The sequence below is a fragment of the Spirochaetota bacterium genome, from assembly GCA_017999915.1.
GTDB lineage: Bacteria > Spirochaetota > UBA4802 > UBA4802 > UBA5550 > RBG-16-49-21.
Genome location: JAGNKX010000011.1, coordinates 1 through 102,789, shown reverse-complemented (window position 1 = coordinate 102,789; position 102,789 = coordinate 1). Strand labels below are relative to the sequence as shown.

Annotated in this window: 106 protein-coding genes and 2 pseudogenes; 61 read left to right on the top strand and 47 right to left on the bottom strand. The window is 55.9% G+C overall.

Annotated elements, in window-relative coordinates:
* Positions 1–492: 492 nt before the first annotated feature.
* The 8 genes and pseudogenes from rpsF to KA369_16220 all read left to right on the top strand — a co-directional run bounded on the left by rpsF (position 493) and on the right by KA369_16220 (position 5,968).
* Positions 493–780: pseudogene (rpsF, locus tag KA369_16255) on the top strand (30S ribosomal protein S6).
* Between the two features lie 15 nt (positions 781–795).
* Entirely contained in the window at positions 796–1,233 is a 438-nt protein-coding gene (locus KA369_16250; protein ID MBP7737534.1) for a single-stranded DNA-binding protein, read from the top strand.
* 46 nt (positions 1,234–1,279) lie between these two features.
* Positions 1,280–1,750, top strand: coding sequence for a 30S ribosomal protein S18 (locus tag KA369_16245; protein MBP7737533.1), 471 nt, complete (start codon positions 1,280–1,282; stop codon positions 1,748–1,750).
* Between the two features lie 5 nt (positions 1,751–1,755).
* Positions 1,756–2,640 carry a DUF2232 domain-containing protein gene (locus tag KA369_16240; protein MBP7737532.1) on the top strand — a complete coding sequence of 295 codons (885 nt, stop codon included), beginning with the start codon at positions 1,756–1,758 and terminating at the stop codon, positions 2,638–2,640.
* Positions 2,641–2,667: 27 nt separating this feature from the next.
* A complete protein-coding gene (gene rplI, locus KA369_16235) occupies positions 2,668–3,111 on the top strand; it encodes a 50S ribosomal protein L9 (protein ID MBP7737531.1) in 444 nt (147 codons plus the stop codon).
* A 3-nt stretch (positions 3,112–3,114) separates the two neighbouring features.
* A complete protein-coding gene (dnaB, locus tag KA369_16230; protein MBP7737530.1) occupies positions 3,115–4,482 on the top strand; it encodes a replicative DNA helicase in 1,368 nt (455 codons plus the stop codon).
* Positions 4,469–5,248 carry an ABC transporter permease gene (locus KA369_16225; GenBank protein MBP7737529.1) on the top strand — a complete coding sequence of 260 codons (780 nt, stop codon included), beginning with the start codon at positions 4,469–4,471 and terminating at the stop codon, positions 5,246–5,248. Before dnaB ends, KA369_16225 begins: the two co-directional genes overlap by 14 nt.
* A gap of 15 nt (positions 5,249–5,263) precedes the next feature.
* Positions 5,264–5,968, top strand: coding sequence for a methyltransferase domain-containing protein (locus KA369_16220; protein ID MBP7737528.1), 705 nt, complete (start codon positions 5,264–5,266; stop codon positions 5,966–5,968).
* Positions 5,969–5,977: 9 nt separating this feature from the next.
* Here KA369_16220 and KA369_16215 read toward each other — a convergent pair whose 3' ends face one another.
* The 6 genes from KA369_16215 to KA369_16190 form a co-directional block, all read right to left on the bottom strand.
* Complete coding sequence (locus KA369_16215) at positions 5,978–7,051, bottom strand: hypothetical protein (GenBank protein ID MBP7737527.1); 1,074 nt, start codon at positions 7,049–7,051, stop codon at positions 5,978–5,980.
* A 162-nt stretch (positions 7,052–7,213) separates the two neighbouring features.
* Complete coding sequence (locus tag KA369_16210; GenBank protein MBP7737526.1) at positions 7,214–7,930, bottom strand: SGNH/GDSL hydrolase family protein; 717 nt, start codon at positions 7,928–7,930, stop codon at positions 7,214–7,216.
* A 292-nt stretch (positions 7,931–8,222) separates the two neighbouring features.
* Positions 8,223–9,632 carry a helix-turn-helix transcriptional regulator gene (locus KA369_16205; GenBank protein ID MBP7737525.1) on the bottom strand — a complete coding sequence of 470 codons (1,410 nt, stop codon included), beginning with the start codon at positions 9,630–9,632 and terminating at the stop codon, positions 8,223–8,225.
* A gap of 74 nt (positions 9,633–9,706) precedes the next feature.
* On the bottom strand, positions 9,707–12,466 hold the full coding sequence (locus KA369_16200) for a response regulator (protein MBP7737524.1): 2,760 nt from the start codon (positions 12,464–12,466) through the stop codon (positions 9,707–9,709).
* A gap of 581 nt (positions 12,467–13,047) precedes the next feature.
* Complete coding sequence (locus KA369_16195) at positions 13,048–13,272, bottom strand: hypothetical protein (protein ID MBP7737523.1); 225 nt, start codon at positions 13,270–13,272, stop codon at positions 13,048–13,050.
* Positions 13,273–13,495: 223 nt separating this feature from the next.
* Positions 13,496–15,136, bottom strand: a complete 1,641-nt coding sequence (locus KA369_16190; protein MBP7737522.1) for a hypothetical protein — start codon at positions 15,134–15,136, stop codon at positions 13,496–13,498.
* A gap of 394 nt (positions 15,137–15,530) precedes the next feature.
* Here KA369_16190 and KA369_16185 point away from each other — a divergent pair, with 394 nt between their 5' ends.
* From KA369_16185 to KA369_16175, 3 genes and pseudogenes are all read left to right on the top strand, one after another.
* On the top strand, positions 15,531–15,755 hold the full coding sequence (locus KA369_16185) for a type II toxin-antitoxin system Phd/YefM family antitoxin (GenBank protein ID MBP7737521.1): 225 nt from the start codon (positions 15,531–15,533) through the stop codon (positions 15,753–15,755).
* A 582-nt stretch (positions 15,756–16,337) separates the two neighbouring features.
* Positions 16,338–16,547, top strand: coding sequence for a hypothetical protein (locus KA369_16180; protein MBP7737520.1), 210 nt, complete (start codon positions 16,338–16,340; stop codon positions 16,545–16,547).
* A pseudogene (locus KA369_16175) lies at positions 16,544–16,954 on the top strand (putative toxin-antitoxin system toxin component, PIN family). Before KA369_16180 ends, KA369_16175 begins: the two are co-directional and overlap by 4 nt.
* A 282-nt stretch (positions 16,955–17,236) precedes the next feature.
* On the opposite strand, the gene KA369_16170 reads toward KA369_16175, so the two are convergent.
* The 7 genes from KA369_16170 to KA369_16140 form a co-directional block, all read right to left on the bottom strand.
* Positions 17,237–17,461, bottom strand: coding sequence for a type II toxin-antitoxin system MqsA family antitoxin (locus tag KA369_16170; protein ID MBP7737519.1), 225 nt, complete (start codon positions 17,459–17,461; stop codon positions 17,237–17,239).
* Positions 17,461–17,745, bottom strand: a complete 285-nt coding sequence (locus tag KA369_16165; GenBank protein ID MBP7737518.1) for a DUF4258 domain-containing protein — start codon at positions 17,743–17,745, stop codon at positions 17,461–17,463. Before KA369_16165 ends, KA369_16170 begins: the two co-directional genes overlap by 1 nt.
* Before the next feature lie 69 nt (positions 17,746–17,814).
* Complete coding sequence (locus KA369_16160) at positions 17,815–18,126, bottom strand: nucleotidyltransferase family protein (GenBank protein MBP7737517.1); 312 nt, start codon at positions 18,124–18,126, stop codon at positions 17,815–17,817.
* 92 nt (positions 18,127–18,218) lie between these two features.
* Positions 18,219–19,490, bottom strand: coding sequence for a fused response regulator/phosphatase (locus KA369_16155; GenBank protein ID MBP7737516.1), 1,272 nt, complete (start codon positions 19,488–19,490; stop codon positions 18,219–18,221).
* Between the two features lie 15 nt (positions 19,491–19,505).
* A complete protein-coding gene (locus KA369_16150; GenBank protein ID MBP7737515.1) occupies positions 19,506–20,933 on the bottom strand; it encodes a sensor histidine kinase in 1,428 nt (475 codons plus the stop codon).
* A gap of 616 nt (positions 20,934–21,549) precedes the next feature.
* Entirely contained in the window at positions 21,550–21,762 is a 213-nt protein-coding gene (locus tag KA369_16145) for a hypothetical protein (GenBank protein MBP7737514.1), read from the bottom strand.
* Positions 21,763–21,820: 58 nt separating this feature from the next.
* The gene (locus tag KA369_16140; protein MBP7737513.1) at positions 21,821–23,395 is read right to left on the bottom strand and encodes a hypothetical protein; all 1,575 of its coding nucleotides are present in this window, start codon (positions 23,393–23,395) and stop codon (positions 21,821–21,823) included.
* Between the two features lie 345 nt (positions 23,396–23,740).
* On the opposite strand from KA369_16140, the gene KA369_16135 reads away from it, so the two are divergent.
* The 14 genes from KA369_16135 (at position 23,741) to KA369_16070 (ending at position 31,420) form a co-directional block, all read left to right on the top strand.
* A complete protein-coding gene (locus tag KA369_16135; GenBank protein ID MBP7737512.1) occupies positions 23,741–24,568 on the top strand; it encodes a class 1 isoprenoid biosynthesis enzyme in 828 nt (275 codons plus the stop codon).
* A 335-nt stretch (positions 24,569–24,903) separates the two neighbouring features.
* Complete coding sequence (locus KA369_16130; protein MBP7737511.1) at positions 24,904–25,185, top strand: type II toxin-antitoxin system RelE/ParE family toxin; 282 nt, start codon at positions 24,904–24,906, stop codon at positions 25,183–25,185.
* Between the two features lie 16 nt (positions 25,186–25,201).
* Positions 25,202–25,504 carry a HigA family addiction module antidote protein gene (locus KA369_16125; protein ID MBP7737510.1) on the top strand — a complete coding sequence of 101 codons (303 nt, stop codon included), beginning with the start codon at positions 25,202–25,204 and terminating at the stop codon, positions 25,502–25,504.
* Positions 25,505–25,750: 246 nt separating this feature from the next.
* On the top strand, positions 25,751–26,773 hold the full coding sequence (locus tag KA369_16120; protein MBP7737509.1) for a class 1 isoprenoid biosynthesis enzyme: 1,023 nt from the start codon (positions 25,751–25,753) through the stop codon (positions 26,771–26,773).
* Between the two features lie 172 nt (positions 26,774–26,945).
* Positions 26,946–27,185, top strand: a complete 240-nt coding sequence (locus KA369_16115) for a type II toxin-antitoxin system Phd/YefM family antitoxin (GenBank protein MBP7737508.1) — start codon at positions 26,946–26,948, stop codon at positions 27,183–27,185.
* A complete protein-coding gene (locus KA369_16110) occupies positions 27,182–27,580 on the top strand; it encodes a type II toxin-antitoxin system VapC family toxin (GenBank protein ID MBP7737507.1) in 399 nt (132 codons plus the stop codon). The genes KA369_16115 and KA369_16110 overlap by 4 nt, the downstream gene beginning before the upstream one ends.
* A 231-nt stretch (positions 27,581–27,811) precedes the next feature.
* Complete coding sequence (locus tag KA369_16105) at positions 27,812–28,012, top strand: type II toxin-antitoxin system VapB family antitoxin (GenBank protein MBP7737506.1); 201 nt, start codon at positions 27,812–27,814, stop codon at positions 28,010–28,012.
* Positions 28,009–28,419: a PIN domain-containing protein gene (locus tag KA369_16100; GenBank protein ID MBP7737505.1), complete on the top strand. Its 411-nt coding sequence runs from the start codon at positions 28,009–28,011 to the stop codon at positions 28,417–28,419. Before KA369_16105 ends, KA369_16100 begins: the two co-directional genes overlap by 4 nt.
* Positions 28,420–28,602: 183 nt before the next feature.
* The gene (locus tag KA369_16095; GenBank protein MBP7737504.1) at positions 28,603–29,667 is read left to right on the top strand and encodes a radical SAM protein; all 1,065 of its coding nucleotides are present in this window, start codon (positions 28,603–28,605) and stop codon (positions 29,665–29,667) included.
* Between the two features lie 22 nt (positions 29,668–29,689).
* Positions 29,690–29,950: a DUF2442 domain-containing protein gene (locus KA369_16090; GenBank protein ID MBP7737503.1), complete on the top strand. Its 261-nt coding sequence runs from the start codon at positions 29,690–29,692 to the stop codon at positions 29,948–29,950.
* Positions 29,951–30,076: 126 nt separating this feature from the next.
* Entirely contained in the window at positions 30,077–30,307 is a 231-nt protein-coding gene (locus KA369_16085) for a ribbon-helix-helix protein, CopG family (protein ID MBP7737502.1), read from the top strand.
* A complete protein-coding gene (locus KA369_16080) occupies positions 30,304–30,630 on the top strand; it encodes a type II toxin-antitoxin system PemK/MazF family toxin (protein ID MBP7737501.1) in 327 nt (108 codons plus the stop codon). The genes KA369_16085 and KA369_16080 overlap by 4 nt, the downstream gene beginning before the upstream one ends.
* 183 nt (positions 30,631–30,813) lie before the next feature.
* A complete protein-coding gene (locus KA369_16075; protein ID MBP7737500.1) occupies positions 30,814–31,053 on the top strand; it encodes a type II toxin-antitoxin system Phd/YefM family antitoxin in 240 nt (79 codons plus the stop codon).
* Positions 31,043–31,420, top strand: coding sequence for a type II toxin-antitoxin system VapC family toxin (locus KA369_16070; GenBank protein ID MBP7737499.1), 378 nt, complete (start codon positions 31,043–31,045; stop codon positions 31,418–31,420). The genes KA369_16075 and KA369_16070 overlap by 11 nt, the downstream gene beginning before the upstream one ends.
* A 37-nt stretch (positions 31,421–31,457) precedes the next feature.
* Here KA369_16070 and KA369_16065 read toward each other — a convergent pair whose 3' ends face one another.
* The 3 genes from KA369_16065 to KA369_16055 all read right to left on the bottom strand — a co-directional run bounded on the left by KA369_16065 (position 31,458) and on the right by KA369_16055 (position 33,954).
* The gene (locus KA369_16065; GenBank protein MBP7737498.1) at positions 31,458–32,453 is read right to left on the bottom strand and encodes a sugar kinase; all 996 of its coding nucleotides are present in this window, start codon (positions 32,451–32,453) and stop codon (positions 31,458–31,460) included.
* A 2-nt stretch (positions 32,454–32,455) separates the two neighbouring features.
* Entirely contained in the window at positions 32,456–33,346 is an 891-nt protein-coding gene (locus KA369_16060) for an SPFH domain-containing protein (protein ID MBP7737497.1), read from the bottom strand.
* A gap of 140 nt (positions 33,347–33,486) precedes the next feature.
* Positions 33,487–33,954 carry a redoxin domain-containing protein gene (locus tag KA369_16055; GenBank protein MBP7737496.1) on the bottom strand — a complete coding sequence of 156 codons (468 nt, stop codon included), beginning with the start codon at positions 33,952–33,954 and terminating at the stop codon, positions 33,487–33,489.
* Between the two features lie 246 nt (positions 33,955–34,200).
* Here KA369_16055 and KA369_16050 point away from each other — a divergent pair, with 246 nt between their 5' ends.
* From KA369_16050 to KA369_16020, 7 genes are all read left to right on the top strand, one after another.
* Positions 34,201–35,787 (top strand): FGGY-family carbohydrate kinase, encoded by a 1,587-nt coding sequence (locus tag KA369_16050; GenBank protein ID MBP7737495.1) that lies wholly within the window; start codon positions 34,201–34,203, stop codon positions 35,785–35,787.
* 175 nt (positions 35,788–35,962) lie between these two features.
* Complete coding sequence (locus KA369_16045; protein MBP7737494.1) at positions 35,963–37,456, top strand: aminotransferase class V-fold PLP-dependent enzyme; 1,494 nt, start codon at positions 35,963–35,965, stop codon at positions 37,454–37,456.
* Positions 37,457–37,947: 491 nt separating this feature from the next.
* On the top strand, positions 37,948–38,583 hold the full coding sequence (locus KA369_16040) for a TetR/AcrR family transcriptional regulator (GenBank protein MBP7737493.1): 636 nt from the start codon (positions 37,948–37,950) through the stop codon (positions 38,581–38,583).
* A gap of 196 nt (positions 38,584–38,779) precedes the next feature.
* Complete coding sequence (locus KA369_16035; GenBank protein ID MBP7737492.1) at positions 38,780–40,399, top strand: FGGY-family carbohydrate kinase; 1,620 nt, start codon at positions 38,780–38,782, stop codon at positions 40,397–40,399.
* Positions 40,400–40,420: 21 nt separating this feature from the next.
* Complete coding sequence (locus KA369_16030) at positions 40,421–41,824, top strand: aminotransferase class III-fold pyridoxal phosphate-dependent enzyme (GenBank protein ID MBP7737491.1); 1,404 nt, start codon at positions 40,421–40,423, stop codon at positions 41,822–41,824.
* Between the two features lie 33 nt (positions 41,825–41,857).
* Positions 41,858–43,195, top strand: coding sequence for a ribulose 1,5-bisphosphate carboxylase (locus KA369_16025; GenBank protein MBP7737490.1), 1,338 nt, complete (start codon positions 41,858–41,860; stop codon positions 43,193–43,195).
* 119 nt (positions 43,196–43,314) lie between these two features.
* Entirely contained in the window at positions 43,315–44,370 is a 1,056-nt protein-coding gene (locus KA369_16020) for a hypothetical protein (protein ID MBP7737489.1), read from the top strand.
* A 3-nt stretch (positions 44,371–44,373) separates the two neighbouring features.
* Here KA369_16020 and KA369_16015 read toward each other — a convergent pair whose 3' ends face one another.
* Positions 44,374–45,048, bottom strand: a complete 675-nt coding sequence (locus tag KA369_16015) for a FecR domain-containing protein (GenBank protein ID MBP7737488.1) — start codon at positions 45,046–45,048, stop codon at positions 44,374–44,376.
* A gap of 219 nt (positions 45,049–45,267) precedes the next feature.
* On the opposite strand from KA369_16015, the gene KA369_16010 reads away from it, so the two are divergent.
* Both KA369_16010 and KA369_16005 read left to right on the top strand, forming a co-directional pair.
* Positions 45,268–46,341, top strand: coding sequence for a YchF family ATPase (locus tag KA369_16010; GenBank protein ID MBP7737487.1), 1,074 nt, complete (start codon positions 45,268–45,270; stop codon positions 46,339–46,341).
* Positions 46,342–46,454: 113 nt separating this feature from the next.
* Entirely contained in the window at positions 46,455–47,330 is an 876-nt protein-coding gene (locus KA369_16005; GenBank protein MBP7737486.1) for a fibronectin type III domain-containing protein, read from the top strand.
* Positions 47,331–47,343: 13 nt separating this feature from the next.
* On the opposite strand, the gene KA369_16000 is transcribed toward KA369_16005, so the two are convergent.
* The 3 genes from KA369_16000 to KA369_15990 are packed head-to-tail and all read right to left on the bottom strand — an operon-like array spanning position 47,344 to position 49,129.
* Positions 47,344–47,694 (bottom strand): hypothetical protein, encoded by a 351-nt coding sequence (locus KA369_16000; protein ID MBP7737485.1) that lies wholly within the window; start codon positions 47,692–47,694, stop codon positions 47,344–47,346.
* Positions 47,691–48,413 (bottom strand): class I SAM-dependent methyltransferase, encoded by a 723-nt coding sequence (locus tag KA369_15995; protein ID MBP7737484.1) that lies wholly within the window; start codon positions 48,411–48,413, stop codon positions 47,691–47,693. Before KA369_15995 ends, KA369_16000 begins: the two co-directional genes overlap by 4 nt.
* A 59-nt stretch (positions 48,414–48,472) precedes the next feature.
* On the bottom strand, positions 48,473–49,129 hold the full coding sequence (locus tag KA369_15990) for a class I SAM-dependent methyltransferase (GenBank protein ID MBP7737483.1): 657 nt from the start codon (positions 49,127–49,129) through the stop codon (positions 48,473–48,475).
* A 309-nt stretch (positions 49,130–49,438) separates the two neighbouring features.
* On the opposite strand from KA369_15990, the gene KA369_15985 reads away from it, so the two are divergent.
* The 4 genes from KA369_15985 to KA369_15970 all read left to right on the top strand — a co-directional run bounded on the left by KA369_15985 (position 49,439) and on the right by KA369_15970 (position 52,366).
* Positions 49,439–49,996 (top strand): LemA family protein, encoded by a 558-nt coding sequence (locus KA369_15985; protein ID MBP7737482.1) that lies wholly within the window; start codon positions 49,439–49,441, stop codon positions 49,994–49,996.
* A 13-nt stretch (positions 49,997–50,009) separates the two neighbouring features.
* Complete coding sequence (locus tag KA369_15980; GenBank protein MBP7737481.1) at positions 50,010–50,855, top strand: TPM domain-containing protein; 846 nt, start codon at positions 50,010–50,012, stop codon at positions 50,853–50,855.
* 10 nt (positions 50,856–50,865) lie between these two features.
* Positions 50,866–51,651 carry a TPM domain-containing protein gene (locus tag KA369_15975; GenBank protein MBP7737480.1) on the top strand — a complete coding sequence of 262 codons (786 nt, stop codon included), beginning with the start codon at positions 50,866–50,868 and terminating at the stop codon, positions 51,649–51,651.
* Between the two features lie 61 nt (positions 51,652–51,712).
* Positions 51,713–52,366: a TPM domain-containing protein gene (locus KA369_15970; protein ID MBP7737479.1), complete on the top strand. Its 654-nt coding sequence runs from the start codon at positions 51,713–51,715 to the stop codon at positions 52,364–52,366.
* Positions 52,367–52,383: 17 nt separating this feature from the next.
* On the opposite strand, the gene KA369_15965 is transcribed toward KA369_15970, so the two are convergent.
* Both KA369_15965 and KA369_15960 read right to left on the bottom strand, forming a co-directional pair.
* Positions 52,384–53,328, bottom strand: a complete 945-nt coding sequence (locus KA369_15965; GenBank protein MBP7737478.1) for a PAS domain S-box protein — start codon at positions 53,326–53,328, stop codon at positions 52,384–52,386.
* A 114-nt stretch (positions 53,329–53,442) separates the two neighbouring features.
* Positions 53,443–54,657, bottom strand: coding sequence for a PAS domain S-box protein (locus tag KA369_15960; protein ID MBP7737477.1), 1,215 nt, complete (start codon positions 54,655–54,657; stop codon positions 53,443–53,445).
* 184 nt (positions 54,658–54,841) lie between these two features.
* Here KA369_15960 and KA369_15955 point away from each other — a divergent pair, with 184 nt between their 5' ends.
* The 5 genes from KA369_15955 to KA369_15935 all read left to right on the top strand — a co-directional run bounded on the left by KA369_15955 (position 54,842) and on the right by KA369_15935 (position 61,926).
* On the top strand, positions 54,842–55,849 hold the full coding sequence (locus KA369_15955) for a polysaccharide deacetylase (protein ID MBP7737476.1): 1,008 nt from the start codon (positions 54,842–54,844) through the stop codon (positions 55,847–55,849).
* An 81-nt stretch (positions 55,850–55,930) separates the two neighbouring features.
* Positions 55,931–58,576, top strand: coding sequence for a valine--tRNA ligase (locus KA369_15950; protein MBP7737475.1), 2,646 nt, complete (start codon positions 55,931–55,933; stop codon positions 58,574–58,576).
* 792 nt (positions 58,577–59,368) lie between these two features.
* The gene (locus KA369_15945; GenBank protein ID MBP7737474.1) at positions 59,369–60,523 is read left to right on the top strand and encodes a uroporphyrinogen decarboxylase family protein; all 1,155 of its coding nucleotides are present in this window, start codon (positions 59,369–59,371) and stop codon (positions 60,521–60,523) included.
* Between the two features lie 22 nt (positions 60,524–60,545).
* Positions 60,546–61,193, top strand: a complete 648-nt coding sequence (locus tag KA369_15940) for a cobalamin-dependent protein (protein MBP7737473.1) — start codon at positions 60,546–60,548, stop codon at positions 61,191–61,193.
* A 43-nt stretch (positions 61,194–61,236) separates the two neighbouring features.
* Positions 61,237–61,926 carry a hypothetical protein gene (locus tag KA369_15935; GenBank protein ID MBP7737472.1) on the top strand — a complete coding sequence of 230 codons (690 nt, stop codon included), beginning with the start codon at positions 61,237–61,239 and terminating at the stop codon, positions 61,924–61,926.
* 150 nt (positions 61,927–62,076) lie between these two features.
* Here KA369_15935 and KA369_15930 read toward each other — a convergent pair whose 3' ends face one another.
* Genes KA369_15930 through KA369_15920 form a run of 3 tightly spaced genes read right to left on the bottom strand, consistent with a single transcriptional unit; the run spans position 62,077 to position 63,886 of the window.
* Positions 62,077–62,562, bottom strand: a complete 486-nt coding sequence (locus KA369_15930; GenBank protein MBP7737471.1) for an acyl-CoA thioesterase — start codon at positions 62,560–62,562, stop codon at positions 62,077–62,079.
* Positions 62,563–62,574: 12 nt separating this feature from the next.
* Positions 62,575–63,516, bottom strand: coding sequence for a cation transporter (locus tag KA369_15925; GenBank protein MBP7737470.1), 942 nt, complete (start codon positions 63,514–63,516; stop codon positions 62,575–62,577).
* Between the two features lie 13 nt (positions 63,517–63,529).
* Positions 63,530–63,886 carry a helix-turn-helix transcriptional regulator gene (locus KA369_15920; protein ID MBP7737469.1) on the bottom strand — a complete coding sequence of 119 codons (357 nt, stop codon included), beginning with the start codon at positions 63,884–63,886 and terminating at the stop codon, positions 63,530–63,532.
* A 220-nt stretch (positions 63,887–64,106) separates the two neighbouring features.
* Here KA369_15920 and KA369_15915 point away from each other — a divergent pair, with 220 nt between their 5' ends.
* Both KA369_15915 and KA369_15910 read left to right on the top strand, forming a co-directional pair.
* Positions 64,107–65,270 carry a hypothetical protein gene (locus KA369_15915; protein ID MBP7737468.1) on the top strand — a complete coding sequence of 388 codons (1,164 nt, stop codon included), beginning with the start codon at positions 64,107–64,109 and terminating at the stop codon, positions 65,268–65,270.
* Positions 65,271–65,384: 114 nt separating this feature from the next.
* Entirely contained in the window at positions 65,385–65,729 is a 345-nt protein-coding gene (locus KA369_15910; GenBank protein MBP7737467.1) for a hypothetical protein, read from the top strand.
* A gap of 203 nt (positions 65,730–65,932) precedes the next feature.
* Here the strand turns inward: KA369_15910 and KA369_15905 are convergent, their stop codons facing one another.
* Positions 65,933–66,337, bottom strand: coding sequence for a DUF4537 domain-containing protein (locus tag KA369_15905; GenBank protein MBP7737466.1), 405 nt, complete (start codon positions 66,335–66,337; stop codon positions 65,933–65,935).
* Positions 66,338–66,985: 648 nt separating this feature from the next.
* Here KA369_15905 and KA369_15900 point away from each other — a divergent pair.
* On the top strand, positions 66,986–68,209 hold the full coding sequence (locus KA369_15900) for a hypothetical protein (GenBank protein MBP7737465.1): 1,224 nt from the start codon (positions 66,986–66,988) through the stop codon (positions 68,207–68,209).
* 4 nt (positions 68,210–68,213) lie between these two features.
* On the opposite strand, the gene KA369_15895 is transcribed toward KA369_15900, so the two are convergent.
* The gene (locus tag KA369_15895) at positions 68,214–68,780 is read right to left on the bottom strand and encodes a hypothetical protein (protein ID MBP7737464.1); all 567 of its coding nucleotides are present in this window, start codon (positions 68,778–68,780) and stop codon (positions 68,214–68,216) included.
* Between the two features lie 319 nt (positions 68,781–69,099).
* On the opposite strand from KA369_15895, the gene KA369_15890 reads away from it, so the two are divergent.
* The 3 genes from KA369_15890 to KA369_15880 all read left to right on the top strand — a co-directional run bounded on the left by KA369_15890 (position 69,100) and on the right by KA369_15880 (position 71,331).
* Positions 69,100–69,861, top strand: coding sequence for a ParA family protein (locus KA369_15890; protein MBP7737463.1), 762 nt, complete (start codon positions 69,100–69,102; stop codon positions 69,859–69,861).
* Positions 69,854–70,720, top strand: coding sequence for a ParB/RepB/Spo0J family partition protein (locus tag KA369_15885; protein MBP7737462.1), 867 nt, complete (start codon positions 69,854–69,856; stop codon positions 70,718–70,720). The genes KA369_15890 and KA369_15885 overlap by 8 nt, the downstream gene beginning before the upstream one ends.
* Before the next feature lie 62 nt (positions 70,721–70,782).
* A complete protein-coding gene (locus tag KA369_15880; GenBank protein MBP7737461.1) occupies positions 70,783–71,331 on the top strand; it encodes a hypothetical protein in 549 nt (182 codons plus the stop codon).
* Between the two features lie 48 nt (positions 71,332–71,379).
* Here KA369_15880 and KA369_15875 read toward each other — a convergent pair whose 3' ends face one another.
* From KA369_15875 to KA369_15855, 5 genes are all read right to left on the bottom strand, one after another.
* Positions 71,380–72,474: a FecR domain-containing protein gene (locus KA369_15875; protein MBP7737460.1), complete on the bottom strand. Its 1,095-nt coding sequence runs from the start codon at positions 72,472–72,474 to the stop codon at positions 71,380–71,382.
* A gap of 177 nt (positions 72,475–72,651) precedes the next feature.
* Positions 72,652–72,936, bottom strand: a complete 285-nt coding sequence (locus KA369_15870) for an antibiotic biosynthesis monooxygenase (GenBank protein ID MBP7737459.1) — start codon at positions 72,934–72,936, stop codon at positions 72,652–72,654.
* A 103-nt stretch (positions 72,937–73,039) separates the two neighbouring features.
* Complete coding sequence (locus KA369_15865) at positions 73,040–74,281, bottom strand: NAD(P)/FAD-dependent oxidoreductase (GenBank protein MBP7737458.1); 1,242 nt, start codon at positions 74,279–74,281, stop codon at positions 73,040–73,042.
* 52 nt (positions 74,282–74,333) lie between these two features.
* The gene (locus KA369_15860; GenBank protein ID MBP7737457.1) at positions 74,334–74,621 is read right to left on the bottom strand and encodes a helix-turn-helix transcriptional regulator; all 288 of its coding nucleotides are present in this window, start codon (positions 74,619–74,621) and stop codon (positions 74,334–74,336) included.
* A gap of 1 nt (position 74,622) precedes the next feature.
* Positions 74,623–74,997, bottom strand: a complete 375-nt coding sequence (locus KA369_15855) for a type II toxin-antitoxin system RelE/ParE family toxin (protein ID MBP7737456.1) — start codon at positions 74,995–74,997, stop codon at positions 74,623–74,625.
* Between the two features lie 200 nt (positions 74,998–75,197).
* Between KA369_15855 and KA369_15850 the strand changes: the two genes are divergently transcribed.
* A complete protein-coding gene (locus KA369_15850; protein MBP7737455.1) occupies positions 75,198–75,926 on the top strand; it encodes a 1-acyl-sn-glycerol-3-phosphate acyltransferase in 729 nt (242 codons plus the stop codon).
* Positions 75,927–76,144: 218 nt separating this feature from the next.
* A complete protein-coding gene (locus tag KA369_15845) occupies positions 76,145–76,582 on the top strand; it encodes a DUF3795 domain-containing protein (protein MBP7737454.1) in 438 nt (145 codons plus the stop codon).
* A 117-nt stretch (positions 76,583–76,699) separates the two neighbouring features.
* Here the strand turns inward: KA369_15845 and KA369_15840 are convergent, their stop codons facing one another.
* Both KA369_15840 and KA369_15835 read right to left on the bottom strand, forming a co-directional pair.
* Positions 76,700–77,875: an MFS transporter gene (locus KA369_15840; protein ID MBP7737453.1), complete on the bottom strand. Its 1,176-nt coding sequence runs from the start codon at positions 77,873–77,875 to the stop codon at positions 76,700–76,702.
* 2 nt (positions 77,876–77,877) lie between these two features.
* On the bottom strand, positions 77,878–78,768 hold the full coding sequence (locus KA369_15835) for a radical SAM protein (GenBank protein ID MBP7737452.1): 891 nt from the start codon (positions 78,766–78,768) through the stop codon (positions 77,878–77,880).
* Between the two features lie 347 nt (positions 78,769–79,115).
* On the opposite strand from KA369_15835, the gene KA369_15830 reads away from it, so the two are divergent.
* Both KA369_15830 and KA369_15825 read left to right on the top strand, forming a co-directional pair.
* Positions 79,116–80,267, top strand: a complete 1,152-nt coding sequence (locus KA369_15830) for a hypothetical protein (GenBank protein MBP7737451.1) — start codon at positions 79,116–79,118, stop codon at positions 80,265–80,267.
* A gap of 174 nt (positions 80,268–80,441) precedes the next feature.
* Positions 80,442–81,665, top strand: a complete 1,224-nt coding sequence (locus KA369_15825; GenBank protein ID MBP7737450.1) for an LL-diaminopimelate aminotransferase — start codon at positions 80,442–80,444, stop codon at positions 81,663–81,665.
* A 4-nt stretch (positions 81,666–81,669) separates the two neighbouring features.
* Here KA369_15825 and KA369_15820 read toward each other — a convergent pair whose 3' ends face one another.
* From KA369_15820 to KA369_15805, 4 genes are all read right to left on the bottom strand, one after another.
* Complete coding sequence (locus tag KA369_15820) at positions 81,670–83,235, bottom strand: hypothetical protein (GenBank protein ID MBP7737449.1); 1,566 nt, start codon at positions 83,233–83,235, stop codon at positions 81,670–81,672.
* A 187-nt stretch (positions 83,236–83,422) separates the two neighbouring features.
* Positions 83,423–83,809, bottom strand: coding sequence for a hypothetical protein (locus KA369_15815; protein MBP7737448.1), 387 nt, complete (start codon positions 83,807–83,809; stop codon positions 83,423–83,425).
* 12 nt (positions 83,810–83,821) lie between these two features.
* Positions 83,822–84,676, bottom strand: coding sequence for a type 1 glutamine amidotransferase (locus tag KA369_15810; GenBank protein ID MBP7737447.1), 855 nt, complete (start codon positions 84,674–84,676; stop codon positions 83,822–83,824).
* 29 nt (positions 84,677–84,705) lie between these two features.
* Positions 84,706–85,458: an HAD family hydrolase gene (locus KA369_15805; GenBank protein MBP7737446.1), complete on the bottom strand. Its 753-nt coding sequence runs from the start codon at positions 85,456–85,458 to the stop codon at positions 84,706–84,708.
* Between the two features lie 211 nt (positions 85,459–85,669).
* Between KA369_15805 and KA369_15800 the strand changes: the two genes are divergently transcribed.
* Positions 85,670–86,188, top strand: a complete 519-nt coding sequence (locus tag KA369_15800; GenBank protein MBP7737445.1) for a hypothetical protein — start codon at positions 85,670–85,672, stop codon at positions 86,186–86,188.
* Positions 86,185–86,364: a hypothetical protein gene (locus tag KA369_15795; protein MBP7737444.1), complete on the top strand. Its 180-nt coding sequence runs from the start codon at positions 86,185–86,187 to the stop codon at positions 86,362–86,364. The genes KA369_15800 and KA369_15795 overlap by 4 nt, the downstream gene beginning before the upstream one ends.
* Positions 86,365–86,367: 3 nt before the next feature.
* Here the strand turns inward: KA369_15795 and KA369_15790 are convergent, their stop codons facing one another.
* The 7 genes from KA369_15790 to KA369_15760 all read right to left on the bottom strand — a co-directional run bounded on the left by KA369_15790 (position 86,368) and on the right by KA369_15760 (position 94,146).
* Positions 86,368–86,859: a metallophosphoesterase family protein gene (locus KA369_15790; GenBank protein ID MBP7737443.1), complete on the bottom strand. Its 492-nt coding sequence runs from the start codon at positions 86,857–86,859 to the stop codon at positions 86,368–86,370.
* A 3-nt stretch (positions 86,860–86,862) separates the two neighbouring features.
* Complete coding sequence (gene metG, locus KA369_15785; GenBank protein ID MBP7737442.1) at positions 86,863–88,800, bottom strand: methionine--tRNA ligase; 1,938 nt, start codon at positions 88,798–88,800, stop codon at positions 86,863–86,865.
* Between the two features lie 174 nt (positions 88,801–88,974).
* Positions 88,975–89,850 carry a stage 0 sporulation protein gene (locus KA369_15780; protein ID MBP7737441.1) on the bottom strand — a complete coding sequence of 292 codons (876 nt, stop codon included), beginning with the start codon at positions 89,848–89,850 and terminating at the stop codon, positions 88,975–88,977.
* Positions 89,851–89,886: 36 nt separating this feature from the next.
* The gene (locus KA369_15775) at positions 89,887–90,888 is read right to left on the bottom strand and encodes a hypothetical protein (protein ID MBP7737440.1); all 1,002 of its coding nucleotides are present in this window, start codon (positions 90,886–90,888) and stop codon (positions 89,887–89,889) included.
* Positions 90,889–90,900: 12 nt separating this feature from the next.
* Entirely contained in the window at positions 90,901–91,347 is a 447-nt protein-coding gene (locus KA369_15770) for a DUF327 family protein (GenBank protein ID MBP7737439.1), read from the bottom strand.
* Positions 91,344–91,709: a polymer-forming cytoskeletal protein gene (locus tag KA369_15765; protein ID MBP7737438.1), complete on the bottom strand. Its 366-nt coding sequence runs from the start codon at positions 91,707–91,709 to the stop codon at positions 91,344–91,346. The genes KA369_15770 and KA369_15765 overlap by 4 nt, the downstream gene beginning before the upstream one ends.
* A gap of 337 nt (positions 91,710–92,046) precedes the next feature.
* Positions 92,047–94,146, bottom strand: a complete 2,100-nt coding sequence (locus tag KA369_15760; GenBank protein MBP7737437.1) for a neutral/alkaline ceramidase — start codon at positions 94,144–94,146, stop codon at positions 92,047–92,049.
* Positions 94,147–94,652: 506 nt separating this feature from the next.
* Here KA369_15760 and KA369_15755 point away from each other — a divergent pair.
* From KA369_15755 to KA369_15740, 4 genes are all read left to right on the top strand, one after another.
* Positions 94,653–95,054 carry a hypothetical protein gene (locus KA369_15755; GenBank protein ID MBP7737436.1) on the top strand — a complete coding sequence of 134 codons (402 nt, stop codon included), beginning with the start codon at positions 94,653–94,655 and terminating at the stop codon, positions 95,052–95,054.
* Positions 95,055–95,116: 62 nt separating this feature from the next.
* On the top strand, positions 95,117–95,956 hold the full coding sequence (locus KA369_15750; GenBank protein ID MBP7737435.1) for a sugar phosphate isomerase/epimerase: 840 nt from the start codon (positions 95,117–95,119) through the stop codon (positions 95,954–95,956).
* Between the two features lie 150 nt (positions 95,957–96,106).
* Positions 96,107–97,291 (top strand): Gfo/Idh/MocA family oxidoreductase, encoded by a 1,185-nt coding sequence (locus KA369_15745; GenBank protein ID MBP7737434.1) that lies wholly within the window; start codon positions 96,107–96,109, stop codon positions 97,289–97,291.
* An 85-nt stretch (positions 97,292–97,376) separates the two neighbouring features.
* The gene (locus tag KA369_15740) at positions 97,377–98,762 is read left to right on the top strand and encodes an MFS transporter (protein MBP7737433.1); all 1,386 of its coding nucleotides are present in this window, start codon (positions 97,377–97,379) and stop codon (positions 98,760–98,762) included.
* 63 nt (positions 98,763–98,825) lie between these two features.
* Here KA369_15740 and KA369_15735 read toward each other — a convergent pair whose 3' ends face one another.
* Entirely contained in the window at positions 98,826–99,203 is a 378-nt protein-coding gene (locus KA369_15735; protein MBP7737432.1) for a hypothetical protein, read from the bottom strand.
* Positions 99,204–99,350: 147 nt separating this feature from the next.
* Here KA369_15735 and KA369_15730 point away from each other — a divergent pair, with 147 nt between their 5' ends.
* On the top strand, positions 99,351–100,391 hold the full coding sequence (locus KA369_15730; GenBank protein MBP7737431.1) for an alpha/beta hydrolase: 1,041 nt from the start codon (positions 99,351–99,353) through the stop codon (positions 100,389–100,391).
* Positions 100,392–100,670: 279 nt separating this feature from the next.
* Complete coding sequence (locus tag KA369_15725; protein ID MBP7737430.1) at positions 100,671–101,429, top strand: hypothetical protein; 759 nt, start codon at positions 100,671–100,673, stop codon at positions 101,427–101,429.
* Position 101,430: 1 nt separating this feature from the next.
* On the opposite strand, the gene KA369_15720 is transcribed toward KA369_15725, so the two are convergent.
* Positions 101,431–102,510: an NAD-dependent epimerase/dehydratase family protein gene (locus KA369_15720; protein ID MBP7737429.1), complete on the bottom strand. Its 1,080-nt coding sequence runs from the start codon at positions 102,508–102,510 to the stop codon at positions 101,431–101,433.
* Positions 102,511–102,789 lie beyond the last annotated feature (279 nt).

The window sequence follows — 102,789 nt, the reverse complement described above, 5'->3', positions numbered from 1 at the left end:
AAAGCTGACCAATAAGAACACATACTTCGCTTCTCACTCGACAAAAACAAAATAAACTCAATACGCTGGCCCGCCGCCGGGTGCTGCCTGCGCCACGCCGCCACCCAAGCCCCCCCCCCCCCCCCCCCCCCCGTTGAAAATCTGTTATTTGCAGAATGAGGGCTGACCTGAAGCAATAGGTTAGCCCTTCCTGTTTTACCATCAACCATTAAGCCACGCTTAAGCGCTGCGTATTGTGAATGGTTGTTCCTTATGGGAGCCAACAATTGTAATGTCTGCGGGATATCTTTTAAACAGAGGCTCTGAAATCACCCCGGGACGGCAGGGATGAAACGACATAATCCATAAAACATATATTAATAGATAAAAACAAGAATTATTCTTGAAATAAATGCGCCCCCTGCGACTATTGGCTCACCTTTCTGCTGAAAGCGGGTCGCCTCCCGGCGCCGGGCATTTCAGCTACTATAACCAGAGGGAGGAGCAAATCATATGGTAACCTATGAGCTCACGGTCATTCTCAGAAACAAGGACACGGAGGCCCTTATCGAGAAGACCAAGGAAATCCTGACCAAGCACGGGACGCAGGTCATCAGCGACAATTCGCTGGGCATCAAGAAGCTGGCGTACCAGATCGACGGCGAAACCCAGGGCTATTATCTCTTCATGAACGTGCAGATACCGCCCGCATCGGTGAAGAAGATCATCAGCGACTTCAGGCTGAACAGCGATATCTTACGGTACCTTTTCGTGAAGATCACCCAAGCGGCTACCGCTTAACCAAGGAGGCGTTCCATGGCAAGCGATCTGAACAAGGCGATTCTTATCGGGCGGCTCACCAGGGACCCGGAGCTCCGGTACACCCAGAGCGGCACTTCGGTATGCAGTTTTTCCATAGCCAACAACAGGTCCTACGTGACCGGCGGCGAAAAGAAGGAGCAGGTTTCCTATTTCAACTGCGTCGCCTGGGCCAAGACGGGGGAGGTTATCGCCGAATACTGCAAGAAGGGAAAGCGCATCGGCATCGAGGGGCGGCTCCAGCAGCGGTCCTATGACGACAAGGACGGGAACAAGCGGCAGATCGTGGAGATCGTCGTGGACAACTTCCAGTTCCTGGACGCCCCCGGCGGCGGCGGCGGCGCCAAGGAAGCGCCCATGGACGTCCCGTCGTCGTCCCACGAGCCTTCATCGGGCGGTGAAAATCCTTTTTCCGATGAGGATATCCCCTTTTAATTAACGTGAAATAATCGATTATCATTATAACCGAGAGGAGCATACCATGTCTGATACCATAGATAACGAAAAAAAAGAAGGTCAAACCACCGAAGCGCCGGCCGAGCAGGCCGCGGCAGCGCCGGCCGCAGAAACCGCGCCGGCAGCGCCGTCCGCGCCTGAAAGACCGGCAGGCGACAGGCCGGCGGGCGACAGGCCGCCCCGCAGCGATTCCCGCGAGCGCGGCGACCGTCCTCCCCGCAGGGGCCGTTTCGGCGACAGGGAAGGCGGCGAAGGCGGCTCTTCCGAGGGCGGAATGCGGGTTCCCCGCTTCAAAAAGAAGATGTGCATCTTCTGCCAGGACAAGAACGTCGCCATTGATTACAAGCGGCCGGACATCCTCGAGCGGTTCATCACCGACCGGGGCAAGATCCTGCCGCGGCGGGTCACCGGCACCTGCTCCAAGCACCAGCGGATCGTTGCCCGCGAGATCAAGCGCGGCCGGGCCATCGCCCTGCTGCCCTTCGTGGAGCAATAAGTTCCGTGCTTGCTGTTCTGGCCGCCGTTGCCGGCGCCCTGATGCTGATGGTGGGCTCAGCCTACCTGTATCACCGGCTCGAATGGAAGGCGCTGGTCATCTTCGCGGTCCTTACAGTGTCGGTGGTACTCGTTACCGGAAGGGTGATGGACCTTCCCCTGGTGGCGGCGCCCTTTCTGCTGGGCGGCATCGGGGGATACACCCTGAAAAAGGGAAAGAGCTTCGAGTTTTACCTGGTGACGACCTCCGTCGCTCTTTCCGTTCTGGTGACCGGCTTTTTCTATTACATGGCCTATTACCAGAATGTCGATTTTATCGGCATGATGAGGGGCGAGCTGGTCCGGATCATGGATACGGGCGGCGCGCCCGGGGATATAAAGCGCCAGTTCCTGGCAGAGTTCGACGCCTCCCGGGGCGACATCATGGCCCGGGTGCCCTTTTCGTCCTTTGTGAACGCGGTGGTCATTTCCGGCCTGGGGTACCTGGTCATGGAGCGCTTCCTGAAACGGATGGTGCCGGTCAAGGTCGGGGCGGGCCTGGAATGGTTCAGGCTGAACGACTATTTCATATTCGTGCTGATAGGGGGCCTGGCGGCCTATTTACTTATTGACAAGGGCGCATACCCGGTGCTGCATAGTGCAGGCTTGAATATAGCCCTTGGGGCGGCGCTGCTTTATTTCGTGCAGGCGCTGGGGCTGATCAAGTATTTCCTGATCCAGCGGGGGCTCCCCGGCTACTTTCTCCCCCTGGGGCTTACGGTGATGCTGATCGCGGGGATGTGGATGGCTCTCTTCCTGTTCATCATGCTCGCCGGGCTGGGGGCGCTGGACGTGTGGGCCGATTTCAGGAAACGGATAACCGTCGATACCAATAAAAAAGACACTGAATAAGAATTTTCTTTATACAAGGAGCATGCGATGAAAGTCATATTACAAAAAGATATACCGAACCTGGGAGACGCGGGCGACATCAAGGAGGTGTCCCCCGGCTACGCGCGGAACTTCCTGCTGCCGAGGAAGCTGGTCATCGTCGCCAACGACTCAAGCAAGAAGGCGATCGACCACCAGAAGAAGCTCGTCAAGATCAAGAAGGAGAAGCGGAAGAAGCAGAGCGAAAAGCTCGCCGAGAGCATCACCGGCCTCGAGCTGCAGATAGCGGTCCAGGTCGGGGAAGAGGGCAAGCTCTTCGGGTCGGTCACCGCCATGGACATCGCCAAGAAGCTGAAAGAGAAGGGTTTCGAGATCGACAAGCGGAAGATCATAATCGAGACCCCCATCAAGCAGGAAGGGGAGTACACCGTTAAAATCAAACTGGACGAAGGGCAGGCCCCCGCGATAAAGATAATCGTCGGCAAGGAGTAATACATGCTCTCCGAAAAGCTTCCCCCGCAGGATGTTGAAACTGAAACAGCCTGCCTGGCCTCGGTTCTGCTGAGCAGGGAAGCCCTCTACAAGGTGATTGAAATCCTCCAGCCGGAGGATTTTTACCTGGATAAGCATCGCATCATCTTCGGGGCGGTCATGGAGCTCCTCCAGAAGGACCTCCCCGTCGACCTCACCACCGTGAAGCAGCGCCTCACGGACCACGGCACCTTCGACAAGGTCGGCGGCGACCAGGCCCTGGTCGAGCTCTACCGGTCCGTGTCCACCTCGGCCAACGCCGAGTTCTACGCCAAGCGCATCAAGGAGCTTTCCCTCAGGCGGCGCCTCATCGAGGTGTCCACCGAGTCGGTGGAGAAATGCTACGATATGTCCATCGAGACCGAGGAGCTGATTGACCGGATCGAGCGCGATATCTTCGAAATCACGGAAAAACGCATCACCGCCGACTTCAAGCCGATCGAGGAAGTGCTCCACGAGACCATGAACAACATCGGGAACTGGTACGAGACCAAGCGGGTCGTCACCGGCGTCGGCTCCGGGTTCCGCAGGCTCGACGAGATGCTCACCGGCTTCCACGCGGCGGAGCTCATCATCATCGCGGCCCGCCCCGGCATGGGGAAGACGGCCCTGGCCCTGAACATCGTCAACAACGTGGCCCTGAAGGAGAAGAGGCCGGTCCTCTTCTTTTCCCTCGAGATGCCCGCGACCCAGCTGGGCATGCGGATGCTCTGCATCGACTCCATGATCGATTCCCAGCTGGTGCGCACCGGCTACATCAAGTCGGAGCAGATGCACAAGCTCATCGAGACATCGGGGAAGCTCTCAAAGGCTTCCATCTTCATAGACGATTCGCCCTCCTCCACGGTGCTCCAGATGCGCGCCAAGGCGCGGCGCCTGGCGCAGAAGCACAAGAACCTCGGCATCATCGTCGTCGACTACCTCCAGCTGATCACCGGGACCAACGCCCGGGTCGACCGCCACCTGCAGATCGCCGAGATATCGCGCTTCTTAAAGCAGCTGGCCCGGGACCTGGAGGTGCCGGTCATCGCCCTGTCGCAGCTCTCGCGGCAGGTGGAGCACCGCACCGACCAGCGGCCCACCCTGGCCGACCTCCGCGAATCGGGCGCCATCGAGCAGGACGCCGACGTGGTCATGTTCATCTACCGCGAGGACAAGGTGAAGAAGGAGACGGAGCGGCGGGGCGTCGCCGACGTGATCATAGCCAAGCAGCGGAACGGCCCCGTGGGGGACGTCCCCCTGAAGTTCTGGGAAAAGTACACCCGCTTCGACGATCTCGAAGAGATCCACGGCGATTACGATACCATGGGTCCGGATTATGAAGTTCAGTGAGGCGCGGGACGGGGCCCTCGCGGCGTTCGAGGGCGTGGGGAGCTACGGGCTTTTTTTCCGCGACATCATCCTGTGGATGTTCCGTCCCCCCTTTGACGCGAAGAATATCATCATCCAGATGGTCGAGATCGGGTACAAGTCGATCCCGGTCACGGCGATCACCCTCTTCTTCACCGGCATGGTCATGGCCTTTCAGCTCGGCCGGGTGATGGATTCCCTCATGTCCGGCTCGTCCATATTCGTGGGGAGCGGCGTCACCATATCCATGTTCCGCGAGCTCTGCCCGGTCCTCACCGGGCTCCTCCTGGCCGGCCGGGTCGGCTCGTCCATCGCCGCGGAGATCGGCACCATGAAGGTGACGGAGCAGATCGACGCGCTCCGGACCCTGTCGGCCGAACCGGTCCAGTACCTGGCGGTGCCGCGCTTCCTCGCCTCCCTGGTGATGACGCCGGTGCTCACCTTTATCACCGACGTCGTCGGCGTCCTCGGGGGCGCCTTCATCGCCTTTTTTTCCCTCGGCATCACCGTCGACAAGTACGTGGACAATATACTCCAGTATACCAACCTGAGCGACCTCACCACGGGTCTGGTGAAGTCGGTGTTCTTCGGCATGGAGATAGCTGTCATCTCCTGCTACGAGGGCTTCCACACCACCGGCGGCGCCGAGGGCGTTGGTAAATCGACCATACAGGCCGTGGTCAAGTCGTCGATGATGATACTGATCTCGGACTATTTTCTCACCTACCTCATCAGGTTTTTCGAATAGGGCGGGGGATGCTACATGAAGGAGAAGACCAGATACCTGAAGCTGCTGAAAGACGCGTCGATCGAGAAAACGGTCCTTGACGCCATCGAGTCCGTGGACCGGCCGAGGTTCTTCGACGCCATATTCGCGGACCGCGCCTATTCCCGGGACCTGATCCCCATCGGCTCCGGGCAGAAGAGCGACGATCCCGTCGTGATGGCGAAGATGATCGGCCACCTTAACCTGAAGAAAAGCGATCGGGTCCTTGAGGTGGGCACCGGCTCCGGCTATTCCACGGCGGTGCTGGCGTCGATCGCGCGGGACGTGGTGACGATCGAGTATCACGAGGGCCTGGCCCGCCTGGCCAAGGAGCGCGTCATCGGCGAGGGGCGACGGGACGTGCGGTTCTACGCGGGGGACGCCACCGATTTCGACGGTCCCCTGGGGGAATTCGACGCGGTCATCGTGTTCGCGGCCTGCATGCGCACGCCCTATTTCCTGATCAACACGGTCAAACCCGGGGGCGTCGCCGTGTACCCGATGGGACCGGCGCACCAGCAGCAGATCGCGCGCTTCACCAACAACGAGAAGGCGCGCCAGACGGCGGAAAACTTCAGGTTTTACGACCTATGCTCCTTTGATTCGATACGGGGCGTGTACGGGTGGGTCGATGTGGGCGAGAAAATCCCCGACCATGAGCCTGAAGAGAGGGGCGTGGCGGAAAAGCCGGAAAAGGAATGACCGGCGCCGTCAGTCCCGTCCCCATTTCCGGGGGAACTGGAACCTGTTGAATTTAAACGTATCTTCCTCGAACTTGATCATGCCGGCGTTCTCTCCGAAGTATTTCCTGCGGGCCTCGTTGAGCTTTTGCTCCCGCTCGTCGCCGTCGTACTTCGAAACTATGTCGCTCCGCTCCCGGTTGTAGGCCGGCCCGTTCTCCCACATCCGGTCCCGGACGGCGTCCGCCTCCGCCATCTTGCGGACCACGTCCTCCTTCAGCCCCACGGAGAGCCGCATCTGCCTCAGGAACCGGGCCCGTTCGTCCGGGGCCATGGCCCTCAGCTCCGACTGCACGGAATCCATCTCGAGGAAATTGTTGGCCAGCTCGTAGTTGCGCACCATGATCTCGTCGCCGCTCTTCCCGGAGGAAATGTCCGACGATTCCGGGTAGAGGCTCTTCGCGAAGGAGCCATAGACGCGCATCTTGTCGTAGGCGGACAGGTCCCTTCTCCCGTCGAGCCTGGCGACCATGTCCGATATCTTCCCGGCGGTCAGCTCCCTGTCCCATATCTCGTCGCACTCGTGGCCGAAGATCTCCCGCCTCTTGGCCAGCATCGCTTCCTTCATCGCCGGGCGGTCCATGGACCTGAGCTCCTCCCGGTGCTCCTTCAGGTAGGCGTTGTATTCGTCGAGCTTGTCGAGCTTGTCCTTGAGCTCGGCCGCGTATTCGGGGAACTCCGCGTCGATGACCGCACTGATCCGCTCCTTCCAGTCATAGGGATTTTTCTTTTTAAGATGCCGCATCAGGCCGCCGAGGAGCCGTATCTGGATCCTCTTGTCCGAGAGCTTCTTCCCGTACCGCTCCTTCATGATGGCCAGGACCCTTTCGATCTCCGGGTCGTCGGCGATGACCTGCTTCAGGTCCATGTCGTCCTTGAAGATCGTAAATGACCCGAACAGGTCGGGGAAGGCGATGCCCTGCTTTGACCGGTCTCCCTTTTCCGACGGGCCCTTGGGCGAGGTGCCGCCGGCCATGAATATCACCGCAATGACGGCCGCGGCGAAGGCCAGGCCCAGGATTAAGAGAAGTTTTTTGCCTTTCACGGTTCAATCTCCTGCGCAACAGGGGGGGCGGTGTCGTTCCCCCTCCCTCGATGGGAGGGGGCCGGGGGGAGGGTGCCTGTGTTGCTTTTACCCCCACCCTGCCCTCCCCCATCAAGGGGGAGGGGTTCACTCATTTAAATGAGGATCACTTTTCCTGTTCTGCTACTTATACGCTCCCACAGCGGTCATTTTGTTGTAGATCTTGGTCGCTATGACCTTGCCGCCGGCATTGGTGGGGTGGATGCCGTCGGATTTGATGTAGCTCGATTCTTTTCCGAGGAAGTCGGCCCGGGGATCGATGAACCAGCACTGGGCCGGGGAAACCGCGCAGGCGGCCGCGAGCTGGTCGTCTGCGTAAACCACTGCCGGGTTCAGCTTGGTGCCGCCATAGAGCAGGGTGGTCAGTATGCCCTTTTTCAGCCGGTAGTAGCCGAGATGGAAGATGTTGTCCACGCCGTCATCGTTCATGTCTTCCCAGAGGGCCTCGTCCTGGTCAAGGACGCCGTCGATATAGGCCTTGCAGGCCGACGAGATGGTCGAGGTGGCCTGGCATGCCTGGCTCCAGTACACGTCCATCAGGATGTCGTTGCCGCCGCCGTCCATGAGGATGGTCTTGATGGTTGGCCGGGCCGCTATGGCGGTGTTGTACTGCTTGGTGATGTAGGACACGGTATCGCCGCTCTTAGAATAGTCCTTGTACGACTTGCCGGACAGTGTCTTCAAATTGGCGTGGATGAACCCGTCCAGGTCATAGATCGAGTCGCCCACTATGACCACGTCGAACTCGTTAGCCGTTGGGTTGGTCATGTCGGCCATGCCGCAGCCGATCACCGCCAGGAAAAGACTCACAATAAATGATGCCACTAACAATTTTTTCATCCGATCCTCCTGCGTTTAATTTGTATTCATAGTTAAATTGCTTGATACCGCAAAAAAGCGTCCAGACGGTATGATAAAATAATAGCATATTATATCTTTAAATGCACGACATAATCAAGAATTGTTGAATTTGTCCATTGTGTATTGTTTATTTTAGACATTTTTTTGCGTGATTTAGACCCCCCCGACCCCCGGAGGGGGCGTGTGAGAATTGCGTCATGCCCCCTCGGGGGGACAGGGGGGTGAGGCGGGCGAACGGTGAGCCCCGCGCAGGGAGCGCCAACGCCGCTCCCTACCGCCCCGACTTCCGGTACTCCTGGGGGGTCATGGAAAGGCTCTTGCTGAAGGCCCGGTTGAAGGTGCGCAGGTTGTTGAAGCCCACCTCGAAGGCGATATCGATGACCTGCCGGTCAGTGCTCCGGAGGAGCTTCATGGCCTCCTCGACCCGGAGGTCGATGATGAAATCGTTCATCTTCTTGCCCGTGTACTCCGCGAAGAGCCTGCCGAAATAGTTGGGGCTGATGTCCAGGTGTGAGGCCAGGCCGTCGCGGGAGATCTCCGAGGTGAAGTTCTCCCTGATATACGCCATGGCTTTCTCGATCTTTTCCACCGACGATTCGGTGAGGACCGTTTTGTCCTCCATGCCGGGTCCCGAAGGCTCGTCGTGGGCCGGCGACCGCCACAGCACCCCGGCGCAGCGGGAGAGTATCTCCCTGATTTCATCGAGCTCCGGATCCGTCACGGAGCCGATCATCCGGGGGCTCACCATGGAGCAGACGCCGGAGGAGCCCCGGGCCGGCATGAAGGCCACGCAGAAGACATCGTCCCCGCCGGGCTCCGGCTCCCGCAGGCCGGCGGCGGCCTCAGCCGCGGCCGTCAGCGCGCCGCCGCCGGACGCTTTTTCGAGCCTGGAAAAGACCGGGTCAAGACGCCCCCGTTCCGCGTCCAGGGCGAAGAGGCACCCCTCCGCCGCGCCGCAGTATTCGAAGACCAGGTTCACCAGGTAGAGGGCGTCATGGAGGGTGTCGCCGCCGGCGTCGGCGGTCTTGCGGATCACCTTCCAGATGGCGTCCCGGGCCGCCGCGGCCTGGACCCGGGCCCGGCGCGCCTTCTCGCGCTGGCGCTCGTACTGGCCGGCGAGAAAGCTGATGAAAAGGGCGGCGGGAAAGAAGCAGAGAATGTAAAAGAGCTCTGTCACCATCGAGCCCGGCTGGCCGGCGAAATGGATCCCCCAGGCGGCCACGAAGGCCTGGACCACGGCGATGGACGCGGCCAGCAGGTACGATTCGAACAGGTTCGAGTTGGGCAGGAGAAAGGCCATGGCCATGAGCGCGAAGAGGAGCCCCGCTGAGCGGATGGGCCCGATATGGAAGATCCAGAAGGCGTAGGTGAAGAGCCACACCGCGAACTGGCCCGTGTAGTGGACCCTGGCGAAGCGCGGGGTCACCGATTTTTTCGCGGCCGCGATGGCGATGAAGACCGCGGTTTGGGCGGACGACCAGAGGAACAGGCCCGCCAGGACCGGGTACGCTATGTCCGTGAGATCGATGGCGCGGGCCGCCAGGGTGATGAGAATGGTTATGGCGTAGGCGCTGTACACGTAGAGCGTGTCCTTGACCACGATGGAGCGCCTGCGCTCGTTCCGGTCAAGGGCGGGACCGGTCGAGTCGTGGCGCGTTATTGACCGCAGGTTCTGAAGCATGAAACCGCCTGTGCAAAGGGTGCCTATGGTGTTGCCCGGATCGGTCCCGCGCGCCGCCGCCCGGCGCGGGCACGCTACCCGGTAATCCTCACCGCGATAAAGGTGACATCGTCGATGGAAATATTTTCGACGCCGCCGAATTGCCTCAGGAGCGCGCCGCCGGATTCTTCAAGGTTCGCGCCCTGGTAGCGGGAGGCCAGGGCGTCCGCCAGGACCTGGGCGCTGTCCGCGGTCCGCGGGCCGCCCCGGTTCCGCCCGTCGATCATCTCGATGAGGCCGTCGCTGTACAGGAAGAGGATGTCGCCCCGTCTCATGGCGTGGCGCTCCTGGCGGCAGGCGACGGTGTCGGAGAGGCCGATGATGGGGCACGTGGGGCCGATGACCGCTATCTCGCCGCCGCGGCGGAGCATCTGGGGCGGCATACCGGCAGTGGCAACCGTGACGGACCGGGCGGCGATGTCGACATCGGCGATGACGCAGGTGAAGACGATGCCGTACTGCTTGAACTGCTTCGAGAAGCGCCGGTTCAGGAAGTCCATGATCTCCGCCGGGGAGCCCAGGGTCTCCCTGACCGCCGCGTACTCCGTGAGGATCTTCACGGTGTTGAGGGACGCGGATATGCCGTGGCCCGTGGCGTCCGCCAGGAAGACCCGGAGCACGCCCGGCCGCGGCTGGATGATGTCGCACACGTCGCCCCCCAGGTCCATGAGGGGATGGTAATGGACGCTCGCCTCGAATCCCTCGAAGGGGCCCCGGTGGGACATGAGGCGCTCCTGGAAGGTCCGGGCTACGCCGAGGTCGGTCCTGATGATCTTTTCCCATTCCAGCATCTGCAGGGTCGATTCCTTCAGGTCCATGGTCCGCTCCAGCAGGCCCGTGACGGACTGCTTTTCCTTCCTGAGGCCGTTGACCAGGGACTTCTCCATTTCCAGCAGCATCTTGAGGGCCAGCTGGTTCTCGATGCGCAGGACCAGCTCCTGGCTCCTGAAGGGCTTGGTGATGTAGTCGCTCGCGCCGGTCCTGAAGCCCTGGGCGAGGTCGCTCACCTGGTCGCGGGCCGTGACCATGATGACGGGCATGTGGCGGCCCTTGTCCATGCGCCGGATCTCGCGGCACACCTCGTACCCGCTCATGCCGGGGAGCATCAGGTCCAGGAGGACCAGGTCGATGTCGTTTGTCTCTATCATGCGAAGGGCCGAGGGGCCGTCCTCCGCGGTGAAGAGCAGGTAGCCCCGGGGGCGGCAGAGGTTCTCTATCACCTTGAGGTTCACCGGGTCGTCGTCCACGGCCAGGATCACCGGGGCGTCGCGCCGCGCCGCCACCGGCTCCGTCCATTCCTCGTTTCCCGTTTCTTCGTCCTCCACGGGCGCTTCAACCGTCTCCGCCGCGGCTGAAGTGTCCGCGGCAGGGGCGGGAACCGCCGTATCCGGAAGGTACAGATCGTACTGCGGCGCCTTCGCGCGGTCGATACCGGCCATCCGGGCTTTTACCGGGATCTCGAAAATAAAGACGCTCCCCTTGCCGGGCTCGCTCTGGACCCGGATTGTGCCGCCGTGGAGCTCCACCAGGTTCTTCGTGATGGCCAGGCCGAGGCCCGTGCCGCCGGCGCGGCGGGTGTCAGCGTCGCCGCCCCTGGTAAAGGGGGTCCAGATGCCGGCCAGGTCCTCCGGCGCGATGCCGGGGCCGGAGTCCTCCACCTCGACGCGCACCGTGTCGCTTCCCGCCAGGGAGGCCCGCACGGTTATGGTCCCCTTTTCCGTGAACTTGATGGCGTTCCCCACCAGGTTGATCAGGACCTGGTAGAGGCGGTTCCGGTCCGCCCTGATCTTCGGCAGGGGGCCGATGTCGGTCCTGAACTCGATGGCCTTGCCTTTGGCCGAGGCCTCCAGCAGTGACAGCACGGAGGTGATCACCTCTCCCAGGGCCACGTCGTCGATGAAGAGGTCGGCCCGCCCGGCACGGAGCTTGCTGAAGTCGAGGATGGAGGTGACCAGGCCGTTCAGCCTGCCGGCGCTCAGCCGTATCAGGTCCAGGCTCTCTTTCTGACGCATGGTCATGTCCCCCAGGGAGCCGTCCACCAGGGACTCGGCTATGCCCATGATTCCGTGGAGGGGCGTCCTGAGCTCGTGGGTCGTGGTGGAGAGGAAGTCGTCCTTCATCTTGTCCAGGACCAGGAGGTCGCCGTGGGCTTTTTCGAGTTCGCCGTGGACCTGGGAGAAACGGGAGGCAAGGGCGGACGCAAAAACAAGAATCATTGCGAAAAATCCTTCTGAAACAAGCTGGTAATTCTTTGTGATTTCCAGAAAGGATAATATACTTAACGCATAACTTGATGATAAAATAAATGTTCCTGTAAATATTCTCAGTGAATACGGCCTGTTTTTAATTTTTCCAATTATACAAATAACATTACCATAAAAAACGAGAAGTAATCCAATAATAAGAAAAAATTTAAATATGTGTTTCACATACACCTGGATATGGCATGTTAACAGAGTCTCTCCGCAGGTAAAAATTATGAAGAAAATCATGCTGCCCAATAAGATATATGTGAAAATATTATATGATATTTTTAGAAAAGAATGGATGAACGTAACATAAAATGCGCTTACGAGAATTGCACAGACATAGGTGCAAATAATATAAGAAACATTGTTATCGACAATATAAAGATTTAAACCATGATATCCAAGTGTCCAGAATCCCAATGCTAAAGATAGTATGGAAAAGTGTAAATAAAATGGTTCTTTTCTATATATGTATATGAATATGAAGTATATCGCAAGGAAGATATTTACAGAAGCGAGCAGAACGTACCAAATAATTTGCTGCATAAAATTATTAAATATTTTTTGTGCAGGTCCGATTTTTAACGGATAAACAAAACCGGATTTATTATCGATAGTGCCGGTTCTAATTGCTAATAGGTTTCTCCCCGCTGTAAGAAATTCTTGCGGGATTTCCACAATAGTCGGTTTGCCAAGTAAATGCTTGAGCCCTTGCTTGTCATTGAAATCTCTGGATTCGTAAAATTTTTTTCCATTAATAAAGAACTGAGTACCATGAAAATGGAGCGGGATAAACAGTGATAAATTGTTTATTTTACTGATTATTAAATCAATTCTAAACCAGGCATGATCTGTATAATTTTGATATTTTTGATTATCGAGCCATGAAAGGTGTGGATATTGCAGGTCGTGTGTATCGGGCTTGAAATCAACTTTGATATTGGAATAATCTAATGAATCATCAGTGATAAAACGCCACTTGCCATCAAGAGTATAGATTATATCTTTATTGATTGATATGCTTGGCTCATTTGCAAAAGCAAGTGTGTTTATCAATAAAAAAAAAATGATAAAAGAAACAGCTTTTTCACAAAAGTATACATTTTTGCTGATTAATATGATTATTATTAATATTTTACATTATTGTTGATAATGCTGCTGAGGCCTTTAAAATTCGCTTGTTTATCAATAAGTTCCTGGCATTCCTGAAGGGTTATATCGTAACCTTCCTTTTTAAACCATGCTTGGAGTTTTGCTTTTGTTGTCTTTTTATCTGCCAGTAAAGCTAATAATTTTTTACCGGTGGTTTGATTATTGGCGTTATCGGTAATGAAATCAATAAAATCTGACATGGTAACCTCCAGTTTTTAATCAAGCTATAAAGTTTACATTAAAAGTCAATGATTTTATTTGTATACAATCTTTAACTGAGGGGATACTAAAAAATAAGAATAAATACTTCATTAATATAAAAAATGAACTATCATTTCGTTGAGTACTACCAGATAAGAAAGCTCATTTTATGTCTTGATTATATTTGATTGAACCATGGATTCATTATATTAGACCATATATTTAAATGATTGATATATTATTCAATAATGTCATCGAATCATTAAAAATATTCGATTTTATATTAATTGATGACAGAAGCTGTTTGAATGATATAATCGACTCATTATAAAGAATTTCATAATCATCCGAAGCGTTGATATAAGCTGCCACGGCATTTTCTTTTTCGATATTATTTATTATTTCATTATATATGCGCATATTATTATCGCATATAGTTCTTCTAATATTATTATAGGATAAGCCTTCCTGTGAATTGATTAAGTTGTTGGCGTATATCAAGTTGCCGATTTCATTAATAAAAAAATCAATTTTCCGAGATCGGTCACTCAAAGAGTTTAGAATGCTATTAATATTTTTAACCCGCTTATCATTGAATTCACATTCAAGAATGCCGTTTAATTCGTTTTTTCGGGCTCTGCCGGAATTTAAATAACGATTATATATCTTCGTTCCTTCAAGAATATTGAGTTGATTGCATAAATAATGAAAATATGATGCCTCCATGTTTGTCTCATATAAGAATTTAGCGCTTTCTTTTAACTCATCCAATGTCGTTTCAGGCTGAAAATTCATATAACCCAGGTATGGAAAAATACCACAACGAACCAGGGCATCAATTGCTTGCTTGTTTTTTAAAAGGTTTTCACGGTAATTCGTTTTTTTCCCCAGACTGTGCAACGCCGATGATGAGAGGTTCTCAACGCCGATGAACACGCAGGTAACGGTGCCGGACATTTTTTCAAGGAGCCCAAGCTGATCGGCGCACAAAACCTGCCGCACCGTGGACAGGAGCATGCACTGGATGCCAAGTTTTCGACATATACCGATGATTTCAGCACCACGTTCCAATGACTGGTCTGTTAGACCGAAGAAATTGTCATCGAATATATAAAGATATGTTTTCCCGGCTTTCGTTATGTTGTATAATTCCTCCTCAACATGGCCTATGCTTCTCCCTCGCCACCCATCGCGATAGTAGAGAGGTGTGGTGCAGAAGTCGCACCCTTCCTTCATGCATCCCCGGGATGTGACGATAAAGGCGGATTCTGAGGTATAATCGTCGTGTTTTAAAATCGGCAGGGTGTCAAGGTCCCTGGTTCGATTATCAAGATTGTACGCAAGGATGGGATGCTGCTGTTTGTCGATGGATTTGAGGAAATCGGCAATTCCATTTTCCGCTTCACCGAGCCAGATGAAATCGATGCCGGAGTAGTATTTTGTTAGGCTTTTGGATTTCGGGTGTAATATAACGGGGCGCCGCTCCGTTCCTGCGATGGCTGCCACGACATCCGATTCTTCCACGAGGCTCAGGGCATGGAACGTGGCATCATGGCCGCCGATGCCGTAGATATAGTTTTCCCCGAGTTCTTTAACAATTGCGTGTAAACGCTCTCGCATAGTGAAAAATTGGTTAAAGAGAATTATCTCAGGATTTGAGTTCCTGATTATTCCTGTCAGGTCTTCTTCTAATAGGTTGTCTGATACCTGATTTACAATAGTAGTTTCAAATCCAGTGTCCCTGAGAACCGCATTGAGGTAGTGAATTCCTGATGAGGTGCAATAAAAGTATCCGGGAAGGTAGGGATATTCCTTCCGGGATGTGCCGAGGGCTACTATGGTGATTCGCTTGGCGTTCTTCATGTTGCAATCACGCATTAATATTAATAAACAGTCAAATATAATGCTGATGTAAGTTAATATTAATCCTGAAGTGATCAGTCACCGATAACTATCATTGCCGAATACACGGTAATGGGGATTCTTGTCAGTACCTTCCGTTCAGATTGGTTTTAAAAGTACTATTTTTTGGTAGAATGGCGCATTTCAGCAAAAATCTTTAATATTTCGCCGCCCCTTTCGTTTATATAAGTAAGATCCAGGGCCTATGAATGTATTCGGTCCTTTGATTGGCCATGAATGCATCCCTGACCGTGGAGGGAGCTCTTTCCGGGTTTCTCCTGTCGTCAAATTAATTTGACATGATGACAAAATGTCATTATATAATGACATTATCAAAGCATAAGAGGGGCGATCCATGAACTATCTCAAATTCACCGAATTCAGGAACAAATCAAAGGAATATTTCGACCAGGTGGAGCATGGCAGCTCCTTTATCATCACTCGGAAAGGAAAGCCCGTTGCCAGGCTGGTGCCTTTTGGAAATGTTGAACAGGGCTGGAAGCGGGAGAACCGGAAGATTACATTAAAAACGAAAAAGGCGACCCTGGATTTCATCAATGCGGAACGTGGAGAAAGGTGAAATAGATTTTCCAATTGACCTGTTATTTTTCTTGTTTTGTCATTTCGAACCCCGCTTGGCGGGCCAAAAACGACACGGGTCGAACTTTTTCCCCTTCCCACGAACTGCCCAAACAGGTAGGCGCAACGGGAATACAGCTCAATTGCCATCTAAAATTCCTCAATTTAAAGCGTTTTGATCGCGGCGCGCTTTCATCCTCGGGGCTTTGCTCCGGGGATGAAAGCGCGCAAAACATTATGCGACAAAATACCCGGCAGCTTGCAGCAGGGTATTTTATGAAGAACGGAACAGGCTGGTGTTTGTGACGGCGTGTTATGAGGTTAATAGAAATAATTTAATAATTTCAGTATTGAATGCTTTTTTTGAATGATAAAAATTCAGTTATAATAATAATTTGCGAGTATACAAGAACGATATCCAAACCAGCGACATGAGAGTAAATGGAAAATAGCTGCCATAATTGATGGTCGGGTATATTAAATAAACAAAAATCGATTTACAAAATTATCAACAAAGTTAAATATAAACAAGGAATACGCAAGAGGTGATAGCATCGTGAAAGCAATTAAAAAATCGGTAATAATGAAGAGCTCCGGCAGAATAACGCTATCCGGTCTTCCTTTTAAAAAAGGAGAAAAATTAGAGGTGATAGTTTTCGCGGATGAAAAGAGGGGCGCTCTTGCTAAGGAAATGAAGTCACTGTTTAAGGAAACCCAGAAGCTTCCAGTAATAAAAAAAATAACTGAAGCGGACATTATTAAGGAAATAAAGGATTACAGATCCGGGATATGAAGGTGGTCATAGATACGAATGTATTGGTTTCCGCCATCATTAAGGATAAAACACCGGAAAAAGTTATACTCTTCATTGTTGAACATCCTGATATAGAATGGGTGGTAACTCGCAAGAAAATCAAAGAGTACAAGAATGTACTTGCACGCCCTTAATTCAATCTCCCCGACAATATTTTAAAGCATTGGTTTTCTCTCATTGATGGTGCCACGAAGCGCATTAAAACTTCAAGAAAAATTAAGTTTCCCCGCGACCAAAAAGATGCCCCGTTTTTGGAATGTTCGATCGATTCGGATGCTGATTATTTGATAACCGGCGATAAGGATTTTATCGGAGCACGGAGACTTTTAAATACGACAATATTATCGGTTACTCAATTTGAAAAACTCGTATGCACTAGATTATAATAGAAGTCCTTTATTGTAAATATCATACCCGTCGGCAAATGTCTCCTGGATGCCTGCATATAAAACAGCACAGCCCAAACTGAAAAGTTTGGGCTGTGTAATCGACTTCGGGTTGAGAAATCTTGAATTATTCACATCCCGTCAAGATTTCTCCTCATCCCGGAATGCCGGGATTCGTCGAAATGACAGTTTTGCAATAAGTTTTATTCTCTGCGGCAGGAGATTGATACGGGCGGCTTCGAGGGAGAAGATCAAAGTCATCAATCCCGATGGATAGGCGCGTCAGGCCACATACCTGATAATCTCGACTTCAACACCCTTGGAAGCAGCGATCTCCGCTTTTTTGAGGATATCGCCTGCAACGGCTGAAGAAAGATAGTACTCGCCGCAATTGACGCATACATCGGCAGGGACGTCCTTGATTACCACGACGGTTTCATTTTTATTCAAGCTGATGGTCACGGTTCCAGGTTTCGTTTCGCCGTTTTTACACAACATGCATTTCATTACTGCTTCCTCCTTGTGAAACCATCCGTCCATAATTCCGGATCAGGCGGATATACGGTAATAATATAACAGATATCATTCTTTTCGTCAATTCCCGCAACAACATGAAGAGGTTTTGGGCCGATGAACCCGAGGAGCAGATAACTCGGGTAGGGTTCGTCATCATTATATGAGGTGATAACATTCCATGAGCGGACCGCATTCTCAACGTCACTGGTTTGTACGCCTCGTTCAAACATCCTCTGGATGGCATGGCCGCTATATTTAATTTCTTTGAAATTCATCGAAATAATAATTGAAGAAGCATTGTGTAATGTCCATTCAATTTCACGGGATTAATTCGAAATTAGTGCCTATAATCCCCGGGCAAAGAGGACCTCGTCCATGATATAAGGCTTGATCCGCGGTTTTATGGAATCGATAAGGACCAGGTCGACGGCATGGCCGTACAGGTCTTCAAGGTAGAACTTGAGGTCCATATAGTTGTCAAAGGAGGCGTCGGCGAACTGGACCAGAATGTCGATATCGCTGTCGCCAGACTGGGTATCCCGGGCGTAGGAGCCGAAAAGCCCGATACTCTCTACACCGAACCTGCTTTTTAAATCACCGGCATTATCTTGAAGAGAGGCCAGGATTTGTTTTGATGATAAACTTTGAGCGCTCATGGCCAAATAAATGTGGTAGTAACAATTATCACTTATATCTTCTAATTATAATGGACAGGGCAAGGTGCGTCAATAATTTTTCGAAGCCCCCTTCAGAGCATCCTCCGGGCGGCGATGAAGGTGATGTCGTCGCCGGCGATCCGCTTTTTCCCGCCGAAGAATTTCAGTATTTCCGCGGCGGCGGCCTCGAAGTCATGGCCGACGTAGGCCCTGGCGACCTGCTCGCCCAGGATGTCCCTGCCGCCGGAGGCGCGGACCAGGGCGCGGGCCTCCTCCATCTCCGTGAGCCCGTCCGTGGCGAGGAAGAGGGTGTCGCCCGGATCGAGGGGATGCCTCTCCTCGCGGAAGTCATCGCTGCCGGAGAGGCCGATGATGCGGTTCATCGATTCGATGGCCGTGACCGTTCCGTTCCGGAGGAGGTACTGGGACGGGAGGCCGGCCGTGGCCATGGTGACGGTTCCGGTCTTCCGGTTGACGTCGGCCACGGCGCAGGCGAACACGATCTGCTCCTGCCCGGCGCTCTGCATGAAGCGGCGGTTCAGGTAGGAGATCAGCGCGGCCGGCGACTCGATCACCTCCTTGACGGTGGCGTACTCCGTGAGGATCTTCACCGTGTTGAGCGAGGCCGTGATGCCGTGGCCCGTGGCGTCAGCGATGAAGAAGCGCATCACGCCGGGGCCGAACTCGAAGATGTCGTACACGTCGCCGCCGACCTCCATGAGGGGCAGGTAGGTGACGCTCGACTCGATCCAGGGCGACTTCACCGCGCCGGTCATGAGCTTCATCTGGAAGGCCCGGGCGATGGCCAGGTCCTCCTTTATGATCTTCTCCCACTCGGCCATCTGCAGGGCCGATTCCTTCAGGTCAACGCTGCGCTGGAACATGTTTGAAATGGCGTCCTTCTCCCTGCGGAGGCCGTTGACCACGGTCTTCTCCATGTCGAGCATCTGCTTGATGGCCAGCTGGTTCTCAATGCGCATCACCAGCTCGTGGCGGTTGAAAGGCTTGGTGATGTAGTCGTTGGCGCCGGTCCTGAATCCCCGGGCCATGTGGCCCGCCTGGTCCAGGGCGGTGACCATGATGACCGGGATGTACCGTCCCTTCTCCGTCTCACGGATTTTCTCGCACACCTCGTACCCGCTCATGCCGGGGAGCATCAGGTCGAGGAGGACCAGGTCTATCTCGGAGCGCTTCAGGATGTCCAGGGCCGCGGGCCCGGCGCCGGTGGTGATGAGCTTGTAGCTGCTCTCGGCGCAGATGTTCTCCAGCACCCGGAGGTTCACCGGGTCGTCGTCCACGGCGAGTAGGGTGGCCCTCGCCACTTCCGGGTTGGAGGCGGTCACAAAGGTGAAGGCGCCCTTCACGGGAGGAGCCGGGGCCTAGGCCGGCGCTTCGCCGGAGCCGGTCGTCCTCTCTATGCCCGCAGCCGGCGGCTCAAGGGGAAGCTCGAAGCAGAAGACGCTTCCCTTGCCGGGCTCGCTCTCGGCCCAGATGCGGCCGCCGTGGAGCTCCACCAGGTACTTTGTTATGGCCAGGCCCAGGCCGGTGCCCACGGTGTGGCGCGTCTCGGCGCTCTCCGCCTGGGTGAAGGGACTCCAGATGCGGCCCAGGTCCTCCGGCGCGATGCCGGGGCCGGTATCGGTGACGCAGACCCGCGCATGGCCGTCCCCGGTCGTTGCCTTCACCACGACCGATCCCGTGTCCGTGAACTTGATGGCGTTGCCCGCCAGGTTAAAGATGATCTGGTAGAGGCGGTTCCGGTCAGCTTTGATCATCGGCAGGTCGCCGATTTCGGACCGGAGCTCCAGGCCCTTCTCCTGCGCCGAGGGTTTGAGTAAAGAAAGGGCCGACGACACCAGGTCGCCGATGGATACTTCTTCAAGGAAGAGGTCCGCCTTGCCCGCCCGGAGCTTGCTGAAGTCGAGGATTGAGTTCACCAGGCCGTTCAGGCGCATCGCGCTCGACCGGATCAGCTCCAGGTTCTCCTTCTGGCGGGCGTTCAGGTCCCCCAGGGCGCCTGTCTCCATCGACTCGGCTATGCCCATGATGCCGTGGAGGGGCGTGCGCAGCTCGTGGGTGGTGGTGGCCAGGAAGTCGTCTTTCATTTTGTCCAGGACCAGGAGGTCGGAATGGGCGGTTTCGAGGTCGTTAAATACTTCGGAATATCTGGTCGCAAGTATGGTGCAAAAAAGAATTATCATTATGAAAAACGATTCGATCGTAATATCCGGCAGATTCAATGATAGAGTATACTTAAATATTGTAATCAGTGTTGAAATTCCCAGTATTATTGTTCCGCTGGCAATTGTCTTTGCATAATGTATTTTATTTTTTATCCCGATGATAGAGAGATAGATACCGAACAATATGAGTACTGCTGTCGTAAACATAAAGGGTTTGAATATCAATTTTTTAAAGATGTATATTTGACCGGAAAGTATTATCTCAGAAATAAGGAAAAGTGCGAAGAACGAATATATAATTTCGAACAATCTTGTGAGTATATGCTTTTTTTGTTTCAGGAATGATTGAAGAAAATTCAGAACCATTATTGGTGTAAGGAATGCACCAATGTAGGTCGTTAGATAATACGCTAATTGAGAATCAATCAAACATAAAATGATCCCTTTTAAACCTAGAATCCAGATTCCAATTGATGCTGTCAAACCGGCAAAGTAAATATAGAATACATCATTTTTCCGTTTAAAATATAATAATATGAAAAAGAATCCCAGGAATAATGATATTGTTATTAATGTGGTATACCATGTGATATATATATCCCGTTTTATTTTTATTTGGTCCAATGGGCCGAGCAGAAAGTCTCCTAAATAACCTCCCTCGTCTTTTTTGCCGGTTCTGACAGCTAATACGTTTTTTCCTTTATGGAGCAACTTTTCCGGTATATAAACAATATCGGGTTTACCCGCGATGCTTTGTTTATTGTTCTTTGAAAAATCTGCATGATTGTCATAGATTAATTGCTCATTCAAATACACCTGTGAACTTTTATAATGAAAATACATCATTAATGCAGGACTTTGAATTTCTTCCGATAATAACAAGTTTAATCTATACCAGCCGTTCCCATCATAATCCCTTAAATATGGCACATTGTTCCATGTCTTGGTTGGTGACAGGGGTTTCCAGTCTGATGTATTCAGGTCTATCTTTTTATTGTTCAGATTATCGCTGGGTAGAAAAAGCCATTTCTCGGAAAGGGTAAAGACCTTATCTTTTGAGTCAATAAGAAGGGAATCATCATTGGAATATAATGGAATGATCGCACAGTGGAGAATGATGAATAATAAAAATAATTTTTTCATTAAACGTATTTTTTATCTGATCATATAAAAAAAGCAAAGTTAACTCGTCTGTCTTTGCTTTTTGTGTTTTATTACATAGATGTGTCAATTCGCATAATTAATAAAGAGGCTGCACCGTATTTCCAGCGCTGATGATGCTATCTTTATTGGCAATGATTTTTTTGCAATCATCCAGAGAAACAGTATAACCGTTATCGGTAAATATCTTCTCTAGTTGCTCGGGGGTTGCATTCTTAAGCTGATCAATAATGGAAGAACTCAGCTGCTTGTTGTTGCAAGAATCTTTGATAAAATCCGCAATAGTAGCCATTAAAACCTCCACGATATATAATATAATATTTTACATATGCAGGTTCAAATTGTGAAAGTCAAGGATTATTTATTTCACTGGAGTCTCTTTGAATTAATTCGACAGTTTCCAATAAAAAATTTTTATTTAATACGGTATAATCGTGGTTTGTTAAAGTATTATTGATTATTGAAATATAATCCTTCAGGCACTTGATGATGGAATTCTTATATTTTTCGACCAAATCAAATACCCGTGGTAATGATCCAGTGATACCTGAAATGGCAATGATTTCTTCGCAGTATTCATAATTTAACCGGTTGATTTTCTTCTTAATGGCCGTGTATTCGATCATTAATGAGCGGTCCTTTTGCTGGTTCATTGATAAAATAGTGGCTAATTCAAAATCAAGATAATCAGCCTTTTCAGCAAAAGGTTTTATGTATTGGAATAGTCCATGTGCGATAGCCACGGATTCATCTGAAAAAAAGCAGCCCTTGTCAATAATGCCCTCATATTTCTTGAATAGACGCGTCCCCTCGTAGATTTCTAATCGTTTGCTTAAATAATAGTATATTGAGCCTTGAATGGTGCTGTATAAAAACTGAACGCTGGAATGCAGTTCGCTCAATGTTGTTTCAGGGTTGAAGCTGATATAACCCAGGTATGGATAAATGTTGCGGTTCATAAGTATGTCAATGGCCCGGGCCGCCATCGTGGGATACTGTTCGGGATTGCATTTTTTCCCTAATTTTATTAGCGATCCAGAGTCCCCGTTTTCAACACCCAGATATACATGCACAAGTGTTCCCGTATAATCTGAAAGAAATCCTCTTGATTCAGCATTAAGTATCTGTTGAACGGTTGTCATTAATGACACTTGTAAACCTAATCCCTTGCACAGTGAAATGATCTCCGAGCCTCTTTCGAGATCTGTATTGCTGAATCCGAAGAAATTGTCGTCGCATATCATGACGAATTTCTTGTTTGATTTTTTTAAGTTGGATAATTCTTCATGAACATGGCTAATACTCCTCGCTTTCCAGCCATCTTGATAAAACTGCGGTGTTGTGCAGAATTCGCATCCATTAATCATGCAGCCTCGTGATGTAACTATGAATCCGATTTCGTCTGAATAATCGTTATGAGGCAGGATTGGCAAGCTGTCCATGTGCGTAATTCTATTATGAAGATTATTGATTCGTACCGGCTGGTTCCGCTTGGATATTGTCAAAATAAATTCACGAAAGCCGTTTTCTGCCTCACCCTGCCAGGCGAAATCAATGTGGGAATAATAATCGTAAAAACGCGCCTTGTCTAAACTCAGCGAATGAAATGTTGCGTCATGGTTGCCGATGCCTACTATATATCGATGCGGCAGTTGTTTCGTTATGGATTTTATCTTTTCACGCGTTGTGAAAAACTGGTTGAAAAGCACAATATCAGGTTCGAATTCGTTGATCCTGCTGATTACTTCCTCATTTGACAGGTTGTCGCCAACCTGATTTATGATCATTGACGGATGCCGGTCACGTGAAACGCATGAATGAATATAATGCAGCCCGGAGGGCTGGATGAATTCAAATTGAGGTCTGAATGGTGATTCCGAGCGTGTGTTGCCCAGATAGACTATCGCGATTCTTCTTTTTTTCATCGTTTAGCTGAATGTCAATCTATGATAATTATTTGCAATATATAAAACACCAACTATTATAAGACAAATAAAAAATTTCAAGGGACATTATATTCATTGTTTTGTGTTGCGGATTTAAACTTGACATTACAATCTTTTATTGTTTATGAATAGAAAGAATCTTATACATAATTGTTTATGTGCTCTGCCAATTTGAAAACATTCATTGAAAAGATCGCATCTATAGCCTTTGACGTAATATCCCCTGGTGCTGGAGAGAACCTGTGTCAAATCATCAATGAACAGGTAATAGAGTTATGTGAATCCCTTCCCAACTGTGTTCTATCCGAGTCCGTGCTTTTTTTCATGAAATACGCAGGTATTAAACTGGGAGAGCCCCTCAATTTTTTCAGTCATTTTCATCGACCCGTCTGGTCTCCGCTCCATTGGCTGACCATCCGGGAGGGTGAGGGCCCACTTTCGAAAGACTGTCTCGATCATGCCATTCGCGGCCACGCCATGGCCATGACCCTTCATTCCCTCGACGACCACCTCGTGGACGGGTCTATTCCGGTGTCTCACCTTTCGCTGCTTATCCGGAGTGAAGCGTGGCGCCGCCTGAATGACGCCATTGACAGCCTCTGCACCGATCTTCCCGGCGGCATCGAAATGGCCAGGGGCCTTATCGACGATTACTACGGGGGGATCACGGAAGGGGAAACTCCCAGGAATATCGAGGGATATTGCGATCTTTTCCGGAAGCAGCTGGCCACGGGACTTGTCATGCCGCTCCTGGTCGCGCGGAAGACCGGCTGCGATGATCGATTCATGTCGGGTCTTCGGGGCGCCACAGAGTCCTTCGGCATAGCCTGGCGGCTACTCGACGACATCCAGGACCTGGAGGCGGACATGGCCGGCGGCGCCCGCAGCGCGGTCTATGTGTGCCTTGATGATAAGGGCCGCACCCTCTGGGATGAACGGGGCCAGGGCACAGGGAAGGGCGCGGAAAAAAGATCGGAGCGGATCTGCGCCATGGTCAACGAAGGAAAGATCATAGAGACTATCGCAGGCCGCATCGTGGCGGAGATGGATAACGCTGCGGCGCTTGCGGACGGTATCGGTCTCCGGGGCCTCGGGGATGAGTACCGGGCCCTGGCCGGGCCGGTGAGGGAATGGGTGGGCGATCACCGATAACTATCGGTCCCGCCGGGGTCAGAGCAGCCTCGAACCGATAACTATCGGCGCACCAGGTGCCAGAGTAAAACAATCCCGGTTGCACCCCTGCTTATTTTGAAAAATATTTCATTTTGTCTTCGCCCATTCGTTTATCCTATCAGAAGCTGCTGACAATATCATTCAATGCCGGATAAACGTGAAATATTGATATAATTTCACACTGGCGCCCATTATTTTTATTTTTCCCCGGCCTATCCGTTATCCTTCATGTGACGGGCGATAGTGTCGAATACCAAATATATAAATTAATATAATTCTGCTTGACGATACTAACGAGAATCGGTATTATTGATATGATCAAATCATTCAATTCAAAAGAAACTGAAAGGATCTGGAAAGGAGAGCCATCAAGGAAATTGCCCGCTGATATACAGGGAAAGGCAAGGATGAAGCTGAGGATGATCAATAATTCCGCTTCTCTGAATGATTTGCGCATCCCTCCGTCTAATCATCTTGAATCTCTCAGGGGCGACAGAAAGGGACGCTACAGCATCCGTATAAATAATCAGTGGAGAATCTGTTTCATCTGGAATGAGGGAAACGCCTATCATGTTGAAATTGTCGATTACCATTGAACGATGAGGATTGATTATGAAACGCTTGCCCAATATACATCCCGGTGAAATTCTGTCTGAAGAATTTCTCAAGCCGTTGCGCATAACCGCGTACCGGCTTGCAAAGGAAACCAATATTCCTCAGACACGCATTTCCGAAATACTTAAAAAGAAGCGCAGGATAACGGCTGATACCGCGCTGAGGCTCAGCAAGTTTTTCGGAAATTCCCCCGCGTTCTGGCTGGGGCTGCAGAATGATTTTGACCTGGAAGAGGAGAATAATAAAATATCCAGGGAATTGGATAAGATTCATCCTTTTTCGAAGCTGCAGGCATCTTAGCTTCTTCTGGTGGAATACGTGAAGAGGGGTATGAATAATGGGCGTAACGTCAGTCAGACTGAATCAAAAGGAAGAAAGGCTGCTTAAGCTGATGAAAAAGTACTATAATTGCGACGCGTCGACTCTGCTGAAAAGATCCCTGTATGAATTATATGAGGATCTTAAAGATAAGGAAATAATCGAACAATTCGAAAAGAAAGACAAAAATAAAAAGACGCAATTTGTCACTTTAGAAGAATTAATAAAATGACAGATCCAATCCTCCGGGCGTGTTCCACAGTCAGCTTCGGACCTATAGATATAGGCGATGCCGCCGGTTTCTACCGCCCTATAGATATAGGCGATGCCGCCGGTTTCTACCGCCGTCTCAACAGCCACATGACAGCGCTCTGCCGCTCCCTGCCTGAAACCATGCAGACGAAGGCGATGATGTTCCTCATGGAGTACGGCCGCATCGCCGTGGGGGAGTCCCTTGACTTCTTCAAGCATTATTACGCCCCGTCGTGGTCGGCCCTGTACTGGACCGTTGCCGCGCCGGGAGCTTGCGGCGCAATCTCCGAACAAGACCTGGACGACGCCCTCCGCTGCCAGGCCATGGCCATGTCGCTCCATTCCTTCGACGACCACCTGGTGGAAGGGGGCGTTGCCGCTTCCCATCTTACCCTGCTGGTGCGCTCCCAGGCGTGGCGCTTCATGAAGGACGCCATCGGCCGCTTCTGCGATGGCCTTCCAGGTGGTAGCGCCATCGCAGCGGGCCTTATCAACGATTATTACTGCGCCATCACGGAAGGGGAGGCCTCCAAGGATCTTGACGGGTACTGCGATCTCTTCCGGAAGCAGATGGCCACCTGGGTGGTGATGCCGGTGCTCTGCGCCCGCAAGTCCGGGAAGGGTGAAGAGTTCATCACGGCCCTGCGGGGCTCCTACGAGTCCTTCGGCATTGCCTGGCGGCTCCTCGACGACATACAGGACCTTGAAGATGACATGGCCGACGGCGCCCATAGCGCGGTGTACGTATGTCTTGACGATAGAGGCCACGCCCTCTGGAATGAAAAGGGCCAGGACACAGGGAAGGGCGCTGAAAAAAGATCGGAACGGATCTGCGCCATGGTCAGTGAGGGAAAGATCATCGAGTCCATCGCCGGCCGGATCGTGGCGGAGCTGGACAAGGCGGCAGCCCTCGCCGACGGAATCGGTCTCCGGGGCCTCGGGGATGAGTACCGGGTCCTGGCAGGGCCGGTGAGGGAATGGGTGGATAGGAACCGATAACTATCGGCCCTACCGGGGTTTGAGCATCCTCGCGCCGATAACTATCGGGTCTTTGATCCGAATTATTTTAAAAAATATTTTATCGTTTTCCCCTCCCTGTTCGTTCAATACTATGATGAGACGAAATGATTATTTTCTTGACAACTTGTCAACTTGTGTGTACCTTCATGATATGAAACATCTGCAGGTCGGTGAATTCAAATCCAGGTTTTCCAGTGTCCTCGATGATGTCAGGAAAGGCGAGGAGATTACCATCTCATATGGAAAGAAAAAGGAAAAGGTCGCAGTGATCGTGCCTTATTCAAAATACAAAAAGAATATACGCAGAAAATTGGGGATCCTCGAGAAGAGGGCCTCCTGCGTCATTGGCGATGATTTTTCCCTGTCAGATGAAGACATGATCGAGTCATGAATTATATCCTGGACACTCACGCGCTGCTCTGGGCCCTTTTCGATCATACCCGCCTCTCGGAAAAAGCGTCTTCTGTCATACTCGATCCTGACAATGAGATCAATGTCAGTCTTGTCACCTTCTGGGAAATCGCCCTGAAATACAATCTTGGAAAACTGACGCTGGAGGGAGTGGCCCCGGAGGAGCTGCCGTCCTACGCGGAGAAAGCCGGCTTTGAGATCCTGGGGATCACTGCCGAAGAGGCGTCTTCATTTTACAAGCTCCCCAGGCTGCGGCACCATGACCCGTTTGATCGGATGATCATCTGGCAGTGCATACGGAACAACATGTGCCTCATTACCAGGGACAGCGGGATCAATGACTATGCGGATCATGGATTGAAAACAGTCTGGTAGCTTACCTGGTCCTGGCCGGGCTGGTGGGGAATGGGCGGATAGGCACTGATAACTATCGGTGAACATGCATCGGACCGTTACAATCCAGCTTATATTTTTAATAAAAAAATATTATTCCCGATCTTCCCTGCTCGTTCGTATATCTTTTTGTGGGACAGGACTTCCCTGGTAACATTTTCCTGTTGACATTACACATAGAAATGTGTAAATTATTACACAAGGAGATGCGGTATGGCTACAAATCTGGCGATTGACGACAAGCTCATTGTGCAGGCCCAGAAGTTGTGCGGTTTGAAAACAAAGAAGGACACGGTGACCCTTGCGCTCAAGGAGTTCATTTCCAGGAGAAAGCAGGAGGAGATTATCGGCCTTTTCGGATCGATCGAGTATGATTCCGATTATGATTACAAGAAGGGCCGGAAGCGTCCATGAACGTGCTGGTGGATACCTCGGTGTGGTCACTGGCCCTCCGCAGAAAGGCGGTCTTCGATAGTGCCTATGTCAAGGAACTGTCTGAATTGATACAGGAGCTGCGCGTGGCCATGATTGGGCCCATACGCCAGGAATTGCTGTCCGGAATATCAGAAGAGAGCAAATACAATACCCTCAGGGATACGTTGAGATCCTTCGAGGACATTCCGATTGAAACAGAGCATTATGAGATGGCGGCCCGGCTTTTCAATCACTGCAGGAAAAAGGGGATACAGGGGTCCGCCGTGGATTTTTTAATCTGCGCCGTGGGAATCAAAAACAAGCTCCCGATTTTCACCCTTGATAAAGATTTTGAGAAATATAAAGGCCATATGGATATTATGCTCTATAAGATAAGAAAGAAGTAAAGGATACGGATATCCCGGGTCTTTGCCGTGCGGGAGAAGAGTGCCGGACGACCGGCGGTTGGCTGAATTCAACCGATAACTATCGGCCGGGATGATATCCGCCCAGGCTGTATCCCGGAACATGACACTGGTCAGGAATAATACGAAAGAATTTAAAAGAATAGACGGATTAAAAATAGAGAATTGGGCAACATAACACAAGGCAATATCCCGGACAATATCCGGCATTCAATCGAAAAAGACGTCCTCAGCGTGGAGGTGACCACGCGGTGCAACAGCGCCTGCGGCCACTGCTTCGCCCGGGCCGGCAGGGACGCGGCCCATGACATGGACCTTGCGACGGCCCGGGAAATCGCCGCCGAGGGAAGGTCCCTCGGGTACCGCCATTTTCACATCACCGGCGGCGAGCCGCTCCTCTGGCCCCAGCTCTTCAATCTCATCGACGAGGCCGCAGCGATGGGATACGAGTCGGTCTTCATAAACACCAACGGCACCCTTCTCACCACGGAGGCGGCGCGGCGCCTGGCGGACCATGGCGGCCGCGTCTCCCTCTCCATCAGCCTCCAGGGGCCCGAGGAGCTCCATGACCGGGTCCGGGGCGGTTCCTTTCAGGCGGCCCTTGCCGGCCTTGAGAGCGCCCTCGCCGCGGGGATCGGCGTGTATGTCTTTACCACAGCGGGGAAGAGCCTTTTACCGGAGCTCCCGCGCTTCGCGGAATTTCTTTTTGATACCTATCCTGCCATAAAAGATCTTACCCTGATCCAGCTTATCCGCGTCCATGGAGACGCACTGGACCTCTCGGAAGAGCTTCTCTCGCCGGAGGATTTTATCTCCCTGGTGCGTATGACCGCCCTCCTGAACCTGTACGGGTACCGGGTCACGGTGCTCCAGAACCCCCTGGCCACGGCCGCGTCCCGCGCTTTGAATATGCCCTGGGTCGCGCCAGCCCTTCCGCTCCACCGGTGCGGCGGCGTCATAGTCATGGCCGACGGCGCCATCACCCTGGCCCATTCCACCAGGGAGTCCTTCGGCGCCTACGGGCCCGGGGCTCTTGGCGGGGTCCTCGCGTCGGATGAATACCGGAAAGCGTCGGGGCCCGATGACGACGGCTGCGCCGGGTGCCGGTTCCTATCCCTCTGCCGGGAGAACGCCATGGTGCGGCCCTCTGAGTGGTTCCGCTCCATGGGTCGGCCGGGGCTGTTCTGCAGGGAAGTGCTCGGGCTGGCCGTCCCGGAGGCGGAGGCATGACGCGCCGATAACTATAGCAGCCATGAAAAAAATTCATGATATCAAGCATATCTCTTTTGACGGGCCGTACATTATACTTGCGGTTGACGGAACGGATTACCGCGTCGACCTCCATGGCCAGTCAGAGAAACTGGCCGGCAGTTCCGATGCCGTGAAGAACAATTACATCGTTTCGCCTTCCGGCTACGGCATACGCTGGCCCGATATCGATGAGGACCTGTCGATCGATGGGCTTATCGGCGTGAAGCATAAAAGCGGTTTTTCATCCAACAAGACAGCATAAAGATTTCATTTTCACCCTCCCTGTTCGTTATATACTATAAGCCCGTCGGCACGACAGCGCAATCGGTGTTACATACATGTGATTTATTATATTGACAGGGTGGTATAATAGTAGTATATTAGTGGTATGAAAGTGAAAACATCCATTACTATATCAAGAGAATTGTTAAAAGAAATCGACAGGATCATATCAAAGTCGGGAAACAGGTCGCTTTTTATCGAAGAAGCGGTAAGGGAATACCTGAAGGGGAAAAAGCGGCAGCTGCGCGACCGGAATGACACGGAAATAATCAACCGGTCAGCGGGTGACCTGAACAGAGAAGCGGAAGAGGTCCTTTCATACCAGGTGAAGATATGAAGAGGGGCGACCTGTACCGGGTGCGTAAAGGATCGCATCGTGACCCGAAGATTTTTCGTGTCTTTGCCGTTGTCAGCAGGCAGGCGCTGATAGACTCTAAATTTTCCACGATCATGTGCGCCCCCATCTACACATCGTACCATGGGCTTTCGACCCAGGTGCCGGTCGGCACGGAAGAGGGCCTGAAGCACAACAGTTGCGTTTATTGCGATGAGATAATCAGCATACCCAAGTCGTCCCTTACCGACTACGTGAGCACCCTGCCGGATAATAAGATGGATGAATTGAACAAGGCCCTTGCCATCGCCCTTGGTATCGAATAGGACGCCGTTGCATCTATCAATTTTATCGAAAGCAGCATAGACATTTCATTTTCACCCTCCCTGCTCGTTTGGACCGGCAAATAGGCGTATCGGGTATTTTGTTCCAGTCACTAATTAATCTTGACGGAGGTCTTCGGAAATTGTAATATGTATAGTAGATATATACATTTTAAAGGTGCTGCCATGAAAGCGTCAATTGTCGATCTTCGCTATAAAATGAGGGAAATTCTGAAGGCCCTCGATCGCAACGAGTCGGTATCGGTGCTCTATCATGGCACGGTGAAGGGAGTCATAGTGCCTGCGGGGGCACGGCGCCACGGGAAGGTGAAAGAGCATCCCTTCTTCGGCATGACATCCCGTGGGACGGGGAGTGTCGAAAGCATCATGAAAGAATTAAGGAACGGCCGGCACCATGATGTATGACACTGATATCCTCATCTGGGTCCAGCGTGGCAATGAAAAAGCCGCGGCTCTGATCGAAAACGCCGATGACCGTTCAATATCCCTGCTGACCTACATGGAGCTCATGCAGTGCGCCGCCAACAGAAGGCAGCACAAGGTCATCAAGGATTTTCTCCGGGACTTCAACTTTTATACCCTTCCGATCACCGAGTCCATCGGGCACAGGGCGTCGATTTATATTGAAGAGTACTCCCTTTCATCCGGCCTGAGGGCCGGCGACGCCATTATCGCGTCCACCGCCGTGGAGCATGGACGCAGGCTTGTCACGGGCGACAGCCGTCATTTCAAGGCGATCAGGGAGCTGCAGCTTAAGATTTTCAAGCCGTGATTTGATTCTGCGGTGGGCCCTTTGCTACGGTGAGAAACTATTCATTTTTAATGAGCAGCGCCTTCCGGTCGGCCAGTCCGATGGTGGCGATCTTCCCGGAGTTGAATTCCAGGTAGTCGCTCTCGATGCCGTCGCTGAAGATGACGCCGTTCTGCGCCATCTGCGACGTCACCACCAGGGGCGTCGACGGGTCGATCCTGCCGAAGCCGATGGAGGCGCGGGAGCTCATGCTCCCGAAGGGCTCCCGCACGGTGAAGTAGAGATAGTCCGCGTCCCAGGGGAAGCGGCCCGGGTCCGCGCCGCGGGCGGCCCCGTCATAGCCCGTCGCCACCTGGCGCGCCCCCTCGATGATCGATTTGAACCAGCCGGTGGAGCCGCACCCGGTGGACACGATGATGCCGCTGGAGGACTGGGGCTCCTCCGCGCCGCCGAAGCTCAGGGTGCAGCGGAAGGATATGTGGCTCTTCGGCCCGATGAAGATGTCGTTCACGCCGAAGAGCTCCTGCCCGTCGTTCAGGGCGGCCCGGGCGATGCTGATCCGGTCCGTGCCGAAGTCGCCGGCAATGATCCGCCGGGCGTGGCGCGCGGCCCCCTCCACGTCGAAGGGCATGAGGACGCCGTCGATCCGCTCCGGGTCGGGGTTCACCGCCAGGATCGGCTGGCCCTCCAGGTACTTGGCCGTGTTGATGACCAGGCCGTCGGGCCCGACGGTGATGACCAGGTCCTTTTCCGAGAAGAGGAAGTTGGGCAGGTAGGTCCAGTCGATCTGCTGCACCTTCATCCCCGGCGGGACCATTCTCCTGATGCGGTCCACCGCGGATTTATACAGGGTGTCGGCGCTCTCGATCTCCCGCAGGTCGGCATCGATCTTTTTCTCTTCGGCCTTCAGGGCGGCGGCGGAGGCGGCCCGGGGCATCGCCGCGGCCATGAACGACTGGTGAAGGTAAAATTTTGCCTGGGACTTGGTGGAGAATTTGCGCACCAGCTGCTCCAGCTGCGTCTCCTTGGTGACGATGACCGCCTTTTCGAACATGGCTACTCGGCTTTTTTCTTCCCGCCGATCTTATCGTCCAGCAGGAGCGACAGCAGGTCCGGGGTGATATTCAGGTTCCCGATCTTGTTCTGGTTCTCCCCGAGGGACTTCAGGCCCAGGGCTATCATCATCTTAGGGTCAAGGTCCCGGTAGGGGGCCCATTCCAGCACCCAGGCCTTGGACTTGAATTCCGATTCGCGGAGCTTGTTGGCCCCCTCGATCTCCACGAGGTCCTTCCGCCGCTGGGCCAGGTCTATCTGGGAGTTGATCTCGTTCTGCTTGATGATCCGCTCCTGCTCCACGGCCGCGGCGCGGCGCGCGTAAATAGCCTCGTCAGCCTTCTTCTGGAGGAGCTCCCGGTACTCCGCCTCCAGGGCCTTGGCGATCTCCGGGATGGGCGTCACGGATATGAAGTAGATGCTCTCCACCTCGACGCCGAGGGCGACGATGGTGCCGTCGTCCTTGACCTTCCCGAGCACGGCCCGGGCGATCGACTCCGACTGCGACAGCGCGTCCTCCAGGGTCATCGACTGGATCCGCTCCCGGGCAGCCATCTGCACCGCGTTGGTTATCCGCTGGGAGAGCTTGTCCGGGTCGTCGGACACGTACTGGCCGGTCTCGGGATAGATCGAGAAGTTCAGGGCGGAGAATATCTTCTTCACGTCGGTGACGCGGTAGGTAAGGTGCCCCTGGATCGATACCGCCTGGAAGGTCTTCGTCATCTCGTTGAAGATGAAGTCCCCGTCCCTGGTGGTGATGGGGATGGACACCACCGTGGCCCGTGATTTGCGGTAGAAGAATGATATCCCCTGTCCCTCTTTCTTTATCCTGCCCCCGATGAACTTGATGATGTAGTTGTTCGGCTGGCCTTTGAAGAACTTTATGAAAAGCATGGGCGTCTCCTTGTGATGGAATGATACCGAATGCAAATAGGATAACCGGGAGCGGGATTTTGTCAATCAAGATAGCGTGGGGAATCATGGCTATGTATGTGAAGGCGAGGATGCGCATCCTCGCCTTCACAGGCGTATCATTATTGCACCTTCAGGTGCCGTATCACCTCTTCCAGGTCCGGGATCTCCGGTATCTCGTATATACGGTACCATTCGATGGTTCCCTTCTCGTCGATGAGGATGTTGGCCCTGCCGGAAAATCCGAGCCTGTCGATAAAGAGGTCGTACTTCTGCGCCACGTCGCCGTGGGGCCAGAAGTCGGCGAGGATATCCGTGTGCTCCAGCTCGAGGAAATCGGCCCATTCCTTCTTGCTCGGCACGCTGTCCACGCTCAGGCCCAGGGCCACGGTATTGAGCTTCGACAGCTCCTCGTGCTTGATATCGAGGCTTTTCATCTGCACCGCGCACACGCCGGTCCATGCCAGGGGGTGGAAGGAGAGGAGCACCTTCTTGCCCTTGAGTGAAGACAGTGAAATTTCCTGGCCATCCTGGTTCTTCAATGTGAAGTCCGGCGCCTTGTCTCCGATTTTAAATCTTAATTCTCTCATTATAACGCCTCCCTTTGGATATATATGATTTCAATATTACAATAAAATACATTATTTTTTAACATATGACAATAAAAAGTTAGAAATTTAGTAAATATTAAATTAGCCTTTTTGTAAAAAATAAATTAATAATAAACGATATTTGCCACGCCGGCGTTTTATACTTGCGCTTTCCATGTTCCGGTGACATTATTCATCGATCCCCGGTCGGGGACATGACTGCGGAAAAAATGAAGGGGGACCGGCATGGCGGTAAACGAAAAGTATATCCTGGCCATCGACCTGGGCACATCAGGTCCGAAATCGGCGATCATCTCGACCAACGGCGATGTGGTCGACTCGGAGTTCATGGACGTTCCCCTCCAGCTCTTTCCGGGGGGCGGCGCCGAGCAGGACCCGGACGACTGGTGGATTGCCATCATGGCAACCTCGAAGAAGGTGCTGGCCAGGAAACTCGTGCACGCCAGCGACATCGTGGCCGTGTCCTGCACGTCCCAGTGGTCAGGCACGGTGCCGGTGGACGAGCAGGGGAACCATCTCATGAACGCCATCATCTGGTACGACACCCGCGGCGCAAGGTACATGAAGGATGTGGCCAAGGGCCTCGTGAACGTCGAGGGCTTCGGCCTCCTCAAGGCCATACGGTGGGTCTGGCTCACCGGCGCGATACCGTCGCCGGCGGGCAAGGACCCCTTCTGCCACATTCTCTACCTTAAAAATGAGAAGCCGGACATTTACCGCAAGGCCTATAAGTTCCTGGAGCCGAAGGACTACCTGAACCTTCGCTTCACCGGCAAGTTCTGCGCGTCCTACGATTCGATCGCCCTCCACTGGGTGACCAACAACCGCGACATCAACAACATCTTTTACGGCAAGAAGCTCCTCAAGTGGTCCACCATCGACCCGGCAAAGCTGCCGGATCTTAAAAAGGCGGTGGAGATCTGCGGCGTCATAAAGCCGGAGGTGGCCGACGAGCTGGGCCTTCCCCGGACCGTGGTGGTGGGCATGGGCTGCCCCGACGTCCAGTCGGCGGCCATCGGCTCCGGCGCCGTGAAGGATTACGAGGGGCACATCTATATCGGCACCTCCTCCTGGATCATCTGCCACGTGCCCTTCAAGAAGACCGATCTCTTCAATAACATAGCTTCGCTTCCCTCGTCACTGCCGGGCCGCTACTTCCTGGCCAACGAGCAGGAGACCGCGGGCAAGTGCCTCATGTTCCTCCGTGATAACCTGTTCTTTCCGAAAGACCAGGTGTCGAGGGAGCCGGCCCCCGCGGGCGTCTATGGCAGGTTCGACGAGGCCGTGGCGGAGGTGCCCGCCGGGAGCAACAGGGTCATGTTCACGCCGTGGCTCTACGGCGAGCGCACGCCCGTAGAGAACGAAACCGTGCGGGGGGCTTTCCTGAACGTGTCCCTGGACACCACCCGCGCGACCATGATCCGCGCGGTCTACGAGGGCGTCGCCCTCAACAGCCGCTGGCTCCTGGGCTGCGCGGAGGGCTTTATCAGGCGGCCCTTCCCGTATCTCAACTTCATCGGCGGCGGCGCCAATTCCGACGTGTGGAGCCAGATCCTGGCGGACGTCCTCGGCAGGAAGATCCGGCAGGTGAAGGACCCGATCACGGCCAACGCCCGCGGCGCCGCGTTCCTCGCGGCCATTTCCCTCGGGTATATCACCGTGGACCAGATCTCCGAGCGTATCGCCATCAAAAAGGAGTACGAGCCGAATCCCGCGAACAGGAAGATCTACGACGAGCTCTTCAGGGAGTTCGTGAATTTCTACCAGACCAACAAGAAGATGTACCACAGATTGAATAAAAGGGAAGATTAGAAAACCCCTCCCCCTAGATGGGGGAGGCCAGGGTGGGGGTGAATAAGTTACAGGATACGCACATGGTTTTTATCACCCTCCCCTGTCCCCTCCCATCGAGGGAGGGGGATGTATCATGAAAATAAAAACCGGAGTTATCCTATTGAATCTCAACATAACCACCATTGAACGCATCATGAAGCGTTTTGACCCCCGTCATGTCGAATTTGTCATGAAGACGCTCAAGTCGATATCCTTTACGAGAAAGATCATACGATCGCTGGTCGAAAAGGAAGGGACCGCCCTGATGAAGGAGATCGAAGGGTCCCTGAATCCGTACCGGAGCTCCCTGGACGAATACGCGTCCCTTCCTGACGAGGGAATGCCCCGGAAACGGATACTGAAGATGATGGAGGACCTGAAAAAAAAGGAGCAGGGCAAATGGAGCGGCGGCTTCGTATCCGGCGCCGTGTACCACGGCGACGCGGCCCATGTCGATTTCCTGAACCGCGTCTACGCCATCAACTCCCAGTCCAACCCGCTCCACATCGACGTGTGGCCCAGCATCATCAAGTACGAATCCGAGATCATCGCCATGACCGCGGCCATGCTCGGCGGGAGCCGGCGGGGAGCGGAGGAGGTGTGCGGCTCCGTCACCTCCGGGGGCACGGAGAGCATCATCATGGCCATGAAGGCGTACCGGGACCGGGCCCGCCTGGAGCGGGGCGTCAGGAGGCCGGAGATGATCGTTCCGGTGACGGCCCACGCGGCCTTTGACAAGGCGGCGCAGTACTTTAACATTAAGATCATCAAGGTGCCGGTGGACGGCAATTACCGGGCCGACGTCACGGCGGTGAAGAAGGCCATTTCGCGGCGGACCATCGTGATCGTCGGGTCCGCGCCGACGTTCCCCCACGGCATGATCGATCCCATAGAGGAGATGTCCGAGCTCGCGCGGAAGAGGAACATCGGCTTCCACACCGACGCGTGCCTGGGCGGGTTCCTCCTCCCCTGGGCGGAGGAGCTCGGATACCCGGTGCCGCCCTTCGACTTCCGCCTCCCCGGCGTTACCTCCCTGTCAGCGGACACGCACAAGTACGGGTACGCGGCCAAGGGCACCTCCGTGGTCCTCTACCGCGACAGGGACCTCCGGCACTACCAGTTCTTCAAGACCGGGGACTGGCCCGGCGGCCTCTATTTTTCACCCACCATGGCCGGGAGCCGCCCCGGGGCCCTGATCGCGGCCTGCTGGGCCTCCATGGTTTCAATGGGCCGGAAGGGATACCTTGATTCGGCGAAGAAGATCATGGCGACGGCCGAGAAGATCAAGAAGGGGATCGCGTCGATGCCGGAGCTTTATATCCTGGGCGATCCCCTCTGGGTCATCGCATTCGCCTCCCATGACGTGAACATCTACAGCGTCATGGACCACATGACCCGCCTCGGCTGGAGCCTGAACGGCCTCCACAAGCCGTCGTGCGTCCATATCTGCGTAACCCTGCGCCACACTCAACCCGGCCTGGCTGACCGCTTCATCAAGGACTTGAAAAAAGCGGTCCTCTTCGTTAAAAAGAACCCGGACGAGAAGGGCGACATGGCTCCGATGTACGGCATGGCGGCCTCCTTCCCGGACCGGGGCCTGGTGGCGGACGTTATGGATATCTACATGGATACGCTGTACAAGGTGTGAAAAACCGATAGTTATCGGTTACCGATAACTATCGGAATCTTGTCAGAGCAAGACCCATAAAGCCCCCACTCCCGCTTTTTTGCCCTCACCCCGCCTCCGGCGTGCCCTTTGTCAGTTATTGCCCTCACCCCCCGGCCCCCTCTCCCATTACGAATTGAATAAAGGAGAGGGGGTGTTTAAAGAGTAGCCCTCTTCTTTTTTCACAACCAAATGGGAGAGGGCGCACCGGAGGTGGGGTGAGGGTATGTTGACACACAGAGCGCGGGTAAAATAAAAAGTGGGTGAGGGGACCAAACTACAACTGTGTTGGTGTCAGAGTAAAATATCGTTGTTAGCAATATAGATAAACATATTTATTATATTGTATATTTATATCATTTACCATTAAATTAATTCATTTTCCATTAATTTTTCATTGACTTTTTAATTTAATACCGTTAAATTAACATATATAAATTAAAAATTATCACTCAACCTAGAAGGTACAACCAATGCCAAAGGCAACCCGCAGCGTCGAAGAAGTTGAAGAGGTCCGCGATAGGATCCTGGAGCGCGCCTTTGAGATTCTTGTACATGAAGGATTTGAGAGCCTCTCCATGGGCAAGCTCGGCTCAAAGATGAAAATGACCGGGGCCAACCTCTATAACTATTACGCCAACAAGGACGAGCTCCTCATAGCGATTCATAAGAAATCGTTCCAGATGATCCACGACAAGATCCGCGCCGCCGTTAACAGCGCCGCGACGCCCCTGGACCGGATCATGGCCCTGGCAAGGGCCTATGTTGAATTCGGCATCCAAAACGTGAATATGTACGACATCATGTTCAATAGGCCCATCAGGCAGTACAGCGATTATATCGGGACGCCCCAGGAAAAAATGTCCTACGAGGAATACCACAGCTCGATCAAGGCCCTTGTCTTCGCCGTTACGGTTGTGCGCGATTACATGGAGTCGCGGCCGGAGCTGGCGAAGAGCGACCCCAAATTTGTCACCATAAAATTCCTGAGCGCCCTCCACGGGATCATATCGCTGCACAACAGCGGTATTTTGAAGGAGATGGATGATAACCCGGACCTGGTCATGAACGCCATCATTGAAGGCACGATCCGGTCGCTGACAGAGTGACCGGGAATATAGATTCTGATCGTATTAATTACTTTAACTTGTCAGGAGGTAAAGAGATGAAGATAGCACAACTCGTAAAGGTGTTCCTCCAGTTGCTGTCGAGGATGTTCTCTAACATGGTGTACGTGCACAAAGTGAAGAGCAGCCACCTGTTCGGCCAAACGCCTCACACGGCGATGCGGTAGGCGGTACTGACATGGGGGGGTCTATGAAATACGTCCTCGCTGTCGATCTGGGAACGTCGGGTCCGAAAACGGCGTTGATATCAATTCACGGCGACGTGGTCGCCGACGCCTTCGCCGAAACGCCGGTCATCCTGCTTCCCGGCGGCGGCGCCGAGCAGGACCCTGAGGGGTGGTGGAAGGCCATCATCTCCACGGCGAAGCAGGTCCTGGCCCGGAGGCTCGTGCCTGCCGATGACATCATCGCCGTGAGCGTCACCACCCAGTGGTCCGGCACCGTGCCGGTGGACAGGGACGGCCGGCACCTGATGAACGCCGTTATCTGGATGGATTCGCGGGGCGCCGAGCCCTTCAAGGAAAAGCTCACCGGTTTCCCGAAGTTCGAAGGGTATCCCCTCTCCAAGGTCATTACCTGGCTCCGCCTCACCGGCGGCGCGCCGGCCATGTCCGGGAAGGACCCCATCAGCCACATCGTGTGGATCCAGAAGAACTGCCCCGATATCTACCGCAACACCTACAAGTTCCTCGAGCCGAAGGATTACATCAACATGCGCCTCACGGGAAAGTTCGCCGCGACCTTCGATTCCATCCTGCTCCACTGGGTGACCGACAACCGCGACCCGGACAGGGTGGTCTACAGCGACAAGCTTATCCGCATGGTCGGCATAGACCGGGACAAGCTCCCCGACCTGATCCGCGCCATCGATGTGCTGGGCCCCCTGAAGAAAGAGGTGGCCTCGGAGCTGGGCCTCAAGGCCGGGACGCCGGTCATCGGCGGCACGCCGGACGTGCAGTCAGCCTGCGTCGGGTCCGGGGCCGTGCGGGACTACGAGGGCCACGTGTACATCGGCACCTCTTCCTGGATAACGGCCCATGTGCCCTTCAAGAAGACCGACATTTTTCACGGCATGGGCTCCTTCCCGAGCCCTATCCCGGGACGGTACCTGATCCTCACCGAGCAGGAGTGCGCCGGCAAGTGCCTCCTCTGGCTCCGTGACAACGTCCTCTACCACAAGGACGAGCTCCTCCAGCAGGAAAAGGCCCCGGACATCTTCAAGGTCCTGGACAGGATCGTGTCCCGCATACCGGCCGGCGCCAACAACGTCATCTTCACGCCGTGGCTCTACGGCGAGCGCACGCCGGTGGAGGACCGCCACATCCGGTCGTCCCTCTTTAACCTCTCCCTGGAGAACACCCGGGAGGACATCGCCCGCGCCGTGTTCGAGGGTGTGGCCCTGAACCAGAAGTGGCTCCTCACCTACGTGGAGAAGTTCACGAAGAGGCCCTTCGCGGCGCTCAACTTCATCGGCGGCGGCGCCAATTCCGATGTCTGGTCCCAGATCCTCGCCGACGTGATGAACATCAACATCAGGCAGGTCCAGGACCCGATCTTCTCCAACGCCCGGGGCGTGGCCTTCCTGGCTGCCCTGTCCCTGGGCCACATCACCGTGGAGGACATTTCCCGGTGCATTAAGATCAAGGCGGAATTCCAGCCCAATCCTGACCACCGGAAGATATATGACAACCTGTTCCTCGAATATGTCAACCTGTACAGGTCTCAGAAAAAGGCATGCGCGCGGATCAATTCAACCAAGGCTGCCGGCGCCTGCACGCCGGCGCCGCAATTTCAGTAATACGAAGGAGGCTGTTTCACCATGGAATACAATGAAATACTATCGCGGTTCAAGAAGGTCCTCGCCATACCACCCAGGGGGCTCCCGGCGGAGACGCTGGAAAAATACCGCGCGATGTACACGAATAAGAACAAGAAGTCCCTGGAGATGTTCGAAAAGGCGAAGAACGTCATCCCCGGCGGCGTCGAGCACAACCTGAGCCAGAACCATCCCTTCCCGGTGGCGATGGACCGCGCCAAGGGCTACCATGTGTGGGACGTCGACGGCAACGAATACGTCGACTACCTGATGTGCGGCGCGCCGATCATGCTGGGTCACAGCTACAGCCCCCTGGACGACAAGATCATCGACATCATCAGGACCAAGGGGCCGGCCACGGGCCTCACCTCGGAGTATGAGCTCATGGCTGCCCAGGAGATCATCGACCACATGCCGGCCGTGGACATGGTCCGGTTCCTCCAGTCCGGCACCGAGGCGGACATGGCGGCGCTCCGCATCGCCCGGGCCTACACCAACAAGCAGAAGATCATCAAGATCGGCGGGAGCTACCACGGCTGGTCCGACCAGATGGTCTATTCGCTCCATGTTCCGAAATCCGGCCCCCTCTATTCGAAGGGGATTACCAAGGAAAGCTACGCCCATATACTGGACGTTAAGCCGAACGACTTCGACGAGCTGGAAAAGACCTTCAAGGACAACGCCAATGACGTGGCCGGGGTGATCGTGGAGCCTATCGGGGGCGAATCCGGGGCGCACCCGGTCCATCCCGACTGGAACAGGACCATACGGGCGCTGTGCGACAAGTACAATGCCCTCCTTATCTTCGACGAGGTGGTCACCGGCTTCCGGCTCGACATGGGCGGGGCCCAGAAGTATTTCAACATCATGCCGGACATTACCGTCCTGGGCAAGATCATCGGCCACGGCTATCCCTCCTGCGGCGCAGTGGCCGGGCGGAAGGACGTGATGAAGGTCTGCGCCGGCGGCCTGGGCGAGAAGATATACGTGGGCGGAACCCTGGCGGCGAATCCCATAACCACGGCGGCCTGCTACCATGCCATCAAGCTCATGGATGAGCATGAAGCGGTAAAGAAGGCCACGGCCTACGCCGACCGCCTCACGAAGGCTATGAACGATCTCTTCGCCACGCGGGAAGACCTGGGCTTCTTCGTTTACAATTTCGGCCCCATCATGCACTACGTGACGACTGGATTCTTCGGGGTGGACGTGTCGGCGCCGGACGCGCTGAAGCAGGTCCTTACCCGCAAGGCGGTGGCGGACAGCTACCAGATCGTGACGTCGGCCCTGGGGCTCTGCTCGCTGGCCGGAACGCGGATGTACACCTGCATGCAGCATGACGACGAATCGTTGAAAAAGACCCTGGACGTCTGGGAGCGGCTGCTTTCAGAGATTCCGAAGGGCTGATATGGATTATTCAATTTTAAGAAGGAGGCTTATATGACGAAGAAGGAAAAAGAAATTTGCGTACAGATAGATGAGTTTGCACCCAAGCCGATCGCAATACCTGAGGCTGTCGACATGGAAACCCATCTTATCGCCACCTACTGGACCCAGCTCGACAAGGCATGGGACATGTCGGTGATGGGGCAAGTGCTTGCCATCGAGCAGACCACCGGTACCTGGACCCCGGTGCCGGGCGAGACCCCGGAGATTCGGGCGAAACACGTCGCGAAGGTGATCGGCGTGTACGAGGCGCCTTATTATGAATATGGCGTGCCCGCCGACGTCACGGCCCGGCAGTACATCGTGCAGATCGCCTTCCCTGCGGCCAACGTGGAGGACCAGCTCCCCATGATGCTGACCGCGCTTGTCGGAAACATTTCGCTGGTGCCCAACTTCAAGCTCCTGGACATCAGGCTTCCAAAGGCCACCCTGGACCAGTTCAACGGGCCAAGGTTCGGGACCGATGGCTGGTGGAAGGCCCTGGGCCTGCAGAAGGGACGTCCCCTCCTCAATAACATGGTCAAGCCGTGCAGCGGGTATCCGCTTGAAGTGGGCGCCGAGCTCTTCAGGCAGGCGGCCCTGGGCGGCTGCGATGTCATCAAGGACGACGAGCTCATCGCCAACATGCGCTACAACGACGCGGTCGAGCGGGTCAAGCTGTACATGAAGATAGAAAAGGAAGTGTTCGAGGAGACCGGAGAGCACACCCTCTACACGGTCAACGTAACCGACCGTCTGCCGCGGATGTTCGACCTGGCCAAGCGCTGCATCGACGCGGGCGCGAACGCGATGATGGTCAACTACCTGGCCGTGGGACCGGAGGCGATGCGCGCCCTGGCCGACGATCCGAACATCAACGTGCCGATCCTGGCCCACATGGACGTGGCCGGCGCCTACTTCATGTCACCATACCAGGGGATATCCTCTCCGATAATTTTCGGAAAAATCGCGCGGCTTTGCGGCGCGGACTCGATCGTGCTTCCCTTCTCCATGGGCGGCAAGGCCATGTACATGCATGAGCGCTTCATGGCGACGACGAGAAACCTGATTTATCCGATGGGTAACTTGAAGCCCACCATGCCGATGCCGTCCGGCGGCATCACGCCGAACAACGTGCAGGACATCGTGAACGCCCTTGGCAAGGATGTCATGATCGGGTCCGGCGGCGGCATCCATGCCCACCCGATGGGTCCGCGGGCCGGCGCCCGGGCTCTCCGCCAGGCGATCGACGCCGCCATAAAGGGCGTAAAGGTGGACGAGTATGCCAAGGATCACGAGGAACTGGGCCGAGCTCTCGGCACATGGGGCAAGAAGACGGATTTCAAACTGTAATACAGTCTCACAGGAACGGCGCGGGATTAATTCCCGCGCCGTTTTTACTTTATGCGCGCACGGTGTTGCGCGCATGTCGTTTAAGGCATGATAACGCTTAATGAAGGATGAATATCGGCATGTTTCTCCATGATGACGGCCGGCTTCCCCGGGCCTGGGCTCCCTGGTTTTCCCATGAATATATCAATTACTGCGCCGTGCGGGCTTTGGCGGCCATCTGTGACCTGCCGCCGGTGCCGGTGCGAACTAATCCTTTTGGCGCCGATCCCTCCTGGCCCCTGGGGCCCCACCACCGGGACCTGTACAAGGAGTCGTTCCGCGTTGCGAGGAGTCTGGCCCCCCTGGGCTCCTTTGATTACTCGGCGCGGAACGGGGATTACAGCGCCGAGGCGCCCCCTGACGTGGCCATAGAACCGTGGAAGGTCCTGGTCATCTACGGCACCGAGCCGGACCTGAAGCCGGACTGCGACCTTTTTCTTCACAAGAGGCAAAAGCTCACCGGCGGCTCCCACGGGTGGCGCCACATGGAGTTCAGCGTCCTGGGAATGACCGTGGGGATGGTCCGTGAATCGTTCCGGTACCACCGGGACCGGGCGCGGGCCGCCTTTGGCGACGGCCATGAATACTGGGGCTGGCGGTATCTCTCCCGCTGCACCCATTACCTGGCGGACCTGGGCAATCCCTTCCATGTCAAGGCCCTGCCCGGACCGTATCTGGTCAGGCGTATCGCGTCGGTCCGCTCCCTCATGGTGACAGCGTCCGCCATACACAAGAGCTATGAAATATACGTTGAGCGCCGGTTCCGTGAGGGATTTTCTCCCTTCTGCGAGGCCCTGGCGCACGGCGCCGTGGAGGGGATCGGTTCGGGGGATATCGTCGACCGCGCCATGGACCGGTATGTGGCGGACGCGAAGAAACGGTTCAATTCCCTGTTCTATCATTTCATTGACATGTATGGAAAGGAACTCATTGATGCGTTCGGGGTCATGAAAGAGGAGAGCGGCGAGGACGCCTCGGAGCTGGTCTCCCGCTGCGCATCGGAAGCGTCCCGGGTGATATTCGGCGAATCAAAGAAATCATCCCTGGCGAGCCTTGACCGCATCACGGTGGATATCCTCCGTGACGTGGGGAAAATGCTCGGTTCGCTTCTTGGCGGATTCGTGAAGGCGCGGTGACCGCTACTCGATCTTCGTCCAGTCGACCTTTTCTCCGATGGAGGCGGCCATTTTCTCCACTCCTTCGTCCGTGTGATGCTTGAGCCCGGCTTTTTCTATTTTGATGGCGCCCTGTTCCCTTGTGAAATAGTGACCCGAGTGATGGTTCGCTGATACCAGTTTCTCCCCGGCATCTTGGGCGGATTTCGTGAAAATGCCGCCGCCCGCTTCGGGCTTGAAGCGTATCCTGCCGTTGCATACGCAGGTATAGATCTTTTCATTGCTCTCAGCGGTCAGACATAAAATCGTACCCCGCACGGAAGCGGTAACGGTCGGCGTTTTTATGTTCATGTCGCCGGTCAAATTTTTGTTCCGGAGCAGGGCCCCCAGGCCGCCCCGTGACAGTTCGCAATTGCTCCCGCGCGTAGTGACACGGTAGAGGAACCTGGCCCCGGGCCACAGGGCAATGATGTTTTTTTCGCCGATGGTTATATGGCAGATGGATCTGTCCCCGGTTTCGATCACGTCGTCGAAGCGGACCGTGTCCCCCAGGGTGGCTTTCTTCCCGTTCACCGTGACATCTCCAACCATGAACTTGACTTTGCCATCGGTGTTTTTTCCGGGCATGAATTGCTTGCATGCCTGTGTCGAGAGGGCAGTCGTTGCGATAATGATGAGAGCCATCAATGTCCGTGCCATGGAGTGCCTCCTTGTTTGAATTATGGTAGTATGTGATGTTTTCATGGAAAGGTCAATTATTAATTATTTCACGACCGATAGGCGTGCAAGCGCTTGCGCGCCTATCATATGGGGTATTTGCACGGCCGTCAATGAGGGTGATGTAAAAATCTCTTGCCATTATCCGGGCCCATCCATAACGTGACGTTCCATTAAGAATTGAATTACAAGGAGACTCTTGTGAAAGTTGGAATCATGGGCCTGCCCCAGTCGGGGAGGCGTACCTTATATGCCCTTCTGACCGGCGACAGGGCCGAATCGATAAACCCCGACGGCAAGGATGCCGTGGTGGGGATCGCGCCGGTGCTGGACCCGCGCTTCGACGAGCTGGCGCGCAGGTACCGCCCGAAGAAGGAGACCCGCGCCCGCATTACCGTGGAGCTCATCCCCGCCCTGGAGGAGAACGCCATCCGCGAGGGGGCGGTGTTCAGGGACATCGCCGGCACCGACGCCCTCTGCCTGGTGGCGCGCGACTTCAAGGACGACCGTGTGTACCATGCGAAAGGGAGCGTTAACGCCATGCGGGACGTCGACGCCATCATGTCTGAACTCCTCATGCACGATCTTATCCTGATCGAAAAGCGCCTGGAGCGGATCGCCGAGGGGAAGAAGCGCGCCAAGGACGAGCAGGGCCAGAAGGAGGAGCCCCTCTTCCTCAGGATGAAGGAGCACCTGGAGAAGGACCTTCCCCTCCGCACCATGGAGCTTTCCGCCGAGGACAGGAAACTCCTCACCGGCTATTCCTTCATCACCATGAAGCAGATGATCATCGCCCTGAACGTGGGGGAGGGCGACATTGCCGGCGCGTCACTCGTAGATACCGTAAAGGAAAAATACCATGGCCAGGAAGTGGCGCCGGTGCAGATATCGGCGCGCCTGGAGGCGGAGATCGCGGCCCTTGAAACGGCCGAGGAGCGCACCGCCTTCATGAAGGACGCCGGCATAGCGGAGCCTGCCCTGGCCCTCCTCACCCGGGCCCTGATGGCCTCGCTGGGGCTCATATCCTATTTCACCGTGGGAGAGGACGAGGTGCGCCAGTGGATGGTGCGCCGGGGCGCAGCCGCGCCCGAGGCGGCCGGCGTGATCCACAGCGACATCCAGCGCGGCTTCATCCGCGCCGAGGTGATCAAGTACGGAGACCTGGTTTCCCTCGGCTCCGAGGAAGCGGTGAAGAAGGCCGGCAAGCAGTACGTCATGGGCAAGGAGTATATCGTCGAGGACGGCGACATCATGAACTTCCGGTTCAACGTGTGAGGGGACCTTCCGGCTGAATCATCCCTTTGACTTTTTTCTCCCGCCGTCTTGATCACCGGCCCGCGCGGCAGTATATTGAAACCGAGTGAAATAACCGACCACAGGAGAGGGATATGAACACCTTCGTATTTCTTACCACCGGTACCAGCATTCTTATTTTCATTTTCTCCGCAGTGGGGCTTTTCCGGATTGTCAGGTCCATCAAGACAGAGCGGCCCCTGAAGCCGGGCGCGGGTCTCGGATGGCTCATTCCGCTCCTGGCCATATCCGCCGTGGACATCGTCACCTGCGTCATTATCATTACCCTCCTTCCCGGCGCTCCGGCTAAAATCGAAGCGACCGACGGAACATACAGGGACAGGATAGTGGTGACATGGAAATCCGTGCCGGGCGCCAGGGACTACCATGTCCTACGGGCGACGACCCCGGACGGCACCTATACCGACGTATCGGGCAGCATATCGAAAACTTCTTTCATCGATACATCGGCCAGGCCGGGGAAATACTATTACAGCGTTGTGGCGTCCAACGATGTGGGGGACAGCATGCAGGGCGCGCCCGATGGCGGGCACCGGGCCATAAGCGATTTAGAGTTTTTTGCGATCTACAGCGTGACCGAGAAGAGCGGCGTCGCAAAGCTGAAAAAGCTCGGGACCCTCGGGGAGGAGACCGAGGCGGGCGCGGTCAGCGGCACCGTCAGTTACAGCGCCAAATTTGACGGCAGGGCCCATGTGGTCAACATGTATACCAATTATTCTGATTTCAGCGCGGACCAGGGGAATCACATGGTCCTGAACGGCGCCATAAATACTGAGACCAGCGCCCTCGGAAACGGCTCAACCGTGGGCAGGGTGGATGTGACCGGCTATTACAGCGGTTACGTGAAATACAACCTGGTGATCGGCAGGAAGCAGAAGGCGGGCGGCACGTACCTGGTCAGCCAGGACGGCGGGAAGACCGAGACCGCGGTCCCGTGGAATTACCGGTGAGCCATCGGGCGGTTCAGGACCCGTCGCCGGCGCCGGGCGCTTCCTTCGGCTTGTCGTTTTCCTTGTAGCAGTACTTGCATCCGTGAATCAGTATCTTCCTCTTGCCCTGCTCCTCGGTCTCGGAGGCGTAGAGCGCCTCGTACTTTGTCAGCTCCTTGCCGCAGAGGGGGCAGAGCCTGGCACCGGGGGCCCGGGCCATGCTGAAGTAATCGACCCGCTCCGGGTTCACCGTTGCCTCCGGGGCATCCTTCTTCACCCGCATCTCCTTCAGCTTCTCCTTGCCCGACTGGTACGAGGAGTAAAGGTAGATGAACACCGTGGCCCCGATGATGAGGCCGATGAGATAGAGGATCTCGGACATCACGACTTCCTCGTAACGAAGTTGACCATGACGGTGCTGTCCCCGGGGGGGTCCACGGTATAATCGCCGTAGATGTCGATGATACTGAAGCCGGATCCCTCCACGAGGCGCTTCATCTCCTCTACCGTGTAGATGCGCTGGAGGTGCTCCTCCACGGAGGTCGTGCCGCCCCTCCGGTAGCGCAGGGTCGAGCAGACCAGGCGGGCGTCGGCGTCATAGGCGTTGCTCCATTCCACGGAGCCGCTCCGGAGCTCGAACCGGGAGGTCTTGCCGTCGAAATTCTCGTATATGTTGTGCTCGGTGGTGATATCGAACATGAACACGCTTCCCTCGTGCATGATCCGCCGCACGCAGCGGAACATGCTCTCTATATCGGCAGGTTCCAGCAGATAGTTCACGGAGTCATGGACGGAAAAAATAAAGTCCATTTTTTTTGCCAGGTAAAAATCGGTCATGTCACCGCAGAGGATGCGGAAGTTCAAAAAGGCCCTGGTCCTGGCGACGCGGAGCATGTCGATGGATTTGTCGAGGCCGTAGACGGTGTAGCCGTCGTTGGAGAATTTCGCGCCGAACCGCCCGGTGCCGCATCCCAACTCCAGGACCCTCTCCGGCTTTTCGACGTTGTAGGTCATGATGGACCTGATGTATTCGTACCATTCCTGGTAGTCCACGTGGCGCAGGAGGTAATCGTAAACGACGGCTATGTCTGTGTAGGGTTCCATAGGGCCTGGTAAGAACAGATGGTGTTATGCCGCGTGAAGCTGCGCCGGGGCGGCTTCGCCTACAGGGCAAATTCCAGGATATACTGGTTCGGCAGAAAATCGTGCTTTTTCAGAAGCCTGTACCCCGCCTTCGCGAACTCCTCGACGACCCGGCTGTCTTCAAGCTTGAAGGTCTCCGGGGGGCCGCCCTTCGATCCCTTCCGGTAATCTACGATCACCACGCGGCCGCCGGTTTTCAGCGCGGCCTTGATTTTCTTCAGATAGGCGACGCGGTTTTCCATGTGGTGATAGGTGTTGCAGATGAAGATCATGTCAAAGGACGCCCTGTCCAGGGCGGGGCTGTCGGGGCTGATGAGGGAAGCGCGGAAGTTTTTAATCCTGTTTTCCGCCGCGTATTTCTTCATGTGGGAAACCATGCCGGGATCGACATCGTAGCCGACCGCCTCTCCGCCGGGGGCGACGGCCCTGGCGAAGCGCCGCGTGAAATAGCCGCTTCCGGCGCCGATATCCGCTATGCGCTGGCCTTTTTTCAGATCAAGGGTCCTGATCACGTCGTCCGGCTTCTGCCACTGCGCACGGTCCGGCGCCTCGAAGAGCCGGATATAATGCGCGGAGTCCTTTTTCCTGCCATGTTTTTCATCCTCCACCATGCTTTTGGCGAATGCGGAGGGTGAGGCAAGGATGGATACTAATAATAGCGTGAAGAGTTTTCCCATGGGGTTCTCCCGATCAGACAGAATTTCGTAACGATGCCGCGATCATTTTCCGGTAGATTATCCGCGATCCGGCGCCCCGGTGTCAATGAAGAAATTATTTCATTCCCCGCGCTGGCGGGATGCGCGCGGTTAATAATAATGGAAGCTTCAGATCTCCACTGCCTCTATATTTTTTTCTTGATTAATAGCGACGATGTTCTACCATGAAATGAAATCATAGCCCGGCGGATTTCCCGCCGCGGCAGCTGATGATGAATACACAGGGAGGAATTCAAAGTGAAAACAATATCGATCCGTCTGGCGGCAATCATGGTGGCCCTTGTGGCGGCGACCGGCTGCGGCTACAACGTCATGCAGCAGCAGGAGGAAGAGGTGTTCAAGGCCTGGGGCGACCTGGAATCGAACCTCCAGCGGAGGGCGGACCTGATCCCGAACCTGGTGCAGGTCGTCAAGGGCTACGCCAAGCATGAGCGGGAGACCCTCACCGCGGTGATCGAGGCGCGGGCCAAGGCCACGTCGGTCCAGCTGAACGCCAAGGACCTGGGGAGCGCCCAGGCCTTCCAGAAGTACCAGCAGGCACAGGGCGAGATATCGTCGGCCCTGGGACGGCTCATGGTCGTGGTGGAGAGGTACCCGGACCTGAAGGCGAACGAGAACTTCCGCGACCTGATGCACCAGCTCGAAGGGACCGAGAACCGGATCAACGTCGCCCGCCAGCGCTACAACGAGGCGGTGAAGACCTTCAACTATTCGATCCGCAGCTTTCCCTACAGCCTTACCAACGCGGTGCTCCTGCACCTCGACAAGAAGGAGTATTTCAAGGCCGACGAGGCGGCGAAGAAGGCGCCGGAAGTGAAATTCGAATAAGCCGGTGCGCGCCATGAGAAAATCGATCGTCCGGCTCCTGGCCCTGGCGTGCCTGGTCGCCCTGCCCCTGGGGGCCCTCGGCCTCGACGTGCCGGTCCTGAAGGCCCGCGTCAACGATTACGCGAACATGCTCTCGCACGCGACGGTGTCGTCCCTGGAGGAAAAGCTCGCCGATTTCGAGCGGAAGGAATCGACCCAGATAGCGGTCCTCACCATTCCTTCGCTCCAGGGAGAGGTCATCGAGGAGTTTTCAATGAAGGTGGCCGAGAAGTGGAAGATCGGCCAGAAGAAGCTCGATAACGGCGTGATACTGCTCATAGCCAAGGAGGACCGGAAGCTCCGCATCGAGGTCGGCTACGGCCTCGAGGGGAAGCTCACCGACCTCCGGGCCGGGAGGATCATCGACAGGATCATAACCCCTTCCTTTAAAGCGGGCGATTACGATAAAGGCGTCACCGACGGCGTCAACGCCATCATGGAGACCGTCAGGGGCGAATACAGCGCGGTGGACGCCCGCGCCGCGGAAAAGGAGGGCTCCGATCCCTCCTCGATGATAACGCCCATGATTTTCGTCCTCTTCTTTATCGGGATCATCGGCAAGATCAAGCGCATACTGGGCGGGATAGCCGGCGCGGTGATCATACCGATCGTGGCCCTCGTCGTGTACGGCCTCAAGCTTTTCATCCTTTTCCTGGTCCCCGGCGGGTTCCTCATAGGGCTCATCATGCCCTCCGTCATGACGCTCATGATGATGATGGGATTCGGCGGAGGCGGAAGGTCCGGCGGGGGATCGGGGGGCGGCGGATTCAGCGGCGGCGGCGGCAGCTTCGGCGGCGGCGGCGCGTCGGGAGGCTGGTAGGGGGATTCTCGTGAAACGATTGGCCACATGGATCATTCTCGCGGCCGGCCTCTTGGCCCTGCCGGTCTTTGCCCTTGACGTGCCTCCCCTGAAAGGGCATGTCAACGATTACGCGGCCCTGTTCTCGCCGAAGATGGCCGGTTTCATAGAAAAGGACCTTGCCGAATTCGAGAAGAAAGAGACAACCCAGATCGTCATCCTCACCATACCGTCCCTCCGGGGAGAGGTGCTGGAGCAGTATTCCCTCAAGGTCGCGGAGAAGTGGAAGATCGGCCGGAAGAAGCTGGATAACGGCGTTATCCTTCTCATCTCGAAGGAGGACCGGAAGCTCCGCATCGAGGTGGGCTACGGCCTCGAGGGAAGGCTCACTGACCTAGTGGCCGGAAGGATCATCGACAACAGCATCAAGCCCTTTTTTAAAAAAGGCGATTATGACAACGGGCTTTTCAACGGCGTTCAGGCCATTAAGCAGGCGGTCTGGGGCGAATACCCGGGCATGAAGCAGGTTCCCGAGAAAAAGCCGAACATATTAATGAATCCCCATTTGATCCCTGTCTATGCCGTGGGAGGGTTTATCCTGTTTCTGCTGATAATGATCCTTATCGCCAGGAAGTTTCCCGGATCAGGTTCCGGCAGCGGTTACGACAGTTCAAGCAGTGACAGTTACAGCTCCGGCGGTTCCGACAGCTACAGCGGTTCGAGCAGCTCGAGCAGCGACAGCGGCGGCTCCGGGAGCGGCGATTACAGCGGCGGCGGCGGGAGCTTCGGGGGAGGCGGCGCCTCCGGCGATTGGTAGAAGAAGCTCACCCGGGGCGCGCAGGCCCGTAACGCCCGGGGACATGTGATAGGAGGATGTGATGAAGAACCTGGTGAACAGATTTCTTACTGAAGAGGACAGGGCGCGGATAACGGCGACGGTGAAAAAGGTCGAAGGGACCACGTCAGGGGAGATCGTGCCGATGGTGGTGTCATCGAGCGGGGCCTATTCCCTGTCCGGCGTTATCGGCGCGATGGCCCTGTCGGTGCCGATTGCCATCGTGGGGACCTACTTCGCCGGGCCGCTGGTCCGCGTGGTCATGGGGGACCTGTGGGTCTTCCTCGGCATCGAGGCGGTACTCTTCCTCGCCGGGTACCTCATGTTCGGCAACGTGGCGTTGCTCAGGAGGCTCTTCATCTCCGAGGATGAGATGCTGGACGAGGTGCGCACGGCAGCCCTGGCGAGCTTCTACGAGAAGGGCCTCCACCGCACGAAGGACGAAACGGGCGTGCTGATATACGTATCCATTTTCGAGAGGAAGGTATGGGTCCTCGGCGACCGCGGCATCCATGCCAAAGTGGGGGACGACGCCTGGAAAGAGATCGTGGCGATGATCGTCGACGGCATCAAGAATGGCAGGCAGGGAGAGGCCATCTGCCGGGCCGTGGAGCGCGCCGGCGAGGTCCTCAGGACCCATTTCCCCGTAAAAAAAGGGGACAGGGACGAGCTCCCGAACCTTATAGAAGGAAAATGAGTCAACGGCGAGATCTGTCACAGCGTGAATGCCACCTCTACGGTCGCACCTTTCCCATTTTTTATGGTCAGGTCTGCGTCGATCTGTTTTGCCAGGGTGGAAACCAGCTTCAATCCCAGGGTGTCGGTGATTTCGGGATCGAATCCGGGAGGGAACCCCGGGCCGTCGTCGGACACGCGCAGGGTTATCCTGCCACCGGTGTTTTCCAGGTCGATCCTGATTGTGCCTTTCACTCCCGGGGGATAGGCGCTTTTTATCGCATTTGAGACGAGCTCGTTCAGAATGATCCCCAGGGGCACGGCGCGCTTGATGTCAAGCTCCATATCGACGGTCCTGGTTTCAAGATGAATACATTGCGGATCTTGGGCATAGGTTTTAAATGTCAGTTCCGCCAGGTCCATTATATACAGACCCAGGTTCACTTCGGCCAGTTTGGATGTCCGGTTGAGCTGTTCATAGATTACCGCCATCGAGTTGATTCGCGACAGGGCGTTGGTGAAGACCTGCCGCGCGCCCTCGTCGGCCAGTTTTTCCATCTCCAGCCCGAGGAGGCTGGAAACGACATTGAGGTTGTTCTTCACCCGGTGATGGAGCTCCTTCAGCAGTATCTCCTTTTCCATGACCGTTTTCTCCAGCGCCTCTTCGGCGTTCCTGTGACTGGTGATGTCCTGGAAAAAACCGATGGACGCCGGACCGTCGGGAAGATTGACCCGGGCTACCGCTCCGGTGATGGGGAACCGGCTCCCGTCCGGCCGGAGTCCCGTTGTTTCGTATTGATTCTCAACGTCCGCGCCTTCCTCGCGTTTTCTGGCCCGGTTGATGAAGACGGGAGCGTCCTGTTCGGCGACCATATCGCCGATGGGCCGCCCGATCAGCTCTTCCGAAGAGCTGTAGCCGAACATGTTTGTGAACATCCGGTTCACGTAGATAAACGTCGTGTTCCGCGAGATGGCAATGGCCATGGGTGCGCTTTCGATGAGGGTGCGGAATCGCTCCTCGCTCTCCCTGAGCCGTATCTCCGCCAGCTTCCGTTCCGTGATATCCTTGAAGAAGTTCAGGGTCGCCGGTGATTTCTCTCACATGAATCCGACCACGTTGATTTCGATCCACCGGTATCCTCCGTCCTTGTTGAGAAGCCTGAACTGGTACACCGGCGGCGATTCACCGCCGGTAAAACGGGCGGCATGGCGGCTCGCCACCAGGGCCCTGTCGTTGGGATGAACGAATTCGATGAAGGGGCGCGATTGCAGCTCTTCCCCGGTAAAGCCGGTCAGGGTGCTCGCCATGGGGTTCGTGAATTTGAGCCTGTTATCCTGGGCCACGACGATGGCCTCGCCGGCGTTATCCACCAGCTGCCGGTAGCGCTCCTCGTTCTCCTTGAGCACATTCTCCAGTTTTTTGCGCGCGGATATGTCGCGGGACACTCCCATGAATCCTATCTGCTCGCCCCTGTCGTCACGGAGGACCTTGAACAATATTTCAACCCATACCGTCGAGCCGTCTTTACGGTACTGCTCGACTTCAACGCGGCAGTCCTGGATATGTCCGTCCGTCATGGCCTGCAGTCCTTTGCCGTATGCCTGGAACAGCTGCGGCAGTGATTCGTGAGGGAATGTGTCAGTGGGCGACTCCTCCATGGCCTCTTCGGGATCGATACCGCGAAGCTTGCGTATGGAAGGGCTGATGTAGGTAAAGCGGAAATCGTTGCCCATTACCCAGACGACATCGTCCATGTTCTCCGCCAGGAGGCGGTAATGGGTTTCGCTCTCCTTGAGTATCCTTTCGCGCTCCATGAGCTCACGCTGAAACAGCATAAGCTCGGCGTTGGCCGCCTCCAGCTGTTCGTTGGTGGCCTGCAGCTCCTCGTAGGCTGCTTCGATCTCCTGTTTGTGCTCCCCGATGTTCCTGTGGGCCTCGTGGAGCTTGAAGGCCATCTTGATGGAAGCGGCAAGCACGGTGATGCCGCTGTTTTTTACGACATAGCCGTAGGATGTTATTTTTTCCGTTTTTTCGACGATTTCCTTTTCCGTGTGGGATGACAGGAAGAGCACCGGCACATCGTAGACCTTCAGGATTTCCCGGGCGGCCTCGGTGCCGTCCATGCCGCCGCCCAGGTCAATATCCATGAGGATGAGGTCTATGGTTTGTTCATGGCTGCGGAACAGGTCGATGGCCTCTTCGCCGCTCAGGACATGAATGACATTGTAACCTTCATGTTCGAGGGTCCTGGCTTGGGATATGCCGGTAATGGCTTCGTCTTCGACAATGAGTATGGTCTGTACTGGGTCCATAGGCTATAGATAGTATCGGAATAAAGCGGTGTTTTATAAAGATATACGATGACAGGATGCAAAGGTCTTCGCCGTAGCGGCCGCATCAAGGTGGCGATGATGGAACGACATGGCAGCGGGGATTTATTATTGACAGATTTGCGACATCCCCCGCTTATTCTCTGGACATTGGAAATTATTGAACATGGGTATCTGCATTAAAAATAGCGGGGCCGTTCCGGCGGCGCTCCTGGCTCTCGCGCTGGTCCTGGGAGGGGCTGTCCCGTCCCGGGCTGCCCTTATCAGGGAATACCGTTTCTTTACCGCGGAGCTGCACACGAAGGAAAAAAGGCTCGCCCTCATAGCCCTGCGCAGGTTCCGGATGAACGGGTCGGAGCATTACCTTGCCGTGGACCCGGAGACGCTGCGGACCGAGATCGTTCCCGTGGGCAAATATCTTATTTTAAAGAAGAGATTGAACGATATCCTGGGGCGGCGGAAGGGGTTTGCCTACTCCAGGGCCATCCGTTTTGCCGGGCAGAACTCATGGCGCCTGCAGAACGCGGGAATCACCCATATCCCGGGAAGCGACAGGGACGTATACTGCACCGTGGACCTCTGCCCCACGGGGCTTCCCCTGGACCGCGCCATGTTTAACAGGCTTGTGAGGGACTACGGCCCTTACCATCGGCCGGTGCCGGTGGCCCTGGCCGTGAGCGGCCTGTGGATTGAGAAACATCCCGGGGACCTGCTATGGCTTTGCGGCCTCGCCCGGCGCAATGACCTAGCCGTGACCTGGGTCAACCATACCTATCATCACCGGTACAAGAAGCGGGCCCCCCTGTGGAAGAATTTTCTCCTCGACGTGGGGAGCAAGCTCGATGAAGAGGTGATGCGGAACGAGATCACGATGCTGGAATCGGGTCTGGTGCCGTCTGTCTTTTTCCGTTTTCCGGGACTGGTTTCCAATAAAGCTCTTTTTAACGGGGTTGCCGGGTACGGCCTCATCCCGCTGGGGAGCGACGCCTGGCTCGGCAAGAAGCAATGGCCCGCCGGCGGCAGCATCATCCTGGTCCACGCCAACGGCCAGGAGCCGGTGGGCATCAAGCGGTTCCTCTGGATCCTCGATTCTAAAAGAAAGGAGATCGCAGCGGGACAGTGGGTTTTCGGCGATCTCCACGACGGCCTCCGTCGGGCCATGAAAATGTATTGACACAGAAATGTATATTATATGCGATAAGCGGGGCGCAAGGCGCCCCGCTTATCGCATATAATAAAAGAAGAGAATTAGCCTATGGAACTCCCATCATCATACGATCCGAAACAGACCGAGGAAAAATGGTACCGCCTCTGGGAAGAGGGAAAATACTTTCACGCCCGGGAAGATGACGGCAAGGAGCCCTACTGCATCGTCATCCCGCCGCCCAACGTCACCGGCACCCTCCATATCGGCCACGCCCTGAACAACACCCTCCAGGACATCCTCACCCGGTGGCAGCGGATGATGGGCAAGTCCGCCCTCTGGATGCCCGGCATGGACCATGCCGGGATCGCCACGCAGAACGTGGTGGAGCGTCTGTTAAAAGAAGAAGGGAAGACCAAGGACGACCTGGGCCGCGAGGCCTTTGAAAAGCGGGTCTGGCAATGGAAGGAGCACTCCGGCGGCCAGATCCAGAACCAGCTGCGTCGCCTCGGCTGCTCCTGCGACTGGGAGCGCGAGCGCTTCACCCTGGACAAGGGCCTTTCCCGGGCGGTGCACACGGTCTTCGCCACGCTGTACAAAGAAGGCCTCGTCTACCAGGGCTACCGCATCATCAACTGGTGCCCCCGGTGCGAGACCGCCCTGTCCGACATCGAGACCGAGTACCAGGAGCTGGAGGGACACCTCTGGCACATCAAGTACCCGATGGCCGACTCCAATGACTTCATCGTGGTGGCCACTACCCGGCCCGAGACCATGCTGGGCGACACCGGCGTGGCGGTGAACCCGGACGACGAGCGCTACAAGGACATGGTAGGGAAGATGGTGGTGCTTCCCCTCATGGACCGCCGGATACCCATTTTCGCGGACCACTTCGTGGACAAGGAGTTCGGCACCGGCCTGGTGAAGGTGACCCCGGCCCACGACCCCAATGACTTCGACATGGGCAAGCGCCACGGCCTGGAGGAGATCAACATCCTCGACAAGAACGGATTCATCAACGAGAACGGCGGCCCCTACAGGGGACTGTCGCGCTTCGACGCGCGCAAGAAAGTGGTGGAGGACCTGGAGAAGCAGGGCCTCCTCGTCAAGATAGAGAAGCACATGCACGCCGTGGGGCACTGCTACCGGTGCCGCACCATCATCGAGCCGTACCTGTCCAAGCAGTGGTTCGTGAAGATCAAGCCCCTGGCGGACGCCGGCATCCAGGCCGTGGAGGACGGCCGCATCCGCTTCGTGCCGAAGAACTGGGAAAAGACCTATTTCGAGTGGATGCGCAACATCAGGGACTGGTGCATCTCGCGTCAGCTCTGGTGGGGCCACCGGATACCGGCCTTCTACTGCGACGACTGCGGCCACATCACCGTGCAGGTGGACGACCCGACGGAGTGCGAGAAGTGCAAGTCGAAGAAGATCAGGCAGGACGAGGATGTCCTGGACACCTGGTTCTCCTCCGGCCTCTGGCCCTTTTCAACGCTGGGCTGGCCCGACAAGACCCCGGCCCTCGAGAAGTACTATCCCACGAGCGTCCTCGTCACCGCCTTTGACATCATCTTCTTCTGGGTGGCGCGGATGATCATGATGGGCCTGAAGTTCATGGGAGACGTTCCCTTCCGCGACGTCTACATACACGCCCTGATACGGGACGAGCACGGCGCCAAGATGAGCAAGTCCCGGGGCAACGTCATCGACCCGATCGTGATGATGGACCAGTACGGGACCGACGCCCTCCGCTTCACCCTGGCGATGCTGGCGGCCCAGGGCCGCGACATCATCCTCTCGGAAAAGCGGATCGAGGGATACCGCACCTTCTGCAACAAGATCTGGAACGCCACGCGCTTCATCATGATGAACCTGGGGGGCGATTTCAAGGAGCGGGACCTGGTCACCGACGAGCTCGAGGTCTTCGACCGGTGGATCCTGCACCGGCTGAACGAGGCGATCCGCGAGGTCCAGCGCGGCTTCGAGGAGTACAAGTTCAACGACGCGGCCCACGGGGTCTACGCCTTCTGGTGGCACGAGGTCTGCGACTGGTATATCGAGCTCACCAAGCAGCGCCTCTATGACAAGGAGGGAGGGTCGGCGAAAAGCTCCGACACGGCCCGGCAGGTGCTCTTTTACGTGCTGAAGAGATCGATGCAGCTCATGCATCCCTTCATGCCCTTTATCACGGAGGAGATCTGGGACAAGATCAAGGGGCCGAAGGACGGCCTCATCCTGGTGTCGCAGTGGCCCGCGCCGCGTCCCGAGTTCGATTTCACCTCCGAATCGGAGGAGACCCGTATCTTCCAGGAGATCGTCTACTGGATCAGGAACATCCGGGGCGAAATGAACGTGCCCCCCGACAAGAAGGCCCCGGTGGTGTTCAAGACCGCCAGCGAATCGGCAGCCGCGATCATAAAGAGGGAAGGGATGCACATCAAGGCCCTGGCCAAGGTTGACGCCATCGCGATGGACCCGGCCTACGCACCCTCCGGCACCGACGCCTCCGCCGTCATGAACGACATCGAGATATTCATCCCCCTGAAGGGGCTCATCGATTTCGAGAAGGAGCGCGCCCGCATCGACAAGGAGATCGCCCGGGCCCGGACCGAGCTGGACAAGATCGAGAAGAAGCTGGCCAACGAGAACTTCACCGGCAAGGCGCCGGCGGAGGTCATCGAGAACGAGAAGTCGAAGCGCGCCGGCTTCGCCGAGATACTCGGGAAGTTAGAGGCGAGCCGGGCGAAACTGGGCTAGTAATTTTCAACGCGGTCGATTCATCAGCGAGCAGGCGACACGGAGGTCGCCGATTCCGCCGTGGTTCAACAGGCTCACCAACCGTCTAAACTTAATGTGTCAATAACGCCTCGGTTGCCGAGCGTAGTCGAGGCACGAGGCGGACGAGCAATGAATCGCCTCGCATCAAGAAATCAGCGTATCATTTCCTGCAGCCTTCGCCTTCCTGGCCCCAACCCATCACCCCCCCCGTACCCCGACGGGGGCGCGTATAAAATTACAGATAGTTTTCATCATGCGTCATCGCCGTTCATTCATCCTGGCCGACCGGGAATGGCGGAAATTATGGATGACGCACTTGCTTCATGGCGGATATTTCAGAATGAAGAAAGGGCCATGATGCTCAGTTTTACTCAATAATACTTAAAATTTTTTTGTAAATATTGCTGACTGCTGTTGTACTAATCCGCGGGTAGGCATTCTTTTCGACTTTTCAGGAATTCTACTCAATTTTCACAGTGCGCACGAAATTTTAAGCCTCTGTCCGGCGCTTTTTCTGACGGAAGGGGCTTAATTTGAGAGGGGGCAAATTCGGATAAAACTCATCGTGTCCCGCGGACCTATTCTTATGAGAATGCAATTTCCTAAAAAGTAAAAGTAAGATAAAGGCTCTGGGCCATTTCATCGGGGCTATCATCATGACGCCCTTTGTTTATCAATTATTTGAATAACTGTTATTTATAAATTTTTATTGACGTAATATGCCGTTCCAAACACCGTTATTATAAATCATCCGTATGGGAATGTGCCGCGATGAATGCTGGAAGGGTCTTGTCGTCATTGAGAGAGGGAATCGTTCCTCCCCCTGGTGAAGTGCCTGAACCGGTGTTGAAGGCCGTCGCGCGGGCCGTCAGCCTCCGGGGAAGAATCTCATCCCTCACCACGGTTGAACGAACCTTCGCCGCGTTGTACCATGAAAAGACCGATAGGGTCCCGGTGACGCCTCTCGTATGTTCGGCGGCCCGCGCCATTAAGGGCATCACCTTTCCTGACCTTTCCCTCAACGGGGAAGCGGCGGCCGATGTGTTCTATTCCGGCTTCGAGTTCATCGGGGGCGATCTGATCGTTCTCATGCTCGATCTTTCGGTCGAGGCGGCCGATTTCGGGCAGGCGATGATTTATCCTGACGATTCAACCGCGCGGCCCGATTACAGGAAACCCCTCATAAAAACCCCGGACGATTATGGAAAATTAAAACCGCTGGGAGACGGTGACTGGCGGCGCATGGGGGAGTTCCTGAAATTGTGCCATATCATGGTGCGGCGTGTCGGTATGCGGGGCCTCGTGGGAGGGTTCGTGTTCGGTCCCGCGGGGGTGCTCAGCATGCTCAGGGGCGCGGAACAGTTCTTCCGGGATTGCGTGCGGTATCCCGACAAAGTGCAGAAGGCCTGCGAAGCGGTGACCGAAACCCTGGTGCGGTACGCCGAGGCACAGTGCGACGCGGGGATACCGGCGGTGGCTATAGACACGCTCTATGCCGGTGAAAACGGACTGCCGCGGGAAATCTGGGAGCGCATCGAAGGCCCGTGTGCCCGGGAGATAAGCAGGGCAATCAGGCGGAAGAAGTGCTTTGTCGGCGTACACAACTGCGGTCACGGCCCCTATGCGGATCTTATGCTGAAATGGATGGAGCCGCACGTGATGAGCATCGCCCATCTACCCCATGACTGCGCCACGGACGCTGATTTGAAACGACGCTATGGCGATCGGACCACGATCATCGGGTATATTCCCACGCAGCTTCTGATACACGGCACGCCGGAACAGGTAATGGATGCGTGTAAAAGACAGATTGACGTATTGGGGAAGGATGGAGGCTATATCCTCGCTCCGGGATGCGAATATCCCCCCAATATTCCCCTCACGAACGCGTTCGCTATGATGGAAGCGGCCCGCCGTTTCGGCTGATACTACTCCAGGAAAACCGGCAATGAAAAAAGATACCGCATCTGTTATGACAGGCATTGACGAGGCGCTCCTTGCCCATGACGCGCCGGCGATTCGCGGCGTGATCCTTCTGGCTAAACGTCAGGGCATCCCGGCAGAGAAAGCCCGGGACGCGCTCATATGCGCGATGGATTCCGCGAGATGCGGCCTGTCCGGGAAAAGGATTTCCCTGCCGGAATTTTTGCTTGTCATCGATACGTTCCGGGCGGGAGCGAAACAGCTGCGGATATCGTATCCCGGGATGCGGAGCCCGAAAGGGACCACGAAAATCGCCATCGGCGTGGTGGAAGGGGACGTCCATGATATGGGAAAGAATATCGTCGCCGCGGTGTTGGAGGCCCGAGGGTACCCGGTGATAGACATGGGCAGGGAAGTCGGTTTGCGAGCGATCCAGGCCGTCATTCAGAGAGATAAACCGGCCGTTATCGCCCTCTCTTCCATGATGTCCACCTGTCTCGACACTATGAAGGATATAATACGTGGGGTGAAGTCCGCGCATCCCCGGGTGATGATAATCGTCGGCGGGGCCGCTCTTGACGGGGATATGGCGCTTGTCATGGGGGCAGATGGTTACGCCGACAGCGCGATCACCGCTCCGGACGAAATCAGGCGCCTGCTCGGTGCACAATGATAAGGGCTTTTCAATTCCGCGCTGATCCGCTAAGAAAACCGCGATGGATAAGACTTTCGAATTCATCTTTACGATAACCGACGATCTCCTGGGCAGGATCGCGTTGCGGATGGGATACCCCTCCGGCAGCAGAATCGATGACGCCGCCGAAGAGCGCATCGTGCGCGCCTGCGACGGACTTCGAGAAATAATCGATCCCCGGGTACGGTGCGAATACGATCCCGTTGCCGCGGTGGATCATCAGGCGATTCGCGGCGAACATGTCACGATATCCAGCGCGAAGCTGGCGGGCATGGCCCGCGGCACCGGTCCAGATGTTCTCATCTGCTTTGCCATGACCCTCGGCGGCGCGGTCGACCGGGAGATCGAAAGGCGGCTGCGCGTATCCCTCAATGATGCCTTCATCGCCGATGCCGCCGCCTCGGCGCTTTTGGAACGCTTCGCCGGGGATTTCGAACGGTTCCTGCGCGACGAGGCACGGGAAGGGGGCTGCGTCCTGTCGGCGCGCTTCAGCCCCGGGTACTGCGACTGGGATCTTGCGGAAGGGCAGGAGGAGCTGTTCGCGTTTCTCGATCCCGGATCGATCGGCATCGTCAAGAACCATGCCTCGGCTATGATGCCGGAGAAATCCATCACCGGGTTGATGCTCAGAGCCCGCAGGTTGAAACACCTCACACCATGCCCTCAGTGCCCTGAAACGGGGTGCCAGTACAGGCGGATGATCCTGCCGTAAAACGATCCCTGACCGCGATTGCCTCCGGGGCGCCCCCGTGGTTGCGTGCAAAGGAGCCGTCGATGAATCCACACAGGCGGGCATATCGTTCCCTATCGAGCATGATCGTAAGCATCCTTCTGCTGAGAATGCAATTTCCTAAAAAGTGAGTTACTTCCCACAGCCCTCGCCCTTCTCCGCGATGCGCTCGGCGAGCCTTCGCTTCCTCCTCTCCTGGGCCTCGCAGTTGCGCCGCACCTCGTCGGGCGTTGTGAACTCGATAGGCGGCACCCCGGCCGGCTTCAGCTTATCATCGAGGGCCACGAAGGTGAGATAGGCCGACGCCGTATGGCGCACCGCGCCGGTGATGAAGTTCTCGGCCTCCACCCGCACGCCGATCTCCATGGACGTCTTTCCCACGAAATTGATGGCCGCCGTCAGGCGCAGCAGGTCTCCCACGAATACCGGGCTGTGGAAATCGAGGCGGTCGATGGAGGCCGTGACCACGTTCCTGCCGGTGTGGCGGGCGCCCACGATCCCGGCGGTGTTGTCGATGAGCTTCATGATGGAGCCGCCGTGGACGTTGCCGGCGAGGTTCGCTTCCTGGTGGGTCATGTGCTGCACTATGGTTATGCTCGAATCGCTGACTTTTTTCATTGGTATCCTCCCTTAACGGCAGCACGTGCCAGAATTTGAACACAGCTTCGTGTTCTCGACCTGGAGGGTCGTGTGCCGTATCCCGTATTTGTTCTCCAGCATGGTGTTGACGCTCTGTATGATGACGTCGGTATCGCCCCCGCCGCCACTGTCCGAAACGCAGATATGGCATGACAGGAACACTTCCGTCGAGTTTATGGACCAGATATGAAGGCCGTGGACGCTCCCCACGGCGGCAATGGCCTGGATGGCGCGGTACACCTCGTCCGCGTCTATATGAGCCGGCGTTCCCTGCAGGAAGATCCTCATCGAGTCCCGGATGATGGAAAAGGAGCTTCCGGCGATCATGAACACGATCACCAGGCTGATGACGAGGTCCGCCAGGACCAGGCCGGTGAAGTATAGTATGACGGCCGCGCCGATGACCGCCACGGACGAGACGGTGTCGTAGAGGAGGTGCAGGAAGGCCGCCTTCATGTTCAGGGTCCGGTGCCGGTCCCGCATCAGCAGGAGCATGGAAAAGAGATTGCCCGCCAGGCCGATGAACGCCACCGGGACCATGACTTTCAGGTCGATGGGGACCGGGTTGATGTAGCGCGCCACGGCCTCGTACACGATGTAAAGGCCTATGCCGAGGAGCGACAGGGCGTTCACCAGGGCCACGGCCACTTCGAAGCGCTTCAGGCCGAAAGAGAATTTCTTGTCCGGGCCCTTCTCCGACACCCTTTCGCCGGCGTAGCCCATGATGAGGGAAAGGACGTCGGAGAGGTTGTGGCCGGCGTCGGATATCAGGGCAAGGCTGCCGGAGAGGAGCCCGCCGACGTACTCGGCGGCCGTGATGATCATGTTGAAGATGATCACCAGGACGAGCCTGCCTCCCCGCGCCCCATGGCCGTGATCGTGGCCTTCATGGTGATGGCCGGCATGATGATGTTCAGCGCTCTGTTCTTTCATTTATTTCTGCCCGTCATTCGCTTATATGCTCGAAGCCCTGGTTGAAGATCTGCTTCACGTGGTCGTCGTCCAGGGAATAGCAGATCGACCTGCCGTCGCGCCGGTACCGGACCAGGCGCGCCTGCTTGAGGATCCGCAGCTGGTGGGATATGGCCGACTGGTTCATCTCCAGGATCGAGGTGATGTCGTGCACGCACAGGTCGGACCGGGACAGGAGGTACAGGATCTTGATCCTGGTGACATCGCCGAAGACCTTGAAGAACTCTGATAGCGTGGCAAGCGTCGCCTCGCCGGGGAGCGCGGTCTTGAGCTTTTTTTCATCGCTCGATTTCAGTCCCTGCCGCGCGGCGCTCTGTCCAGCCCTGTTCATGGGTTTACCCTTAATTATATAATATATGAACATATAATCATATATACATATATAGTCAAGTAAAAATGAGGAAAAGCATCAGAAAAAGAATCATTGGAAGCTCTTTACGGATCCGTTTTTTATGAGTGAATTTCAACTTGACAGATAACATCACCACCAAAATCATAATAGGATCCATCTAAAAATCAATGATCGCTCTGTTTGGAAAAGGGGGTATGCGTTGTTCAATAATTTCCCGCACAGTTTGAAAATCAAGACCGTTTTTCCTTTCCTGTTCGCCGTTCTGTTGGGCATTCCATCAATCACTTCCTGCGATAAAAAGGAAAACAACGACAAGGCGGGGACGGGTCTCCTTGCCCTGGCGCTTAACAACGCAGGCGTGTATGCGGCAGGTTTCAGCACGAACAGCTCCGGGGTCATGGCGGCAGGGTATTGGAAGAACGGGGTTTGGAATGAATTGACGCCCCTTGATGCGACGAAACACTCAGCCCTGAACTCGATAGTAGTGACGCAGGATACGGTTTATGCAGGCGGATACTCAAGATATGGCAGTGACGTGTGGGTATCCGGGTACTGGAAAAACGGTGATTGGAACTGGCTCATGCCTCTTGACACGGCCCACGGTTCTCAAGTCATTACGATGGTTATTTTAAATGGGGACATGTACGCTGGAGGCGAAAGCACCAATATGTTCGATATTACAAATGCCGGGTATTGGAAAAATAACGACTGGATCGGGCTTCCTGCGATTGCAAGCAATACAAATTTTTCCTCGGTTTCTGCCATGGTGGTATCAGGGGATGATGTCTATGCTGCAGGAAGGAGTGTTTACGTGACTCCACCGCCTCCTGCATTGCCAGCCGCCTACCTGGGGATACCCTGCATCTGGAAAAACGGGACCCTGATTACTTTACCCGCACTGAAGCCGACAGATGCCGGGGAAGTTCGTTCTCTGGCGATATCCGGGAAAAATATCCATGCCTGTGGAATGAGCACCGAAGCACAATGGACTCCCGTGTACTGGCTTAATGGCTTTGTGACCGCCCTTCCGGTCCTTGATGCCGCATTGGGCGGCATGGCCTTGACCATTGCCCTGTCCGGAAACGATGTGTATATCGGCGGAAAATGCAACACCGCCGCCTCCTCGGCTCTTCCCGGGTACTGGGAGAACGGGGCATGGAACCCGCTGCCGCCGCTTGATGCGACCCGGGAATCGCGGGTCCTGTCAATTGTGGTGGAAGGGAACACGGTGTATGCCGGCGGTTATTGTGAGAACAGCTCGGGAGTCAAGATTGCCGGATACTGGATAAACGGGACATGGACCCCGCTGCCTTCCCTCGATAATAACCGGAACTCGCAGGTGAATAGCCTTGTCGTGAAATGACTGGGCCGGGGATACAAGGCTCTGTAGAAATAATCTCTGAGTTTCATACTCGATAAATTATAAGATACGGGCAGGCTTGAGGAACTCCAAAATCATTAACAAGGAGTGATAGTTATGGAAAATCATTCAACAATTTACATCTCATGCCCCCAGTGCGGGAAATCAGGCCTCCTTGTCGAGAGGCAGGGCAAGTATTTTTGCGCCAATTGTATGTTCGATTATCTAACACTGAAGGACGATCGGGGCAGGCTGGATGATGTATTGATCGAAACCATGAAGCAGAAAGGCTTCGGACCGATATTCGCCTCCGCGCTCCACCAGCGGGTGACCCTGGCGACGCCGGTCGACGCCAACAACCATATCCAGGAGCTGGCGCAAAAAAACAACATCGATCTCTACCAGGGCCACGGGCTTTTCGTGAAAGTGATCGAATGGCTCCTCAAGCTCTTCAAGCGGTAGAGATACCACCGGGCTGAAATCCTCAATAATTGATCGCAGCGCGCCCTGAACATCGTGCGTCAGAATCAGCTTATCTTAACGTATTTGTATCACTACCGCGCCGGCCGGGAGCAGGGGGTGTGATCAGAACGTCAGTATAAAAAGGTACGATAAAGCAGCGGCGGGAACGCCGGTGGCGCCACGCGCTCCCGCCGGCGTGATGATTACTTGATTATCTTTCCGAAAGGAGCGAAGGAGGGAGAGCTGCCGTCGTCCCATTTGACAATGGCGCCGTTCGGCTTAACCTCTACCACGGTGCCGCTGTAGAATTTGGCCCCGGCCCAGACCGCAAGCACCTTGTCGCCCTTGGCGAGCTTGGGCTTCGCCGGGATTTCCTTTATCTGGTCCGCGGTGACGGTTCCCTTCGTTCCGTCTGCATAGTCGACATCGTACTTGTCCCCGTTGACGGCTTTGATCTTCGCCAGGTAATAGTTGTCATCGGTCCATTTCGCCGCCACGGTCATTCCCTTGGCGAACTTTGACGCAGCTTCGCAATTATGCGCGGCCATTGCAGATACGAGAAACATGATAGCTGAAACGGCCGCCAGTGACACCTTGATTTTTTTCATTAGACTCTCCTTGTATTAATATTTTTTATATGCAGGGTCATTGTCCATTGACTCTGAATCAGTTTCTTGAATTGATGTGTTTCCATTGAAGAGAGACTCAGTATATCCGAAAGAAGTAAAAAAGCGAGAATGCATTTCACCGGTGCCTTTATGGTTGATCGTGAGAAAGGATTTTATCGTCAATAATAACTTTGTCAAGCCATAATTGAATAAAGTGTCGTCCATAAGCGGCCTTGTGATTGCTGTTATCTCCGGGCGATAAAGTTATTACAAAATTACTGGTAGACTTCTCAGAAATACAGTTAATCGCTATCTTGCTTGTCATCGCGAGTGAAGCGAAGCGCCCCTCGACTGGGCTCGGGGACCATCCGGTCAACGACGGTTGCCGAGCGAAGCGTTGCAGTGAGCCTGTCGAACTGTCGAGGCATGCTTCGTCGCTGTGCTCCTCGCAATGACAAACATGGTTATTATTTCATATTAATGAGATGGCTTCTAATAAAAATACCGAATATGGAACTGTCATTTCGACGAATCCCGGTATTCCGGGATGGGTGTGAAATCTTGACGTGCTATGAATATTCCATAAAAGTATTGATAATCCCGGACGCTTTGTGTAGATTGTCCCCTCCAAACGATCGGCAAACACCAATGAAAAAGAAATCGATTCAATTCGTCGCGGCAATAACCCTTGCCGTCGTTATCGCGGGGGATGTTTTCGCAAAGCCGAAGGCTATCCGAAAGAAGCCGGCCAGGCCCCGCAACCGGGTCGCCGTGGTCCAGAGCAGGTACGATGACGTGGACAAGGTGCTGACCTCCTTTCGGATACCCCACGATCTCCTGGTGTACCGCGACCTGGAACGGCCGGAAAAAATCGCGCCCTACCGGGCCCTCTTCGTGCCCAGCGGCGTCGATTACCCGATCGAGGAGATGCTGGACGTCTATGCCAATAATTTCAGGTTCAAATCCGTGGCGCTGAAGCCGGATTTTTACGAGGTGGACAAGGAGAAGGTCGCGCGCTCCCTCAGGCGCTTCGTGAAGAGGGGCGGCTCCGCGTACTTCTCGGGTTATTCATACGAGTATGTCCAGAAGGCCTTTGACATGCTGGAATATTTCGATAACTTCCCCTACATGGGCATGCCGGCGCGGATCGAGGCGTCGGTCTATAACGATCTCGCGCGTTTCAGCACGAAAAAGAGGATGGCCCTCTACATGGACCATGCCGGGTGGATAGCCCTGCGCGGCGTGGACGACGCGGAGGTGATCGCCTTTGCCGCCTTCGACACGCCCCGCGGCGTCCGCTCCGGCCCCGTGAGCTTCCTGGCCCGGCGGGGGAGCGGCGAGCTCCTCTACACGAGCTATGACAGCACCGTGTTCAGCGATTTCCGGCGTTTCAACATCTACCGTGTCGCCGGTGCCCATTTGCTGGAGAGGCTCGAGGACGAGGCGGGACGGTGGAGCCAGACCGTCAGCGGCAGGATCGCCAACGCCATTCATGACGGCGAATACGCCGAGACCCACCGGGTCGACCTTGAGAAGGGGAGCAACACTATATACTTTTATTCGGAAAAGGAGTTCTACCAGATCGACATCGTCGACCGCGGCCTGTCGCTGATCGAGTCGAGGGACCTGCCGTTGAGGGAGCAGATCTTCACGGTGAAGTCAGCGGGCCGCGATCACTGCTATATCAGGCTCTACCCCTACGGGAGCGACCGCTTCGGCATGTACGCCGTCGTTTCCGCATCGGGGCGGAGGATCATCCCCTATCTCTATTACGTGCTGGCCGTTCTCGGCGTCGCCGCGGCGGTCTGTCTTCTCTTTTTGGCGTACCCCGTCCTGTTCAGGAAGGGGTATACGGGCCGCAGCCGCCTCTGAGGGCTCATTTCCTGCCGGTCTTGTCGATGAATGAAATGAACTCGCGGTAGAACTCCTGGAATTCGTCGTTTTTCCGGAGCTCCCGGAGATTGGGCTGCCTGCCGTTCATGATGTCGTGCATGTGCCGGGTCAGCACGTAGAGGGGGCCCGAGATCCGGTTCGTGAGGCGGATCAGGTAGATGAAGAGGCCGAAGCCGAGGAGCACGCCGGTGAGGATCATCACCGTGAACAGGGCCCGGTTCATGTTCAGGATCCGCTTCAGCTGCTCCATGTTGGTGTGCATCACGGCGATGGTCTCGAGGTGGTCTTCGATCATCCGGTCATGGTCGCGGTCCGCCATGGTTTCGCGCTTCAGGCCCGCCGACGCGATGAGGACCTCGATGGTCTTCTTGTCCTTTTCGATGGACCTGTTGAGATCGTTGATGGTGGCCTGTATCTGACGGTTGTTGTCCGTGGATATGACACCCGTGACGGCAATGACGAGGATGAAGGTGATGATGATTATCCCGATTATGCGGAAGGTGGTCTTCAGCTGGAAATTTTTATCGATGATGTTTTTTCGTCTCGCCATGGCCCGGCCCACTCCTGGATGGATTGTGCCCGTCCGGCAGCCGGCCCGAGGGGAGCGCCGGTTTGGGGCGGGAATAAACCGTTGAAGTCTGCGGTCCGGCAAGGCGCCCTGTCAAGCAGAAATAGATTTACAGCGGCAATCCAAGAAAAGTTGTTGCATTCAGGCCGGAACTTTAAAAGAGTACTACAATAAACTTGTTGCGAATCCGGTTTTTTTAATCGGGGTCAAGGGGCTAAGCCCCTTGCAAGCCCCTGTAGGGGCATCACCTGCGAGCGCGAGACGCAGTTTCGCAACAAGTTTAAAAATTCGGAGCCAGGGAATGGGAAGAGTGATATCGGTCTCCAACCAGAAGGGGGGAGTGGGAAAAACGACGACAACGGTCAACGTGGCGTCTTTCATCGCCGATCGGGCGCGGCGCGTCCTGATCATCGACATCGACCCGCAGGCGAACGCCGGGTACGGCGTCGGCGTCAACGCGGGCGAGAGCGAGCGCACCATATATGAAGTGCTCATCGGCTCGGTGCCGATCAGGGACGCCATCGTCAAGACCGGCATGGAAAACCTGGACCTTATCCCGTCGAACATCCATCTCGCCGGGGCCCAGATGGACCTGATGGACGTCGACGGAAAGGAGTTCATACTCCGCAGGGCCATGGAGGAGATACGGAGGGATTACGATTACGTGTTCGTCGACTGTCCGCCCTCACTGGGGATCCTCACGCTGAACAGCCTCGTGGCGGCCGATTCGGTGATGATCCCGCTGCAGTGCGAATACTACGCGCTGGAGGGACTGAGCCAGCTTCTCAGGATCATCGCCATGGTGCAGGAGAACCTGAACAAAGGCCTCTCCATCGAGGGAGTGGTCCTCACGATGTACGATTCGCGGACGAACCTGTCGCAACAGGTCGTGTCCGACGTGCGGGAATATTTTTCAAACAAGGTTTTTAAAACCATCATACCGAGGAACGTGCGCCTTTCGGAAGCCCCCTCCTTCGGGAAGCCCATAGGCTTTTACGACAGGGGAAGCATAGGCAGCGTTACCTACGAGAACTTAGCAGACGAGGTCTTGAAGAATGGCTAAAAAGGTTCTGGGCAAAGGTCTGTCCGCGATCATAACGTCGTCGCCAACGCCGGTGGAGACCCTGGAAAAGGGGATCGTCCAGAATGCGGAGCTCATCGTCGAGCTGGACGCGGACGCGGTCCTTCCCAACCCGGACCAGCCGCGGGCCGTCTTCGACGAGCTGGAGATCAAGGGCCTGGCCGCGTCCATACAGGCGGTGGGACTCCTCCAGCCGATCATCGTGCGCCGGTCGGAGAACAATTACTACGTGGTGGCCGGGGAACGGCGCCTCAGGGCGGTCAAGCACGCCGGCTTGAAGAAGATCCGGGCCATCGTGATCGAGGCTGACGAGGTGAAGAACCTCACCCTGGCCCTCACCGAGAACATCCAGCGCACCAACCTGAACCCCATCGAGGAGGCCGAGGCCTACAAGGTCCTCATCAACCGGTTCAGCCTCAAGCAGCAGGATATCGCGGTCCAGGTGGGCAAGGAGCGGGCCACCATCGCCAACACGCTGCGCCTGCTGCAGCTGCCCGCCGAGATACAGGAGTCGTTGTCGTCGGGCGAGATCAGCACCGGTCACGCCAAGGTGCTCCTGTCCGTGAGCGGCGGGCGGCAGATGGAGCTGTACCGGGAGATCCTCAACAAGTCGGTGTCGGTCCGCGCCCTTGAGCAGCTGGTGCAGGAGGGCGACAAAAAGCAGAAGCAGGGCAAGAAGAAGCCCTCCAAGGACGCCCATATCAGGAAGGTGGAAGAGGATCTGGTGTCGATATTCGGCACCAAGGTGGAGATAAAACACGCCTCCGGCAGGGGGAAAATAGAAATCAGCTATTATTCCCTGGACGATTTTGACCGGATCATGGACCTCATCAAGAAATAATCTTGACTGGGGCGCGGCGCGCGGGGTATTTTTAGTTTAAACGCATTCATGGAGTTTGCGGCATGAACCGCGATGACGGGGCACGACAATATTTCGAGAAGCTGAAGATTATCGAGAAGTTCTGCAAGGGCGACATTGAGAAAGCCAGGCAGATCATGAAGGGCGAATACACGGATATCGTCGTCATCAAGGGGCGATTCAAGGACGGCGAGGACGAGAACTTCGGGCTCTTCATCGTCATGGTCGGCCGCCTGACCCGCACCGTGGTGTTCTCCAAATCGGTGGTGTCCCATACCGCATCGGTGTTCCACCACAAGCCCTTCGATTCATGGAAGTCATTCCTGGTCAAGCTGGAAAAGGAGATCAGCGAGGCCGACATCGACAGGGAAAAAATGCAGACCATCGACGGCGTCCTTGAACGGCTGGCGGAGCTCAAGTTCTTTTCCAGCCTCTTCGGGTGGGTCGACACCAACGATATCATGAACCTGACCGGTAAATTCCAGAAGATCATCAACAGCGTCCTCGATATCGAGGATTCCCGCGTGGTCCTCGACTACGAGAACATCACTTCCCTGGTGCTCTACGAGGAGCGGGGGATCAAGCCCCTGTGACGGGACGGCGCCATCCCCCGGGGAAATGGGGGGCGGCTTGCCGCGGAATTACCGCACCCTGAACCGATACCTTTTATCCACCGAACTGCCCCTGCTGAAATGGGCGCGCACCTCGTAAACACCCGGCTCAAGCCGCAGGTTGGAAAAGGTCATCTGGCCGTTCTTGGCGCTGTAGGTCCACTGGTATGACTGGTATCGTCCGTCTCCGTCCGTGGCCTTTGATACGTCGATCCAGCAGTTGCGGTATTCAGGCATGTTCCGGTAATACACGATGACGGGGTCAGACGCGCCGTATATGCCCTTGCCGGTCCAGAGGACGGTTTTTTTCGCGGCGTCGTTTCCGGCCGGCTTTTCCCTGTCAGCCGCCTTTTCTTTCTTTGTGTCTTTTTTATCCTTATCCTTCTGTTTATCGGCTTCAACAGGCTTGTCCTTGTTCTTCTGGTAGTCCTCTTCCATCTTCCTGAGGTCCGCCTCGCTTGTTCCGTCGAGGTCCTCCACCGGTTCGATCCTGGCGAAGCGGCGGAATTCCCTTTTCTCCTCGGCGCTGACCGGCCGCGTGGTGACGGCTCCCTTGACGACCGCCGCCGTTCCTTTGGGGACCTCTTTTTCCTCCGCGGCCTCCCTGCCGGCTTCGATCTTCCGGACCGCCACGGTGCCTTCGTTCACGGCCACGACGGAGCGGTTTTTATCGGCGGTCACGCTGAACTCGGTGCCCCGTACGGCGGCCAGGGACGTTTTCGTGTAGACCTTGAAGGTCGATTCCTTGCCGAGGTGGCGCACCCGGGTGAACATCCTGCCCTGTTCGAGGTTGAGCTGTTTGTCCCCAGGGAAGAGGAGCTGCGACATGGCCAGGGTCGTGCTTGATTCGATCTTAATGACCGAGTCCTCGCCGAGCTGCACCACCAGCATCGAGTTGGGCCCGGTTTTCACCACGTCTCCCTGCTTCAGCTCCTCCTTGTGATGGATCGGCCGGGCCGGCTCGCCCGGGCGTTCAAGGGTAACCGTGCCGATGACGAAGGTGGTCATGGCGCGGGCCTCTGAATCTTTCCGCTCCTTTGAGCAGGCCGTGAACAGGGATGCGGACAGGCCGAGGAGAAGGCAGATATATATGGATAATCCGCAAGCTACAGTGGTGGATTTCATCGAATGTCTCCTTTGATGAGGGTAGTTGGGATAATCTATGTGAGGCGTATTAAATAATCAACATGATTTTTATTATCAGCGTGCCGTCAGGAGGGGGTTGGCCCCCTCCTGACGACGGCATTTATTTTGCAACGGGTCCTGAAACCTGGATCCGCGGAGTTCAGGAAAGCATGCTAATCAAACAAACTCATAGCATGTCTTTACATCCATGCCCGGCTCCAGCAGGGGGAACAGTTTTTCCATGGTCTTTCCCATATTATCCATATGGATTTTCAGGGCGTCCTTGTCCCTGTATTTTTCGTAAAAGAGTATGGCGTTCTCTTCGCCGCGGACCGTGTGGGGAATGTATTCGAGGCACCCCGGCTCGGCTTCCTTTAATTTCGGGACGATTTCTTTTAGGATGGCCTTGGCCTCATCCATTTTCCCTTCTTTCACCTTCAGCTTTGCGATAAGCGTTATCATGATGGTCTCCTTGAAGATTTTATTTTATGCAGGCGCGGTTACGTGACCGCGCTTCCCAGATCATGCCCTATGCGGATTTTCCCCCCGATAACATGATTGCTCACTATGACAGCGCCTCCGCGGCCGAGAGGCCCGCGCGGTATCCCGTGCTCCAGCATACCTGGAGGTTGTAGCCGCCGGTGGGGCCGTCGATGTCTATGATCTCGCCGGCGAAGTAGAGGTTTTCTATCAGCCGCGAGCCCATGGTGCGCATGTCGATCTCGTCCAGGGACACGCCGCCGGCCGTGATGATGGCCTTGTCGAAGCCTTCGATCCCGGCGACCGAGGCGCGCAGGTCCTTGAGGAGGGAGACGAGGGCCGCCCGCTCCTCCCGCGTGAGGTGGCTCACGCTTTTCTGCGGATCGATGCCGGAAAGCCTTACGATGACCGGGATGAGGGAGGCCGGCAGGAGGCGCCCCAGGCTGTTCTTGAAAAGGCGCGTCGGGTTCTCTGCGAAGTCGCGCCGGACCCGCTCGTCCAGGGCCTTCCGGTCCAGGGCCGGCTTCAGGTCGATGGCGAGCTCCAGGCGGGCCGGGAGCATCTCGCCGACGGCCCGGCTCAGGTCTATGATCACCGGGCCGCTCATGCCGTTGGACGTGAACAGGGCCTCGCCGAACTCCTCGCCCACGGTCTTCCCCTCATGGACCAGGCGGACCGTGACGTTGCGGAGGCTCAGGCCCTCGAGTTCGCCGATCCATTTTTCCTTGAGTATGACCGGCACCAGGGAGGGCCGCGGCTTCACCACGGTGTGGCCCAGGTCGCGGCAGAAATCGAGGCCCGCGCCGGTGGAGCCGGTGGCGGGATAGCTGAGGCCCCCGGTGCAGAGAATGTAACTCTTCGCCTCTATGGCGTGCTCTTCCGATTCGATTCTTTCAATGTGACTGTCGCCACGGATTATAGTTCTGATGTCGCATCCTCCCAGGACCTTCACGCCGTTTTCCTTCATGTACTCCTGGAGGACCCGGAGCACGTCCGCGGCGCTGTCCGACTCGGGAAAGACCCGGTTCCCCCGCTCGACCTTGACCGGGCACCCGCGGCCGGCGAAGAATTCCATTGCGTCGTCGATGCCGAAGCCGTGAAGAAGGGAGTGAAGGTACTTGCCTTTCCCGCCGAAGCGTGCCAGGAAGCTCCTGGCGTCCGCCGCGGCGTTGGTGATGTTGCATCGCCCCTTGCCGGTGATGAGGAGCTTCCTCCCGGGGCGCCGGTTCTTCTCAATGAGGACCGTGTCCGCCCCATGGGCAGCGGCCGTGCCGGCCGCCATCATCCCCGCAGGTCCCCCGCCGATCACGGCGATATCGCAGGTTATGGTGTGCATGGATTGCTATAGTATCCTGAAAAAATTCCTGGATAATTAATCGCTAAATTTTAGCGCGGGATTTTCCCCGTTCGAAGTTAAGCTTTAATCCCAGGGCCGTGCAAACCTTGATGAACGTGTGCATATTGCAATTAGCCCCGTTTTCTACCCTTGATAATTGTTGCTGGGTCACCTTGGCTTTTTTCGCCAACTCGGCCTGCGAAATGCCCAGTTTATTTCTCTCACTGGCTATTTTCACGGCCAGGTCTATTCTCTCTTTTTCCTCTATATATGCCTTGGCAAATTCAGGGTCTTTCATTTGTTCTTTCAGTTGCTTGCGAAACGTTTTCATGTTATTTGCTCCTCAATTTTTTCTCGTCGAATCGCCTTATAAAATCTTCGCGGTATTTAATTGATTTCCGAATCTCTGCTTCAGGAACCCTGTTTGTGCTCTTTGTGAAAGCATGAGTCAGAATTATAAAATTTCGATAACAGAAAAAGTATATGATCCTGATCTGGTCTCCGGACAATTTTATTCTGAGTTCGTGGATGCCATCCCCAAGAAGATCGGCGTAGGGTCGAGGAAGATTCGGACCGTGTGTCTCGAGCTGGTCCAGCCAGTTGAATATTTTAGCCCGGTTATTAATGCTTCGCGAATTGATGAATGCTTCAACAGGACATTTGCCGTCAGCCGTTTCATAGAAAATAATATTCCACTTCTTGCTCATTGAAACAGTGTACATCATTTATGATGTAATGTCAAGCAGTAATTATTAAATACATTGCCATGCATCTCCTTTCGGGTATCGTCTTTTCTACCAGCGTCACCCGGCCCGCCAGCTTTTTTTTGCAACGGAAAAAGGGGTTTGTTGTCTTTAATAAAAGGATATTTTACGTCTGTTACAAAACAATAAATACGGGTATAGATATGAAAAAGCTTTATGACACGGTGAATTCTTTACTCTGCTGGATCTTCATTGCCCTTGACACGGCCTTCTGGGGGACCCTGTCGCTCCTTTCGATTATTATCAGCCCTTCAGGCCATCTCTCGCACCAGTGCATGCGCTGGTGGTCCATTACCATATTATGGTTCTGCCGCATCAGGGTTTCCGTGGAAGGGCTTGAAAAAATCGACGCCTCCTCGGTGCAGATCTTCGCCGCCAATCATCAGAGCTTTTTCGACATCTGGGTCCTGAACAAGATCATTCCTGTCAGGTACGGATGGGTAATAAAAAAAGAAATCGGGCGGATTCCCTTTCTGGGGATGCACATGCGCATAAACGGTTATATCTCCATTGACCGCGGAGACAACGAACAGGCGCGGACCTCCATGGAGGAGGCGGCGCGGCAGGTCAGGGAAGGCAAGCGCATCATGATATTTCCCGAGGGGACCAGGAGCCTGGACGGCACGCTTCGGCCCTTCAAGAAAGGCCTCTTTCACCTGTGCAGGAAAACTTCGGTGCCCATAGTCCCCATAGTCATTTCGGGGACGGGGCCCATTCTCCGGCCCGGCTCCTTCATTATCCACAGCAGGCCCGTTTCGGTAAGAATCGGCGCGTCTCTCGATACGGCTGGCTATGGCGAGGAATCCCTGGAGAGCATGATGGCGGACCTGCGCTCCCGTATGACAGCCCTGCAGAAACAAGTGGCCTTGTAAAAGTGGTCATGGCAGGGGACCGTGCGGATCGTCGCCCGCTCCCGCAGGGAGTCAGGACAACCATGTACCCGCTGACAGTGAAAGTTTCCTCCTCGGGGCCATATCTGAAATATTGTGTATTGAATTGAAGGGCCCCTGTCCGGAGCTTTTCTTATGGAAAATGCTTGCTTTCATTCCCGAAGCGTGGTCCATGATGTACTGTAATAAGGAGGAATCCCATGACTACTGAACGAGAACGCCTGGTCGCTCCCTGCGGCATTGACTGCGCTAATTGTGAAGCATACACGTGCCGGGATGACCGGAAGCTCTTTGATTATCTGATTTCAAGAGGAATGCCGGCGTCGAAGCTGCCCTGCCGCGGCTGCAGAAACGTGGAGGGCCTGTGCCCGGCGCATCCGGATGAACGGGTATGTGCCACGTACACCTGTGTGCGGGAAAAGAGCGTGCGTTATTGCCATGAATGCGCCGATTTCCCCTGCGGCATGCTGCATCCTTCCGCGGACAGGGCGGAGGTGCTTCCCCATAATTTAAAAGTATTTAACCTTTGCTTCATCAGGAATAAGGGAATAGAAGAATTTATTAAATCCTATCCGGAAATAAAAAGGAAATACTACAAGGGGAAAATGGTGATAGGCCAGGGGCCGCAGATACAGTAGGCGGGCATAGACCTGTAAAATACTCGTCCAATGGCGATCAGATAATTACTTTTTTGCCGGGCATCCTGTCTCTTTAACCTGGCCCGATGAGGCAGCAAGATCCTGGCTGCAGAATCCTCACCCCATCCCATCAGCCTCGACCTTCACGATGAAGGAGAATATAACCGTCATGGCCCCCAGGAAGAGGAACGCCACCGCCAGGGAGTGGTCGGCCAGGAGCCCCGCGACCGGGTACATGACTATGATGACGATCCGTTCTATCATTGAAACGCCCGAAAGGACCGTGGCCCGGTTTTCGCTCCCGATATGGCGGTTCATGTAATCCGACAGCAGGGGCACGCGCATCTGCCTGAGGCCGGTCACCAGGAGGATGGCGAAGAGGGCGTAGGCGGCGTGGGCTGAAAAGAACAGGCCGCAGTAGAGAACGCCGGGAACGAAGGCGGTGAGGAAGAGGAGCCGGTTTATGCCGAGGAGCTTTTCCGCTCCGCCGATACCGTTCATCAGCGCTATGGCGAAGACGTTGAAGGCCGCTCCGACGATGCCGTAGTAGAGGAGGCCGATGCCGGCTGACTTGAGCAGCGGCTGGTAGAGCCAGAACATGAAAAAGGTCGCGGCGGAAATAAAGGTGTAGTTCATGGAAAAGGAGCGGAGCCGGCGGTTTTGAAAGATATATTTAAAACCGCTGATCCCCTGGCGGAGGAACGCCTCGCCGCTCTTTTTCCTGTCAGGCTCTTTCAGCGTAAAGGATATGATGAAAACCAGCAGAAGGACCGCACCGGAGAGGAGGAAGGTCAGGGGGAGCCCCGCCGGGTAGGCCATGGCCGGCGCATCGGCCATCGTCGACCCTCCGATGAGGCCCATGATGATGCCGATCATTCCCGCCGTCTCGTACCGGGAAAAGTATTTCACGGATTTCTCCTCCTCGCCGATGGCGATGAAGGTGTCGTAGAGAAGGGCCCTGTCGGCTCCGGAAAGAAGGGTAAACCCCACGGCGCAGATGAATTCCGCCAGGAAGAACACCCCGTAGCTGTTGACCAGGCCGAAGAGGGCGAAGGACACAGCGGAGAAGAGCCCTCCCAGGGCGAGGGAGTATTTTCTGCCGTATTTATCAGCCACGATCCCGGTGGGGATCTCGAGAACGAACATCCAGAAGGAGAAGGTCGCCTCCAGGAGGAATATCCTGGTATAGTCGATCTTCGCCCAGTCGAGGAAAAAGGGCACGGTCACCGAGCTGAAGAACATCATGTTCTTCGCCAGGTTTATAAAGTACATTTTATATATGTTCGATCTCATGGTCATGTGAATTCCGGCGTGTAATCGGAACAGGACCCCACTTCCTGGACAAAGCCGTTCTCGAAGCCGAGCTCGTCCAGATAGGCGAGGCACGCCTCGTATTCTTCCTCCGTGACGGCCCGGTTGATCTCCGGGAATTCAGCGGAGCGGTGGACCGGGTAATACTGGCCCATGAGGCTGATCCAGGTCTCTGTTCCCAGGGCGTCTTGGATCCACCGGAGTATGGGGCGCACCGATTCATGGAGTCCCGGGAGTACCAGTATCCTTATGATGAGGCCCTTTTGTGCAATGTCGTTACTCAACGCCAGGTGCCCGACCTGCCGGTGCATTTCCAGTATTGCCGCTTTGGCGATGTCAGGATAACCCGGCGCATCGGAGTATTGCTCAGCCGCATTTGAATCGATATACCTGAAATCGGGAAGGTAGACATCCACAAGCCCTTCGAGCATACGGAGTGTCTCCGGCTTTTCATAGGCGTTGCTGTTCCACAGGACGGGCACCCGCAGTCCCCTGGCGCGGGCCAGCCTGATGGCCTCGGCGGCCTGGGGCGTGAACTGGCTCGCGGTGACCAGGTTCACGTTGTGGGCCCCGGCCTCCTGGAGCTCCAGCATCATGGCGGCAAGCTCCGGCACGGATCGTTCAGTTCCGCGTCCCTCCTGGCTGATCCGGTGGTTCTGGCAGTAGGCGCAGGCCATGGTGCAGTGGGAGAAGAAGATGGTGCCGCTCCCCCCGGTGCCGGAGATCACCGGCTCCTCCCAGAAATGGAGGCGATGGAGGTTTACCCGGGCGGCGGCGCCCCCGCCGCAATAGCCGGTTTCGACAAAGCGGTTCACGCCGCATTCGCGGGGGCAGAGGCAACAGGCCTCCATGAGGGTTCTGGTATCGGCGTCCATGAAGTTCTTGTATTCTCGGGGATGTGACACGTCAACCGTAAAAGGGAGCGGGCGCTGATCTTTGATGCCTGATATGTACTTGACAGATTAACTGATTGGACGGTTAATCAAAAAAGATAAAGCTGTTTCACAAAGAAAAGAAGTTACTCGCAGAGACGCAGGGACGCAGAGAAAAAGTAAATCAATAATCTCCGGGGAATTATATTCTGGTATTATCCAGTTATTGAATGTCATGTATGAAATATTAATACTCTGCGTCTCAGCGCCTCTGCGAGAGATATTAATAGACTGGTATCGTGAAATATTTTTTATCCGACAATGCACAGGAGGAACCATCTGTGGTTATCATGAAAAGAGTGATGATGATATGTGTTGCCGCGCTCATGGCGGCGTTGATCGTGGCCTGCGCTTCTGAGCCGGAGCCCGTCGTGTTCGGCCTGGAGAAGCGCCATTTCGACAACTTGAAGCTGGACCTCAGGCCCGCTATCTGGGAGGACGGGTTTCGCACCGACCTGGAACCGGGTAAATTCGAATGGTGGTATTTCGACGCGCACCTGGATGACGGCACCGTGGTGGTCATCGTGTTCATGACGAGGCCCTATGTTGATATCAATAATAAAGCCGTGCCGGTAGTGAACATCAGAGTCACCACCCCCGACGGGATTGAACGTAAAAGCACCGTGAAGATCCCAATGAACGATTTCCGGGCGTCCCGGGAACGGTGTGACGTGAGGATCGGCAGGTCCTGGATGAGCGGCGACCTGAAGAATTACCGGATACATTATGAATCGAAGAAGATACAGGCGGATTTCACATTGGAGGGCGTAACTCCGCCGTGGCGGCCCGCCACCGGCTACTGCTTTTACGGAAAGAACGAGGCCCATTATTTTGCCTGGCTCGCGGCTGTGCCCTACGGCAGGGTGACCGGCGAGATCGCCGTTGACGGCGCCCGGCGCGCCGTAAAGGGTTCGGGATACCATGACCACAACTGGGGCAACATCGAGCTCGCCAGGATACTGAACGACTGGTGGTGGACCAGGGCGCAGTTCGGCGATTATACAGTGATCACGTCCGAGATGGTCACCACGAAGCGCTACGGCCACAGGAAGATCCCGGTCTTTCTCCTGGCAGACAGGAACGGAATCATCCTCGAAGACAGCCGCAACATGAAGCTTCTTCGCTCCGGAGCGGTGAAGAACCCGGTATCGGGAAAACCGGTGGAGAACAGGCTTTCCTTCGTCTACTCCGAGCCGGCCGCCGGCAGATATGCGACCTATACCCTCGAACGAAAGAAGGATATCCTGGTCTTTGACCTTTTGAAGATGGTGCCGTCATGGAAGGCCTTTGCGGCGCGCTGCATCGGCATACGGCCATGGTACCACAGGATTCTGGGGGACGGGACCCTTGAATTTGACATAAAGGGAAAGAAGGAGCGACTGAAAACAGAGACCGTGTACGAGCTCATGTACCTGGGGAAGCCGGTCAGGAAGAGCCGCTGAGCATCCGCCGTCCATTTTCGCGCTATTGATTGAGCGCGCAAAAAATTATGCGACAAAATACCCCGTAGCTTGCCGCGGGGAAAAATATGCTTGCCTAAAACAGGCAGGCTGTAATTTCCTGTGCCCAACGGGCCGGGATCGGCCTTTTTGAATTTTATCCCTGCGGAGGATCCCATGATACGGGTCAATGAAGACTATCTGAAGCTAAAAGCGTCATATCTTTTTTCGGATATAGCGAAGCGGGTCAACGATTTCTCGAAAAGCAATCCTTCCATGGATATCATCCGCCTGGGGATCGGCGATGTGACCCTGCCGCTCCCGCCGGCCTGTATCGAGGCGCTCCACCGCGCCGTGGACGACATGGCCTCGGCAAAGACCTTCCGCGGCTACGGCCCGGAACAGGGCTATGACTTTTTAAGGGAGAAGATAGCGGAATTCGACTTCCGCTCCCGCGAAGCGGCCATTGCCGCCGACGAGGTCTTCGTGAGCGACGGCGCCAAGTGCGATACCGGCAATTTCCAGGAGCTCTTCGCCGGCGACATAGCCATCGCCGTGCCCGACCCGGTCTACCCGGTTTACGTGGACACCAACGTCATGGCCGGCAGGACCGGCGCGAACCGCGACGGACGGTACGAGGGGCTCATCTACCTTGAATCGACCGAGGCCAACGGATTTGTCCCGGATGTTCCAAATCGCAAGGTGGACCTCATCTACCTCTGCTTCCCCAACAACCCCACCGGCGCAACGGCAACGAAGGAGCAGCTGGCGAAGTGGGTGAAATACGCGCGTGATAATAAAGCCCTGATCCTCTTTGACGCCGCCTACGAGTGCTTCATCCGCGACGATTCGATCCCCCGCAGCATCTATGAGATCGAGGGGGCCGACGAGGTGGCAGTGGAGTTTCGCAGCTACTCCAAGACCGCGGGCTTCACCGGCACCCGCTGCGCCTACACCGTGGTGCCGAAGAAATGCCGGGTTTATACAACCAAGGGAGAGGAGATATTCCTCCATCCCCTGTGGCTCCGGCGGCAGACGACCAAGTTCAACGGCGTTTCCTACCCGGTCCAGCGCGCGGCCGAGGCGGTCTACACGGAAGAGGGCCGCAAACAGGTGCGCGACCTGGGCGACTACTATTTAAAGAACGCGGCCATGATCAGGGAGCGGATGGGCGCCATCGGCTTCACCTGCACGGGCGGCGTCAATTCGCCCTACATCTGGGTTAAGGGGGACCGGGACTCCTGGGCCTTCTTCGACCTGCTCCTGGAAAAGGCCGGCGTGGTGGTCACGCCCGGCGCCGGCTTCGGCTCCTGCGGCGAGGGCTACATCCGCATCAGCGCCTTCAACTCCCATGAGAACGTGGAGCGGGCCCTGGAGAAGATCGCCAAGGCGCTGAAGTAGCGGCCTAGTCACAAAACAATCCCAGCGTAAGGTCCGTCCCGTCCCACGCCGTTCCGGCGGGCCATATCGTGCCATAATTCTTCCGGTAGTAGTCCCAGGCGTTTTCGACGAAATGGGACCAGCACCGAGTCCAGGCCCCTGTGCCGTTGACGGCAAGCTCCACGGCCATGTACCGGTCCATGTAGTCAAAGATGACATCGTGGTTCCAGTTGGCCTTCTGGTTCATGATCAGAGCAGAAAGGAGAAAACCTCCCCAGGCGTGGGCGGTGCAGCACTGGCGGTACACCGCTTCCCAGTTCTTGTTGTCCGCGTTGGGCTCCGCCTGATGGACAATGCCCCATTCCGGCAGGCCCTCATCCGTGGACGAGTATTCCAGCTCGCAGGCGCGCTCGTCCGGATGATGGTCCCGGGCGATATCACCGGCCGTGATGTAGAAGGTCTGGTCGTCCTCGCCGAAGTGCACATGGTCCGTTCCGGTGAAATCACCGCTCCGCGCTCCGATATCCGCCATAAGGTCCGCTATCCCTGGACCTCCGAATTCGGAACCTCCGAGCATGAGCCCCGCGAACATGATCGGCCATTTCCTGCCGCTGGCGTGGCCGCCGTTGTTGGGCCAGTTCTCCTCGCCGCCGTCCAGGACTATGCCGTAGAGGTCTATGCCGAGCTGGACATATCGTATCAGGAGCGTGCGTTTTTGTTCAAGAGTAAAATCCAGGTGGAGCATCAGCGCCCCTTCGCCCACCTCAGAAGCGATCTCCCTGCCGTAGTTGGGCATGTTTCCCGTGGGATGGATGTAGCCGCCGACCCAGCCGGGGACGTGGTCGAGCCAGGGCCGTTCAAAATAACGCTCGATATCCGCCATGGCCGGGACCCCCTGTATGACGGATCGGTCCAGGCTTTTAAGAATGGTCGGGTTTGCCAGAATCGTAGAATCCAGGTCTGATTCGTTGAAACGAGGCGTCTTGTCGCTGCCGCAGTAGGGGGGCCTGAAGCTCCCTTCCGGGGGCGGCGCGTTCACAACGGTGAGAATGGCGGCGCCGTCGAGCTGGGACCGGGCCCCGGGTTCCGGGCCGCTGATGGCCGATACAAGAGACGAGCCGGGCCGCATTACCAGCGGATTACCGGCTGAGATGTAGGCCCCGCCGGGCATGGCCGCATTCAGGGCGGCGTCGAAATAGGGCCCGTACTGGCCGTAGGTGGCGCTGTCGTAGCCCTGGGTGGAGCCGTTCTTCGGCGAGGGATTGACCATCGACCCGTTCAATACGCGGCCCGTCCTCGACCTGTAGGATATGGGATCTATGTAGATGATGTTCACCGGGCCCACCACCCAGTAATCGCCGTTGGCGTACTGACCGTAGTCGGCGCCGGCTGCCAGGGTCCTGTCGAAATACCAGGTGACTCCGAACTGCGACAGCGTGAAGGCGCCCGCGGGGGGGCCGGGCGGGATCACTTCCATGCTGAGGCCCAGCATTATTTTTTTTAAGGATGAATTCGTGTCAAAACTGTCGCATGATGACAGGGTTGTGCCGAGCACTGCCAGCGCTATCATCAGAAAGAATAATCTGCCCATGATGTCTCCTGGAAAGTACGAATCCCCCTCCCTTGATGGGAGGGGACAGGGGAGGGTGTAAGTCATCAATCCCGCCCCGGCAACCGTCGTTGACCGGATGGTCCCCGAGTTCAGTCGAGGGGCGCTTCGCTTCGCTCGCGGCGGCTTCTGATCCGTTATTCCCTCGTGTTACCCTTCTTTCTTTATATCAAAACGCCCCGAGCTGGCATGATGTTATCTTTATGCCCAGCTTCTCGCAGGCGGCGGAGACATCCATCTTGGCCACCTTGAGTTTCTTCGCAATGGCCCAGGCGTCGGCGCAGGGGAGCCGGCCCTCTTTCAGGCACGCCGTTATCTCCTTTTTCATCTCTTCCGATACGGATTCCGCGGGCTTCACGACCTTCTTCTCCGGCTTGTACCCGAAGAGCCCCAGCTGGCATTTTATGATTTCAATTCCCATGTCGTCAAGGGCGCGTCCCACCTCCAGGGTGTCCACCGACAGTTCGCCGGCTATGGCGAATGAGGCGGCGCAGGAAATGGTGCCCGCTATGGCCTTCCCCTTGATGGCTTCAATCAATTGCTCTTTCGTTGTCATGGCTCCTCCCTGTCACTTCTTTCCTATAATGAGCGTGTCAATCCAGTTCTTGAACTCGCATTGGCGGATCTCCGCCAAGAGTATATCGTCGTCGATGCCGAGCTGCCAGCGGAGCTCCTTCCGCCGCGGCTCCGCGCTCAGCGCTTCCAGGCGGTCGACGTATTCCTGGAAGTCGTCGTGGCCCCTGAAGAACCCGAGCTCCGTGAGCTTTTTCTCCCGCGCCACCATGAGGCGCGCCATCTCGTGGAGGTCGTACTCCGGGTGGTACTGGAGCCCCCAGAACACGCCCTTCTTGTGCCTGATCTCGGCGGCCTGGACATGGGAGAAGTCGTTTCCCGCCAGGAGTACCGATCCCTCCGGCAGGCGGGTCACCTCGTCGTCGTGGCTCACGAAGTGGTCGTACACCTCCGGCTTTCCCTTCATCATGGGGTGCTTCTTCCCCGCCTCGGTGAGGCGGATCTTCCTGCCGATGCCCATCTCGCGCCCCTTCGGGTTCGCCTTGACCTCGCCACCGGCCACGAAGGCCGGGAGCTGTATCCCCCAGCAGGTGCCGAACTGCGGGAGGCCAGCCTCGAAGGCCCTGTCGCAGAGGGCCAGCATCGGCTTCACCCGCTCGTCGTCGGTGTGGTACACGGTGAGGTTGCACCCGGGCCAGAGCACGCCGTCGTAGGCGCCGAGCTCCGCAATCGACGGGATGGTCACGCCGGGGTCGCTGGTGTGGATCAGGTCGCAGGCCGCGCCGGGCAGGTAGCGCAGCGCCATCTCCTCGTAGAGCCTGCCGGCGTACTTCATGCCCGCCGCGTCGAATTCCTCGCGGCTCGGCTTCGGGTACCCGTCGATGATGAGCAAGCGGTGTTTCTGTGCCATGGGGCTCTCCTCGGTATGGTATGATAATGTTATTTCAGACTCGCTATAACGGCCGGGAGCTCGCCGAAGTCGCGGAAGATGGCGTCGGCCCCTGTGCTGCCGCTGCCGCGGTCGATGATGGCCGTGCAGAGGACCGCCCGCGCGCCGACCCTGTGAGGCCCTTCGACATCGTTATGCTCGCGGTCGCCCACGTGGACCATCTCCGCGGGCTTGATCCCGAACGATACGGCCGCGGCCATGAACACCGATGGGTCGGGCTTGGACCGGCCCGCCTCGTCGGAGAAGACAAAGACGTCGAAGAACCCCAGGAGGCCCGCGTCGGAGAGGATCTGCCGAAGGGCCCTGCCCGGGGTGAAGATGGCGTCCGATATGACGCCGAGCTTGTACGTGCCGTGGAGCTCCTTCAGGGCCTCCTTCGCGCCGGGAACGATGTCCGGCCGTATCTCCAGCTCCATCTCCTCGTGGAGCCGCACCAGCTCCGCGAACTCCATCTCCGGGAGCTCGCGGCCCACGCCCCTGAGGACGATGGATAGCCGCTCCGCCACGGTCCAGGTGACGTGGTGCTCCTTCCATACCTTGCTGAAGGCCGCGTCCGCAGTGTCGTAGGCGCGCTCCACCTGGTCGCGGGAGATCGAGTGGTGGCGCGCCAGGTACTGGTGGACCAGCTCCCGCCGCTCCTCTTTCTTCGTGGGCTTCCCCGCCGCTTTGCGCTTCGGCTCGTCCGAGTCGTCGCAGATGATGGTGTCCCACAGGTCGAAGGTGATGGCCTTGATCGGTGCCATGGCGTCTCCGTAAATAAATTTTCGTTTTGCTGATGCCCAATCCTATCCCTGTCAGGGGAAATGTAAATGAAATTTCATGGGGCCGGTTAAAATTTCCATTTGCCGTATATTAAGGCTCAAGAGCAGCGCCTTGGCGATTTATCGTTGACAGGCGCCCGGCGGGCCCTTTATCATCGTGATACCGGCTGGAAAGCCGGCACGGCGGAAGGGGATGTTTAGCAAGAAGAACAACTATCTGAAAGAGATCATCACGACGCTGAACGAGAACAACGTCGATTTCATCATCTGCGGCGGCGTGGCCCTGGTGCTCCACGGTGTGGAGCGAATGACCATGGACCTGGACCTGTCCGTCGGCATGGAGGGGGACAACATGGCGCGGTTCCTCCGCGCCATGAAGAGGCTGGGCCTGACGCCCCGGGCCCCGGTGCCGGCTGAATCCCTCCTGGATGAAGAGAAGCGGGCGGCCATGATCAGCGAGAAGAATGCCCTGGTTTTTTCCTTCATTGACACAAAGAATCCCTTCAGGCAGGTGGACGTGTTCATGACAGACCGCTTTTCCTACGAAAAGCTGAAGGACCACGTGGAAACCATGTCGGTGGGCTCCATGAATATAAAGCTCGTGACCAAGAAAAAGCTCCTGGAAATGAAGAAAGCGATCAATCCGCCCAGGGACAAGGACCTGTTCGACATACGGCTCCTTGAAAAGATAATCGAGAAGGGAAGGGAATGAAGGTTAGGAGAGACGGCAGCGCGGACATGGAGGAATTCAGAAGGCTCCTCGGCAAGGCCTCGCCCACCGACTTCGACGGCCACACGGACTTCGACCGCCTTACCCCGGAGCAGCGCCTCCTGTGGCTGTCCCAGTGCGCCGAATTTTTCACCGAGGCCAAGCCTCCCAATCGGTGACGCCTATTCCGCCTCCACCAGTATCCGCTCGACCCTGCCTGTTTCAGTGTCCAGTATCGCGACGGTGAACTCATCCGCCCCGTAGAGGGCGCCGGGATTGATGACCCTGGTCGTGCCCGCCATGTAGTTTTCGAAGATATGCGTGTGCCCCTTGATCACGTACTGGTATTCCCCGGAGGCCACGGCCTGGCGGAAGAGGGGCACGTCGTTGCCGTGAAAGAGGATGATCTTCCTGCCGCCCTCCTCGAACACGCAGCTCTCCTCGATGGGCCCGAAGCCGAGCCTGGCCGCCTCGGCGTTCAGGGCCTCGCTGTCGATGTCGCCGTTCCCCAGGACGAAGCGGGGCGTGAACCCGGTGAAGAGGGAGAGCATCTTCGGCGAGGTGATGTCGCCGGCATGGACCACGTGGGTGATGCCGCTGCCGCGCAGCATGTCCAGGGCGCGGCGCGTCACGTCGATGTTGTTGTGCGTGTCCGATAGGATCCCGAGTTTCATGCCCTATCCCAGTTTCGCCCCCGCCGGTATGGAGTCGTCTATCTCGATGAGGACCGGCTGGTCCGATCCGGGGGCCTTCGCCGCCAGGAGCATGCCGTTGGAGGTGCGCTTGAAGATGGTGGCGGGCTTCAGGTTCGCCACCAGGAGTATCTTCTTTCCCGGGAGGGCCGCAGGGTCATACCACCTGGCGATGCCTGCTATGATGATCCGCTCGTCAAGGCCCGAGTCTATTTTCAGCTCCAGGAGCTTGTCCGAGCCCTCGATCCGCTCGGCGGTGAGGATCTTCGCCACCCTGATGTCCACCTTCGCGAATTCGGATATATCAACCAGTCCTTCGGCGTTCACTGTCATCGGTTTTTCTCCTTTCTTTTTCGTTTCGGCTTTCTTCACCTCGCCGGCGTCGGCCGCCGTCTTTTCCAGGCGCGGGAAGAGTATCCCGAGCTGCCCCACGGTCCGGCCGGCGTCCAGGAGGGTGAAGCTCCCCAGGCTCTCGATGTCGCGCGGCTTTTTCTCCGCGCCGAGGGCCGCGATGATGGCCGCGCTTGAGCTCGCCAGGGCCGGCGACAGGAGCACGGCGATGGCGTAGATCGCCTCCATCAGGTTCCGCATCACGGACGAGAGAAGGGCCGTATTGTTATCCTTCGCCAGCTGCCACGGCTTGTTCGTGTCTATGTACTTGTTCAGGTAGCGGATGAACTCCCAGAGCTTCTCCAGGCCCGCGCTCGTCTGGAACTTCCGGGCGAAGGCTATGTAGTCCGCCGACGCGCCCTTGAACCGGGCGGCCAGGTCGCCGCGCTCCGCCGGCTCCGCCGGGTCGAAGGCCGGCATAGCGCCGTTGAAGAACTTGCCCAGCATGTTGACGGTGCGGTTCACCAGGTTCCCCCAGTCGTTGGCCAGGTCGAAGTTGATCCGGTCGATGATGACGTCCTCGCTGAACTTCGCGTCGTTGCCGAAGCTCATCTCGCGGAGGAAGAAATAGCGCATCTGGTCGTTGCCGTAGCGGTCGGCCAGGGCCTTCGGCGTCACCACGTTGCCCAGGCTCTTGGACATCTTCGTGTCCTGCATGTTCCAGTAGCCGTGGACGTTCAGGTGCCGGTACGGCTCGATCCCCGCGGATTTCAGCATGGTGGGCCAGAACACGCCGTGGGGCTTCACGATGTCCTTGGCGATGATGTGGTTCACGACCGGCCAGTATCTGGCGAACTTGTCGCCGTCGGGGTAGCCGATGGCGCTGATATAGTTTATGAGGGCGTCGAACCAGACGTAGGTCACGTAGTTTTCATCGAAGGGAAGGGTGATCCCCCACTGGAGGCGCGACTTGGGCCGGGAGATGCACAGGTCCTCCAGGGACTCGCTCTTCAGCAGGGCCATCACCTCGTTCCGGTACCGCTCCGGCCGGATGAAGTCCGGGTTATTCTCGATGTGGCCGATGAGCCAGTCCTGGTACTTGCTCATCTTGAAGAAGTAGTTCTTCTCCTCGATGAAGTCGAGCTTCCGGTCGTGGTCCGGGCACTTGCCGTCCACCATCTCCTTCTCGGTGAAGAAGCGCTCGCAGCCGACGCAGTAGAACCCGCCGTAGCTGCCGAAGTAGATGTCGCCGGCGTCGTAGACCTTCTGGAGGATGCGCTGGACCACCTCGACGTGGCGCTTCTCCGTGGTGCGGATGAAGTCGTTGAAGCCGATGCCCAGGTCGGTCCAGGTTGAGCGGAAGAGGCCGCTGATGCGGTCCGCGTATTCCTGGGGCGTGGTGCCGTGGGTCTTCGCGGCCTGGTCGATCTTGTCGCCGTGCTCGTCCGTGCCGGTGAGGAAATAGGAGTCATAGCCGAGGAGCGCGTGGAGGCGGCTCATGTAGTCGGCCAGGACCGTGGTGTAGGCGTGGCCGATGTGCGGCTCCGCGTTGACGTAGTAAATGGGCGTGGTGACGTAGAATGTGTCTTTCATTGGAATTGTTCCTTGTAGTTCCCCTCACCCGTCCCGATGAATCGGGACACCCTCTCCCATTAAGCCCGGGAAAAAGGAGAGGGTTTCCGTCGTATGCGGGTTCATCCTGCTGCTCCCCCTCTCCTTTCTTCAGTTATAAATGGGAGAGGGGGCGGGGGGTGAGGGTATATATCCTTACAGCGAATACGTGTCTTCTTCGTGGTTGTCGTCCTCGGCGTTCTCTATCTTGGTCACGATCTCTTTCTTGAGGATGTAGGTCTTGCCGTTGATCTCGAGATCGCCCTTGAAGATCTCCACGGTCCGGTCCTTGTGGCGCATGCGGATCGACTCCTTCAGGGTGTCGACGTTGGTGACGGTGTAGGTCGTATCGCCCGCCTGGATCTGTGCGCCCGGGTCCGGCATGTCCTTGTTGATCTCCTTGTAGAGCTTGTACTCGTACCCGAGGCAGCAGAGGAGGCGGCCGCACATCCCGGAGATCTTCAGGGAGTTCAGGTTCAGGTTCTGCTCCTTCGCCATCTTGATGGATACCGGCTCGAACTCCTCGCTCTGGTGGACGCAGCAGAGCTGCTTGCCGCAGGGGCCGTAGCCCCCGACCAGGCGCGCCTCGTCGCGCACGCCGATCTGCCGCATCTCGATGCGCGTCCTGAAAATGGAGGCCAGCTCCCGCACCAGCTCGCGGAAATCGATGCGGTTCTCCGCCACGAAATAGAAGATGATCTTCGTGCGGTCGAAGAGGCACTTCACCGAGATGAGCTTCATGTCGAGCTTCTTGGCCTTAGCCTTTTCCCGGCACTTGTCGAAGGCGTTCTTCTCGATGGCCGCGATCTCGGGGATCTGCTTCAGGTCGTCCTGGGTCGTAAGGCGCAGGAGCCTCCCCTTCACCTCGACGCCGGCGTTGTTTGACGCTTTCCGGCACTTGAACACGTTGCCGATGTCGATGCCGTGCTCCGTCTCGACGACGCAGAGCGCGTTCTGGTTAACGAAGAGGTGGTTCGTGTCGACGTATTGTATCTGATAGCTGTTTCGCAGTTTTACCGCTGATATTTCCATGGTGGTTCCTGTTTGCTTGCGTACGGGGCGCCTCTTTTATTCAGCCCGGTCGAGGCGCGGCAGGCCGAGCTCGTCGACGCTGTCAATGGCATAGACCATTCCCTTCAAAGCGCCGCGGATGTTCAGATTATTGGCAAGTCCTTTTCTCAGGGCAAGCAGAATTTTTATTAATTTGACCAACTTTTGCCTGTCGTCGATCCGCAGCTTCTCTATAAACGGGTCCAGGGGGCTCCCGCCGATGTCCGCCGCGAGTATGGCCCGGTAGGCGTTGACCATGACCGTGAGGACCTGGTCCAGGGCCGCCTTTTTCTGGATGGCGGCCATGTCAAGGCCGAGGCCCTCCCCCCGGTTCACGCAGGCGGATATCTCGCCGCAGAGCGTCCCGATGCCGCCGAGTACCGCGTCATCGGAAAGAAGGAGCGCCAATTCCACCGAGCCGCCGGAGAGCTCGGCCGCGAGGCCGCTTTCCGCCGGCGCTTCGCCCGAGGCCTCCAGGACCTGCCGCACCTCGCCGCCGCTCAGGGGGTTGAAGGAGAGCTCCATGCACCGGGAGAGGATCGTCGGCAGGATAAGGGACTTGTTCGCGGTGATGATTATGATATGGGCCCCTTCCTGGGGCTCCTCGATGGTCTTCAGGAGGGCGTTCTGGCCGCCGATGGATATGTTCTCCGCGCCGTCGATGAGGACGCCATAGGTCCCGGACACGGTTTTCTTCGAGAGGCGGTCGATGAGCCACCGCACGGTGCCGGCCTCGTTCCGGTCGGCGCCGCCGATGGGGATGGTCCCCTTTTCATCCGGGAGGAGCTCGATCATGTCCGGGAAGGTTCCCCCGGCGATCTGGACGCAGGACGGGCACGCCAGGCAGGGAGGGTCGCCGGCGCCGCAGAAGAGCGCCGCCAGGAGACGCCGCGCGATGAGCTTCTTGCCGATGCCTGACCTGCCTGAGAAGAGCATCGCGGCGGGCACGCCGCGCCTTGCCCGGAGGAGCTCCAGGATGTTCAGCTGACGGGTATGACCGATGATGCCGAGGGTGTTCATGGGGCGCGAAGCTTAGTAGACCAGGTCCAGTATCAACCCGCGGATTTCTTCGATGGTTTTCAGGAGATTGAAGGCCTTGTTCTGTCTGGTGATGGCGTTGGTGAGGTCCAGGAGCCTGGTATTGATCTTCTCGATGATGACGTAATCGCCCCAGTTCTTCTTCTTGCGCTTCAGGGTCTTTTCCTGCAGTCCCTCGGCGAGGATCTGCTTGATGATCTTCTGCACCAGGGCCTTGTAGCGGAGCAGGTCGTATTCGGACTGCGTATCGAGGAAGCGCTTTTCCTGGTCTTTCAGGTCCTCCATGAGCTCGTCGATGGTGCCGTCGATATCGATGGCCATGGTCTTCTGCAGCTCAGAGGAGAAGGTCTTGCTCCCGTGCTTCACGGAGGAGAGCTTTCCCTTCTTGGTGATCTTTTCCTTTTCGTCTTTTCGGGCGCGCGCCCCGGTGATCTCGATCATTGCATTTCTTCCGGCCGCTTGTTGATGGTGCAGGTGCCCTCGAACTTCACCCCGTCCTCCATGATGAGGCTCGGCGTGATGATGGTGCCGTTGATGACCCCCGTCGACAGAAAGATGACCCGCTCGGTGGCGAAGATGTTGCCCCGGACCGTGCCGCCCACGACGACCAGGCGCGCCTTGATGTCCGTGATGGCCTCGCCGGTCTGGCCGATGAGGACCTTGCCGTCCGTCTCGATGGTGCCCTGGAAGTGGCCGTCGATCCTGAGGAGGCCGTTGATATTGAACTCGCCCTTGAAGTTGGAGCCTTCGCCGATGATGCTGTTGACGATATTATCTTCAGCTAATTTTGCGTTTCGTGCCATGGTTCTTCTGTTCTCTCGTGTCAGGGAGGTCCGGTGCCTCCGCGGTTTCTTTGACAAGACATTATTCATAATTAATGGATGATGGCAAGTACATTTTTTCGGGTTGCCGGGCCCTCCGCGATGAGAATTCCCCCTCCTGTCCCCCCGCAGGGCTGCGTAGGAACTGATGTAGACCTTTCTCTATGATAGAGCTATTGCGTCACATCCTCACCGGCGGAGCCAGGACCGGGTGGATGCAGGAAAACACCATATGATCGCTTGATATCAAGTAAGTTATGTGCGGGCACAAAAAAGCGCCCCTGAGGGGCGCTTTCCTTTGAAGCTTTTGCAAAGCCTGTCAGTTAACCGTGAAGGTGCGCGAGGTGCCGGTATAGGATGAAATTGCCCCGGTCCATCCCGACTTCCAGTTGCCGAAATGCCGGATCCGGTACTGCCCCGTGGCCGCATTGGCCGGAATCTTCCACCGGATAGTGACCTTGGAATTCGCCACGCCGTCGCGCTTCCACATGTAGCGGGTCTCGGGGTCCCAATCGTTAGCGACCGTCACCCACGACGAGCCGTTCTTGCGCTCCACATTCAGGAAGGTGTCCTGGATGCGCAGGTTGTTCTTGGGATGCCCGCCCCAGAATGTCACGCTGACCGTGCCGCCCCGGGTGTACGATGAAGATGCGTCTGAATACACGTCGCCGAAGCTCTTGAACAGCGGCTTGTCGTCGAAGACCACGCCCGTCTGCAGGGTGTTCTGCACGTTGCCGAGGTCCGGCGGTGTCGTGCCCGGCGCCACGTCGGCGCCGTTTTTCATGGCCGTGGCCAGGTTATTGAATATCTGCTGAAACGCCGCGAGGGTATAGGGACCGAACTGGGTCGATCCTCCCTCGTAGTGCTGGGTCGCGTATTCCTCGCGCGTGGTGACGTAGGAGGTGTAGGTATTGGCATGGGTGGATATGACCGCGCAGTTTATGCCCGAGCCGTTAAGCGCGGTGAGAACCGTTTCGCGCAGACGACGCCCCGCCATGGTCGTAACCTCGGCGGGCGCCGCGATGAGCGCCAGGTTTCCGATGCGGATGATCTGCATCGGCAGGGTCTGAGGCACCCAGGGATAGGGGGTCATCCTCCCCGCGGGGAGCAGGATGATCTTTTCGGCCTGGCACTCCTGGTCGCCGGGAACGAGCGTGAACGAAGGCCACGATCCGTCGCCCCAGGCCATTCCCTCGTGGGTCAGGTCGACGCCCTTGCCGTCCTCGGTGCTTCCCGCGATCTGGGGGAACCCGATGGCCGCATAGCAGGTTGTGTATCCCGAGGCCCCGGCATACGCTGAATCGACTGCGATGGAGGTGAAGTCGGCCCAGGTGTGGCGAAAGTCGATCGGGCCAGACAGGGCCTCGGTGGCCGAATTGTAGAGCTCGACTGCCTTGTTGTACTGCCTCTGGGCGATGATCTCCATATGTTCGAAATCCGATTCGCCGCCCTGGGGGTATCCCCAGTAGATGTTGGGGGATACGTCCCCGGAGTTCGTCTGCGCAAACGCCGCGGTGAAGGTCTTCGAGGATGAATAGTCCGTGTTCTTCATTTTCTCGAAATAGTATTCCGCGAGCCCTTTGTTGTCGCTGGAGATGAGGGTGTTGGTATTGCCCAGGCTCGTGGGGTGTACCGCGAACCAGTTGATCATGCCGAGCTCGTTGCCTGTCGACGCAGAGACTATCTTGAGCAGGGTCATGGTCTTATCCGTGGAGGAGCCGTAGCGGGCGCGTTCCGCGGCGGGATTGCTGTTGTATGCGTTGATCGAGCGGTTCCAGCCGCAGTCGTTGAGCTCGCCCCTGGCGACGAAAATATAGCCTGGCTCCAGGTTGCGATGCGCGCGTTTTATGGAGCTGAAGATGCCGTTGCAGATGGCGTCGAAGTTCTGCTTGTCAAACCCGAGTATGGAAAGATTGTAGGTGGCATAGTGTGAATATCCGCCGGGGCCGCTGTGGGTGTGGTTCCCCGAAAGAAGGATGTTTTTTTCATTATAATAAGGCGCGAGTTCCGGGTCATTCCTGACCATCTGCGTGACCTTGAGCTTCACGGACTGGAATATCATGCAGATGTCCGCGCTCACGATAACAACCCGCTTGTTCGTGTTCATGTCGCCGATGATGTAGGCCCTGGACCGGAGCCGCGTGTGAATGCCGGAGGTCTTCTGGTCGACCATGGAATATCCCATCATGCCGAGCTCTGCGGCTGGGCCGGTCACGTCGTATATGCCTGTGCCGACGATGTACTGCGTCGCGGATTGCACCGAGGCCTGGATGCTTGCCGCGGGTGTAACCGGGGTGAAAGCGGTCTGTTCGCTCCCGCTGATACCGAAGAGCGCCTTCATCTTGGAACCGGTATCTCCCTGGCAGGAGAAAACCATCATGGATACAATAAGAGCAATGATTAGCTTTGTAATTCTCATGTTTGGCTCCGAATCTTGGATTTATGTCAGGATCCATTTTATCTAATTTTAAGACCTCTGTCCATAACTTTTACAGTTGACATATGCCTTTTTATGCTTCAGATAAGACCTGTTATATCTATTGGGCCATTACCGATCTGGTCAGAGTTTCCTATATAATCAATGGGGACCTTTTAAAAGTAATTTTGAGAAGTCCTCATGAATTATAAAAGAGTAAAGCCGGACATTATTGTGTCCGGTATATATTTTTGTCTCCTTTAACAATCATTGTTCCCCCTGTAGCTGTTGTATTTTCCTGAGGACTGATCCAGATTGCGGCGCGTCCTATATAAGCCGGTTAATAACGATTAAATACCCTATTTAAGAATAATTACTGATATATTTATTAATTTTAAATTAGTTATTGACATGGAATTATTTTTGTGTTTATTATACATAATTATTGTATAATATGCAATAATCATTTTATATATTTTCTGACCAAAATTGAACCGGTGGAAAGCCTTATGGCTGTGTTCTCCCTTGCAAACGATTCGGTTGCCGTTATGGAGAAGATCATCATGGTCATGGGAAGGCCCAGTGGATTTGAAAAGGGCCATTTTTACGGCGAATACGCGAAGGTCGAATTTGAGGCATTTCAGGAGTATCAGCACAAACCCATGAAGCTCAAACTCAACAAAAAGTTCAACATCATTCCGGATATTTACACTCCTCAATTCCTTCCCAGAGGCAAAAAACACATCCTCTACTTCAGGCAGATGAAACACATTATCGACAGGATTGATAATAGAGCGGCAGGCAAACACGATCAGGGGGAACAATGGGCGGCAAGCATTAAGGATGCCATGATCGCGGTTGTATGGACGCTGGCCGCGTACCTATCGGCCGCGGAAGGAAGGGAGATATAAAGGGAGGAGCTGTTTAATAAGTAATAATAATGAAATGCAATTTACCATAGGAGGTATTTATCATGAGACTGGGCTTTTGCACAATGGGCTATCTTGATTACACGACACTGGAAGAAGCGGTGAGAAGAATCGGGAAGATAGGATATAAGGTCGTAGACATGTGGGCGTACAGTCCTCACCTCGGTCCCGATCTGTATGACGCCGGGGCACGCCGGAAGGTAATGGAAGTAATAAAGGATTCCGGGCTGGATGCGGTGGCGCTCTCAGTCAATGGGGGAGGGTTGGCGCTTCACATCAATTTTTCCCATTCCAATGAGAAAATCAGGAAGAAGTCAGTGGAATACTATATCGATTGCGTTGATATGGCCGCTGACATGAAAATTCCCATCGTCAATATGATCAGCGGCCACATGATACATGGAACATCGCGGGAACAGGCGTGGGAATGGAACCGTGAATGCATGGGTGAAGTCGTCGCACATGCCAAGGAAAAAGGCGTAATGATGGCGATTCACACCCTCACATGGTGCGAATCGCGCGTGGTGGTGACGCTGGACGACGCGCTTCAAATGATGCGTGAAATCAATTCGCCCAACTGCAAGGTAATGATAGATACGGCCGATCAAAACATCACCGATCCGAATCTTTCGGACGCGGTACGAAAGGCGGGAAAAGACCTTGTGTACGTCCATTGCAACGACAACGACGGCGTCGGCCAGGGCGACAATCACCAGCCTCCCGGACGCGGATCGGTCAACTGGAAAGCTTTTCTTTCCGCGCTCAAGGAAATAAAGTATAACGGCGATTTAACGGTACAGGTCCATACCGGATATCCGATCGATATTGATGCCTGGGCGATTGAATCGAAAGAGTACCTTAAGGCAATATTGCGGCAAATATAATCAGGGAGGGTAGTCTTGTGACTGCCCTCAATCGTTTAAAGCCGCACGAAATGAACCCGTGCCATGGAAGATGCACCGGCGTTATATTCGTTTTATGCAATGGAATTGCCTTGATAATAAAAGGATATAAAACGCCAGAGGATGGGAATTATGAAAAAAAGCGATAAAACAAGAATAGGTCTTATCGGCGCGGGGAATATTTGCCGTGTGGGCCATGGTCCCGCCATCAAGGCTGATGGCCGGGCATATATCGCGGCCATCAGCGATCCCGATCACCGCAACAGAAGCCTGTTCGCAAAAAAGTACCATGTGCAGGGAGTTTACGAGGACCACCGCACAATGCTCGAAAATGAAGAGCTGGACGCAGTCGTCATATCGTCGCCGCCATCACTCCACGCGGTACATGTTGAAGACAGCGCCAGAAAAGGCCTTCCGATCCTGTGCGAGAAGCCGATGGCGACGAATCTGAAGGACTGCCGTACCATACTTGAAGCCGGCAAAAAACAAAACGTCTATATCCTCATGGGCCATTGCAAGCGATTTGAACCGGGACATCAGAGAATCAGGGAGCTCTTGATGAACAATTCCCTTGGAAGGATCTTCCAGATAAGTATCTTCTGGTACTTTTTCATTCCCGATTTCACTGCCGGCCCGCTTGGAAAGATCGTTCAGAAACTGAAAAAATATGGATTCGACCTGGTGCGGGACTTCGGCTTCTGGAGGTACAGCGATGTAAGGGCGGGCGGAGGCGATTTTTTTGATCACGCGCCGCACTATTTGGATATTATCCGGTTCTACGGAATGGAAATTGAACAGGTTTCATGCGAAACGAAACGATGCTATCCGGAATCGCGCCCGTATGAGGATCTGGCGGTGGCCACCTTCAAGCTTTCCAACGGCGCGGTGCTTCTTTATGATAAGAACGTCATCCGCACCGGAAGTCCTTATGGGTTTGAACGGGGATATATTTACGGAGAAAAGGGGAAGATCGCCTTCAGGGCCGCCCATGCGTACAAGAAGCGCCGCTTAAAGGTGGGCGTTTACCGGCTTCTAAACATCCTCCATAACCATTACTATCCGGTCATATTTCCTTACAGCAGGAAGAAAACCATGTTTTACCGGCAAATGAAGTACTTTATCGATAATGTGCGTCATGAGAATACGATGAAAGACGGCATCAGCGGCCCATGGGGCGCGACGCCGGAAGACTCTTTCCTCACCATCGCGTGGACCCTCGCGTCGTACAAGTCTGCCAGGGAAGGGATCAAGATTACGCGCGATAATCTGTTTCGTGAAATAGAATCGTTCCAGACCGATCGTCCCCACGACTGGTAACCAAGGCCTTTTTTCGGGGCTTGATGTGGCGACATTGCAATCGCTGAGATCAACATTGGGGTATTAATAGGAAGGGAGCTAAGCCATGGGAAACACATTGTCCAAATTATCTCTCAAGACCAAACTCGGTTACGGGGTCTGCGACGTCGGCGGCAACCTCTTCTTCACGGTCACCGCGTTCGTGCTGATGAATTATCTCACCGACACGGTGGGGCTCGCTGCGGGTCTAGCGGGCACCGCCCTCATGATCGGCAGGATATGGGATGCCTTCTACGACCCCGTCATCGGGTACATATCAGACCGCACCAGGAGCACAATGGGGCGACGCAGGCCGTACCTACTCGCCGGCTCGATCCCCCTCTTCATAACCATGATATTCATGTTTCTCAATCCGGCGATGTTCATGGGAGGGGGCTGGCAGAGTGCCGCGAACCAGACTTTTCTTTTCATATGGGTGACGGTGATCTACATGCTGCTCTGCACCTCGTACTCGACGGTCAACATCCCCTACAACGCCATGGTGCCCGAGCTGACGCAGGACTTCCACGAGCGCACCAGCCTCAACGGGTTCCGCTTCGGGTTCGCGGCGATAGGAACGCTCCTGGGCGCCGGCGTGGCCCTTCCCCTCGTCGGGATGTTCGCGGACAAGACCGTCGGGTTCGCCGCCCTGGGCGCGATCTTCGGCGGCGCCATGATGATCACCGCTCTGCTGACCGTCATATTGGTACGGGAACCGGCGAAGCTTCGGCCCGCCGAATCGATGGGGATATTGAAAACCTACCGCACGGTCTTCAAAAACAAGCCGTACCTTCTTATCCTCCTTGCCTACGTGTTCCACATCATGGGCATAACCATTCTGAGCGGCATCGCCATCTATTATTTCAAGTACATACTCAATCACGTTGAAGGGACCAACATAGCGCTGCCAATTCTGATTATCACCGCGCTGACGATGATCCCGGTGAGCGTCATCCTGTCCAAAAAAATCGGTAAGAAGCTCGTCTACGCGATCGGCCTTCTCATTAAAGCTTTCGCGCTCATGATCATCTTCTTCTACGGCCATGTTCTCGGCATCAATTTCATGTACGGCATGATGTTTTTTACCGGGATCGGGTTCGGCTTCACCTATGCTATGCCCTTTGCGATAGTCCCTGACGCGATCGAGTACGATTACCTCAAAACCGGCGAGCGCCGGGAGGGAGCCTTCTACAGCATATGGACCTGGGGGTTTAAGATCGGCCAGGCCTTTGCCATTTTTGTCATGGGGTGGATCCTCAGCCTGTCCGGATACGTTGAGAACGTAGCACAGACGCCCTCTGCTCAGCTTGGCATCCGCCTTTTCCTCGGACCAATACCGGCAGCCATACTCGCCGCGGGCGCCCTTGTACTTTATTTTTATCCCATCAACGAGGAGAGATACCGGGATATTCTCCGGCAGATCAAGGAGATGGAAGAAAAAAAGCAGGTGTAGTAAATCCAGGAGATAAGTTCTTTCCCGCACCCGTGTTCACCGGGGGCGGGATCCTTCCCTTCGTCAAAGAGCTCGACCCGGCGGCCTCCAGGATGGAGGCCGTGCCTGCGAAAACAGGCATGTTGGAAGGCGGGCCTTCAGTTTCTCTCCGTACCTGGCCCATTCGGCCTGTTTCAGAAACTGTTCCGCCCTGTTGTAGGTGGTGTTGTATGACTTCGACGCCAGGTCGCGTATCCTTATGTCCGGGCTTGTTCCGGGGAGAGCGGTCCCCTCCAGTAGTTTCCCCCTGCCGAAGAGCCGCTCAAGGCACGAGGTCAGGTCCCTTTCCATGACGATGAGCTCACCGAAGGCGACGATCATACTCCGGAGCTTCGGCATTTCGCTCGACAGGGCCTTCAGAAAAATTTTAAAGCCCCTGTCCATAACTTTTACAGTTGACATATGCCTTTTTATGCTTCAGATAAGACCTGTTATATCTATTGGGCCATTACCGATCTGGTCAGAGTTTCCTATATAATAGTATAATTACTTATATCAAGGAGAAGGTCATGTTAAAAAAAATTATCAATCGTTATCGGATCGGTCATAGTGCTGGCGATCCTCGTGCTCGGCTATTTCTGGTACACCATGGGAAGGCCCCTTTACAGGCCGGGCATGGTGCGGAGCGGCGATAACCTCCGCGCACCCCTGGATCCTCCAAGGCAGACCGGCGGGGCCGAGTACTGGCTGGTGGAGAAGGACATCAGGCTGTATCATTTCTCGTCCGGGCAGGGGAAAAAAGTCCTGGTGGTGCACGGCGGGCCGGGATATCCCTTTGAGAAGCCCCTCGCCGCGCTCAAGGGCCTGAAGTACCGCTTCCACTATTACGACCAGCGGGGTTGCGGCAGGTCCACGAAGCCCTTTGACAGGTTCGCAGGCACGAACTACTTCGAGAACATGAAGACGCTGGAGCGGACCCTGGGCCTGGGTGCCCAGGTGGCGGACATCGAGAGAATACGAAGGATATTGAACGTGGAGAAGCTCACATTGGTGGGCCATTCCTTCGGGGCCTTCCTGTCGGTGCTCTACGCCGCCGAGTTCCCGGAGAGGGTTGAGGCGCTGGTGCTGGTCTCGCCGGCCACGGTGCTCCGCCTCCCCTCGGAATATGGGGATTTCTACAAGCGGATCGGCGACCTGCTGCCGCCGGCCATGCAGGGGGACTTCGGGAAATTCCTGGAACAATATATGGACTTCAGGAATATATTCTCAAGGAGCGAGGGGGAACTGAGCGCCCTGAACCTGGAGTTCATGAAATACTACGGCCCCGCAGCGAAGGCCGCGGGCATGCCGCTTCCCGCATTCAGAGGCCCCATGGGGACCAACGGCTGGATGACCTTCGGCATGTTCTTCAGCATGGGGAAAGAACATGACTACCGGGATGCCCTGCGGAACCTGTCCATTCCCGCCTTGGTGATCCACGGAGGGAAGGACATCCAGGACGAGAAGGGGAGCCGGGAGTACTGCGACATCCTGAAGAACTCGAAATTCGTCGTGATAAAAGATGCCGGTCACTTCGGGTTTTACGACCGGCCCGACGAATTCGCGAAACTCCTGGGAGATTTCCTGGATTCGGTCGATGCGAAAAAGTAACGGGTCTCATGAAATCCTCGGGGAGACCGTGAGCGGCACTGCGCGGCAGGACCGTTACGGCGCCGCAACCGGCCGGGTCCATTCATCCGCTATTCATTGGCACATCATGTCCCTTCCTGGTGACATGGCCTGTAACCGGTGCATTTAAGACCCCATGTGTCTCCTGGACCTTTACCTATCTGGTCGGAGTTTCCTAAATATAAATTATATTTGTAAAAAATCCTTTCGCATTGTATCATCATCCAGCGCATAAACCTGCCCTGTCCAAGGAGCTGCCCCATGAACGTGAAGATGCTGAATTGTATCACGGCATCAGCACTGCTGTTTGCTGTACTGTATCCTTTGTATTCAATCGCGGCCGGCAAAGAAGAAAAATGCCCCGCCAGGAGGCCGCTGACCGCCTCGGAAAAGAGCTCCCATGCCGCCGCCCTGCGGACGATCAGGGCCGCCCTGGCGCCGGCGCCGGAGGGGTGGATCAGGGAGGAGCCGATCGGTGGCGATCCGTCCTCGATCTGCGAGGACCCCGGCTTTCCCATGGAGTGGACCCTGTGTGTGACCTACTCCAATGAAAAAAAAGTACTGGAAAACATCAGGAATTTCGGCAGGGGCCCGTCGGCAGGCAAGGCCGCGAGGCTCGCGGCGGAGATGAGCGACGCGGCGGAGCGGGATGATTCCAAGAAGCTGCGGAAGCTCCAGGAGGAGCTGGACGCCCTTGGCGCAGTCCCGGCCGGCGCGTTGACGGCGCGGATCACGGTGAGAATCAATCCGGCCAAAACAGCGGGAAACATCCGGGGCGGCGATGAATTCCAGCTTCCCGGCGCGAAATACGCCTACCTGATGGAGGAAAAAAAGAAGAAGAGGCTGGTGCTCTACCTGGGACGGTGGAACAGGCGTGGCGAATTCTCCATTCTTCCTGAAGCCGTGAAGGACCGTTCCAATGTTTCGGCGCAGATGATGGAGATCATCATCGAGGGCGATGCGTCCGAGGACCTGGCGAGGGCGATGGACCTGAAGGCGCTCAACGCCCTCATGGAGTAGGTCAGACCGGGCCGTTGGCCCTGAAGTACGACACGGTCCTGGCGATGGCCTCCTCCTCGGTGTAGAGGGGGCGGTAACCAAGGTCACTGGCCGCCTTCTCGCTTTTGAATGTGAAATCCTTGCACACCATGTTCACGCTGGTCCTGCTGATCACCGGCGCCAGGCGGACAAAGGGCCTGCAGAGCCACGACGCGCCCTCGCAGAGCACTCCCAGTGCGTACATGACCGGCATCGGCACGCTCCGGCTCCGGGGCGGCATGGGGGAACCTATTCCCTCCAGTATCGGCTCCATGTAATCGAAGAAATTTTTCGCCTTGAAGTCCGTGATGAAGTATACGTTGCCCGAGGCGGCGCCGTCCTTTTCCATGAGCGATTTCCCCGCCAGCACGTGGGCGTGTGCCACGTTCCCCACGTACACGTGCTGGAACAAGGCCCTGCCGCTGCCGATGCGGAAGGCGAGCCTGCCGCTCTGGGCCATTTTCAGGCAGGAGCTTACATGGTACGGGTCCGCTTCGCCGAACATGCCGCAGGGCCGTATCACGCAGGTCTTCAGGGGCGGCGCCGAAGGGCGCTCCATGCCGTTGGCCCGGAGCACCTCCTGCTCCGCTATGGCCTTGGTCTCGGCGTAGGTCATGGTGAATTTTGCCGGATAGGGGATGGTTTCGTCGCCGTCGACGATGGCGCCGCCGTCGTAGATGACATCCATGGTGCTGGTGTACACGAGGCCCCGGGCCCCGCACCGGGCCGTGGCTGCTATGACATTGGCGGTGCCATTGACGTTGACGCCGTACAGGAAGGAGCGGGGACGCTGTCCCCAGTCGATGGCCGCCGCACAGTGGTACACGAGGTCGACGCCCCTGCAGGCGCGGTCCAGGTCCTCCGGCGACCGGATGTCGCCCTTCATGAAGATGACCCGGCCGTCATGGTCCCAGGAAGGGGGCTTTGAGTCAAGGATGCGGATGCGGTCCGGTGAAAGAGAGGCCCCGTCTTTTTTGAGGAGCTCCCCGACCAGGGCCCGTCCCAGGAAACCGGCGCCGCCGGTAATGAGGACCGCAAGGTTCGCTGATTTCTTTGTCGTCATATCGATCTCCGGCAAAATTCTTATCAACATCCCGTCCAGGAAAGGTTTTTTGTCAAGGAATTATGACCTCACCCGCTGTACTTCTCCCTCTTGGTAAGGCCTCACACGCACTTCGCGCGCCCTCTCCATCAAATGGAGAGGGGGTTAGGGGGTTGTATAAACCGGACAGATAGGTAACAGAATAAACCGGGCACATAGGTTACACATTATATTAGGGACATGGAGGAAAACCATGCCCTGGAGAATGGAGAAACCTATGGATCAAAAAATTAGAATGAT

Excerpts from the sequence above, each read along its gene's own strand:
- KA369_16110 (MBP7737507.1), top strand. The coding sequence starts at position 27,182 with ATGAATTATATCCTGGACACTCACGCGCTGCTCTGGGCCCTTTTCGAT.
- KA369_15790 (MBP7737443.1), bottom strand. The coding sequence starts at position 86,859 with ATGAAACTCGGGATCCTATCGGACACGCACAACAACATCGACGTGACG.
- KA369_15995 (MBP7737484.1), bottom strand. The coding sequence starts at position 48,413 with ATGGAACCCTACACAGACATAGCCGTCGTTTACGATTACCTCCTGCGC.
- KA369_15940 (MBP7737473.1), top strand. The coding sequence starts at position 60,546 with ATGAAAAAAGATACCGCATCTGTTATGACAGGCATTGACGAGGCGCTC.
- KA369_15925 (MBP7737470.1), bottom strand. The coding sequence starts at position 63,516 with ATGAAAGAACAGAGCGCTGAACATCATCATGCCGGCCATCACCATGAA.
- KA369_16060 (MBP7737497.1), bottom strand. The coding sequence starts at position 33,346 with ATGCTTTTCATAAAGTTCTTCAAAGGCCAGCCGAACAACTACATCATC.
- dnaB (MBP7737530.1), top strand. The coding sequence starts at position 3,115 with ATGCTCTCCGAAAAGCTTCCCCCGCAGGATGTTGAAACTGAAACAGCC.
- KA369_16090 (MBP7737503.1), top strand. The coding sequence starts at position 29,690 with ATGAAAAAAATTCATGATATCAAGCATATCTCTTTTGACGGGCCGTAC.
- KA369_15765 (MBP7737438.1), bottom strand. The coding sequence starts at position 91,709 with ATGGCACGAAACGCAAAATTAGCTGAAGATAATATCGTCAACAGCATC.
- KA369_15720 (MBP7737429.1), bottom strand. The coding sequence starts at position 102,510 with ATGACGACAAAGAAATCAGCGAACCTTGCGGTCCTCATTACCGGCGGC.
- KA369_16140 (MBP7737513.1), bottom strand. The coding sequence starts at position 23,395 with ATGAAAAAAAGAAGAATCGCGATAGTCTATCTGGGCAACACACGCTCG.
- KA369_16105 (MBP7737506.1), top strand. The coding sequence starts at position 27,812 with ATGGCTACAAATCTGGCGATTGACGACAAGCTCATTGTGCAGGCCCAG.
- KA369_15805 (MBP7737446.1), bottom strand. The coding sequence starts at position 85,458 with ATGGCACCGATCAAGGCCATCACCTTCGACCTGTGGGACACCATCATC.
- KA369_16115 (MBP7737508.1), top strand. The coding sequence starts at position 26,946 with ATGAAACATCTGCAGGTCGGTGAATTCAAATCCAGGTTTTCCAGTGTC.
- KA369_15795 (MBP7737444.1), top strand. The coding sequence starts at position 86,185 with ATGAAGGTTAGGAGAGACGGCAGCGCGGACATGGAGGAATTCAGAAGG.
- KA369_15910 (MBP7737467.1), top strand. The coding sequence starts at position 65,385 with ATGGAAAATCATTCAACAATTTACATCTCATGCCCCCAGTGCGGGAAA.
- KA369_15740 (MBP7737433.1), top strand. The coding sequence starts at position 97,377 with ATGGGAAACACATTGTCCAAATTATCTCTCAAGACCAAACTCGGTTAC.
- KA369_15960 (MBP7737477.1), bottom strand. The coding sequence starts at position 54,657 with ATGGACCCAGTACAGACCATACTCATTGTCGAAGACGAAGCCATTACC.
- KA369_16050 (MBP7737495.1), top strand. The coding sequence starts at position 34,201 with ATGGCGGTAAACGAAAAGTATATCCTGGCCATCGACCTGGGCACATCA.
- KA369_15835 (MBP7737452.1), bottom strand. The coding sequence starts at position 78,768 with ATGGACGCCGATACCAGAACCCTCATGGAGGCCTGTTGCCTCTGCCCC.
- metG (MBP7737442.1), bottom strand. The coding sequence starts at position 88,800 with ATGAAAGACACATTCTACGTCACCACGCCCATTTACTACGTCAACGCG.
- KA369_15775 (MBP7737440.1), bottom strand. The coding sequence starts at position 90,888 with ATGAACACCCTCGGCATCATCGGTCATACCCGTCAGCTGAACATCCTG.
- KA369_15935 (MBP7737472.1), top strand. The coding sequence starts at position 61,237 with ATGGATAAGACTTTCGAATTCATCTTTACGATAACCGACGATCTCCTG.
- KA369_16225 (MBP7737529.1), top strand. The coding sequence starts at position 4,469 with ATGAAGTTCAGTGAGGCGCGGGACGGGGCCCTCGCGGCGTTCGAGGGC.
- KA369_16045 (MBP7737494.1), top strand. The coding sequence starts at position 35,963 with ATGAAGCGTTTTGACCCCCGTCATGTCGAATTTGTCATGAAGACGCTC.
- KA369_15920 (MBP7737469.1), bottom strand. The coding sequence starts at position 63,886 with ATGAACAGGGCTGGACAGAGCGCCGCGCGGCAGGGACTGAAATCGAGC.
- KA369_15830 (MBP7737451.1), top strand. The coding sequence starts at position 79,116 with ATGAAAAGAGTGATGATGATATGTGTTGCCGCGCTCATGGCGGCGTTG.
- KA369_15990 (MBP7737483.1), bottom strand. The coding sequence starts at position 49,129 with ATGGGAAAACTCTTCACGCTATTATTAGTATCCATCCTTGCCTCACCC.
- KA369_16220 (MBP7737528.1), top strand. The coding sequence starts at position 5,264 with ATGAAGGAGAAGACCAGATACCTGAAGCTGCTGAAAGACGCGTCGATC.
- KA369_16025 (MBP7737490.1), top strand. The coding sequence starts at position 41,858 with ATGACGAAGAAGGAAAAAGAAATTTGCGTACAGATAGATGAGTTTGCA.
- KA369_15725 (MBP7737430.1), top strand. The coding sequence starts at position 100,671 with ATGAACGTGAAGATGCTGAATTGTATCACGGCATCAGCACTGCTGTTT.
- KA369_15745 (MBP7737434.1), top strand. The coding sequence starts at position 96,107 with ATGAAAAAAAGCGATAAAACAAGAATAGGTCTTATCGGCGCGGGGAAT.
- KA369_16120 (MBP7737509.1), top strand. The coding sequence starts at position 25,751 with ATGACAGATCCAATCCTCCGGGCGTGTTCCACAGTCAGCTTCGGACCT.
- KA369_16205 (MBP7737525.1), bottom strand. The coding sequence starts at position 9,632 with ATGCTTCAGAACCTGCGGTCAATAACGCGCCACGACTCGACCGGTCCC.
- KA369_16245 (MBP7737533.1), top strand. The coding sequence starts at position 1,280 with ATGTCTGATACCATAGATAACGAAAAAAAAGAAGGTCAAACCACCGAA.
- KA369_16160 (MBP7737517.1), bottom strand. The coding sequence starts at position 18,126 with ATGAGCGCTCAAAGTTTATCATCAAAACAAATCCTGGCCTCTCTTCAA.
- KA369_15930 (MBP7737471.1), bottom strand. The coding sequence starts at position 62,562 with ATGAAAAAAGTCAGCGATTCGAGCATAACCATAGTGCAGCACATGACC.
- KA369_15760 (MBP7737437.1), bottom strand. The coding sequence starts at position 94,146 with ATGAGAATTACAAAGCTAATCATTGCTCTTATTGTATCCATGATGGTT.
- KA369_15985 (MBP7737482.1), top strand. The coding sequence starts at position 49,439 with ATGGTGGCCCTTGTGGCGGCGACCGGCTGCGGCTACAACGTCATGCAG.
- KA369_15970 (MBP7737479.1), top strand. The coding sequence starts at position 51,713 with ATGAAGAACCTGGTGAACAGATTTCTTACTGAAGAGGACAGGGCGCGG.
- KA369_16210 (MBP7737526.1), bottom strand. The coding sequence starts at position 7,930 with ATGAAAAAATTGTTAGTGGCATCATTTATTGTGAGTCTTTTCCTGGCG.
- KA369_15875 (MBP7737460.1), bottom strand. The coding sequence starts at position 72,474 with ATGAAATCCACCACTGTAGCTTGCGGATTATCCATATATATCTGCCTT.
- KA369_15880 (MBP7737461.1), top strand. The coding sequence starts at position 70,783 with ATGAACCGCGATGACGGGGCACGACAATATTTCGAGAAGCTGAAGATT.
- KA369_15950 (MBP7737475.1), top strand. The coding sequence starts at position 55,931 with ATGGAACTCCCATCATCATACGATCCGAAACAGACCGAGGAAAAATGG.
- KA369_15890 (MBP7737463.1), top strand. The coding sequence starts at position 69,100 with ATGGGAAGAGTGATATCGGTCTCCAACCAGAAGGGGGGAGTGGGAAAA.
- KA369_15800 (MBP7737445.1), top strand. The coding sequence starts at position 85,670 with ATGTTTAGCAAGAAGAACAACTATCTGAAAGAGATCATCACGACGCTG.
- KA369_16100 (MBP7737505.1), top strand. The coding sequence starts at position 28,009 with ATGAACGTGCTGGTGGATACCTCGGTGTGGTCACTGGCCCTCCGCAGA.
- KA369_16020 (MBP7737489.1), top strand. The coding sequence starts at position 43,315 with ATGTTTCTCCATGATGACGGCCGGCTTCCCCGGGCCTGGGCTCCCTGG.
- KA369_15895 (MBP7737464.1), bottom strand. The coding sequence starts at position 68,780 with ATGGCGAGACGAAAAAACATCATCGATAAAAATTTCCAGCTGAAGACC.
- KA369_15955 (MBP7737476.1), top strand. The coding sequence starts at position 54,842 with ATGGGTATCTGCATTAAAAATAGCGGGGCCGTTCCGGCGGCGCTCCTG.
- KA369_16035 (MBP7737492.1), top strand. The coding sequence starts at position 38,780 with ATGGGGGGGTCTATGAAATACGTCCTCGCTGTCGATCTGGGAACGTCG.
- KA369_15860 (MBP7737457.1), bottom strand. The coding sequence starts at position 74,621 with ATGAAAACGTTTCGCAAGCAACTGAAAGAACAAATGAAAGACCCTGAA.
- KA369_16075 (MBP7737500.1), top strand. The coding sequence starts at position 30,814 with ATGAAAGCGTCAATTGTCGATCTTCGCTATAAAATGAGGGAAATTCTG.
- KA369_16190 (MBP7737522.1), bottom strand. The coding sequence starts at position 15,136 with ATGAAGAACGCCAAGCGAATCACCATAGTAGCCCTCGGCACATCCCGG.
- KA369_16195 (MBP7737523.1), bottom strand. The coding sequence starts at position 13,272 with ATGTCAGATTTTATTGATTTCATTACCGATAACGCCAATAATCAAACC.
- KA369_15750 (MBP7737435.1), top strand. The coding sequence starts at position 95,117 with ATGAGACTGGGCTTTTGCACAATGGGCTATCTTGATTACACGACACTG.
- KA369_16065 (MBP7737498.1), bottom strand. The coding sequence starts at position 32,453 with ATGTTCGAAAAGGCGGTCATCGTCACCAAGGAGACGCAGCTGGAGCAG.
- KA369_16135 (MBP7737512.1), top strand. The coding sequence starts at position 23,741 with ATGAAATACGCAGGTATTAAACTGGGAGAGCCCCTCAATTTTTTCAGT.
- KA369_16040 (MBP7737493.1), top strand. The coding sequence starts at position 37,948 with ATGCCAAAGGCAACCCGCAGCGTCGAAGAAGTTGAAGAGGTCCGCGAT.
- KA369_16080 (MBP7737501.1), top strand. The coding sequence starts at position 30,304 with ATGAAGAGGGGCGACCTGTACCGGGTGCGTAAAGGATCGCATCGTGAC.
- KA369_16055 (MBP7737496.1), bottom strand. The coding sequence starts at position 33,954 with ATGAGAGAATTAAGATTTAAAATCGGAGACAAGGCGCCGGACTTCACA.
- KA369_15780 (MBP7737441.1), bottom strand. The coding sequence starts at position 89,850 with ATGGAAATATCAGCGGTAAAACTGCGAAACAGCTATCAGATACAATAC.
- KA369_15850 (MBP7737455.1), top strand. The coding sequence starts at position 75,198 with ATGAAAAAGCTTTATGACACGGTGAATTCTTTACTCTGCTGGATCTTC.
- KA369_16085 (MBP7737502.1), top strand. The coding sequence starts at position 30,077 with ATGAAAGTGAAAACATCCATTACTATATCAAGAGAATTGTTAAAAGAA.
- KA369_16165 (MBP7737518.1), bottom strand. The coding sequence starts at position 17,745 with ATGAATTTCAAAGAAATTAAATATAGCGGCCATGCCATCCAGAGGATG.
- KA369_16130 (MBP7737511.1), top strand. The coding sequence starts at position 24,904 with ATGATCAAATCATTCAATTCAAAAGAAACTGAAAGGATCTGGAAAGGA.
- KA369_16005 (MBP7737486.1), top strand. The coding sequence starts at position 46,455 with ATGAACACCTTCGTATTTCTTACCACCGGTACCAGCATTCTTATTTTC.
- KA369_16185 (MBP7737521.1), top strand. The coding sequence starts at position 15,531 with ATGAACTATCTCAAATTCACCGAATTCAGGAACAAATCAAAGGAATAT.
- KA369_15755 (MBP7737436.1), top strand. The coding sequence starts at position 94,653 with ATGGCTGTGTTCTCCCTTGCAAACGATTCGGTTGCCGTTATGGAGAAG.
- KA369_16070 (MBP7737499.1), top strand. The coding sequence starts at position 31,043 with ATGATGTATGACACTGATATCCTCATCTGGGTCCAGCGTGGCAATGAA.
- KA369_15905 (MBP7737466.1), bottom strand. The coding sequence starts at position 66,337 with ATGAAAAAAATCAAGGTGTCACTGGCGGCCGTTTCAGCTATCATGTTT.
- KA369_16170 (MBP7737519.1), bottom strand. The coding sequence starts at position 17,461 with ATGAAATGCATGTTGTGTAAAAACGGCGAAACGAAACCTGGAACCGTG.
- rplI (MBP7737531.1), top strand. The coding sequence starts at position 2,668 with ATGAAAGTCATATTACAAAAAGATATACCGAACCTGGGAGACGCGGGC.
- KA369_15770 (MBP7737439.1), bottom strand. The coding sequence starts at position 91,347 with ATGATCGAGATCACCGGGGCGCGCGCCCGAAAAGACGAAAAGGAAAAG.
- KA369_15840 (MBP7737453.1), bottom strand. The coding sequence starts at position 77,875 with ATGAGATCGAACATATATAAAATGTACTTTATAAACCTGGCGAAGAAC.
- KA369_15980 (MBP7737481.1), top strand. The coding sequence starts at position 50,010 with ATGAGAAAATCGATCGTCCGGCTCCTGGCCCTGGCGTGCCTGGTCGCC.
- KA369_16145 (MBP7737514.1), bottom strand. The coding sequence starts at position 21,762 with ATGGCTACTATTGCGGATTTTATCAAAGATTCTTGCAACAACAAGCAG.
- KA369_15855 (MBP7737456.1), bottom strand. The coding sequence starts at position 74,997 with ATGAGCAAGAAGTGGAATATTATTTTCTATGAAACGGCTGACGGCAAA.
- KA369_15845 (MBP7737454.1), top strand. The coding sequence starts at position 76,145 with ATGACTACTGAACGAGAACGCCTGGTCGCTCCCTGCGGCATTGACTGC.
- KA369_15870 (MBP7737459.1), bottom strand. The coding sequence starts at position 72,936 with ATGATAACGCTTATCGCAAAGCTGAAGGTGAAAGAAGGGAAAATGGAT.
- KA369_15810 (MBP7737447.1), bottom strand. The coding sequence starts at position 84,676 with ATGGCACAGAAACACCGCTTGCTCATCATCGACGGGTACCCGAAGCCG.
- KA369_15735 (MBP7737432.1), bottom strand. The coding sequence starts at position 99,203 with ATGTCAACTGTAAAAGTTATGGACAGGGGCTTTAAAATTTTTCTGAAG.
- KA369_16250 (MBP7737534.1), top strand. The coding sequence starts at position 796 with ATGGCAAGCGATCTGAACAAGGCGATTCTTATCGGGCGGCTCACCAGG.
- KA369_16125 (MBP7737510.1), top strand. The coding sequence starts at position 25,202 with ATGAAACGCTTGCCCAATATACATCCCGGTGAAATTCTGTCTGAAGAA.
- KA369_16180 (MBP7737520.1), top strand. The coding sequence starts at position 16,338 with ATGAAGAGCTCCGGCAGAATAACGCTATCCGGTCTTCCTTTTAAAAAA.
- KA369_15945 (MBP7737474.1), top strand. The coding sequence starts at position 59,369 with ATGAATGCTGGAAGGGTCTTGTCGTCATTGAGAGAGGGAATCGTTCCT.
- KA369_15885 (MBP7737462.1), top strand. The coding sequence starts at position 69,854 with ATGGCTAAAAAGGTTCTGGGCAAAGGTCTGTCCGCGATCATAACGTCG.
- KA369_16015 (MBP7737488.1), bottom strand. The coding sequence starts at position 45,048 with ATGGCACGGACATTGATGGCTCTCATCATTATCGCAACGACTGCCCTC.
- KA369_15815 (MBP7737448.1), bottom strand. The coding sequence starts at position 83,809 with ATGACAACGAAAGAGCAATTGATTGAAGCCATCAAGGGGAAGGCCATA.
- KA369_16200 (MBP7737524.1), bottom strand. The coding sequence starts at position 12,466 with ATGCAGCAAATTATTTGGTACGTTCTGCTCGCTTCTGTAAATATCTTC.
- KA369_15900 (MBP7737465.1), top strand. The coding sequence starts at position 66,986 with ATGAAAAAGAAATCGATTCAATTCGTCGCGGCAATAACCCTTGCCGTC.
- KA369_16030 (MBP7737491.1), top strand. The coding sequence starts at position 40,421 with ATGGAATACAATGAAATACTATCGCGGTTCAAGAAGGTCCTCGCCATA.
- KA369_15825 (MBP7737450.1), top strand. The coding sequence starts at position 80,442 with ATGATACGGGTCAATGAAGACTATCTGAAGCTAAAAGCGTCATATCTT.
- KA369_15965 (MBP7737478.1), bottom strand. The coding sequence starts at position 53,328 with ATGGCCATTGCCATCTCGCGGAACACGACGTTTATCTACGTGAACCGG.
- KA369_15820 (MBP7737449.1), bottom strand. The coding sequence starts at position 83,235 with ATGGGCAGATTATTCTTTCTGATGATAGCGCTGGCAGTGCTCGGCACA.